Below are 111,110 nucleotides of genomic sequence, written 5' to 3'. Positions count from 1 at the left end.
CCCTCGAGGGCATCCCGACCTCCTGAAGGAGACCCCCATGACGATCACTGTGAAGGCACTGCAGAAGACCGGCCCCGAGCAGCCGTTCCAGGTCGCGAGCATCGAGCGCCGCGACCCGCGTCCCGCCGACGTCGTGATCGACATCAAGGCCGCCGGGATCTGCCACAGCGACATCCACACGATCCGCAACGAGTGGGGCGAGGCACACTTCCCCCTCACCGTCGGCCACGAGATCGCCGGCGTCGTCGAGGCCGTGGGCTCGGACGTCACCGACTGGAAGGTCGGGGACCGCGTGGGCGTCGGCTGCATGGTGGACTCCTGCGGCACGTGCGAGGAGTGCCGCGCCGGCCAGGAGCAGAACTGCCTGGAGGGCAACGTCGGCACCTACAACGCGACCGACGTCGACGGCACGATCACGCAGGGAGGCTACGCCCAGAAGGTCGTCGTCGACGAGCGCTTCGTGTGCCGCATCCCCGACGGCCTGGACTTCGATGTCGCCGCACCGCTGCTGTGCGCCGGCATCACCACCTACGCACCGCTGGCCCGCTGGGGCGCCGCGGACTCCAAGGACGGCGCCCCGAAGAAGGTCGCCGTGCTGGGTCTGGGCGGCCTGGGCCACATGGGCGTGCAGATCGCCGCCGCCATGGGCGCCGACGTCTCCGTGCTGTCGCGCACCCGCAAGAAGGAGCAGCTGGCCATTGAGCTCGGTGCCCAGCAGACGCTCGCCACCTCGGAGGACGGCTTCTTCGCCGACCACCGCGGAGAGTTCGACATCATCCTCAACACGATCAGCGCCGACATCCCCGTCGACAAGTACCTGAGCCTGCTCAAGCCCCGCGGCGTGATGGCCGTGGTGGGCCTGCCGCCGCAGAAGCAGCCGCTCAGCTTCGGCTCGGTCATCGGCGGCGGCAAGGTGCTGGCCGGTTCGAACATCGGCGGCATCGCCGAGACCCAGGAGATGCTCGATTTCTGCGCCGAGCACGGGATCGCCGCGCAGATCGAGACGATCGGGATCCACGAGGCGGACGCCGCCTACGAGCGCGTGGTCGCCGGCGAGGTCTTCTTCCGCGTCGTCATCGACACCGCGACCTTCGAGGACGCCGAGGTCGCCTGACAGCCCTCACGGCACGACAGCGCCCGCGACGCCCCTCGGGGCGCCGCGGGCGTCGTCATCTCCGCGGGATGATGGCTGCGGTCTCACGGCAGCAGGCGCACCGGGATCTCCTGCTCGACCACGCCGCCTGATCCGTCCGGCACGATCCGCGAGGCCCCGGCGCCGTCCACCTCGGTCACCGCCTCGACGAGCTCGGTGCCGCGGTACAGCAGCCCGGCGCCGTCGTCCGTGCACACCGCCTGACCGAGCGTGCCGTCCGCCACCAGCTCACGGATCAGGGGCCGACGGCGCTCCTCGGAGTCCATGTGCACCCCGTTGGCGCCCGGCAGGAAGCCCAGGCCGTTCGTGACCGGTGCCAGCTGCGGGCCGAAGGAATCGGTGACCCCGCCCTCGAACCAGCAGATCGAGCCGGCGGAGATCCCCGCGAGCACCACTCCCTCCTGCCAGAGCCGGTGCAGGATCTCCGGCAGCCCGTGGGCACGCCACACCGCGAGCAGGTTCACCACCGAGCCGCCGTTGACCCAGAGCACGTCGAAGCTGCGCAGATAGCTTTCCACGTCCTCCACATTGGGCATGGTGAACAGCGAGAGATGGTGGAGCTGGTACCCCGCCTCCCGGGCCGCCTCCTCGATGTCCCGCTGGAATCCCAGATGGTCACCGGATGCCGTGGCGATGCTGCAGATCCGGGGAGCGCGGGTCTGGTCGCCGCCCAGGTCCTGATCGCTGCCCGGGTCCCGATCACGGCGCGGGGTCTCCCGGCTGAGCTCGACCGCGAGGGCCAGCATCGGCCCGAAGCCGAACCGGAGCCGCGGATGGGGGCGATAGCCGGCGCTGGTGGCGAGGATGGTGGGGGAGGACGCAGGCATGGGATCTCCTCGACGAGCAAGGTCGGCGTGCACAGGGACGTCCTGTGCGTGGGGGCGAGGTTACCGTGACGAGCCCTGGGCCCCTGCCGCGACGTGGCGCTGCCGTGACGAGGCCCCGCCGGGGGATGCACGAGAGCCCCCATCCCGAAGGATGAGGGCTCTCGTGGGAGGACCTGTCGGTCCCGGGGTCTGTACGGTCTCCCGCTCAGGCGCCGAGCGTGCTGACCTTGCCCGCCTTGAGGCAGGAGGTGCACACGTTCACGCGCTTGCTGGTCCCGTTGATCACAGTGCGCACGGACTGGATGTTCGGGTTCCAACGACGCGAGGTACGGCGGTGCGAGTGGGAAACGCTCTTGCCGAAGCTCGGGTGCTTGGCACAGATTTCACACGTGGAAGAAGCCACTGTCGTCTCCTGAAAGTCGAATTCTGATCGAGGTGCCCGCCCTTCCCGCAATCTCGGCTCGCAGGAGTCGGTGACCTCGGGTGGGCGCGGGGCGCCAGCCCCAGGAGGTCAGGGCAACCACGGAAGCATAGCCCAGATCTCCCGTCGACATGAAGGGGAGGCCGGTGCGACGGGTTGTGGATTCCGCCACAACGTCGGTCCCAGGTGGCACGATGGTCGCGCGGCAGGCAGGATCGCGGGATCATCGTCCCACGTCGCGCCGCAGTCGACGAGGGACGAGGAGGCACCGCATGGCCAGGAGGGTCGAGTCCGCCCGCGGCTCCATGCCGCTCTCGGAGCTCCTCGAGCGCAAGGAGGCCAGGGCGATGTCCTCGTTCGGGGTGAAGGACCTCGACACGATGCTGCGCTTCGCCCCTCGCCGCTACACGGTTCCGGCTCCGCTCCGCTCGCTCCACGACGTCCAGGTGGGAGAGGAGATGAGCGCGATCGTCTCCGTGGTGCGGGTGAAGGAGCGCAGCATGCGCAGCCGCCGCGGATCGATCCTGGAGGTCGTGGTCTCCGACGAGGTCGAGGAGATCACCCTCACCTTCTTCCTCGCCAAGCAGCACCTCGTGGAGTGGCATCGCAGCCGGCTCGTGGTCGGCAAGCACCTGGTCGTGCGCGGCACCGTCGGCTGGAACTCGTACTCGGGCTCGCCCCAGATCACCCATCCGGACTACGAGGAGTACGACGACACCCCGGAGGGGATCGCGCATGCCCAGCGACCGCTGCCCGTCTACCCGCTGAAGCAGAACATCGCCCAGCGCACCATGCGCGCGGCCACCGAGCAGGGCCTCGAGTTCGCGGGCTCGCTGGCGCAGCCCGTGCCCCGCTCCGTGCTTTCCGCCCGCGGCCTGCTGACGCTCCCGGAGGCCGCGACGAAGGTCCACCGCCCCGCCACGGTCCAGGACACCCGCGAGGGCATGGCCCATCTGGTGTTCGAGGAGGCCTTCGTGCTGCAGGCGATCTTCGCGCAGCGGCGCGCGGTCGACGCCCGCACCCCCGCGCCGGCGCTCCAGGCCACGGGGCCGCTGCAGGGTCTCTTCGACGACCGCCTCCCCTTCGAGCTCACCGCCGGACAGCTCGAGATCGGCGACCAGATCGCCGAGCGCGTGGGCCGCGACCATCCCACCAGCGTGCTGCTGCAGGGTGACGTCGGCTCCGGAAAGACCGTCATCGCCCTGCGCGCGATGCTGCGCGCGGTGGATTCCGGCCACCAGGCCGTGCTGCTCGCGCCGACGGAGGTCCTCGCCGAGCAGCACCACCGCACGATCACCCAGCTGCTCGGCGACCTCGCCCGCGCCGGCCAGCTCGACGGCGCGGCGGACGCCACCCGGGTGCGCCTGCTGACCGGCTCGCAGCGGACCGCCGAGCGCCGGCAGACCCTGCTCGACGTGACCTCGGGGCTCGCAGGCATCGTGATCGGCACCCACGCGCTGCTGACCGAGGGCGTCGAGTTCGCCGCCCTCGGCCTCGCGGTCATCGACGAGCAGCACCGTTTCGGGGTGGACCACCGCCGCCGTCTGCGCACGAAGGGCCCCTCGGGCATGAGCCCCCACGTCGTCGTGATGACCGCGACCCCGATCCCGCGCACCGCGGCGCTCGCGACCGTCGGGGACCTCGACGTGCTCACCCTGCGCGAGAGCCCCGGCCTGCGCGCCGGCGTCACCACCCATGTGGTCCCCGAGCAGATCGCGAGCTGGGAGACGCGCATGTGGGGGCGGGCCGCGGAGGAGATCGCCGCGGGTCGGCAGGTGTTCGTCGTCTGCGCGCGCATCGACGAGACGGCACCCGGGGATGGAGCGACCCCGCACGAACCTCCGCCGGAGCCCCTGCCCCCGCCTCCCGATGCGGACGGCGGCGCCACCGGCACACTTCTCGAGGAGCCCCGGGGCGTCCTGGCCACGGCGGAGCGCCTCGCCCGGCGCCCGGAGCTGGCCGGGGCCCGCATCGGGGTGCTCCACGGCCGGATGCCCGCGGAGGACAAGCAGCGCGCGATGGAGGACATGCTCGCGGGCCGGATCGATATCCTGGTCGCGACGACCGTCATCGAGGTCGGGGTCGACATCCCCAACGCCTCGGCGATGATCGTGCTGGATGCGGAGCGCTTCGGCGTCTCGCAGCTGCACCAGCTGCGCGGCCGTGTGGGCCGTGGCGAGCACGCCGGCATCGCCTTCCTCAGCACCCGCCTCACCCCGGGCGACGCCCAATCGCGCCTCAAGCAGATCGCGGACGCGGCCGACGGCTTCGCCCTCGCGGAGATCGACCTCGAGATGCGCGGGGCCGGAGACCTGGTGGGGGAGGAGCAGTCCGGATTGCAGCGCACCCTCAAGCATCTCGACGTGATCCGGGATGCTCGCATCATCGAGCAGGCCCGCGAGGACGCCTTCGCCGTCGTCGCGGCCGATCCAGACCTGACCGCCCATCCCGATCTCGCCGGCGCCATCGAGAACCGCCTGCGGGACGCAGATCCCGACGTGGAGAGGAGCTGACATGCCGCGCATCATCGCGGGCACGCTCGGCGGCCGCACGATCCCCGGACCGCCCGGCAAGGGCACGAGACCCACCTCCGACAGGGTGCGCGAGGCCCTGTTCTCGCGCCTGGACGGCTGGGACGCCCTGCGCGGCGCCCGGGTGCTGGACCTCTACGCCGGCACCGGCGGCCTCGCCTTCGAGTCCCTCTCCCGCGGGGCGACCCACGCCCTGCTGGTGGAGCTCCATGCCCCCACCGCGAAGCAGCTGCGCCGCACAGCCCTCGAGCTCGGCCTCGAGCAGAGGTGCGAGATCCGGGCCGGGAAGGCCGAGACGGTCGCCGGCCAGCTCGAGGGTCGGGACTTCTCCCTGGTGTTCCTGGACCCGCCGTATGACATCACCACCGAGGCGCTCGAGGCTCTCCTGCTCACGCTGCGCCCGGCGCTGACCGCTGAGGCGCTCGTGGTCATCGAGCGCTCCAGCCGTACCCGGCCGGTGGACTGGCCGCAGGGCTGGGCCGACGACGGCACCAAGACCTACGGGGAGACGGTGCTCCAGTTCGGCGGGCCCGCGACGGATCCTGATCCCGCATCGGAGCCCGATCCCACGACGGACTGAGCGCCCAGAGCGGCGAGCAGGTCGAGCTTGCCGGCGTCCTCGCTGTGCGGGGGAGCGGTCAGCACGAGCAGGACCTGGGAGGCATCCTCGGTGAGCAGCGCCTGGCAGTCCACCTCGATCCGGCCGATCTGCGGGTGCACCACCACCTTGTGCTGCTCGAACCGACGGGCGACCACCTGGGAGTCCCACAGCTGCGCGAACTCCTCGCTGCGCGCGTACAGGTTCTCCGCGAGCTCCGAGGCCCGCGAGCGCGGGCCCATCGTCCCGTAGGCGGCCCGCAGCGAGGCCACCTTGGACAGCCCGTGGTGCGCATGGTCCTCGACCGGGTACACGGCGCGCGCCTGCTCCGGATGCACGAACCAGCTGTAGATCGTGCTGCGATCCCAGCCGGTGAACTGCTCGGCGTCCCCGAACAGGGCGCGGGCCGGTCCGTTCTGCACGAGCGGCTCCTCGAGCGCCGACAGGATCATGGCGGGGGTGTCGTGCAGGCGATCCAGCACCCGCATCAGGCCCGGCGGCACGTACCCCTCGACGGCGTGGCGCTCCGGGGCGCTGTGCCCGGCCACCCGGTACAGGTAGTCGCGCTCGTCGGTCGTCATCCGCAGAGCCCGGGCGATCGCCGCCAGCATCTGGGTGCTCGGCTGGGGCCCCCGCCGCTGCTCGAGCCGCGTGTAGTAGTCGGTGGACATCGTCGCGAGCTGCGCGACCTCCTCGCGACGCAGTCCCGGGGTGCGGCGTCGCGCGCCGGGCCCGAGGCCGACGTCCGCCGGGGTCAGGGCGGCGCGATGCCGCACGAGGAAGTCTGCGAGCGCGTTCCTGTCCATCCGTGAAGTATCGACCTCACGCCGCCCCGCTGCCAGGGATCGGTGATCCCCCGATATCCGGACTCTGGTGGGCCCCGCGCCGGGGGAGCAGTCTCGATCCCATGAACATCACCGGACACACCATCTTCCTTCCCGGCGCCACCAGCGGCATCGGACTCGCCCTCGCCCTGCGCCTGCAGGAGAAGGGGAACCTGGTCATCGTGGGCGGGCGCCGCACGGAGCTGCTCGAGCGCGTCGCCGCGGAGCATCCCGGGATCGCCACCGTCCGCGTGGACACCGCCGACCCCGACAGCATCGAGGCCGCCGCGCGCACCGTGCTCGCCGAGCACCCCGATCTCGACGTGCTCATCGCCATGGCCGGCATCATGCGCGCCGAGGACTGGACGGATCCGGCCGGGTTCGTGGCCACCGCCGAGGCGACGGTGACCACGAACCTGCTCGGGCCGATCCGGCTGATCGCCGCCTTCATGGAGCATCTGCTCGCGCAGAAGTCGGCGACGATCATGACGGTGTCCTCGGGTCTCGCCTTCGTCCCCCTGCGACCCACCCCCACCTACAACGCCACGAAGGCCGCGATCCACATGCTCTCGGAGTCGCTGCGCCTGCAGCTCGCCGGTACCTCGGTCGAGGTCCTCGAGCTGATCCCGCCGGCGGTGCGCACGGATCTCATGCCCGGGCAGGCCACCAGCGAGACGGCGATGCCGCTGGCGGACTTCGTCGACGAGGTGATGAGCCTCCTGGAGGCCCGGCCCGAGGCGACCGAGATCCGGGTGCGGCAGGTCGAGTTCCTGCGCGGTGCCGAGGCCCGAGGCGACTATCCCCAGGTGGTCGCGGCCCTGAACGGGAGCGATCCTCACGCCCGTGCGTGATCCTAGGATGGGCCGATGACCCTCGCTCTCACCGATCTCGACTGGCCCGTCCGCACCGATCGTCTCGAACTGCGCCCGGCCCGCACGGAGGACGCCGACGCCGTCTGGCCCTGGTACCGGCTGCCGGACGTCCAGGAGTGGACCACGACGTTGAGCATCAGCCTCGAGGACCATCAGCAGTGGTGGGACCGCTCGCTCACCTCCAGCGTCGTCGGCATCCTGGACGGTCGGATCGTCGCCGATGGCAAGGTCCAGCTGCAGGACGCCTGGTCCCAGGCAGACATGGTCCAGCAGGCCCGCGGGCAGCAGGCCGAGCTCGGCTGGGTGCTCGACCCCGCCGTGCAGGGCCGGGGCCTGGGCACCGAGTTCGCCGCCGCCCTGCTCGACCTCGCGGTCGACGGCCTCGGCGTGCGCCGCGTCGAGGCCTCCTGCTTCGCCGAGAACCTCGCCTCGCGTCGCGTCATGGAGAAGATCGGCATGCGCTGCGAGGGCGTCTTCGTCGAGGAGTCCCTGCACCGCAGCGGCCGTTGGCTGGACGGGATGGCCTTCGCGATCCTCGCTCGCGAGCACCGCGCCCGCCGGGCCTGAGCGCTCAGCCCCAGGCGGAGGCGTCGGTCAGGCAGAAGGCATGCCCGGCCGGGTCCCTCAGCACGATCCAGGTCTCCCCGGGCTGGGGGTCCACGCGCTCGGCTCCGAGCTCGACACACCTGGAGGCCGCGGCCTCGAGGTCCTCGACCGCGAGGTCGAGGTGGAACTGCTTGCGGCCGTCGTCCGGCCAGGCGGGGCGCTGATGGTCCGGGATGCTCCCGATGCCCAGGGCGTGCGAGGGGCCCTGGAGCATCGCGTAGTCGGGGGTGAGGGCGAGGATCGGCCAGCCGAGCACGGCGGACCAGAAGTGCGCCATCGGCTCCGTCTCGGTGGCGTCGAGGGTGAGCATCGCGAGCCGGGCGATGGCGGGGACGGCGGGAACAGCGGGAGTCGTGTCGGTCATGCGTGCCACACTCCCTCCATGACCGAGCGCGCGGATAGGACGAACGCGACAGCTTCTGACGCGCCCGGGCACATGGCGCCCGGGCACATGGTCGGGCACGTGCTGCGGCTCGAGGAGTTCCTCTCCCACGCCGTCTACGAGAGCGCCCTGCCGGATCCGCGGCTGCGGCGGTGGGTCGAGCGGTACTGGTCCGTCACCTGGGACCTCGAGCCGGGTCGGAGTCATGTCGTCACCACGCTCGACGATCCCTCCATCCACCTCACGCGCGAGTGGGGAGGGGTGCGGCGCGACGGCGTCGACGGCGCCGGGACCTGGATCACCGGGCCAGTCACCCGGGGCAGGTTCGACGTCACGCAGCTCGGATCCGGCGGGGTCGTCGGCGTGAAGTTCCACGTCGGGGGCACCACTGCCTTCACCCGTGCAGATCTGGGCGCCCTGCGCGATACGACGATCCCCGCAGCCGACTGGGACGGCCCCGACCTGCCGCCGTCGGACCTCCCGCCCAGCGCGGTCGGCGCCGCCGCGATGATCGACCACCGGCTGCTCGCCCACGAACCGGTCGAGGACCCCGGCTATGCCACCTTTCGATCCGTGCTGGCGCTCCTCGAGGACCCCGAGGTGACCGGCACGAGCGTGCTCGAGCAGCGGTCCGGGCTCGCCACCCGCGCCCTGCAGCGGATGTTCCACCGCTTCGTCGGCGTCGGCCCCAAGCGCATGCTGCTGCGGGCGCGGGTGATGGACGCCGTGGCCGCGATCGACAGCGGCGATCCCCGCTCCCTGGGCGACCTCGCCCAGGATCTCGGCTGGTTCGACCAGTCACATTTCGTCCGTGACGTCCGTGCCGTCATCGGGCAGAGTCCCTCTCGCTATGGGGCACGTGCCCCTGAGAGACTGGGGCCATGATGCGACTCAGCGCGACCTTCACCGTCGACCTGCTCCCCGGGGAGCTCCTGCCCGCGGCGGACGGCCGCTTCGACCTCAGCAAGACCTGGACGGGGGACCTCGAGGGCACGAGCGCCGGGCTCATGCTGACCTCCGGCGACCCCGTGACCGGGAACGCCGGGTACATCGCGATCGAGCGCTTCGACGGCGTGCTCGACGGCCGACGGGGCTCCCTCACCTTCCATCAGCTGGGCACCATGGCCGACGGCGAGCCCACGCTGGAGTACGTGATCGCCCCGGGCTCCGGGACCGAGGAGCTCTCCGGTCTCCAGGGCATGCTGAGCATCGAACGCATCGATGACGACGGCACCCACCACGTGGCCCTCGAACTGGCGTGACCATGCCGGACGATCACGGCCGACGCATTAGAGTGGCGCCATGAGCACCGTCGTCCTGCCCGGCTCGTTCGACCCCTTCACCCTGGGACACCTCGACCTCACCCGTCGGGCCGTCGCGCTCGGGCATCACGTGATCATCGCCGTCTCCCACAATCCCTCCAAGAAGGGCCTGCTGGATCTCGAGACCCGCACCTCCACGATCGGCGCCGTGGCGCGGGCCGACGGCCTGGGCGACGCGGTCGAGGTGCGCACCCTACCCGCCGGGCTGCTGGTCGACTTCTGCCGCGAGGTCGGCGCCGACGCGGTCGTGCGGGGCCTGCGCTCGCAGCTCGACCTCGCCTACGAGGAGCCCATGGCACGCATGAACCAGCACCTCGCCGGGACCGACACCGTCTTCCTGCTCACCGACTCCACGTACTCCCACATCTCCTCGTCCCTGGTGCGGGAGGTCCACTCCCTCGGCGGTGATGTCTCCGACATGCTCCCGCCCGCCTCCCTGGACGCGCTCCGGGCCGCCGCGCCCGTATCCTGAACGACCCCACGACCTGAACAGGACCGCCTCACCATGTCTTCCGATCCCGCCTCGGCCTCCCCCCTCGACAAGGACCTGCTCTTCGACGCGGTCGACCTCGTCGGCAACGTCGGCTCCCACCGTCGCGTCGAGCGCACCCTCACCGCGCCCGCACGGGAGATCGGCGGACTCGCGATGCAGGTCCCCGAGGGCGAGGAGCTCGCCGTGGAGATCGAGCTCGAGTCCGTCGTCGAAGGGGTCTACGTCCACGGCACCGTCACCGCCCATCTCGAGGGCGAGTGCTCGCGGTGCCTGGACCCCGTCGAGCAGGACGTCGCCCCCCGTCTCGACGAGCTCTACATGTTCTCCGAGAAGGTGAAGGCCGACGAGCGCGAGGACACCACGATGCTCACCGGCGACGATGTCGACCTGGGCCCGCTGGTGCGCGATGCGCTCGCCATGGCGGCCGTGGAGCGCCCGCTGTGCCGCGAGGACTGCCCGGGCCTGTGCGGTCAGTGCGGCTTCCGCATGGAGGACGATCCCGAGCACCACCACGACGTGATCGACGACCGCTTCGCGGCGCTGCAGGGCCTGTTCGACGAGCCCACCGAGGGCGAGGGCCGCTGATGGCGCGCAGGCGCCGCTCGACCGAGGCGTCCGATCCTGTGGTCCTGCTGGCGAAGCTGCCGCTGGACGGTGCGCAGGCGGCGGATCTGCAGGAGTCGGGGCTGCTGGACCTGTCCCTGACCCACCGCTCCTATTCCTACGAGCACGACGAGATCCCGCACAACGAGCGCCTCGAGTTCCTCGGCGATGCGGTGCTCCAGCTGGCCGTCACCGAGCAGCTGTACACGATCCATCCCACGCTGCCCGAAGGGGACCTGGCCCGCCGCCGCGCCGCCACCGTCAGCACCCGGGCGCTCGCCGTGATCGCCTCCCAGCTCGACCTCGGCGCCTACGTGAAGCTCGGCCGCGGGGAGGACCTCACCGGGGGCCGCGCCAAGGCCTCGATCCTCGCCGACACCACGGAGGCCGTCATCGGCGCCGTGCACCTGGCCCTCGGGCAGGACGTCTCGCGTCGCTTCGTGCTGGACCTCATGCGGCCCCTGCTGGACTCCGACGAGTTCCTCGAGACCAGCTACGACTTCAAGTCCCGCCTGCAGGAGATCGCGGCGACCGGGGGCGCCAGCCCCAGCTACCGCATCACCGAGGAGGGGCTCGAGCACGAGAAGGTCTTCACCGCGACCGTGACCGTCGACGGCGTCGTCACCGCGAGCGGGGAGGGCGCGTCCAAGAAGGAGGCCGAGCTCGCGGCCGCCCAGAGCGCGGTGCGCACGGTGCTCGCCGAGCGCGGCGAGACCCTCATCCCTCGGGGCTGAGACCGTGCCCGAACTGCCCGAGGTCGAGGTCGTCCGTCGTGGTCTGGAACCGCGCACCGTGGGCCGGATCGTCGAGTCCGTCGAGATCCTCGACGCCCGGATCATCCGCCGCCAGGCCGGCGGGGCGGACCGCCTGCGCGGCGCCCTGACCGGCACCCGGCTGACCGCTGTCGCACGGCGCGGGAAGTTCCTGTGGTGGCGCCTGGCCGACGCGGACGGGCAGGACACCGGCGAGGCCCTGGTCGGCCATCTCGGCATGAGCGGGCAGCTGCGCGTACGCACCGACGATCCGTTGAGCACGCCGGCGGACTCGGCAGGACCTGCGTCCGAGGGGCCGGCCTCGGATCCGCACCGGCACCGTCGCCTCACCCTTCACCTCGACGACGGCAGCGCGATCGACCTCCTCGACCAGCGTCTGTTCGGCGGCCTGTGGACCAGTCCGCTGGAGGCCGTCTCCGACGGCGCGGTGGCAGGGCTCGGCAGCCCCGACGCGCTGATCCCGGCCGATGCGGCCGGCATCGCTCGGGATCTGCTGGATCCCGCGACGGACCTCTCCGCCGTCGCCCGCAGGATCCGTGGCCGCCGGGCTCCGGTGAAGTCCCTGCTCCTCGCCCAGGACCTGGTCAGCGGGATCGGCAACATCTACGCCGACGAGGCGCTGTGGGCGGCCCGCATCCGCTTCGACACCCCGGGCGCGCGGCTCAGCCAGCGCAAGGTCCTCGAGCTGCTGCGCGCGGCCCGCGAGGTCATGGAACGCGCGCTCGAGGTGGGCGGGACGAGCTTCGACGCGCTGTACGTGAACGTCGAGGGCCGCAGCGGCTACTTCGCCCGCTCGCTCAGCGCCTACGGGCGTGACGGGGAGCCCTGCGAACGGTGCGGCACCGTCCTGAGACGCGCGGTCCACCAGGGACGGAGCAGCCATTTCTGCCCCCGGTGCCAGAGAGCCGCACGATGATCGCAGAAGCACGATCCGAGAAGCACGAGCCGAGCAGCTCATCCGGAGCAGCCTCGCCCAGGAAGGACGTCCGGTGACGACGACGAACGAGCCCGCAGCTGTCCGCGTGATGCTGGTGGACGACCACGAGGTGCTCCGTCGAGGGATCGTCACGGTCATCGATGCGCAGGGGGATCTGAGCGTCGTCGGCGAGGCGTCCTCGGTCGCCGAGGCGAGGCGCCGGCTGCCGGCGATCCGGCCCGACGTGCTCGTCGTGGACCTCCAGCTGCCCGACGGCACGGGCATCGAGGTCATGAGGTCGGCGCGGGAGATCGACCCCGAGCAGGCGATGCTGGTGCTGACCAGCTTCGACGACGACGCGGCGCTGCGGGAGTCCCGGGCCGCCGGCGCCGCCGGGCTGATCCTGAAGTCCGCCCGCTCGCAGGAGATCGCCGACTCGATCCGTGCGGTGCACGCCGGCCGCACGGTCTGGCCGGCGGACCACGTCACCGAGGAGCAGGAGCTCTCCGACTCCGACCGACGCATCGTCGACCTCATCGGGGACGGGCACTCCAACCGCGAGATCGCCGACGAGCTCGGCATCGCCGAGAAGACCGTCAAGAACCGGGTCACGGTCATCCTGCAGACCCTGGGCATGCAGCGTCGCACCCAGGTCGCCGCGATGGTCGCGGCCCGCCGCCGCGCCGGCTGGAAGTAGGCCCCGACGACGCGTGGTCACACGGCCGGGAGGGTCACCCGCCAGAAGATCATGGTGCCCGGCAGGAGGCTGATCGCGTCGACCCACCCGGAATGGCGCCGCGCCCGGCTCGACATGTTCGCGAGCCCGCTGCGGCGCGTGACCGACGGGTCGATCCCGCGTCCGTTGTCCGAGACGTTGACCTGCACCACCCGGTCCACGCCCTCGGAGAACAGGCTCACCGAGACGGCGACGGCGCTCGCGTGGGCGTGGCGCGCGGCGTTGGCGAGGCACTCCCGCACCACGGCGACCACGTCCTCGGCGATCTCCGAGGGCACCTCGGCGTCCATCTCCGCGGGATGCGGGGGCAGGCGCAGCGCCGGGACGAAGCCCAGCCCGGCGGTGGCCAGCCCCACCTCGTGACGCAGCTGCTCGGTCAGCGTCGCCTCGAGGCGTTCGCGCCGCAGCGACTGGACGATCTGCCGGATCTGCGCCACGGCGTTCTCCACCCCCTGGACGGAGGCGGCGACGGAGGTGCGGATGCGGGTGTTCGAGGGCGGTTCCCCCGGCCCGGCCAGCGCCTCGGTGAGGGCCTCGAGCTCCATGCCGACGGCGAAGAGCTCCTGGATCGCGAGGTCGTGCAGGTCGCGGGCGATACGGCTGCGCTCGTCATCGAGCTCGCCGGAGAACCGCAGCGTGGGAACGCGGACCGTGAGCTCCACCAGGGAGGCCAGGGCATCGAGCCGCTCCCGATCCGCGACGGTGAAGGGGCCCGTGGAGTCCGTCGCAGACGCGGGGGACGCCGTCGCAGGCCCGCGCAGCACGGCGAGGAACCCGGAGCCGTGCTCGGCGGCGTCGACCATCGCGATCAGCGCGGGGAGCTCCTGCCCGCCGACCCGGAGCGTGCCGATCAGCTCGAGGGACGCGGCATCGGCGTCCTCCAGTGCCCGGCCCGCACGCGTGTGCGTCGCGAGGGTGCTGCCCAGGAGGTCCGCGGCGTCGGGCCCGTCGACCAGCTCGAAGGCCCAGGTGTCCGGCTCCGTCGGGAGCACGAGCGCGGCGCTGCGGGCGTCGAGGTCGAGGCGGGCGGAGCGGACCAGGAAGGTGAGCAGGTCCTCGGTATCGCCGCCGGCGAGCACGGCGCCGGTGAGGTCCTGCAGCCGGGGCCGGTCGGGCCGGGGCGGCGGGGCGGTCGACGTCATCGGCTCTCCTCGTGGTCGCTCCGAGCGTTCTGAGCATTCTCCCCGATGTGCAGCACCGCCGTGCCGGCCGGGATCGCCTCGGGGCGGTGGGTGACGACCACGACGCTGCTCGAGGCCGGCACGAGGGAGTCGTCGGCAGGATCCAGCAGAGCGCGCAGGAGGGCGTCGCCGCGTGCGGTGTCGAGGTGCTCGGTGGGCTCGTCCAGCAGCAGCACGGGGCCGCCACGGATCACCGCGCGGGCGAGCAGCAGCCGGCGGCGCTCTCCGCCGGAGACGGTGGTCCCATCGGGCCCCAGCGGGGTGTCCAGGCCGCGGGGGAGGGTGCGGACCCAGTCGTCGAGCCCCACGGCGGCCAGCGCCGCGGAGGCCGTGGAGTCGTCGAGCTCGCCGCGCACCACCCGCAGGTTCTCCCGCAGGGTCGTGGCGAACACGTGGGCGTCCTCGGCGAACATCACGACGCCGGAGCGCAGCGGGTTCCCGTCCTCGAGCTCCACCTGGCCCGCGAGCGGCTCGAGCAGCCCGGCGAGGGTGGCCAGCAGGGTCGACTTCCCGCTGCCGGAGGGACCGACCACCGCGAGCCGCGAGCCGGGTGGAAGGTCCAGATCCAGCCCCTGGACGCACGGCGATCCGGCCATCCAGCCGGCGCTGAGACCCGTCGCCCGCAGGTGCGCGACTCCAGGGCCCGTCGCCGCTGCTGCCGCGTCCGACGCCTCGGAACTGTGCGCTGACGACCGATGCTCAGCCCCGGATCGGTCCCCATGCCGCCCTTCTGCGGCAGGAGCGGCGGGCGAGACGGGAGCGGGGGACAACGCAGGGGAGGGCCGTGAGGCGTGCGCTCCGTGAAGGTCCGCATCGGGCCCGGCCAGCTCGGCGAGGCGCTGCGCCGCGGCGCGGGAGCGGGCGTACTGGGCGGCTGCGGCGGGCAGGGCGGTGGCCGCCTCGAAGGACGACAGCGGCAGCAGCAGGAGCACGCCGATCTGCCCGGCCGAGGCGCCGCCCTCGGTCCACGCCGCACCGGCCGCGAGCAGGGAGCCGGCGAGGGCGAGCACCATGGCCGCCGGCACCACCGCGGAGGCCACGGCCCCCGGCAGCGCCGCCCGGTCGATGGCCGCGTCATGATCCCGCTGGCGCGAGTGCATCTCCGCCAGCGCCGCCTCGAGGCGGCCGTCCACCCGCAGGGACGTCGCGTCGTCGAGGATCTCCAGCGCGTTCGCGCTCACCCCGGAGCGGGTGGTGAGCACGGCCTGCTCCGCGATCCGCGCGCTGCGATAGGAGGCCAGCGGGGCCAGCACGCTCGCCAGCGCCAGGGCCAGCAGCATCGAGCCGGCCGCCAGCAGCGACATCGGGAGGATCGTCAGGAGCACCACGACGGTCATCACCACGGCGACCAGCCCCGGCAGCAGAGCCTTGACGACATGGTCGCCGAGCTCCTGGGCATCGTCTCCCAGGCGGGCGAGCAGGTCGCCGCGGCGCAGCCGGGTCAGGGCGTCGTCCGTGCGGGACGCGAGCGCCGTGAACAGGTTGGTGCGCAGGGAGACCACCCCGCGCAGCGCGACATCGTGGGCGAGCATGCGGTCCAGCCAGCGGAACACGCCGCGGGAGACGCCGAGAGCGCGCACCATCACCACGGCGACCGTGAGGTCGAGGACGGGCGGCATGGTCCAGGCCCGGGCCACGAGATAGGCGGAGACGGCGGCGAGCGCGAAGGCGGAGGCGAGGGTCGCGCACGCCGCGAGCAGCGCCGCGAGCAGGCGGCTCCGTGGGATCTCCAGGGCTTGCTCGGCGCGGCGCAGGGGGGTGGGTGCGGCGCTCATGATGCGGCCTCCACCACGGCGACGTCGTCGGCGACGTCGACCAGCCGGGAGCGGTGGGCGATCAGGAGCACCGTGCGTCCCTGGGCGCGCAGGGTGCGGAGCAGATCGAGGACGAGGTCCTCCGTTCCGCCGTCGAGGTGGGCGGTGGGCTCGTCGAGCACCACCAGCGGCGTCGGGGACAGCAGCGCCCGGGCCAGGGCCAGCCGCTGCCGCTCTCCCAACGAGATGCCCCGGCCGGAGCGGCCGAGATCCGCGGACCAGCCGCGCTGGGCGATCACTGCCTCGAGCCCTGTCGCCGCGGCGACTTCCTCGAGCTCCGCGTCCGTGGCGCCGGGCCGCGCCGACTCCAGCACGGAGCGGATCGTCCCGGGCGGGAGCACGGGGCGCTGGGGGAGCAGCGCCACCTGGTCCCAGAGGCTGCGCCGGTCCAACTCTCGTACGTCGGTCGCATTGCCGTGCTCGTCGACCACCTCGGCCCGGCCCTCGTCGGCCTCGAGCAGGCCCAGCAGGACCTGGACGGCCGTGGTCTTCCCGGCCCCGGACGCCCCGGTGAGGGCGAGGATCCGCCCGGGCCGCAGCTCGAGATCGGCCCGGTGCGGGGCGCTGCCGTCGCGGGAGAGCACCGAGACGCATCGCAGGGCGAGGTGGGAGGTGCGCAGATCGGGGGCCGGGATCGCCCCGTCGGCCGGAGGGACCTCGTCGAGCACCTCGAAGGCGGCGCCCACGGCGGCGAGCCCGTCGGTGGAGGAGTGGTACTGGGAGCCGACGTTGCGCAGCGGCAGGTAGATCTCCGGGGCCAGCACGAGCACGGCGAGGGCGGGGGCGAGGTCCATCTCCCCGTAGACCAGGCGCATGCCGATGCTCACCGCGATCAGGGCGACGCACAGGGTGGCGAGCAGCTCGAGCACCATGGAGGAGAGGAAGGCGAACGTCAGCGAGCCGATCGCGGAGGCCCGATGCCGGTCCCCGAGGGTGCGCACGATCTTCTCCGGCCCCCGCTCGCGTCCCAGCGCTCGGAGGGTGGGCAGGCCGTCGACCAGGTCGAGCAGCTGCGACCACAGGGTGCGCATGTCCGCCAGGAGCGCCTCGGAGCGGCCCACGGTCATCTTCCCCACCAGGATCATGAACAGCGGCACCAGCGGCAGGGTGATCACGGCGATGAGGGCGCTGAGCGGGTCGAGGATCCCGATCGTGAGCAGGCACAGCGGGGTCACGGTCACGGCGAGCATCAGCTGTGGCACGTAGCCCACGAGGTAGGGCCGCAGCTTCTCGATCCCGGTGGTGGCCAGGGCGGTGAGGTCCGCGCCGCGGCCGGCACCGCCGCGCGGCCCCAGGGTCGCGGCGTGGGCGACGATCCGGCCGCGCAGGTCCCCGATCGCCTCGGTCGCCGCGCGGTGCGCCGTGCGCTGCTCGACGAGCACCGCGGCGGCGCGCACGGCGAGGGCCGCGAGCAGGGCCAGCAGCAGTGCGGGGGCGTCCTGGGGGAGCTGGCGATGCTCGAGCAGCTGCGCACCGAGCCGCGCGATCACCAGCGCGGTGACGATCACGCAGGCGGCCTGCACGAGGCCCAGGGCGACCGTGCGCACCAGGTGGCTGCGGGCCGAGCGCACCTCGCGCAGCAGACGGGGGTCCACCGGTGCGCGACGGGTCCGGGCTGCTCGCGGGGAGGCCGGGGCGGTGAGGGTCATCGGATGCCGTCCCTCACTCCTGCTCGAACGCCTCTCGGTAGCCCTTCTTGGCCTTCTCCAGCAGCTCGGAGCCGGGCATCGGGGCGTCCTCGTCGCTGAGGCGATGACGGAACACGCGATACGCCCAGGCGGTGTACGCGAGCACGAGCGGCAGCAGGATGCACAGCGCCACCAGCATCACGGTGAGGGTGTGCTCGGTGGAGGACGCATTGGCGACGGTCAGGGAGTTGGCGGGGTCGCCGGTCGACGGCAGCACATAGGGGAACAGCCCGCCGAACAGGGTGACCACGGCGCCGCTGATGGCGGTCGTCGTCGCCGTGAAGGCGAGACCCTCGCGCCGCAGCCGGTTCAGGGGCACCACGGCCACCAGGGCGAGGGCGGCGAGCACCAGCGGGATCCAGGTCCACCCGGCATGTGAGTGCGCCAGCTGGTACCAGAGCAGGAACGCGGCGCCGGCGAGGATCGTGGGCCACACCAGGATCCCGGCGAGGCGGTTCGCGTCCTCGCGCAGGGTGCCGGTGACCTTGAGGGCGAGGTACAGGGTGCCGTGCAGCCAGAACAGCAGCACGAACACCAGCCCGCCCAGCAGCGCGAAGGGGTTCAGCAGCCCCAGCAGGGAGGTGGTCACCCAGTGGTTCTCGTCGATCCCCACCCCGGCCACGATGTTGCCGAAGGCGACGCCCCACAGCAGAGCGGGGGCGAAGCCGCCGATCACGTGGACGATGTCCCAGCTGGTCCGCCACCGCTCGCTGTCCACCTTGCTGCGCCATTTGAAGGCGCACACGCGCACGATCAGCACCAGCAGCAGGAGCAGCAGGGCGAGGTAGAAGCCGGAGAACAGCGTCGCGTACCACTCGGGGAAGGCGGCGAACAGCAGGGCGCCGCCGGTGATCAGGAAGACCTCGTTGCCGTCCCAGACCGGGCCGACGGTCTCCAGGACCGTGCCGCGGGTGCGGGAGCCGCGGCGCCAGAAGGTCGCCACGTTCATCTGCACGCCGAAGTCGAAGCCCTCCAGCACGAAGTAGGCGAGGAAGAAGAAGGCGATGAGGCCGAACCACAGGGTCTGCAGGGCCGTGGGATCGAGCATGGCGTCCATGATTTGATCGGTTCCCTTCTCAGTAGTCGAAGGAGAGGGTCGGGGTGTCCAGCTCGTCCGTCTCCGGATCACGCCGGGGCAGCGGCACGCCCTTCAGCGCCGCCTTCCGCATCATCTGGAACCAGATCACCGCGAGCACGCCGTACACGAGGGTGAAGGCGATCAGGCTGGTCGCGACCATCCAGGCGGGATGGCTGGAGACGGCCTGCGTGGTCATCAGCCGGATCGTCGGATCATCGGGGTTGGGATGGACCACCCAGGGCTGGCGGCCCATCTCCGTGAACACCCAGCCGGCGGAGTTCGCGAAGAACGGCATCGGGATCGACAGCACCGCGAACCACTGGAAGAGCTTCGAGCCGGTGGTGCGCGCGCTGTCGCCCTTGCCGCGCGTGACCCACAGCGCCCAGAGGGCCAGGATGCCGCTGAAGGCGGCCAGGCCCATCATGAGGCGGAAGGACCAGTAGGTGACGAAGAGGTTGGGGCGGTAGTCGGCGGTCAGCACATCGCCGTGGATGTCCGTGACGGTCTCGCCGAACTGCTCCTTGTACTGGGCATTGAGATCGTCGACGCCCTGCAGCTCCGCATCGAAGGTGTGGGTGGCCAGGAACGATGTCACGTACGGCACCGAGACCAGGTGGGTGACGCCGTCGCAGTCGGTCGCGAAGGCATCCGGCCCGCCGACGGCGAGGATCGAGAAGGACGCGCCGGTCTCCGTCTCGCACAGCGCCTCGGCCGACGCCATCTTCATCGGCTGCTGCTTGAACATGATCTGCGCCTGGAAGTCGCCGGAGACCACCAGCACGGCGGCGGAGACGACCATGGCGACGACACCGAAGCGCACGACGGGACGGAACAGGTCCCGGGCGGCGTGGTGGTGGTCCGCGCCCTCGTCGGTCTCGAGGCCGAGGTCGCGGGCCTTGTTGTGGTGGCGCACCATGTGCCAGGAGGCGATGCCGGTCACGAAGGCGGCCGCCACCAGCCAGGCGCCGGAGACAACGTGGGGGAAGGCGGCCATCGTGGTGACGTTGGTGAGCACCGCGAGGATCGAGCCCTGGGAGGGGTCGAGCTCGGCGCGGCCGGTCTCGGGGTTCAGCATCGCGCCGACGGGGTGCTGCATGAACGAGTTCGCGGCGACGATGAAGTACGCCGATGCCGTGGTGCCCAGCGCGACGGCCCAGATCGTGAGCAGGTGGATCTTCTCGGGCAGCTTGCCCCAGCCGAAGATCCACAGGCCCAGGAACACCGATTCGAGGAAGAAGGCCGCGAGGCCCTCGAGGGCGAGCGGGGCACCGAAGACGTCCCCGACGTAGCGGGCGTACTCCGACCAGTTCATACCGAACTGGAACTCCTGCACGATGCCGGTGGCGATGCCGATGCCGAAGTTCACGATCAGCAGGGAGCCGAAGAACTTGGTCATCCGAGTCCAGGCGTCCTTGCGGGCGGGGTCCTTGGAGAACACCGCCTTGGTCTGCATGACCGCTACGAGCAGCGACAGGCCGATCGTGAGCGGCACGAAGACGAAGTGGTACACGGTGGTGATGCCGAACTGCCACCGTGCGATGTCGAGGGCTTCCATCGAACCTCCCAGAGAGCGACACGCTGCTGGTGAACCTATGCGGTCCGAGCAGGGTCCATCAGGACCATGGTCCTCCCTCCGCCTGGGCGCCCGTCGGATCGTGACGGACGGGGCATGTCGAGCAGGTCCCGAAGTGCGTCCTGTGCCATACTGGCCGCGGCACTCTCCTGCTCCGTACCGGGTGGGGGAACCTCCCGGCGTCGTCACGTCGGAGCACCGGCAACGCGTCTGACCGCGACCGCTGTGCTCCCGCGATCGGCATCGCAGCGCTTCCTTCCAGGGAGCTGCGCGACGGCGAGGGCCTGAGACTTCCGTCCCCAGGGACGATGACCATACGGGGCCAGGGTGCGCTGGTTCCTTCAGAAGGAGACGGCCGCATGGCTGACAGCACCCATAATCCCGAGAACGACACGTCGGACTCGACCTCCACCACCGCACCCGTGCGACGTCGTCGCCGGGCCGGAGCTCCTGCCGGGGCACCGATCCCGGCAGCAGCACCGGAGCAGGCAGAGGCCTCCACCCCGCGCACGATCGTCGCCCAGCAGAGCGACGCCTCTGCCGAGCCGGCGCCCACCACGACCAAGGCCACCAAGCGGCCGCGTCGTCGTGCCGGAGCGCCCGCCGGCGCCCCGGTGATCCCCGTCGAGCCGGATACCGCCGCGCCCGAGCCGGTCGTCGAGGAACCCGCGACGGCAGCGCCCGACGCCCAGCAGGCTGAAGCCCACCAGTCCGCAGCCGGCGAGCCCGAAGCCCAGGAGACCACCACGCGGCGGCGCTCCACCCGCCGCCGGGCCACCCGGGCCCCCGAGGCCCAGCAGGCCGCGGAGGAGACCACCGCGCCGGAGACTCCCACCCAGGAGACCCCCGCGGACGACGGCAGCCCGGTGGCCGGCGATCTGCGCGCCCTCGCCTCGTCGCGCGGAGCGGACGAGGCTCCCGCCGAGGACACCGAGTCCGATGATCGGGCCCGACGCCGCGAGCAGGTCCAGCTGGACTTCGCCTCGCTCCTCTTCCAGGCGCCCACTCCGCAGCCCCGCACCACTGTGGGCCCGCAGGACGCCCCGGTCGGCGGCGCGTCCGTCTCGTTCGAGGACGCCGACGGCGACACCGAGGACGACGCCGACGAGCAGAACGAGCAGGACGACTCCTCCGAGCAGAGCGGCGAGGAGCAGTCCGGTCGCTCGCGCTCCCGCCGCAGCCGCTCCCGTCGCTCCTCCCGGCGCGGCTCGTCCCAGGACGACAGCACCGACTCCGAGGACGAGTCCGACTCCTCCGAGGAGGAGGACTCCGATTCGGACGACGAGCGCTCCTCGGACGGCTCCTCCAGCTCCCGCCGTCGTCGTCGCCGTGGCGGTCGCGGTCGTCGCGGCCGCGGCCGCGGGGACGACGAGGACGAGAGCTCGGACGACGACTCCGAGGCGAACGACGGGTCTCAGGACGATGACTCGTCCGAGGACCGGGACCAGAGCACGGGGGAGGACAGCGCCGACGGCTCCGACGGATCGGACGGCTCGGACAGCGGCTCCTCGAGCTCGTCGAGCTCCCGTCGTCGCCGTCGTCGCCGTCGTTCGGGCTCCGGATCCGGCAACGACGACTCCTCGTCCAACTCCTCCTCGGATGATCCGCCCAACACGGTCGTCAAGGTGCGCGAGGCGCGTGACGAGGTCAAGGCCGTCAAGGGCTCGACCCGACTCGAGGCCAAGCGCCAGCGCCGCCGCGAGGGCCGTGACAACGGTCGTCGTCGCAACGTCATCACCGAGGCCGAGTTCCTCGCCCGCCGGGAGTCCGTCAAGCGCTCCATGGTCGTGCGCGAGCGGGCCGGCAGCACCCAGATCGCCGTCCTCGAGGACGACGTCCTGGTCGAGCACTATGTCGCGCAGAAGGCTCAGACCTCGATGGTCGGCAACGTGTACCTGGGCAAGGTCCAGAACGTGCTGCCCTCGATGGAGGCCGCCTTCGTCGACATCGGCAAGGGCCGCAACGCCGTGCTCTATGCCGGCGAGGTCAACTGGGACGCCGTGGGCCTGGAGGGCCAGCCGCGCCGCATCGAGCTCGCGCTTAAGAGCGGCGACCCGGTCCTCGTGCAGGTCACCAAGGACCCGATCGGCCACAAGGGCGCCCGGCTGACCAGCCAGATCTCCCTGCCCGGCCGCTACGTCGTGTTCGTTCCCGGCGGCTCCATGACGGGCATCTCCCGCAAGCTGCCCGACACCGAGCGCACTCGCCTGAAGAAGATCATGCGCCAGATCATCCCCGAGGATGCGGGCGTCATCGTGCGCACCGCCTCCGAGGGAGCGAGCGAGCAGGAGCTGACCCACGACGTCGAGCGCCTGCGCGCCCAGTGGGAGAAGATCCAGAAGGCCCAGAAGGCGAAGACCGCGCCGGTCGCCCTCTCCCAGGAGCCGGACATCGCCATCAAGGTGGTGCGCGACGTCTTCAACGAGGACTTCACCTCGCTGATCGTCGAGGGCAACAAGGTCTACGACGATGTCCACGAGTACGTCTCGGAGGTCGCGCCCGACCTCCTCGAGCGCGTCACCCGGCACGTGTCCGACAAGGACGTCTTCGCCAAGCACCGCATCGACGAGCAGCTGCTCAAGGCCATGGACCGCAAGGTCTACCTGCCCTCCGGCGGCTCGCTGGTCATCGACCGCACAGAGGCGATGACCGTGGTCGACGTGAACACCGGCAAGTTCACCGGCTCCGGCGGCTCCCTCGAGGAGACGGTCACCAAGAACAACCTCGAATCGGCCGAGGAGATCGTGCGCCAGCTGCGGCTGCGCGACATCGGCGGCATCATCGTCATCGACTTCATCGACATGGTGCTGGAGTCCAACCGTGACCTGGTGCTGCGCCGCCTGGTCGAGTGCCTGGGCCGGGACCGGACCAAGCACCAGGTCGCCGAGGTGACCTCGCTCGGTCTCGTGCAGATGACCCGCAAGCGCGTGGGCCAGGGTCTCGTCGAGACCTTCTCCACCTCCTGCGAGCACTGCCACGGCCGCGGCCTCGTCGTCGACATCGACGGCGACCTCCACGGACACAACGGTGCGGGCTCGAGCGGCGGGAACGGCGGCGGGGGACACTCCGGCGGCGGGAACTCCGGCGGCCACGGGGATGACTCCTCGAAGTCGTCCAAGCGCCGTGCGCGCCGATCGCGCGGCGGCTCCTCCACGGAGGAGAACGGGCCTGATGAGAACAGCTCGGACGAGTCCGCCGCGGACGTCCACCGGCTCGAGGACGATGCGGACAGCCGGGCCCTGGCTCGCGCCACCATCGCCTCGATCGCGGCGGCCTCGGGCAGCACCGCGCAGCCTGAGGTGACGGTCGACGGCGAGGTCGTCTCGACCGGGACCTCGCCGCAGGCTCAGCAGGATCCCGAGCAGGTTTCCCAGCAGGACTCCGTGCCGGATTCCCAGCAGGAGCAGGACCCCTCCTCGCAGGAATGAGGTGCGGGCGGGCCAAGAGCGCCTCCGCGTGACGTGTTCCACAGGATGTGACGGCGTTCTCGCAGGTCGGACGGCCTCTGGTGGTTGACCTGAGGTGCTGGGGATCGTAAGCTGTTCCCTGGCGCAAAACGCGCCGCAGTCATGTTCCTGGTGACACCCGCGCGACCGCATCTCCCGCCTGAACACCCTCCGGGGAGTGCAGGGCCGGTTGACGGTCGCAGGTCCGCGGATCACCGATCAGGGTGCATGACTCAAGTGCAGAGTTCGAATGACAAGATGGAGCAGTGACGTGGTGTACGCAATCGTCCGCGCAGGCGGTCGTCAGGAGAAGGTGTCGGTCGGTGACACCATCGTGATCAACCGCGTGGCAGGCGAGGCGGGCGACAGCATCGATCTCGCTCCCGTGCTGCTGGTTGATGGTGACAAGATCACCTCCGCGCAGTCCGACCTCGCCAAGGTGAAGGTCTCCGCTGAGAAGGTCGAGGACCTTCGCGGTGAGAAGATCCGGATCCTCCGCTACAAGAACAAGACCGGGTACAAGAAGCGCCAGGGCCACCGCCAGGAGCTCACCCGGCTGAAGATCACGGGCATCGCCTGAGCGATCCCTTCGGACACGACAGAAGGATATTGATTCCAGATGGCATCAAAGAAGGGCGTCAGCTCCTCCAAGAACGGGCGTGACTCCAACGCTCAGCGCCTGGGCGTCAAGCGCTTCGGCGGCCAGGTCGTCGGCGCGGGCGAGATCATCGTGCGCCAGCGCGGTACCAGCATCCACCCCGGTGACGGTGTGGGTCGCGGGAACGACGACACGCTGTTCGCGCTCACCGCGGGCACCGTCGAGTTCGGTCGCAAGCGCGACCGTCGCGTGGTCAGCATCGTCGAGACGGTCTGATCGCTCGCCCCGGGAACCGGGGCACCAGCTGCCTTCGAGGGGCGGAGCCGATGCTCCGCCCCTCGATGCATATCTCAACACCTCCTGGAGGAACCCCATGGCCACGTTCGTCGATCGCGTCGAGCTGCAGGTCGCCGCAGGATCGGGCGGGCACGGCGCCGCGTCCATCCGCCGCGAGAAGTTCAAGCCGCTGGCCGGCCCGGACGGAGCCAACGGCGGTCGCGGAGGTGACGTCATCCTCGAGGTCGATGCGTCGACCACGACCCTGCTGAGCTACCACCACAAGCCCCATCAGAAGGCCACCAGCGGTGGCTTCGGCAAGGGCGACCTGCGGCACGGCGCCTACGGCGAGGACCTCGTGCTGTCTGTGCCCGATGGCACCGTCGTGATGGCGTCCGACGGCACCGTGCTCATCGACATGGTCGGCATCGGCACCCGCTTCACGGCGGCCCGCGGCGGCACCGGCGGCCTCGGCAACGCGGCGCTGGCCTCCACCCAGCGCAAGGCCCCCGGCTTCGCCCTGCTCGGCGAGCCCGGCGAGGAGCGCACCCTCGTGCTCGAGCTCAAGACCGTGGCCGATGTGGCCCTGGTGGGCTTCCCCAGCGCCGGCAAGTCCTCGCTGATCGCGGCGATGAGCGCCGCCCGCCCCAAGATCGCGGACTACCCCTTCACGACGCTCGTGCCGAACCTCGGCGTGGTCGAGGCCGGCGACTTCCGGTACACGGTCGCCGACGTGCCCGGCCTGATACCGGGCGCGAGCCAGGGCAAGGGGCTCGGCCTGGACTTCCTGCGCCACATCGAGCGCTGCCACGTGCTCGTGCACGTACTCGATGCGGCGGCTCTGGAGTCGGACCGCGATCCCTTCACCGACCTCGAGACGATCGAGAACGAGCTGGCCACCTACGCCGCCGGGCTCGACGAAGAGGCGGAGACCAGGGTCCCGCTCATGGATCGACCCTCCGTGATCGTGCTCAACAAGACCGACCTCCCCGACGGCACCGAGATGGCGGACATGGTCCGCGAGCGTCTCGCGGAGCGGGATGTGCCCGTGCTGGACGTGTCCGCGCTCTCCCACAAGGGACTGCGCGAGCTGTCCTTCGTGCTCGGTGAGCTCGTCGAGCAGGCCCGCGCCCAGCTTCCCGAGCCGACCGTCGCCCCGATCGTCATCACACCGCGTGCGGTCGACGCGAAAGGCTTCCGCGTGGTCAAGGAGGAGTTCGAGGGCTCGACCGCCTTCCGCGTGGAGGGCGACAAGCCCGAGCGCTGGGTGCGTCAGACCGACTTCACCAACGATGAGGCGGTGGGCTACCTCGCGGATCGTCTGGCGAAGATCGGCGCCGAGGACGAGCTCTTCAAGGCCGGTGCCGTCTCCGGATCCACCGTGCTGATCGGCCCGGGGAACGACGCGGTCGTCTTCGACTGGGAGCCGACGATGGTGGGCGGTGCCGAGCTGCTGATGGGTCGCCGCGGCACCGACAAGCGCCTCGAGGACAATCATCGCGCCACCCGTGAGGAGAAGCGCGAGGACCAGCGGGCGCGCACCGATGCCCGCATGAAGCGCATCGCGGCCATGGACGCCGAACGCCGCGCCGGCCACTGGGCCGACCCGTCGAAGGACGAGGGGAACGCTTGAGCATGGCCGGAACGGAGAACGGGGGCGGCACCGGGCTGCGCCAGCCGGCACGCATCACCGAGCGCGCCGGGCTGGTGGATGCCGGGCGGATCGTGGTGAAGATCGGCTCCTCGAGCCTGACCGACTCCAACGGTCGCCTCGACCAGCTGCGGGTTCAGGAGATCGCGACCACCTGCGCCTGGCTCGGCAGCGAGGGCACGGAGGTCGTCATCGTCTCCTCGGGCGCCATCGCGGCGGCGCTGGGACCCCTGGGCCTCGAGCAGCGCCCGGACTCCGTGGACCTGCAGCAGGCCGCGGCGAGCGTGGGCCAGGCCCTGCTCGCGACCGCCTGGTCCACGGCCTTCGGGGACCACGGCCGGATCACCGGCCAGGTGCTGCTCACGGAGTCCGACGTGATCCGCCCGCAGACGTACCGCAACGTGCGCAGCGCCCTGGAGGCCCTCATGGCCCTCGGGGCGTTCCCGGTGGTCAACGAGAACGACACCACGGCGACCCATGAGATCCGTTTCGGGGACAACGACCGGCTCGCGGCGCTGGTCGCCCAGCTGCTCGGGGCCGACGCCCTGTTCCTGCTCACCGACGTCGACGGTCTGTACACGGCGCCGCCGGAGGAGCCCGGGGCGGAGCGCATCGGGGTCGTCGAGGATGCGGCGCGCCTCGCCGGGGTGAGCATCGGCTCCGTCGGCTCGAAGGTCGGCACCGGCGGCATGGTCACCAAGCTCTCCGCCGCTCAGCTGGCCTCCACCACCGGCACCGCCGCGGTCCTGACCTCGGCCTCGAAGTTCGCCGCCGCCGCGACCGGCGAGGACATCGGCACCTTCTTCCCGGGCCATCACGGCCGCCGCCGCTCCCGCCTGGTGTGGCTGCGCTTCGCGACCCGCGGGGCAGGCACCCTGGTGCTCGACGAGGGCGCGGCCGAGGCGATGCGCACCCGTCGGCGCTCCCTGCTGGCGGTGGGGATCACCGGGGTGGAGGGGACCTTCCCCGATGGTGTCCCGGTGGACATCGCCGCGCCGGACGGCGAGGTCATCGCGCGCGGCCTGACCTCCTTCAGCAGCGACGAGCTGCGAGCCATGACCGGCCGCGGCTCGGCCGAGCTGCGCGAGCTGCTGGGGGAGCGGTTCCGTCGTCCCGTCGTGCACCGCGATCAGCTGGTCGTGCTCTGAGACGGTCCTGTGGCGACCCGGACCGCACCCGTAGGCTCCGGGCATGACTGCACATGCCGTGGAAGACGCCGCCCGCCGTGCGAAGCGGGCCCAGCCGGCCCTGGCGCTCCTGCACCGCGACACCAAGGACGCCGTGCTGCTCGCCATGGCGGACGCCCTGGTCGCCCGCGCCGAGGAGATCGTCACCGCCAACGCCCGTGATCTCGAGGCGGCCGACGCCGCCGGGATCGAGGCGGGCCTGCGCGACCGCCTGGCGCTGGATCCCCAGCGGGTGGCCGCGATCGCCCAACAGCTGCGCGACGCCGCAGGCCTCCCTGATCCGATCGGTGAGGTGATCCGCGGCTCCGTGCTGCGCAACGGCCTCGAACTGCGCGAGGTGCGCGTGCCCCTCGGCGTGATCGGCATGGTCTACGAGGCCCGGCCGAACGTCACCGTCGACGCCGCAGGCCTCGCACTGAAGTCCGGCAACGCGGTGGTGCTGCGCGGCGGCTCCGCCGCCCTGCACTCGAACACCGCCCTGATCGCGGTGCTGAGGTCCGTGCTGGCCGAGCATGACCTGCCCGAGGACCTGATCGTCGGGATCGACGAGCACGGCCGCGAGGGAGTGGATGTGCTCATGCGGGCGCGCGGCCTGATCGACGTGCTGATCCCGCGCGGCGGGGCCGGACTGATCCGCCGCGTCGTCGAGAACTCCCTGGTCCCGGTGATCGAGACCGGAACCGGCAAGACCCACATCCTCGTCGATGCGAGCGCCGACCTCGACCAGGCGAGCGAGATCGTCACGAACTCCAAGACCCAGCGGATCGGGGTCTGCAACGCCCTGGAGACCCTGCTGGTCCACCGCGACGTGGCCGAGGCGGCGCTGCCGCTCCTGGCGGCCCCGCTCGCAGCGGCCGGGGTGCGCCTGCACGCCGACGAGGAGACGGCACGGATCCTGGCTGCGGCGGGCACTGGAGCGGAGGTCGTGCCGGCGACCGCGGAGGACTGGGACACCGAGTACCTCGCCCTCGAGCTCGCGGTGAAGGTGGTCGTCGACCTCGATGAGGCGCTCGAGCACATCCGGGCCCACTCCACCGGGCACACCGAGTCGATCCTCACCCGGGATCTGCGCTCGCAGCAGCGGTTCCTGGCCGAGGTGGACTCCGCCGTGGTCATGGCGAACGCCTCGACCCGCTTCTCGGACGGCGGCGAGTTCGGCTTCGGCGCGGAGATCGGCATCTCCACCCAGAAGCTCCACGCGCGAGGTCCGATGGGACTCGTCGAGATGACCACGGGGAAGTGGCTCGTGATCGGCCAGGGGCAGGTACGGCCGTGACCGCGCTCCCATCGTCTGCGCCGGGGCGTGAGCAGGGCGCGTCCCTGTGGGATGATGGCCCGGTCACTCCTGGAAAGGCCTAGAACACCATGATCGACCAGCTCATGATCCTTGCCGAGGCCGGCGAGCATGCTACCGGCGGCGTCACGCCGCCGATGGTGGGCATCGGCGTCTTCATCATCATGCTGATCCTGCTCGGGATCACCTATCTCACCGGTGGGACCAACCAGCGCAAGCGCAGGGACTCCGACAGGCACGGCGATCACTGATCGCCATGGAGCAGCAGCGACGACGGATCGGCGTGATGGGCGGGACGTTCGATCCCATCCATCACGGTCACCTCGTCGCAGCCAGTGAGGTCCAGAGCGTCTTCGGCCTCGACGAGGTCGTCTTCGTCCCGACCGGCCGCCCCTGGCAGAAGGCCGAACGGGAGATCTCCGATCCGGAGCACCGCTATCTGATGACGGTGGTGGCGACCGCAGCGAACCCCGTGTTCACGGTCTCGCGCGTCGACATCGACCGTCCCGGCTCGACCTACACGATCGACACCCTGCGGGACCTGCACCATCAGCAGCCCGAGGCGGACCTCTTCTTCATCACGGGCGCCGACGCGCTGCAGTCCATCCTCACCTGGAAGGACTCCGAGGAGATCTTCTCCCTCGCGCACTTCGTGGGCGTCACGCGTCCCGGGCACGAGCTGGACACCTCCGGCCTCCCGGCCGACGGGGTCAGCCTGATCGAGGTCCCGGCGATGGCGATCAGCTCGACCGACTGCCGTACCCGCGTCGCCGCGGGAGGACCGGTGTGGTACCTGGTCCCCGACGGCGTCGTCCAATACATCAACAAGTACGCCCTCTACACAGGAGGTGACGGCGATGACTGACTCCGACACCACTCCGCGTCGCGGACGACGCGCCCGCGCGCTGAGCCCCGAGGAGAGCGCCGCGCTGGAATCGCGCTCGGCCGTCGCGACCACCGATGACCAGGCCGCGGTCCCCGGCGTGCGCGGTGCCGTCGAGCCGCCCGATGCGGCGGCTCCGGTGCCGACCCTGCGCAAGTTCGGCCGGCGCGCCCGCATCATCGAGCTCAGTGAGGATCCGGAGCAGGCCACGTCTCCCGAGGGCGGTTCTGACCCGTCGACCGACAGCACGGCTGGGCACGACGGCGCAGCTGCCTCCGACGGTGCAGCTGACTCCGACGACCCGGAGGCTTCGGTCGATACGACGAGCTCGGGCGACACGTCCGCCTCGGACCGCTCGGCAGCCGCCGACGGCGCTGTCGCCTCGGAGGGCCCGGCCACGCAGAAGCAGTCGCCGCGCTCCGCGGGCTCGAGCGGCACGAGCAGCCCGACGGGCTCGTCATCCTCGCAGACCGCGGTCATCGACCGTGACGCCGACGGGGTCGAGCTGGGGGAGCTCTCGGTCACCGAGGCCCCCTCCCCGCGACCGGCACCTCGTTTCGAGGGCAAGGTCCTCCACCGCGCCGAAGGGTCGGGCAGCCGCTCGTTCATCTGGCTGGTGTGGGCTCTCGTCGCGATCGCCCTGGTCGCGCTCGTCATCCTTCTCCTGACCGGGGTCCTCGGCCCCGGGGAGGCCTCCGCCCTGGACGCCTCCGTGCAGAACCTGTTCACCGATCATCTCGTCCTCAAGGAATCAGCCGCGTGAGTGCACCCGAAGAATCCCTCGACCTGGCCCGAGTGGCCGGTCAGGCCGCCGCCGACAAGCTCGCCGACGAGGTGATCGGCCTCGATGTCTCCGAGCAGGTGGTGATCACCGACGTGTTCCTCGTGTGCAGCGGGGACTCCGAGCGTCAGGTCTCGGCCATCGTCGACGGCGTCGAGGAGGCGCTGCTCCGGGAGCGCCGTCGCAAGCCGCTGCGCCGCGAGGGCCAGCGGGATGCGCGCTGGGTTCTGCTGGACTACGGCGACATCGTCGTGCACGTCCAGCATGCCGAGGATCGCGCCTACTACGCCCTCGAGCGGCTCTGGCGCGATGCGCCCGTGCTGGACCTGCAGATCGCGGACCCCGCGGCGTGACGCCCGCCCGCTCCACCGGCAGTCCTGTGCGCACGCGCCTGATCCTCGTGCGCCACGGACAGACGGACTACAACAAGGAGGGTCGCCTGCAGGGCCAGGTGGACATCCCCCTGAACGAGACCGGGACCCGTCAGGCCGGGGTGCTCGCCGCCGCGGTGGCCGCGAATCCGCCCGACCTCATCGTCGCGTCGCCGTTGGGCCGTGCCCGTGACACCGCGCAGATCGTCGCGTCCTCCTGCGGCCTCGAGGTCTCCACCGACGCCGCGCTGATCGAGCGCAGCTTCGGCACCTGGGAAGGACTGCGGGGCGAGGAGATCCGTCGGCACTGGCCGACCGAGCACGCCGACTGGCGCGCGCATCGTCCGGTGATCGGCCTGGGGCTCGAGGACCGTCCGGCGGTCGCCGAGCGCATCGCGGAGGCCTGCCGTCGCCTGGTCGCCGAGAACACGGGGCGTACCGTCATGGTCGTCTCGCACGGCGCGGCGATCACCCTGGGCATCACCGCGCTGCTGGGGCTGGACGCCGATGACTTCCGGGGCATCGCCGGGCTGGAGAACTGCCATCGGTCGGTGCTCGAGCCCCTCACCTCGGACACCACAGGTCAGCTCATGAGGTTGGTGTCACACAACCTGGCTCCCGATTTCACCTGAGCCGACGATCGGGGTAATCTTGACGAGTCGCCTGATGAGGGCGACACCCGATACGGGGCTATGGCGCAGTTGGTAGCGCGCTTCCATGGCATGGAAGAGGTCAGGGGTTCGAATCCCCTTAGCTCCACTCGAGAAACCGTGAGACAGTGACTCGTCAGAAGGGCCCCACCGCGAGGTGGGGCCCTTCTGCTGTCGTGTCCCGGGCTCAGCGCTCGCTGTCGAGCTGCTCCATGAGGGCGGTGGGGTAGCGGTCGCCCTGGGCGGCGCCGACGGGCAGGGCGGCGTCGATCCGAGCCAGGTCCTGGTCATTCAGCTGCACGGCCGTGATGCCGAGCATCGAGGTCACCTGATCCAGGCGCCGGGACCCGACGATCGGCACGACGTCCTCGCCGCGCGAGGCGACCCAGGCGATCGCGAGCTGCGCCATCGAGATGCCCTTCGTCGCGGCGATCCCCTGGATCTGCTCGAGCAGCGCGCGGTTGCGGGCCAGGTTCTCGCCCTGGAAGCGGGGGAAGATCTCCCGAGAGCCTCCGGAGCGCCCGGCGACCAGGCCCTTGGCGAGCACGCCGTAGGCGGTGACGCCGATCCCCAGCTCGCGACAGGTCTCCAGGATCCCGTTGGTCTCGATCTCCCGGGTGAGCAGCGAGTACTCGATCTGCAGATCGCTGATCGGGGCGACGGCCGCGGCCCGACGGATCGTCTCGGGACCGACCTCGCTGAGGCCGATGTGACGCACGTACCCGGCCTCGACCTGCGCCTGGATCGCGCCGATGGTCTCCTCGATCGGCACCTCGGGATCGAGCCGCGCGGGCCGGTACACGTCGAGGTGGTCCACGCCGAGCCGGCGCAGCGAGTAGGCGAGCGAGGTGGCGACGTTCTCGGGGCGTCCGTTGAACCCCCGCGGCATCCCCGTCGACGTGATCGTGGCGCCGAACTTCACCGAGAGCACGGCGTCCTCCCGGGATCGTTCCTGCAGGGCCCGGCCGATGAGCATCTCGTTGTGCCCGGCGCCGTAGAAGTCGCCGGTGTCCAGGAGGGTGCCGCCGGCATCGAGGTAGGCGTGGAGCACGCGCAGGCTCTCGGCGTCGTCGGTCGGTCCGTAGGCACCGGACAGGCTCATGGCGCCGAGACCCGGCGAGGTGACCGTCGGTCCGGTCGCGCCGAGGCGGCGGGTGGTGGGCGCAGGGGTGATGGATGCGGGGGTGATGTGCTCTGTGGTGGTCATGCCGTTCAGCCTGGACCGTCGACGTACGACGCACGAGGCCCGGTTCATCCGGGGAGAGGCCGTCCCTGGATAGCGCGCCGGGCGAGGAGGAGGATGGGTCGATGATCGATCGACAGGGCCTCGCCGATTTCCTGCGCCGCCGCCGCGAGCAGCTGCGTCCGGTCGACGCCGGTCTGCCCGAAGGGTCCCGGCGCCGCACGCCCGGGCTGCGCCGCGAGGAGGTCGCGATGCTCGCCGGCGTCTCGGTGGACCATTACACGCGCCTCGAGCAGGGTCGGGGCTCGGCGCCCTCAGCCGGGGTCGTGCTGGCCATCGCCCAGGCGCTGCACTGCGACCGGGAGCAGCGCGACCATCTGCTGCGTCTGGGCGGTCACGCCCCGCCCCCGCGGCGCGCCGGCCATCATGTGCGCCCGGGCCTGATCGCCCTGGGGAACCGGCTCACGGACCTCCCCGTCGTGATCCTGACGGATCTCGGCGAGGTGCTCTGGACCAATGCCCTCGGCACGGCACTGGTCGGGGGAGTGCTGGGGGACACCGCTCGGGACCGGAACCTCGTGCGGCGATGGTTCACCGACCCGTCGGCCCGACTGATGCCCTCGGACCACTGGGAGAGGATCTCCGCCGCCCACGTGAGCGATCTGCGCGCCGCGTTCACCCGCCGCGGCGGCGACGCGGAGGTCACCGCGCTGGTCGACGAGCTGGAGGAGCGCAGCGGCGAGTTCGCCCGGCTGTGGGCGCTGCACGACGTCACGCAGCGCCAGATCGATCAGAAGGTGTTCCTGCATCCTGAGATCGGGGCCATCGAGCTGCGCTGCGAAGTGCTGCTCACCCCCGACGAGGACGTGTCGATGCACGCCTTCTTCCCGCTCGAGGGCACGGACGCCGCGCAGAAGCTCGAGCTGCTGGGCGTCATCGGCACCCAGGTGCTGCGGGACGCGTGACCCCGCGCGGGCGGAGGCTCAGATCCCCTTCGCGAGCCGGGCGATGACGTCGGCCGCCGGGCCCTCCGGCGCACTGCGCCAGCCGGTCCCGGCCCACAGATGGAGCCGGTCGGTGTCCCCGGCGGCGCCCGCCGCACGGCGCAGCTCCCGCGTGAGGTGATGGACGGCGGGATAGGCCGTCGGCGCCGACGCCTCATGGCGGTCGATGAAGCCGTTGCGCAGCGAGCGTGCCGGCCGGCCGGTGAACGCCCGGGTCAGCGCCGTCGCCGTGAAGGACCGATCCGCGAGGGCGGCGCGATGCGTGGGGGAGGTCCCGGCCTCGTCCGTGCGCAGCAGCAGGGTGCCGACGGCCACGGCCCGAGCGCCCGCGGCGAGGATCCGATGCACCGCGACCGGTCCGTCCACGCCGCCCGCGCCGATGACGGGGAGGTTCGTGTCGGCCACGACCTGGCGCACCAGCTCGGGCGTCCGGATCGCAGGAGGCGTGCGGGAGGGGTCGTGGATGGCGCTGTGCCCGCCGGCGTCCGGTCCCTGGACGACGAGGCCGTCCACTCCGAGCTCGGTCGCGGCCCATGCCTCCTCGGGCGAGGTCACGCTGGCCAGCACCGTCGTGCGCACGGCATGCAGAGCGGCCACGTGCTCGGCGGAGGGGAGCGCGAAGGTGAAGGACACGACCGGGACCGGGCTGCGCGTGAGCATCTCGAGCTTGTCCTCGAAGGAGTCGTCATCTGTGCGCGGCGCCGGGTCCAGGATGACCCCGTAGGCGTCGGCCTCCGCGGCGAGCTCGGCGGCATAGGACGCGAAGGCCGCCTCGTCGATCGTGCGCGGCGGGAGGGCGAAGAGGTTCACCCCGAAGTCCGCCCCGAGTCCCCGGACGGCGGCGATCTCCGCGCCGAGCGCAGCGGCGCTCTTGTTCCCACCGGCGAGGAACGGGAACGCGCCCGCGGAGGAGACCGCCTCGGCGAGGCCGACGGTGGAGGGTCCGCCGGCCATCGGCGCGGCGACGAGGGGCAGGCGGGAGTCGAGCAGAGCGGGGGTCATGCCCTCGATCCTCGCAAACGGATCACGCCGCCGGCGATCATGCCCAGGATCGGCAGCAGCGGCCAGATCCAGTGCAGCCCGTCCGGGCCGACCATCCCGGCGTCGGCCATCACCGCGAGCCCCGCGCAGACGAGCACGGCGGCGAGGATCGGCCGCCACAGGGGCGGGGCGGGCCGGTCGTCCTCGCGAGGATCCTCGAACCGGCCGAACACCAGCACCATCACCCCGGTCAGGGCGAGCAGCACCAGCGCCCACAGCGGCCGCGTCGCCCACCAGATGCCGCTGAGGGGCGCGGGCCCCAGCCCGATGCCGCCCAGGGCGAGCAGGAGATGGGACAGGCCCACGAGGGCCGTGAGGTGCCACAGGAACCACGTCATGATGCGCTGGTTCACCAGCACCGTGACGAACCAGAGGCGGGGACGGCGCAGCAGGGCGGTCAGCGGCCGCTCCAGCAGCAGCACGAGGCCGGCCTGCAGCATTCCCAGGAACGCCATGGTCACGCGGGTGGGGCTGGAGTTGCTGATCTCGTCGGCCCCCGAGGTGATCATCGAGACCGGGTACGGGCCGAGGCCGACCAGCAGGGCCAGGCCCACCGCACCGATGCCGACCAGGGCCAGGCGCCGAGCGGGGCCCTCCAGCCGCCCGTCGAGCCAGGCGAAGCCGACCTGGTGGAAGCTCGCCCACACCAGCACGTAGTTGGGATAGCCGAGCAGCGGTTGGTCCAGGCCGATGCTCACCGCATCGACCACCCCGGCGAGTGCGATGCCGCCCACGATCGACCACCAGGCGAAGCGTTCCCACAGCACCAGCAGGGGAGGGGCGACCACGATCACGAGCAGGTAGGCGGCCAGGAACCAGGTGGGCACCAGCGCCATCTGGGTGGCGAGCTGCAGCGCCGTGTTCGGGGCGCCGGCGGCGAGCGCGATCACGCTGATCACGAGCCAGGCGATCAGCAGCGGCAGCAGCGGGATCCCGAGCCGACGCAGCCTGGTGCGCAGCCACTGCGCGTAGCCGACGCCCTTGCGCCGGGCGGAGCGCCACGACAGGGCGTTGGAGTAGCCGCCCACCAGGAAGAAGATCGGCATCACCTGGAAGATCCAGGTCAGCGGATGGGTCCACCGGGCGGTGTCGAGCACGCCGTGGGGTGAGATCCCGCCGTCGGCATCGACCGCGACGATCGTCCAGTGCCCCAGCACCACCACGGTGATCGCGGCGGCACGCAGGAAGTCCACCACCCGGTTGCGCGAGTCGGGAGTGGCGGCATCGACCTTCTGGGCGCGGCTGAGGCGCGGTGTCGTCATCGCAGCAGACTAGTCGGGCATAGACAGCCTGCGAAGATGAACGTATGAGCGAGAGTGCAGATCATGTGTCCGAGGGGGAGCGCGTCACCGCTCGGCTGCGCGAGGAGATCCTCGACGGGGTGCGCGCGCCCGGCAGCCGGCTGGTCGAGCGCGAGCTGGCGGAAGGGCTCGCGGTCAGCCGGGTCCCCGTGCGCGATGCCCTGAAAGCTCTGGCCGCGGAGGGCCTGGTGACCCTGCGGCCCCGCACCTGGGCCGTGGTCCGTGAGTTCTCGGCGAAGCAGTCCCGGGAGGTCCGAGAGGCACGGGAGGCACTGGAGAAGGCGGTGTTCCCCCTCGCGGCGGAGCGGCGCACCGAGGAGGGCCTGGAGCGTCTGCGAACCGTGCTGGAACGGGAGCGGGAGGCCGCACAGCAGGGGGACGGTGTCGTCGCGCGTCGGGCGGCCGCAGACTTCCACGAGGTCGTCATCGAGCTGTCGGACAACGAGGTGCTCTCGGAGATGGGACGGCTCCTGGGCAGCCGGATGCGCTGGTCCCTCTCCCAGCACGATGACCTGCTCGAGATCGTCCGGGGCCACGAGCAGCTCTTCGCGGCGATCGCCCGGCAGGACGTCACCGGGATCGGGCACCTGGTCGTGGAGCACCTGCGCAGCGGCGAGGAACAGGCTCGCATGCGGCACAGGGACCCCGGGGGGCCGGCAGGGAACTTAGGTCGAGTCCGGCCCGGGTGAGTCGAATCGCGCCGGGCCAGGTCGGAACGGTCAGGGCGAGGCGGAGCAGTCAGGGCGGGGCGGAGCGGACATCTCGGAGCCGGATCTGCGGCGCGCCGACCCCATTTCGGTATACCATTTCTGCATGACGCTCACGATCCTCCGCTCCATCCGGCCCTGGGGTCACGATCCCGCCGACCTCCTGATCGACGGCGACACCGTCGCGGCGGTGCTCCCGCCCGGAGGGGAGGCGCCGGAGGGAGCCGAGGTCATCGACGGGCGCGGCATGCTCGCGCTTCCCGGACTGATCAATGCGCACGCTCACGTGGACAAGTCCTGGTGGGGTCGGCCCTGGGTGTCCTACGGCGGTGAGCCGACGACGCAGGGGCGCATCGCGCACGAGCGCGCGGAGCGGGACGCCCTCGGGATCCCGGGGCCCGACGTCACCGAGCGCGTGCTGAGGGAGTTCCTCCGTCATGGGACCACCGCCGCCCGCAGCCACGTCGACGTCGATCTCGGGGTCGGTCTCGACGGCATCGCCGCGGTCCAGGAGGCGGTCGCACGTCTGGAGGGCGCGCTCGAGGTGGAGATCGTCGCCTTCCCGCAGGACGGCGTGATCCGGCGCGAGGGTGTCCTGGAGCTGCTGGACCGTGCGGCGCTCGCGGGCGCGGACAGCATCGGCGGACTGGATCCCTGCCTCATCGACCGGGACCCCGTCGGCCAGCTCGACGGCCTCTTCGACATCGCCGCGCGGCACGGCTGCGGTCTCGACATCCATCTCCATGCCGGGGGCGAGCTGGGGGCCTTCGAGTACGAGCTGATCATCGACCGCACCCGCCGCGCCGGGCTCGAGGGAAAGGTGAACATCGCCCACGGTTTCGCCCTGGGGCAGCTGCCCGCAGGTCGGCAGGAGGCCCTGCTCGAGGAGCTCGCGCAGCTCGGCATATCCTGGAGCACCGTCGCCCCCATCGGGTCAGCGCCGCTGCCCTGGGCCCGGATGCGCGACGCCGGCGTGGGCCTGGGGCTGGGCACCGACGGCGTGCGCGATCTCTGGTCCCCCTACGGGGACGGTGACCTGCTGCGGGTGGCCCTGGACTTCGCACGGCTGCACGGGGGGCGCCGCGACGAGGACCTCGTGCAGGTCGCGCGGCTCGCGTCCAGCGACGCGGCAGGGTTCGTGCACCGCGAGGTGCACGATCTCGTGCCCGGTGCCCGCGCGGATCTGATCCTGATGGAGGCGGAGAACGTGCCCGACGCGATCGTTCGCGCCCCGCGCCGGGAGCTCGTGCTTGCCGGCGGACGCGTCGTCGCCCGGTCCGGCGAGGTGCTCATCTGAGCATGCGGCGCACCGGTTGGCGCAAGATCGTGCGCAGGCGCTCCGGGGCTGCGCGACGCGGGTCCCCGAGATAGATCTCGTGGTGCCGGCCCGTCATCTCCAGGTCCCGAGCGGGGATCACCTCGTGATGCATCTGCTCGAGCACCGGGCCCTCGGCGTCGTAGGGACCGACGTGGAGGGTCTGCACGCACAGTCCCTCGGCGAACTGCTCCCAGCGCACGGCTCCCGCGGTCTCCACCTGCTCCGCCGTGATCCACGGCGGCGTCATGAGCATCAGACGCCAGTGCCACCGGCTCTTGTCGCGCAGGGCGGTGAACGCCTCCATGTCATCGGCCCACCACAGGCCCTCCAGCGGTGGGACCACGTAGTCCCGGCCGAGTGTCCTCCGGCTGCGGAATTTCAGGGCGTACGCGAGCGGGTAGAGCTCCCCGAGCGCCGCCTCGTAAGCCGGCGACGTGTTTGGATCGCCCTGCCCGTCGATCATGAGGAAGTGCATCGAGGGGACCTCGAGGGTCCGGAAGGTCCCGCGGCGGGCCCGGTAGGTCTCGAGATCCTTCTTCACGTCGAGCTTCCGTGCTACCTGAGGTGTCATAACTGGCGCCATTCGACCTCTATCTCGACCAGCGCCGCGTCCATGTGGCGCAGCACCCGTACGGTCGCCTCGAGCTCGGCAGCGGTGAGGTGACCGCCGACGCGCCCCATCAGTTCATGCTCCCGCCCGATGACGGCGCCGATCGCCTCCCGGCCGGCAGGGGTGATGCGCACCAGGGACGAGCGCCGGTGGGCAGGATTCTCCACCAGCTCCACGAGATCCGCGCCTCGCGCGTCATGGACCATCCGCTGGACGAACTGACGGCTGAGATCCTGCTCGTGAGCCAGCTGGGGGACCGTGAGCTCGCCACGGCGTCGCAGCTGATCCAGCACGTTGCGCACTCCCACGGACAGCCCGCTGCTGTGCCCGTCGTGCTCGACGATCCGGGCGACTCGCCGGTAGACCGGCCCGATCGCCACATAGACCTCGGCGAGGCGTTCCGCGAGCGCATCGGGGGGAAGCGCATCGCGTGAGGAGGGTGTGCTCATCGGCCCAGTATGACAACGGGGTTGTCATAGGCGAAAACTATGACACCCTAGGTGTCATGATCCCCACGGTGCATCACCTCGACCTGTCCGATCAGCGCATCGCCTTCTACGACGAGGGTGACCCCACCTCCGGCGCGCCGCCGCTCGTGCTCCTTCATGGCGGCGCCGTGGACAAACGGCTGTGGCACCCTCAGCTCGCAGCTTTCCCCGACAGGCGGATCATCGTCCCCGACGCGCGCGGCCACGGCGGCTCCTCGGACGCCGAGGGGGAGCACCGTCTGGTCGACGACGTCCTCGCCCTCCTGGATGCCCTCCACCTCGAGCAGGTCGTGGTCGTCGGAATCTCGATGGGCGGCGGAACGGCCGGTGACCTCGCCCTCGAGCACCCTGAACGGGTTGCAGGGATCGTGGTCTGCGGCACCGGGACGAGCGAGCCGGAGTTCACCGATCCCTGGGCCCTCCAGGCCTTCGGGGACTGGAGGGCCGCGGAGCAGGGAGGTGACCTGCAGGCCTGGATCGACGTGTTCCAGCGGTTCACCGCAGGCCCGACGCGGACGCTCGACCAGGTGGACCCGGCGGTGCGTGACCGCATCGCCATGATGGCCAGGGATACGGTCGTCGGCCATCTGCGCACCGCGCCCGACGGGACCCCGGTGCCGCCGCCGGCACCGACCGCTGTCCGGGACACCTGGGAACGCCTTCCTGGACTGGAGGTTCCGGTGCTCGCCCTGTGCGGCGCCCTCGACGGGGCCGACCATCGTGCCAACGGCCGTCGCCTGGCGGATGTCGTCCCCGACGGCCGCTATGTCGAGGTCCCCGGCGCCGCCCACTATCCGAACCTCGAGGAGCCCGAGCTCTTCGACTCCGCCGTGCGCGACCTCCTCGATCGCGCGGCGTCACGGGTGTCCTGATCGGTGCGGGAACCGAAGCTGCTCCTGCAGGCGTCAGCAGACGGTCAGGATCTCGGCGCCGTCCTCGGTGATCGCGATCGTGTGCTCCGTGTGCGCCGCCCGCGCGCCGGTCGCGCTGCGCAGCGTCCAGCCGTCGGCATCCACCACGAGCTCGTCCGTGTCCTCCATGACCCAGGGTTCGAGCGCGAGCAGCAGCCCCGGGCGCAGGCGGTAGCCGCGCTCGGCACGACCGATGTTGGGCACATGCGGGTCCTGGTGCATGGTCGACCCGATCCCGTGGCCTCCGAACTCGGTGTTCACGGGATAGCCCGCTCCCTGCAGCACGGCGCCGATCGCCGCCGAGACGTCGCCCAGGCGGGCCCCTGGGCCGGCCGCGGCGATCCCGGCCGCGAGGGCGCGCTGCGTGGTCTCGATCATCGCCACGCTCCGTGCGGGTCGCTCCGTGCCGACGACCACGCTGATCGCGGCATCGGCCGCGACCCCGTCCCGGAGCACAGCGAGGTCGAGGGTCAGCAGGTCACCGTCGGTGAGCGCCTGGTCGCGGGGCATCCCGTGCAGCACGGCATCGTTCACGGCGGTGCAGACGTAGTGGCCGAACGGGCCCCGGCCGAAGGGCGGCTCGTAGTCGACGTAGCAGGACTCCGCGCCGGCGTCGAGGATCAGCTCGCGGGCCCAGGAGTCGATCTCCAGCAGGGAGGTGCCGATGACGCTGCGGCTCGCGAGCTCCTGGAGGATCTCGGCGACGAGTCGCCCGGTGCTCCGAGCGCGCGTCAGCTCGATGGGAGTGAGGATTTCGATCATGGGTGCCTCTCAGACTGTACCGATAACTATCCCGGTAATCCTATACCGGTATTAGTATGGGCAGCATGGTCCGACTACCTCTCACACCCCACGAGATCGCCCGCGGCGAGCGGCTCGGCGCTCTGCTCCGCCGAGCCCGCGGAGACCGGTCGATGCTCGAGATCGCGCTCACGGCCGGGGTCTCCCCGGAGACGCTCCGCAAGATCGAGTCCGGTCGGGTCGCGACCCCGGCCTTCCCGACGATCGCAGCGATCGCCGGTGTGCTGGGCCTGTCGCTGGACGAGATCTGGGCGACGATCAGCGAGTCCGCGAGCGAGCTCGCCTCATAGCGGTCTGCCTCCTCGAGGTCCGCTTCCCCTCCTCCACGAGGAGGCCGTGCAGCTCCGCGAGCTCGGCGACGGTGAAGTCGGCACGCGCCAGGGCCGGGGCGATCTTCCGGCGGAACGCCGGGTAGGAGCCGGGCACCTCGGGTCCCCGCTCCCGCAGCACCCGTCGGGCGTACTCATCGCACACGAAGGCCGGGCGCTCGAAGCAGTACAGGCCGATCACGTCGGCCGTCTCCTCGCCGATCCCCTCGACCCCCAGCAGCTCCGCCCGCAGCGCGGCGTCGTCCATCGCGCGGGCCGCCTCGCCGCGCTCCTCCACCCACCGGGCCAGCGCCTGCAGCCGTCGGGGCTTCGTGGTCGGGAACCCCGAGCCGCGCACGAGCTCGCGCACCAGCTCCTCGTCGGCGCCCGCCAGAGCGCCCGGCTCCAGCAGGCCGGCCGCCCGCAGCGCGATGATCGACAGATCGGCCTGCTCCCAGCGGCTGCGCTGGACGAGCACCGCGCCGACAGCGATCTCGAAGCGTTCCTCTCCGGGCCACCACCAGCCCTGCGGCCCGTGCTCCCCGAGCAGCTCCTGCTGCAGGGCGCGCAGATCGATCACGCGGCGCCCAGGGGCGCGCTGTCGGGATGGCTCAGGGTGAGCAGCGCGCGCCGCACGTGCGGATTCTCCTCGAGCTGGTCCTCGATGGCCTGGACGGTGTCCTGCAGTGCCGATTCCGCGGCGTCCCCGGAGAGGTCCACCGACGCGACCACGAGGAGCTGATCCGCGCCGACCCACTCGGTGTGCAGGAAGCGGACGCTCTCCACCTCGGGATGCTCCTGCAGCATGCGCAGCAGCTCGGCGCTGGCCTGCGGGGAGGCGCCCTCGCCGGTGAGGAACGCCGTGTTGCGGGCGATCAGGAGGATCGCCACCACCCCGAGCAGCAGACCCACCAGGATCGAGCCGATCGCATCCCACACGGGCTGACCGGTGAGCTGGTGCAGGCCCATGCCGAGCGCGGCGAGCACCAGGCCGATCAGGGCGCAGGCGTCCTCGGCGAACACCGCCCGCAGCATCGGATCCGAGGTCGTGCTCACGTGGCGCAGCGGGCTGACCCGGCGCGACCGGGCCCCCCGGCGTGCCTGGCGCAGCGCCTGCAGGAAGGAGAAGCCTTCCAGGACGAAGGCGATGCCGAGCACCAGGTAGGCCCAGCCGTACGGGACGCCCTCGGTCTCCTCGGTCCCGAGGGACTGGATGCCGTGCCAGACGGAGACCCCGGCGCCGACGGCGAACAGGCCGATCGCGGCGAACATCGCCCACACGTAGCTGTCGCGGCCGTACCCCATCGGATGGGAGCGGTCGGGCTCCCGTCGGCCCCGGCGCTCGCCGATGAGGAGGAAGATCTGGTTGCCGGTGTCCGCCCAGGAGTGCACGGCCTCGGCGAGCATCGAGGCGGAGCCCGTCAGCAGCGCGACAACCGTCTTCGCGATGGCGACCAGCAGATTCGCGAAGAACGCGATCATCACGGTCAGCCCGCTGCTGGAGCTCTCCTGCGTCGAGGTGTCGTCCATGAGCCCATTGTGCGCCTCCTGCTCAGCGCGCCGGGTAGATCGCGACGTCCGCCGCGCGGATCCCCAGGCGCACCTCATCCCCGGGCCGCAGCCGCTGGCGGGCCACCAGCTGCGGGGTGAGGTCAGCGGCGATCTCCCCGGCGCGCACGCGCACCGCGTCGCCGCGTGGCTCGAGATCCGTCACCTGCCGGGCCAGCACCATGGTCCCCGGCGAGGGGTGCGCATCGTCCTCGAGCAGGTCCACGTGCGCCGGGCGCACGGCGGCTCGGACCCTCGTCCCCGCGGCGACCGACTCGTGCATCATCCCGGCGAGCGTGCCGTCGACCGTGTGCCCGTCCCAGGTGCCGGTCAGCAGGTTCACTCCGGCCAGGCGCGCCGTGAACTGCTGCTGCGGGCGGGCGAGCACGTCCGCGGTCGGCCCGCTCTCGACCAGCCTCCCGCCCTCGAGCACGGCCACCCGATCGGCGAGGGTGACGACGTCGAGCACGTCGTGGGTGACGAGGATCGTGGTGCGCTCGGCGAGGACGCGTCGCAGGAGCTCGCGCAGCGCGGGCGCCACGTCGATGTCCAGGGCGGCCATCGGCTCGTCGAGCAGCAGCAGACGCGGGGACGCGGCCAGTGCGCGCGCGATCGCGACCCGCTGCGCCTGCCCGCCCGAGAGCTGGGAGGGCCGCCGGTCCGCGAGGTCGCCCAGCCCGATCTCCGAGAGCCACCAGGACGCCTCCTCGCGGGCCCGACGTCGCGGCGTGCCCTGCGCCCGCAGCCCGAAGGCGATGTTCTGGGCGACGCTGAGATGAGGAAACAGGACCGGATCCTGCGCGAGCGTGGTGACGGCGCGATCGTGCGGGGGCACCAGCAGAGCGCCCGTGCTCAGCAGCCTGCCCTCGAGCGTGATCCGGCCGGCGGACGGGCGCAGCGTGCCCGCGATCAGGGAGAGGACGCTCGACTTCCCGGCGCCGTTCGGGCCGACGAGGGCCAGCGTCTCGCCGTCGGCGACGTCGAGGGCGACGTCGAGCCCGCGCTCGGGGACGGTCGCCTCCAGGGCGAGGGTCATGCGGTCACCCGCCGTCGGGCGACCGCGATGATGAGCACCGCGACGATCATGAGCACGAAGGACAGCGCGACCGCGGCCTGGGGATCGCTCTCGCGCTGCAGGTAGATCTCCAGGGGCAGGGTGCGCGTGGTGCCCTGGAGGCTGCCGGCGAAGGTGATCGTCGCACCGAACTCGCCCAGCGCCCGGGCGAAGGAGAGCACGGTGCCCGAGAGCAGGGCGGGCAGCACCAGGGGAAGGGTGATGGTCGCCAGCACCCGCGAGGGCCGTGCGCCGAGGGAGGCGGCAGCGATCTCGTAGCGGGTCCCGGCCGTGCGCAGCGCCCCCTCGAGGCTGATCACGAGGAAGGGGAGGGCCACGAAGGTCTGGGCGATCACCACGGCGGTGGTGGAGAAGGTGATCTGGATCCCGAGGAGCTCGAGCTGCTGGCCGAGCAGACCCTGACGGCCGACGGTGTACAGCAGGGCGATGCCTCCCACCACCGGGGGCAGCACCAGGGGGATGAGCACCAGGGAGCGCAGCAGCGACAGGCCCGGGAAGCTCGTGCGGGCCAGGAGCAGCGCCAGCGGCACGCCGAGGATCACGCAGGCCAGCGCGCTCGTGGCCGAGGTCTGCAGGCTCAGCCGCAGGGCCTGGAGGGAGGATTCGCTGGTGATCAGCTCGGCGAAGCTGCCCCACTGCACGCGCGTGGCCATCGCCACCAGCGGCAGGAGCACGAAAAGGGCGCCGAGCAGGGCCGGGAGCAGCACCCAGCGGGGAAGGGATCTCACCTCATGCCCCGCCGGTGTCGGGCTCGCCGAAGCCGTACCCGCCGAGCATCTGCTGCCCGGACTCCCCGGTCACGAGATCCACGAACTCCTGACCGAGCTCGGGCTGCGCGGAGCCCTTCACGGTGGTGATCGGGTAGGTGTTCACCGCGCTGTCCGACTCGGGGAAGGCGATGCCCTCGACGCCGTCCCCGGCCTTCTTCACGTCGGTGACGTAGACCAGCCCGGCATCGGCCTCGCCGCTGGAGACCTTGTTCAGCACATCGGTGACGGACTGCTCCTCGCTGACGGGGGAGAAGTCCACCCCGGCGGCCCTTTCGACGGCCTCGGCGGCCGCGCCGCAGGGCACCTCGGGTGCGCAGACGACCAGATTGATCTCGTCCCCCGTGAGCGAGGCGAGGTCGGTGACGTGCGCAGGATTGCCCGCGGGCACCGCGATCATCAGCGTGTTGGTGGTGAACTCGACCGGATCGGCGGCCTGGAGGTCCGCGTCGACGAGCTTGTCCATGTTCGAGGTGTTGGCCGAGGCGAAGACGTCGGCCGGAGCGCCCTGCTGGATCTGTCCGACCAGGGTGGAGGACCCGGCGAAGCTGAACTCCACGTCCACGCCCTCGTGATCAGCCTCGAACTGCTCGCCGAGGTCCTCGAAGGGTTCCTGGAGCGATGCCGCGGCATAAACCGTGAGGGTGGTCGGCCCGGCGTCACCCTCCGCGGCGTCCGGCCCGCCGCCGACGGTGCTGCAGCCCGCGGCGCCGAGGGTGAGGGCTAGCGCGGCGGTGGCGGCGAGGCACGCGACAGCGGCGCGGGAGCGGCGGACGGCGCTCACGGGCTTCCTTCCGGAGCGGGGGCGGCCGACGATCTGGAGCCGGAACCGGAGCCGGACTGTGGGCTGGGACTGGGGACGGGACCGGGCGTCTCCGCCTCGATGACGACGTGTGTCGCCTTGATGACCGCGCTGGCGACCGAGCCCGGCTCGAGGCCGAGTTCGCGGACGGCCTCGCTGCTCATCAGGGAGACCACCCGGAAGGGCCCGCACTGCATCTCGACCTGGGCCATGACGGTGTCCATGACGACCTTCGTCACGAGACCCACGAAGCGGTTGCGGGCCGACGTCCGGGTCGCGCCGGCGAGCTCGGGGGCCACGGCGAGCTCGCGGGCCATGCGCGCCACCTCGACCCCGTCCAGGACGGTCCGCCCGCTGCCGTCGGCCGTGGCCTTGAGGGTGCCCTTCTCGATCCAGCGACGCACGGTGTCATCACTGACTCCGAGGAAGGTGGCGGCCTCGCGAACCCGTATCTGCGACATGGATGCCATTCTACGTCCGCGTATGCGGATCGGACGGCCTCTCAGTCGACGAGCAGCACCCCACCCAGAGCGATCGCGGCGACGAGCAGCGTGACCAGTGCTGCGAGCACGAAGGGGCGGGCTCCGACGTGGAGCAGCGTGCGCACCTTCACTCCGGTGCCGAGGGCGAACATCGCGGCGGCGAGCAGGGTGGTCTGCAGCAGGGCGCCGATGCTCAGCACGGTCTCGGGAAGCGGGACGACGGAGCGCAGCAGCACCAGGGCCAGGAAGCCGAGCACGAACAGCGGCACCAGGGGCGGGCGCTTCCCGTCGGCCGTCCCGCGGGAGCGCTCGCGGGCGCCGAGCACCGCCATGACGGGGGCGAGCATGAGGATGCGGGCGAGCTTCACGATCACGGCGACCGTGAGGGCGCCGCCACCGAGCACGCCGCCGGCGGCGACCACCTGGGCGATCTCGTGGATCGACGCCCCCGCCCACAGGCCCGCGGAGCGCTCGGACAGGCCCAGGAGCGTGGCGGCCGCCGGGAGCAGAGCGATCATCAGAGTGCCGAAGATGACCACGAGCGCCACCGCGGTGACCGTCTTCTCCTCATGCTCATCGTCGGGATCGGTGACTCCTGCCGCGGCGGCGACCGCAGCGGCGCCGCAGATCGAGAAGCCGCAGCCGATCAGCAGGGTGAGGCGCGGATCGACCTTCAGCAGCCTGCCCAGCGCGAGGGCGCCGACGATCCCGCCCACCACGACGCAGACCACCACGAGGAGCATCGGAGCGCCGAGGGCGAGGATGTCGCCGAGCACCAGCTGGAGCCCCAGCAATACGATGCCCGCTCGGAGCAGCTTCTTCGCGGAGAAGTCCGTGCCGGCCGCCACGGGCGCCGGCAGGCCCGCGGTGTTCGCGAGCGCGATGCCCACGATGATCGCGATGATCAGTGCGCTGACCCCGGGGAGGAAGGGTGCGACCAGCTGCGCGAGAACGGCCACGGCGAGGCTCAGGGCCAGGCCGGGGAGGAGTGAGGGGCGGTGCGCTGGGGGAGCGGTGGTCGTGGTCGCGGCATCGAGGGGGACAGTCCTCGTGGGACCGGTGCCGGTGGGGTTGACGATTTCGGGCATGCGAAGAACCCTGTCACCGCGGGTCAGGACCCGGTAGACGGCAATAGTCGATCAGGGCATATCCTTCTGATATGCCCGATGCTCTCCCGAACCTGCAGGCCCTCGCCCTCTTCGTCGCCGTCGTGGACGAGGGCGGGCTCGGTGCGGGCGCTCGCAGCCTCGGCATGTACCAGCCCAACGCCAGCCGCATGATCGGCCAGCTCGAGGCGCAGGCCGGGATGCCGCTGCTGGATCGCAACCCGCGGGGCTCGCGGCCCACGTCGGCCGGGCTGCTCTACGCCGCCCATGCCCGCGAGCTGCTCGAGGCGGCCGACGACTTTGCGGCCTGGCTGCGGCACAGCAGGGACGACGACACCCTTGACCTGCAGGTCGGCGCGTCGATGACCATCGCCGAGCACCTCATGCCGGCATGGCTCACCGACCTGCGCCGCACCAGTTCTCGCGTGCGGGTGGATCTGCGAGTGCTGAACTCCACGCAGGTGCTGGAGCAGATCCGCGGCGGGCAGCTGCAGCTCGGCTTCATCGAGACCCCGCACGTGCCCCGCTGGGTCCATGCCCGCACCCTGCGCGAGGACGAGCTGGTGCTGGTGGTCTCCCCGGACCACCCCTGGGCGGCGCACGCGGAGCGCGCCGAGCCGATGGCGCTCGAGGAGCTCGCGGCCACTCCGCTCGTGGTGCGCGAGGGCGGATCCGGGACCCGCGACGCCTTCGAAGAGCTGGTTCCGGCGGCGGCGAGCACTCCGCCGGTGCAGGAGCTCAGCAGCAATGCGGCGGTGCGGGTCGCCGTCTCCTCCGGGGCCGGGCCCGCGGTGCTGAGCATGCTGGCCGTGCGGGCGCAGCTCGAGACCGGTCAGCTGTGCCGGGTGCCCGTGGCCGGGGCGCGACTCCGCCGACCGCTCACCGCGGTCTGGAAGGGCCCGCGCACCCTCACCGGGCCGGCCGCTGATCTCGTCGCCGTCGCCGTCGCGACAGCCCCCAGGCGACCCGCCCCCTGATCGCCCCGACCCGCGTCGTCACCCCATGGCTATCCAGCCAGGCCGGGTTCCCCGGCACGACGTGTACGTTCGCGAGTGACACCGACCGCTGGGAGCAGAGCACATGCCGATCCTGACCAATACCGACGATCTGCCCGAGCAGCCGCACCGTGGCGCCGTGTGGTCCATCGCCGAACCGGATCGTGAGCTCGACTCGAACCTGATCCGCCTGCCCGCCGGTGACCGGATCGAGACGCATGTGGGCGCGGAGGTCGACACCTTCGTCCACGTGGTGCGCGGCGCGGGCACCCTCATCACGGAGCATGGCGAGGAGCCGCTGCGCAGCGGTGACGTCGCGCTCCTGCCCCGGCGCACCGTGCGCGGCTTCCTCGCGGGTGAGCACGGTCTGGAGTACCTGACCGTGCATCGCAAGCGGCAGTCGTTGCAGATCGGCACGAAGCCCGCGGCGACGACCGAGTGACCTGACCCGCTCTCACGGGGGCGGTGGATCCTCCGGATCGCAGGGTCCTGGCGGGCTCTCCGGCCGCAGGCTCCATGGCGGCTCCGGTGGTGGTTCGGGCGGTGGGGCTGGCAGCGACGCCGGCGTGGTCGCCGGGTCGGCATCCTTCGTCGCAGTCTTCTCAGTACCCGCCTGCGTCGCCCCCTGTGCCGTCCTCTGCGTGCGCCGTGCGAGATGCGTCCGCCAGGCGGCCTCGAGCTCCTCGACCGCGATCCGCGTGGCGAGGTCGACGTCGTCGGCGACGATGGCGTGGTCGCCCGTGCGGCCGAGGCGCCAGCGGGTTCGGCCGGGTTCGCGTGTGGCGGTGGGGATCCGGGCGGGGTCGAGGAGCCCGGCGGTCTTGTCCTGGTGGTGCTGCCAGCACAGCATGTGGAGATTCTCCAGCTCGGTGCGGCCACCGCGCTCGGGGTGCTCGTGGTCGAACTCCTCGAGGTGATCGCACTCGGCGGCCCAGGACGCAGGGCGGGTGCAGCCGGGCACGGCGCACGTGGCGTTGCGCAGCCGCAGGTGCTCGAGCACCGTCTGGCTGGGCTGATAGCGGTCCGCCGGGAGGGGCAGGAATGCGCCGGAGCAGGGATCGGTCAGCACGCGGAACCAGGTCTCCTGCCCACCGGCCAGCAGACGGGCCATCTCGGGCGGGATCGGTGTGGTGCCGTCCAGCATGCCGGGAGCGTCCGAGGCGCCGAGCAGGGTGAGGGCGGGCACCGTGACGTTGAGCCGGAACCGTGGGCCCGGGATCGGGACGTCCCCGGTATCGAAGGTGGCGTTCAGCTGGAGTTCGTAGCGCAGGCGGTCCAGGGGGAGCGGACGACCTGTCGAGGTGACCAGGTCGTCCACGTCGTACGGGATCTCCGTGTCGTCCCGAAGGGCCTTCCGCTGCGCTGCCTGGATCGCTCGGGCCGATTCATCCAGCCGCTTCCAGTACGCGAGGATCTCCGGGATGGGGCCACGTGCGACCAGAGAACCGGCCCCGCGGGTGGTGTCCGGGGCGATGGTGATCTCCCGCGGCAGCGGAGGTGCCTCCTCGAGCTCCTCCTCTCGGCGGGCGAGCAGGCCCACCAGGGCGCCGAGCAGCGTGATGAAGCGGTCCACCGGGATGTCCGTGGACCAGGTGGCGACGGCGAGGTCGAGCTGACGTCGCGATTCCTCGCTCAGATCCTCCGATTCACGCACCATGCGCTGGAACCACCAGGAAGGGAAGCGGCCGCCCTCCAGCAGGCTGAACGTGCGGGGCAGATGATGGGCCGCGCGATGCGCCGAGCGCAGCTCCCATCGGGCGACGCCGTGGGTGACGCGCAGCGCGATCGCGGCACGCGCCGTCGTGACGTCCTCCTCGTCCTCGTCATCCTCCCTCTCGCAGTCGAAGAGCTCGGCGAGCGCGCGATACCTGCCGGCGAGGGCGCGGGCGCTGGACTTCTCGGCATCCCAGACCCGCTGTGCGGCAGCGCCCAGCTCCGGGTCCTTCCCGCACTCTGTGCGGTCAGGAAGGCCATCGCGGGTGAGGGGAGAGCGGGCATCGACGATCTGCAGGCGTCGCGGGAGCGAGTCGAGGAACGCCCGCTCGTCGACTGCGATCCCGTCGTCGACTGCGTTCTCGTCGTCGACCGTGCTCTCGTCGTCATCCGGCTCCTCAACGAACGGCACGCTGTGACTCTGCGCGCTCATGCCCTGCACCCCCTCTGCTGCCCTCTGTCGCCTGGCCGCGGTGCGGTCCTGCGCCCTGAATCCGACTGCTTCGATCGTAGTCGGCGGAATGACCCCGATGAAGGGGTGTGGATAACTTCCATAATGTTCCCGAGCGGTATCCACAAAATGATGATCTGGCACTGTGGATAAAGTGTCTCTGGGGAGGAAGGGTCGTCGTGGCATCACGGGGGAGTCGCCGCAGAGTCGCCGCAGGATCGCTATGGACTCGCGGTGGGCACGCAGCGGACTCGCCGCCGATGTTCTGCAGATCGGACTCGGGTGCGGCCGGTCGAGGCGGCGTCAATGCTCCCGGGACCTGGAGTGACGTCGACCCATCGCCACATGGGTTCGCTGAGGGTGGCGGGCGGTGAGGTGCGGGTGGGGCGGTCTCCGTCTGTGGCTCGGCACGATGCCGCGCACCGTCCCTCAGGCTGTGCAGGAGAAGCGCTCTACGGAATTCTCACGGCGCGCGCGAAGAATGCACGTGTGGGGCCGTCCGGAAATCGGCTCGAAGGCTGGGTCAAATCAGGGGAATCGGTCACTGCGGAACGGTGTGCAGGGGATGGTGGAGCGACGCGCAGCGCTCAGGGCGCCCCGAAGGGTCTTCATCACCCAGCGCCTGCACTCCCCTGTCGGTCAGCTCCCACGCCCGCGACGTGCGCCAGCCCTCACTGCGCACACCGATCTCCACGGCGCGTCGGTATCTGCCGGTGCTCGCACGGGGCAGACTGGACCCATGGCCGAACTCTCTGATCCCCGCGTCGCCGTCTACCTGGACTTCGACAACATCGTGATGTCCTGGTACGACCGGGTGCACGGACGAAATGCCTATGGCCGCGACCGTCAGCGCATCGCCGAGGATCCCACGGAGCCCGAGATCGCCGAGCGCCTCGCGAAGGCGACGGTCGACGTTGGCGCGATCATCGACTACGCCGCCTCCTTCGGCTCCCTCATGCTCACCCGCGCCTATGCCGACTGGTCCTCCCCGGTCAACGCCGAGTACCGCTCGCAGCTGGTCGCCCGCGCCGTGGACCTCGTGCAGCTGTTCCCGGCCGCCGCCTATGCGAAGAACGGCGCCGACATCCGCCTCGCCGTGGACGCCGTCGAGGACATGTTCCGCATCCCTGACCTCACCCACGTGGTGATCGTCGCCGGCGATTCCGACTTCGTCCCGCTTGCGCAGCGCTGCCGCCGCCTCGGCCGCTACGTCATCGCGATGGGTGTGGCAGGCTCCACCGCGAAGTCCCTCGCCGCGGCCTGCGACGAGTTCGAGGCCTATGACAACCTCCCGGGCGTCGAGCGTCCCGAGGCACCCACGAGGACCCGCACCCGCCGGGGCCAGAGCAGCGGCAGCGGACGGGGCCGGGGCGGCGGCGACTCCAGCGGGTCCGCCGGGTCCGCCGGGTCCGCAGGATCTGACGCGACGGCGCAGTCGGCCCAGGACGCTGCTGATGCCGCCGCAGCCGAGGCGGCCGACGCCGCAGCCGACGCCGTCGATGACGACGACATCGAGAGCTCGGAGGATCCGCGCGAGGCGGCGACCCGTCTGCTCCAGCGCGCGCTGCAGCTGGGCGGGCGCGGCGACAGCGAGTGGCTGCACAGCTCTGCGGTGAAGTCGCACATGCGCCGCATGGACCCGTCCTTCAGCGAGAAGACCCTCGGGTTCCGCTCCTTCTCCGACTTCCTCAAGGCGAACTCCGACATCGCGGTGCTCGAGGAGACCGGACACGAACGACTGGTGCGCGCCTCCTACTGACCCGGCACCGCAGACTGTGCGTCCGTCCCTGGGACGGAATGTCACAGGAAGGTCACGCAACACCCTGGCCCTAGGGGATCCCCGGCGCCGCCCATAGTTTGGCGGCGAGCTCGATCCCCACCTCCCCAGGAGTGCGCATGTCCTACGTCAAGCCCGCTGACCTCGTCGGACGCATGATCGATGCCGGTGCCGGCAAGCTGCTGCTGTCCACGCGCGACACCCTGATCCGCGGCTTCATGGGCGGCGCGCTCCTCACGCTGGGGGCCGCCTTCGCCGTCACGGTCACCGTCCAGACCGGGCAGCCGCTGCTCGGCGCGCTGCTGTTCCCCATCGGCTTCATCCTGCTGTACCTGCTCGGCTACGACCTGCTCACCGGGGTCTTCACCTTGGCTCCGCTGGCACTGCTGGCCCGCCGACCGGGGGCGAGCGTCCGGTCGATCCTGCGCAACTGGGGCCTCGTCTTCGTCGGGAACTTCGCGGGAGCGTTCACCGTCGCCCTGGTGATGGCGATCTGCTTCACCTACGCCTTCTCGACCGCCCCGAACGAGGTCGGGCTCGCGATCCGCGAGATCGGCCATGGCCGCACCGTCGGCTATGCCGAGCACGGTGCGGGCGGCATGCTCACCCTCTTCCTGCGCGGGGTGCTGTGCAACGTCATGGTCTCCACCGGGGTCATCGCCGCGATGATGTCCGACGCTCTGATCAGCAAGGTCATCGCGATGTGGATGCCCGTGATGCTCTTCTTCTCCATGGGCTTCGAGCACTCCGTGGTGAACATGTTCCTGTTCCCCTCGGGGCTTCTGCTCGGCGCGGACTTCACGATCGGCGACTACCTGGTCTGGAACGAGATCCCGACCGTGCTGGGCAACCTCGTCGGCGGTGTCGTCTTCGTGGGTCTGGTGCTGTATGCCACGCACCACCGCACCGCCCCGGCGCGGGTGCCGGCCGTCAGCCCGGCCGCCAGCCCTGCCGCCGCTCCCGCCCCCACCAGCGCCCAGCCCGTGGCGGTCGTGCGATGAGCGCCACCCGCCTGGTGGTGGTCGGCGCCGGGATGGTCGCCCACCGTCTCGTCGAGAGCCTGCTCTCCCGGGCCGGGGACGGTCTCGAGGTGACCGTGCTCGGGGAGGAGGGTTGCGCTCCCTACGACAGGGTGGGGCTGAGCCGGTACGTCGACGGCGCCGATCCCGGGTCGCTGTCCCTGGATCCCGAGCCGTTCCAGGATCCGCGCGTGCGCCTCCTCGCCGGGGACCCCGTCGCCCGCATCGACCGCGAGGAGCGCCAGGTCGTCACCCGCAGCGGGCAGGTGCACGGCTACGACCGCCTCGTCCTCGCGACCGGGTCCGCGGCCGCACGACCGCCGATCGAGGGCGCCGAGCTGCCGGGAGTGTTCGTCTACCGCACCCTGGACGACGTCCGGCAGCTGCGCGCGCACGTCGAGCACGTCGAGGCCGCTGCGCGCCGACGGGGACGCGCGGTGCGCGGAGTCGTCATCGGCGGCGGGCTGCTCGGGCTCGAGGCGGCCGGCGCCCTGCAGGGACTCGGCGCCGCGGCGACCGTGGTGCAGTCGGGCGACCGCGTGATGTCGGCCCAGCTCGACCTTCCGGCCGGCACCGCCCTGCGCCGTCTCCTCGAGCAGCGCGACATCGTCCTGCGCACGAGCGCCCGCACCACCCGTCTCGCCGCGGGGGCCGACGGGCAGGTGGTCGGCATCGAGTACGCCGACGGGTCCAGCGACCCTGCTGACCTGGTGGTCCTCACCGTCGGCGTCCGCCCACGGGATGAGCTGGCGCGCGCTGCGGGACTGGACTGCGCCGAGCGCGGCGGGGTGGAGATCGACGCCGGCTGCCGCACCAGCGATCCCGCGATCCTGGCGATCGGGGAGGTCGCCTCCTTCGAGGGCCGCTGTGTGGGCCTGGTGGCCCCCGGCTACGCGATGGCCGAGGTGGCGGCGGACCGTCTGCTCGGCGGGGACTCCACCTTCACCGGCTTTGACCTCTCCACCAAGCTCAAGCTCTCCGGGGTGGACGTGGCGAGCTTCGGCGACGCCTTCGCCACCACACCCGGCGCGCTCGACGTGGTCTACGCGGACCCCGTCGGAGGGGTGTACAAGAAGCTCGTGCTCTCCGACGACGCCCGCACGCTGTTGGGCGGCATGCTGGTGGGCGACGCCTCTGCGTACGGCGCCCTGCGGCCTTTGGTGGGGAGCGCGCTCGGAGCGGATCCGGCCGCCTACCTCCTGCCGGAGGGCGGTGTGGTCGCCCCGAGCGGCGAGCTGCCCGATGCGGCCGTCGTCTGCTCCTGCGCGGGGGTGACCGCCGGCCGGATCCGGGAGGCCGTGCACGAGGAGGGCTGCGAGGATGCCGGTGCCGTCGCGGCCTGCACCCGGGCCGGCGCCACCTGCGGCTCCTGCGTGCTCGCGGTCAAGGGCCTCGTCACCACCGAGCTGGCCGGGATGGGACGTGCCGTCTCGACCGCGTTGTGCGAGCACTTCGATCTCTCGCGCCGTCAGCTGTTCGACGCCGTGCAGGTCTCGGGCCTGACCACGTTCTCGGCGATCATCGGGCGATTCGGCAGCGGACGCGGATGCGCCACCTGCAAGCCGGCGCTCGCGAGCATCCTGGCGACCCTCGCCCCGCGCCATGTGCTCGAGGGGGAGAACGCGACCCTGCAGGACACCAACGACCACGTCATGGCGAACATGCAGAAGGACGGCACCTACTCCGTGGTCCCGCGGATGGCGGGCGGGGAGGTCACCCCGGAGGGCCTGATCGTGATCGGCGAGATCGCCCGGGACTTCGGGCTGTACACCAAGCTCACCGGCGGCCAGCGCATCGACATGTTCGGCGCGCGGCTCGAGGAGCTGCCGCCGATCTGGGAGCGGCTGGTGGCCGCGGGGTTCGAGTCCGGGCAGGCCTACGGCAAATCGCTGCGCACCGTGAAGTCCTGCGTGGGGTCGGCCTGGTGCCGCTACGGGGTGCTCGACTCGACCGCCATGGCCGTGCGCCTGGAACTGCGCTATCGCGGTCTGCGCGCCCCGCACAAGCTCAAGCTCGGCGTCTCCGGCTGCGCCCGTGAGTGCGCGGAGGCGCGCAGCAAGGACGCCGGGATCATCGCCACCGCGCAGGGCTGGAACCTGTACGTGGGCGGCAACGGCGGGGCGACCCCGCGCCATGCCGAGCTGCTCGCCGAGGGCTTGGACGACGAGACTCTCGTGCGCACCATCGACAGGTTCTTCGTGTACTACCTCCGCACCGCCGACACGCTGCAGCGCACCGCGCCGTGGCTCCAGGCGCTCGACGGCGGGATCGGCACCCTGCGGGAGGTGGTCCTCGAGGACTCCCTCGGGATCTGCACCGATCTCGACGCCGCGATGGACCGTCATGTGGAGGACTACGAGGACGAATGGGCGGCGACCCTCGCCGACCCCGAGAAGCTGCGGCGGTTCCGCTCGTTCGTGAACGCCCCGCAGACCCCGGATCCCTCGCTGGCCTACACCCCCGCCCGGGGGCAGGTCCGGCCGGCGAGCGGCGAGGAACGACGATCCGGCGAGGTCCTCATCGCCGGCACCCGACTGGAGGTACGACGATGAACATGCAGACCCTCGAACCCACGACGCGAACCGGGCCCACCTGGCGCCCGGTGTGCTCGGTGGACGATCTCGAGATCGAGCGGGGGCGCGCCGCACTCGTCGACCACGCCCAGATCGCCCTGTTCCTGCTGGCCGACGGCAGCATCCGGGCGACCTGCAATCGCGATCCCTACTCCGACGCCTACGTCCTCTCCCGCGGCATCGTCGGCTCGCACGGGGACGCGCCCACGATCGCATCCCCGATGCACAAGCAGGTCTTCGACCTGCGAACCGGCGCCTGCCTCGATCCGCGGGGCAAGGACCCGGCACGGCTGCGCACCTGGCAGGCCCGCCAGGATCGGGGCACCGTGTACCTCCTGTGGGGGAGGGTGAGATGACCGGGAAGGTCTCCCTGGTCGGCGGCGGTCCCGGGCCGGTGGATCTCCTGACGATGCGCGCCCACCGCCTGCTCGCAGAAGCGGACGTCATCGTGGCCGACCGCCTCGGGCCCGGTCCCGAGGCAATCGCCGAGCTGGGCTGGTGCGCCGAGGTGATCGACGTCGGCAAGCACCCCGGTCACCACCCGGTCCCGCAGGAGCGGATCACCTCGCTGCTCATCGAGCACGCCCGCGCCGGCCGGAGCGTGGTGAGGCTCAAGGGCGGAGACCCGTTCGTCTTCGGCCGCGGGGGAGAGGAGCTCACGGCCTGCCTGGCCGCGGGCATCGAGGTCGAGGTGGTGCCCGGGGTCAGCAGTGCGATCGCCGTTCCGCAGGCCGCCGGCATCCCCGTCACCCACCGGGGCACTGCCGGGACGGTCCACATCGTGCACGGGCAGGGCCCGCTGAGCACGGCGACGCTCGCCGCGCTCGGGGACAGCACCGTGACCACGATCGTGCTGATGGGGGTCGCGGGCCTGGAGCGGCTGGTGGCCGACGCTCTCGCCCACGGGACACCGGCGTCGCGGCCTGTCGCGATCGTGGAGGACGGGCACACCGACCGGCAGCGGACCACCAGGGCGTCTCTCGGCGGGATCGTCGCGGCCGCCCGGGAGACGGGGGTGCGCAGCCCCGCGGTGATCGTGATCGGCGAGGTGGCCCGTGCCGGGCTGCTGCTCCCGGCGCGACCGAGCGAGCCGGTGGATGCCGTGCGGGTGGACGCCCTCGCATGAGCGCCGCCCCGCAGCTCACGACAGCCCTGGACGGCCGCACCATCGTGCTCGCCGTCGAACGTCGTGCCGAGGAGCTCGCCTCGGCCCTCGGTCGTCACGGGGCGACGATCGAGCACGCCCCGGCCCTGTCGACCCTCCGCCTTCACGAGGACGGACTGCTCATCGAGCGCACCGGTGACCTGATCGCCGAGCCGCCGGAGATCGTCGCAGCGCTCACCGGTGTCGGGTTCCGAGGCTGGATGGAGGCGGCCGACGCCGCCGGGCTGGGGACGGATCTGCGCGCAGCGCTCGCCGGAGCCCGGATCGTGGCGCGCGGAGCGAAGGCGCACGGTGCCGTGCGACAGGCGGGACTGCTCACCGCGTGGGTGGCGGACACCGAGACCACCGCCGAGGTGGGGGATCATCTCCTGGCCGGAGGGGCCAGGGGGCGACGGATCGCGATCCAGCACCATGGCACAGGGGCCGACGGCCTCGACGAGCTCCTGCGCCGCCGCGGTGCCCAGGTGGTCGCCGTGGCCCCGTACCGCTCCATCCCGCCGCGGGACCCGGCGGCGTTGCAGCGGTCGGTACGGCGCGCCGCGGTCGGAGAGGTCGATGCGGTGGTGCTGACCGCAGCCCCCGCGGCGTCTGCCTGGCTGGAGGAGTCGGAACGGCTCAGCGTCCTCGCGGCGATCCGGGACCGGGCGCTCTCGGGTCAGCTGGTGATGGCCTGCATCGGAGCGGTGACCGCGGGCCCGGTCGAGGCGCGCGGCCTCCCGGTCCTGATGCCGGACAGGGGCCGTCTGGGATCTCTCGTGCGCGCTCTCGTGCACCACTACGAGGTGCGGTCATGAGTGCGGTCATGGAGGCGGCCACGGTGGGCCCTCCGGTGCTGATCGCCTGCTCGCACGGCACCCGGTCAGCGGCCGGTCGGACGACGATCGCCGCTCTGATCGCCCAGGCGGCGCGGGAGCTGCCCGGGGTGCGGGTCGAGCACGCCGTGGTCGACGTCGAGCGGCCGGAGATCAGCGGGGTCGTCGCCCGTGTCGCGGCCGACAGCCCGGTGGTGGTCGTGCCGCTGCTGCTGTCGCCAGGTCATCACACACGGGTCGACATCGGTGCTGCGTGCGCTCCGTATCCACAGGCCACGGCCGCGCCGGCGCTGGGTCCGCATCCGGAGCTCGTCGATGTCCTCACGAGCCGACTCGCGGCGTTGCCGGGTGGCGATGCCGGGTTCCGGCCGGGAGACCACGTCGTGCTCGCTGCGGCGGGCTCGACGGATCCTGCCTCGGCCCGCGCCGTCGAACGGATGCGGGACCTCCTGCAGGCGGAGCTCCCTGCGCCGATCACCCTCGGCTACGGGGCGGGGGTCCGGCCCCGGCTGCCCGAGGCGGTCGCCGCGGCACGGGCCGCCGGGGCCCGGCGGGTGGTCGCCGTGAGCTATGTGCTCGCCCCGGGGCATTTCGCGGGGCTGGTGCAGCGCAGCGGCGCGGATCTGGTCTCAGCTCCGCTGGGTGCGGATCCGGCGGTGGCCTCGGTGGTCGTCGCACGATATCGGGAGATGACGACGGCGATCACCTGACACCACTGGTCCCGCGGGAGGATACTGGAGGCCCCGACGAAGGAGACGACGTCATGAACCTGGTCCTGTGGATCCTCGCCTTCCTGCTCGCCGCCGTGTTCATCGGGTCGGGCCTGGCGAAGCTGCTCATCCCGCGCGCGCAACAGGTCGAGCGCACCCCCTACGCCGAGGATTTCCCGCACAGCGTGATCGTGGGCATCGGCGTGCTCGAGATCCTGGGAGCCGTCGGGCTGATCCTGCCCGCGCTCACCGGGGTCGCCACGATCCTGGTGGCCTTCGCGGCGGCCGGCCTCGCGATCACGATGGTCTTCGCAGCGCTCGTGCACATCCGCCGCGGTGACGGCTTCGCGGCGGCGCTGCCCTCGATCGTGCTCGCAATCCTCTCCGTGCTCGTGGCCTGGTCGCGGTTCGGCCCGTACCAGCTCTGATCTCTGGTCGGAGACATGACGCGGATCAGCGTCCGAACAGGTCCCCGAGGCCCAGGTCGGACACCTGATCGCCGAATCCGGAGGCCTGTTCCCCGATATCAGTGACGCTGCCGCCCAGACCCTCGAGCTCTTCGATGCTCCCGAGCCCTTCGACGCCGTCGGGCAACCCGCCGAGATCCTCGCCCAAGCCTTCGGTGAGGCTGTCGACGTCGATCCCCTCACCGAGCGCGTCCTGCAACAGTGCACCACCGATGCTGGTGACGACCGCGCCGCCGGCGACGACGCCGAGCAGTCCTGCGGTGCCGATCGCGCCGACGCCGAATACGCCCGCCCCGCGAGCGCGGGAGCCGTTCTGATCGGCACTGGTCCGCGGAGCGGAACTGCGCACATCCGGGCCGCGCCCTGAGCGCGTGAGCAGGCTCGTCAGCTTCCGGGGATCGAGGACACCGAGACGGGTGGCCGAGCGGGCGAGGTCCTGCGGGGCGTCGCTTCGCGGCCGCTCCGACAGGGGAAGCTCCTCCTGCATCGTCGAGCCGAGCTGTGCGCGCTGCTCCGGGGTCAGGCGCTCGAAGGCCTCGCGATGGACCTGCTCGAGCTGGTCAGGCTCCGCTGTGCGCACCAGATAGTCGTAACGGGCGATCGCGCGGCGGTCGGTGTCCGAGAGCCCCGACCCCTGCGGTCCGCCAGTTCTCCGGAGATGCTGCGCCCTTCTCGGAGCGTAGTGCTCACTCCGACTCTCGGTCGGGTCTGTTCGCCGGCCGCCGCGCTGGTCGTGTCGGTCGCCCTCGCCGGTGAACGCGTCGGCGGCGGAGCGCACCATGGTGCGCCAGTCCGAGCCCTTGCTCGATCCGCTCGAGCGGTCCTGCGATGAGGAGTTCTGGTCGATGGCCTGCTTCGCCATCCCGAACAGGCGGTTGATCGTACCCATCGTGGTCCTTCCGATCGCCGTCGTGCCCCGGGGCCGGGGCTGCGCTCGAGGATCACACCTCGATCTGCACACGGGTCGGGCGATTCGTGGGTGGTGCATGGGTGTCCGGAATGCCCGCACGGTGGTCCTCCGGTCCACCCATGAGGCAGGATCGTCCCATGGCACCCACCGATGTGATCGCTTGGCTCCTCGATTCCGACCCTGCTCTGCGCTGGCAGGTGGAGCGAGACCTGCTCGACGCGCCGACGCAGCAGTGGGAGGCGACCCGGGCGCGGATCCCGCAGGAGGGCTTCGGGGCGGCTCTGCTCGCGAAGCAGGACCCGGACGGCCAATGGGCCGGCGGGGCCTTCTTCCCCAAGGGCTTCTTCGAGAACCACGAGAATCAGCTCCTGCCCGGCCAGCCGTGGACGGCGACCACCTGGAGCCTGACCATGCTGCGCGAATGGGGCATGGACCCCGCCCCGCTGATCGAGCGGAACACGGCGCAGCTGCTGGCGGAGAACTCGCACTGGGAGTACGACGACTCGCTGCCCTACTGGGGCGGCGAGGTGGACTGCTGCATCAACGCGATGACGCTCGCGAACGGTCTGTGGCTGGGGGCGGACGTCGAATCCCTGCCGCACTGGTTCCTCGAGCACCGCATGGAGGACGGGGGCTGGAACTGCGAGTGGGAGAGCGGATCCGTGCGCTCCAGCTTCCATTCCACCCTCAACGTGCTGCGCGCACTCCTGATCCATGAAAAGGCCACCGGAGGCACCGGGGCCACGCGGGCCGCGCGCGACGCCGGCGAGGAGTACCTGCTGGAGCGTCACCTGGCCTGGACCCTGAGCACTCGGGAGATGCCCGGGCCCTGGGTGGATCACTTCCTCTACCCGCCGCGCCATATCTACTCAGCGCTGCGCGCCCTCGAGCACTTCCGGCTCGCCGGCCGGAAGGAATCCCGGATGGAGGAGGCCGTGGCGATGGTGCGCGAGGCGCAGCAGGCCGACGGCACCTGGCTCCAGCAGAAGGTCCTGCCCGGTGAGGTGTGGTTCGAGGTCGATGTCCCCGAGGGCGAATCGTCGAAATGGATCACCCTGGAGGCGCTGCGGGTGCTGCGCTGGTGGGGCGAGGGATAGCGGGCCGGGCTGCCAGAGCGGTCGCGACCGCGGATCCGTCAGGGCGGCCGACACGACCCGCCATGCGTTAGCATTTGCAAACACCCCAGGGGGGGGCGCGCGAGCGGCTGGGGTGACAGCAGAGGCACGATGGCGGGGGAGCACCATGGGGGAGCAGATGTCTCGCGGCCGACGCACGGCACTGACCGTCGTGACGGCAGTCGTGCTGGCCGTCGTCCTGGCCATCGTGGCCACAGCGGTGAACTACGGGCGAGGGGGGATCGCGCATCCTGCGGAGCGGGCCCGCACGGAGGCGGAGCAGGGCTACGAGAAATGGTCCGGCCCGTTCGAGGAGGAGGCCGCGGCGCGGCAGGCCGCTCGGGAGCCGGTGCTCGGACAGTCGATCGAGGAGACCTGGTACATCGGGTGCTCAGGGATCGCCGTGGGAGGGCCGGTACCGACGGCCCAGTTCTGCGATCTCTCCGTGGTGACGACGTATGCGGTCGACTGGACCGATCCGCATGCCGCGGTCGACGAGATCATCACGGTGCTCGAGGGCACCGAGGCCACCACGGGGAATGAGGTCACCGCAGGGCGGGGTGGGCCGTGGACGGCCCTCCCGAGGCACCCCGGAGAGGAACCGGGAGGGATGGTCGCCGAAGCCGGAGACCTCGGGACGGCCTACGTACATGAACCGGGATTCGAGGCGATCGAGAGCGGCGAGGCCCTGGGCACCGACCTCGTCCTCGACGAGGCGGCGATGCCCCGGATCGACGGTTTCCGATGAATCGCGCACGCGGCGGGGGCAGGAGAGCATCGAGCAGGACGAGGGGAGCTGTCATGGGGGAGCGGACACGCAGGACGTGGGTGATCGCGGGATCCTCCGGGGTCGCCGTGCTGGTCGTGATCGCACTCGTGGTCGTGGTGGCGGCGCTGGTCCAGCGAGGCGGGCCCACGACCACCGGGACCGCGACGGCGGCGGATGCGGAGGCACGTGCGATCGCCGCACGGGCCCAGGCCGACGCCGAGGCCGGGTACGCGGAGCAGGCCGAGCCCTTCGAGGAGCGCGCCGCAGAGAGGCAGGCGGCGATCGAGACGGTGCTCGGGGCGCCGATCGACCAGACCTGGTACATCGAGTGCTCAGGCATCCCGGGCGCGGAGGGTGGTCCCGCCGAGCAGCTCTGCTCGTTGACCGAGGTGACGACGTACGCAATGGAATGGTCGGACCCGACGGCAGCGGTCGACGAGATGGTCGCCGCGCTCGAGAGCGCCGACGACAGCTCGTGGACGCCTCTGTCCGCGCCGCTGGGGGAGGCTCCCCACGGCATGGTCGCGGAGAGCGACGACGGATATGCCTCCGTGCGAGAGCCGGGGTTCGCCCCGGAGGTCGGCCATACCCCGGTGACCGGTCTCTTCCCGGACGGGGTCCTCGCGAAGCACCCGGTCGCCGCGCAGGAGCCTCCGCGCGGATCGGGCACGGCGGAAGTGCGCGTCAGGACCGACATCTCCCGCAGCGACATCGGCTGCGACCCTCTGGAGGACGGTCGCTGCGGGTCTCTGCTGACGGCGCCGGCCATGCCGCACGTCGACGGGTTCAGCTGACTGGAGACGGGCACGAGGCGCGCGGCAGGTCAGCGTTCCACGAGCCACTTGACGAGGAAGGCGAGGGGCACCAGCGGGACCGCGGACAGACCGAGGATGCCCATCACGAGAGCCCCCTTGGACTCGGCGTCCAGGGTCTGCCGCCAACCGGCCGTCTTCAGCACATGGTCCAGCGGCACGTTCACATCGCCGGTGGAGAAGCGGTAGTCGACGACCGTGTGGAAGCCGTACCGGTTCAGCGCCCAGTCCTTCCGGCGGGAGAAGTGCCAGCTGCGGCCCGATGACAGTGCGGCGACCGCACCGAGCCCGGCCGGCCCGGCGGAGGCCTCGACCTCGTGAACCACGTCCAGGCGGCGGGCCGTCCCCGGCTTCGTGCGGACGAGCGTGCTGGCGAACGTCGTCGACAGGCTCCGCTCGGTGAGCAGGTGCCGCCACCGGGCGTCGGCCAGATTCGCCGAGATGCGGATCTGGTCCTGATCGGCCATCACCAGGTACGGAGTGTCGGCGAACGCCATGGCGACGGCGCGCACCACGTCCTCCCACGCCCACGGGTCGCGCCGGGTGGTCGGGGCCGGCAGAGGACGTCCGACGGTCACCATCTGGAGGGGCCGACGGGAGGAGGCCCCGGCGATGCGTCGCTCGCGGATCATCCCGAGGCCGCCGCTGAGGCAGATCAACCCACCCAGGACGGCGATGCCACCACCGAGGAACGCGCCCCAGGGCCACCCGTGGAGGAACGCGAGGGCGATGAGCAGGATCCCCACGCCGAGGAGAACGAGTGTCAGCGCGCTGAGGGCGATCAGCTTCCGGGTGAAGAGACTGCTCGGGTTCGCGCCGACCTCGATCATGAGGCCGCGGGCCCCGGTGCCGTCGCGCTGGCATCCCGGGTGGTGGTGCGGATCCGGTACAGGCTCGACGTCGCGACGATGTAGAGCGTGCTCCCGTCCTCCCCGCCGAAGCACAGGTTCGCGGTCTTCTCCGGCACGGGCAGGTCCAGCAGGCGCTCGCCGTCGGGGGAGAACACCTGCACCCCGGACAGGCTCGAGCTCCAGATCCGGCCCGCGACGTCCACCCGGATCCCGTCGGGCAGGCCGGGGGTGACCTCGACCAGGCTCCGCCCGTTCTTCGCATGGCGCCCCTCGACGACGTCGTACACGTGGATCGCGCGACCGCGCGGCCGCTCGGTGCCTTCGACGTCGGGGTCCGCCGGGGACAGCGAGGAGTCCGCGACGTAGAGCAGGGACTCGTCGGGCGAGAAGGCGAGCCCGTTGGGTGCCTCGATGTCGATCACCACGGGAGTGAGGGCGCCGGTGGACTCGTCGAAGCGGAACACATAGCGATCCCCGTACTCCTCCTCGCCGGCGTGCCCCTCGACGGGCCGCTTGATGCCGTAGGCCGGGTCGGTGAACCAGATCGCCCCGTCGGAGGCGACGACCACATCGTTCGGAGAGTTCAGGCGGACGGCGCCGAACCGGTCGACGAGCGTGGTCGGAGAATGCTCGTCACCGGGGCCGACGGCAGCATCGCGCTGCACGGCGCGGCGCCCGTGGGAGCACTCCACGACCCGGCCGCGCAGATCCAGGGTGCGGCCGTTGGTGTGCTCCGCGGCATCGCTGAACACGGTCAGCTCACCGGTCTCCTCCGAGTACTCGAGGATCCGGTTCGTGTGGATGTCGCTGAAGCGCACGGCCCGGCGCTGGGGCAGCCAGACCGGGCCCTCGGCCCAGGTGGCGCCGGTGGCGACCTTCTCGAGCGTCGCCCCGGGGGTGAGGAGGGCGGACGAGGGCTGAACCCGTGCGGGGGTCATCATGGTCGGATCGTAGGCCAGCAGGTCGTGTGCGGTCAGCCCCGTGCTGTCAGTCCGGTGCTGTCAGTCCCGCGCCGCGAGGCACAGGATCGCGGCGCGGGGTGCCCGGCTCCGTCACGATTGCGCAACAGGCCCCCGGAAACCGTCCAGGAATGCGGGGTGGGCGGGCAACGCTGTTAGGTTGCAGGCCACACCATGCGTGTGCTCCGCCACATGGAGCCGCGTCGATCCGTCACAGTGCCGTGACCCGTGCACCGGCCTGCCCTCTGGAGGAACCCATGTTCGATGCCGCTTTCACCCCCAAGCGACGCACAGTTCTGCTGTCCCTGGCGGGGATCCCCGTGCTGCTGTCGGCCTGCGCCAAGACCACGGACGACGGCGGCGGGAGCGGCGGCGGTGGTGACGCCGAGGGCGCCCTGACCGTCGGCACCACCGACAAGGTCACCGCGCTCGACCCGGCCGCTGCCTATGACAACGGTTCCTCGACCGTGTGGACGCAGGTCTACGGCTACCTCATGAACACGAAGATCGGCTCCGAGGACGGCAAGCCCGAGCCCGACCTCGCCGAGTCCGCCGAGTTCACGAGCGACAACATCTACACCGTGACCCTGCAGGAGGGTCTCACCTTCGCCAACGGCAACGAGCTCACCAGCGAGGACGTCAAGCACACCTTCGACCGTCAGCTCAAGATCGCCGACCCCAACGGCCCGTCGAGCCTGCTGGGGAACCTCGAGAAGGTCGAGGCGGTCGACGACCTGACCGTCGAGTTCCACCTCAAGGAGCCGGGCGACCAGACGTTCCCGTACGTGCTGTGCAGCCCGGCCGGCCCGATCGTCGACGCCGACGTGTTCCCGGCCGACGCGGTGCTGCCCGACGACGAGATCGTCTCCGGCAAGGCCTTCTGCGGGCCGTACCAGATCGCGACCTGGAAGCTCAACGAGCTGGTCTCCTTCGAGGCCTTCGAGGGGTACAAGGGGCTGTTCGGCGCCCCCACCACCGCGAAGGTGTCGATGTCGTACTACGCCGATCAGAACAACATGAAGCTCGACATCCAGCAGGGCAATATCGACTGCGTGTGGCGCTCCCTCTCGGCCACCGACATCGAGGACCTCTCGAAGGACGATGCGGTCACCGTGCACGACGGCCCCGGCGGCGAGATCCGCTACATCGTGTTCAACTTCGACACCATGCCCTACGGTGCGAAGACCGAGGACGCCGACCCGAAGAAGTCGCAGGCCGTGCGCCAGGCCGCCGCGGACCTCATCGACCGCCAGGCCATCGCGACCTCCGTCTACAAGGACACCTACACCCCGCTGTACTCGTACATCCCCGAGGGTCTGCCCGGCAACGGGACCCAGTTCCAGGACCTCTACGGCGACGGCAAGGGCGGCCCCGACGCCGCCAAGGCCAAGCAGCGCCTCGAGGATGCGGGCGTCGAGATCCCGGTCAAGCTCAGCCTGCAGTACAACCCCGATCACTACGGCAGCTCCTCGGGCGACGAATACGCCGCCGTCAAGGCGCAGCTGGAGGAGGGGGAGCTGTTCGTCGTGGACCTGCAGTCCACCGAGTGGGTGCAGTACTCCACGGACCGCACCACCGACGTCTACCCGGCGTACCAGCTGGGCTGGTTCCCCGATTACTCGGACGCGGACAACTACCTCACGCCGTTCTTCCTCACCGACAACTTCCTGGTGAACCACTACAGCAACGACGAGGTCAACGATCTGATCGCCCAGCAGCGCGGCACCGCGGACCCCGCCGAGCGCGAGGCCCTGTTCGTGAAGATCCAGGACATCGTCGCCGACGAGATCTCCACCCTGCCGCTCCTGCAGGGCGCGCAGATCGCGGTGTCGACGTCCGAGGTCCAGGGCGTCACCCTGGACTCCTCGTTCAAGTTCCGCCTCGCCCCGCTCAGCAAGTGACCACGGGCCTCGACACCGAGGTCGAGAACACCCCCGCCAGCACGCCTGCGCCCCGGCGCAAGCGGTCCGGCGGGGGTCTCGGCCGCTACATCCTGGTCCGCTTCCTCCTCATCATCCCGACCGTGTTCATCCTGATGACGGTCGTGTTCTTCCTGATGAGGATCACCGGCGACCCGATCACGGCGGCCCTCGGCGGCCGCCTCACCCCTGACCAGCTCGCGCAGCGGCGGGCCGAGGCAGGGTACGACCGGCCCCTGATCGTGCAGTACTTCGACTACCTCGGCGGCGTGCTGCAGGGCGACTTCGGCATGTCCTACACGGATCGCACCCCGGTCACCGAGATCCTCACGACCTACGGCGGCGCCACCTTCGAGCTGGTCGTCTACGCCGTGGTCGTGGCGCTCGTCGCAGGCGTGCCGCTGGGCATGATCGCGGCGCGCACCCGCGATCGCTGGCCCGATGCCGTGCTGCGGGTCGTCGCGATCCTCGGCTATGCCACGCCCGTGTTCTTCGTGGGCCTGCTGCTGAAGCTCGTGTTCTCCGCGGGCCTGGGATGGCTGCCGGTCGCCGGGCGGATCTCGACCCGCGGCGAGCTGACCATGGGCTCGATCTTGAACCCCAGCCCGTTCTACCTGCTCGACGCGCTCCGGCTGGGCCGCGTGGACGTGCTGATCGATGTGGCGTCGCACGCGGTGCTGCCGGCGATCGCGCTCGGCGTGCTCACCGGCGGGATCTTCCTGCGCCTGGTGCGCACGAACATGATCGGCACCCTGGAGATGCAGTACATCGACTCCGCCCGCTCCCGCGGGGTCTCCGAGTCCCGGCTCACCACGCGCCACGCCCTGCGTCCCGCTCTGATCCCGATCGTCACCGTGATGGGCATGCAGATCGCGATGATGCTGGGCGGCGCGGTGCTCACCGAGACCACCTTCGAGTGGAACGGACTGGGCTACATGCTCGCCGAGTACATGAAGGCCCGCGACTACGTGGCGGTGCAGGGCATCGTCATGATGCTCGCGGTCATCGTCGCGCTGTCCAACTTCGTGGTCGACGTGGTCGCCGCCCTCATCGACCCCCGAGTGAGGTACTGACATGACGCTCTCGAACCCTGTTCCGCCCGGGGAGGGCGACGGCACCGACGCGGACCTCGCGGTGGAATCGGCGACCGTCGCGGCCACGGCCCGCTCGCCCTGGTACTTCCGACTTCCCGTGGTCAGCCATCTGCGTCGCAGCGTCGGCCTCCAGCGGGGAATGCTCATCACCGGCGTCGTGCTCGTCGTCGGGCTGCTGCTGACAGCTCTGTTCGCCCCGCTGCTGGCCCCTTACGGCTTCGCGGCCACCGGGGTCGACGGGGTGAAGTTCGGCGGCCAGCAGCCCCCGTCGGCCGAGCACCTGCTGGGCACCACGGTGACCGGCTTCGACGTGCTCTCCCGCGTGATCTGGGGGACCCGCACCGCGGTCGCCGTGATGGTGTGCGCCGTCATCGCGTCCCTGTTCCTGGGGGTCGCGCTGGGGCTGCTGTCCGGCTACGTGGGCGGCTGGCTGGATCGTGTGCTGGTGATGCTGGCCGACGCGATCTACGCCTTCCCCTCGCTGCTGCTCGCGATCGTCATGTCGATCGTGATCTCCGGCGGCCAGTCCGGCGCCTGGGGCGGCATCATGGCCGCGGCGATCTCCATCACCGTCGTGTTCGTGCCGCAGTACTTCCGGGTGATCCGCGCCGAGGTGGTACGGCTGAAGGCCGAGCCGTTCGTCGAGGCCGCCAAGGTCATCGGCACCGGGCACCGCCGCATCATGGGCACCCACCTGCTGCGCAACTCCACCCGCACCCTGCCGCTGATCTTCACCCTCAACTCCTCCGAGGCGATCCTCACCCTGGCCGCCCTCGGCTTCCTGGGCTTCGGCATCGAGCCGACCAGCGCCTCCGAATGGGGCTACGACCTCAACCGGGCCATGAGCGATGCGACCAGCGGGATCTGGTGGACCGGGCTCTTCCCGGGCCTCGCGATCGTGGCCGCCGTGCTCGGCGTGACCCTGGTGGGCGAATCCATCAACGATCTCAACGACCCGCGACTGCGCACCCGCAGGAAGCGCTCGCGCGCGCAGCGGAAGAAGGTGACGGCATGACCGGCACGCAGAGCACTCCCCGGCTCGAGATCACAGACCTGGACATCCATTTCGCGACCGACGGCGGCGACGTCCACGCGGTCGACGGCGTGAGCGTGAGCGTCGCGCCGGGGGAGATCCTCGCGATCGTCGGCGAGTCCGGCTCCGGCAAGTCCGTGACCGCCCGTTCCATCCTCGGGCTGCTGCCCGAGACGGCGGAGGACTCCGGGGCGATCCTCGTCTCCGGGACCGACGTGGTGGGGCTGAGCGGGAAGCGCCTGCGGGCGCTGCGGGGCGAGGACGTCTCGATGATCTTCCAGGAGCCCTCGAGCGCCATGAACCCGGTGTTCCCCATCTGGTGGCAGCTCGGGGAGGGCTTGAAGGCCCACCGGCCGAAGATCACCCGCAAGGAGATCCGCGCCGAGGCGATCGCGGCGCTCGAGTCGGTGGGGATCCCCGATCCGGCCGAGCGCATCGACCGTTACCCGCACGAGTTCTCCGGCGGCCAGAAGCAGCGCATCATGATCGCCATGGCGCTCGCGCTCGGCGCCGAGCTGATCGTCGCCGACGAGCCCACCACCGCGCTCGACGTGACCGTGCAGGCGGAGATCCTGGAGCTCCTGCGCGATGTGCGCGACCGCTTCGGCACCTCGGTCATCATCATCACGCACAACATGGGCGTGGTCGCCGACCTCGCCGATTCCGTGGCGGTCATGTATCGCGGCTCCATCATCGAACGGGCCGGGGTGAAGGAGCTGTTCGCCAGCCCGCGCGAGGAGTACACCCGCAAGCTGCTGGCCGCGGTCCCGCACCTGGGACGGAACTCCGCCTGGACGGCGCTGAGCCGCGAGCAGCAGCAGGTGATCGAGGACGCCGCTCCCGTGGTGGTCGCGAAGGACCTCGTCATCGAATACCCCGGCAGGCTGGGCCGGGCCCCGTTCCGCGCCGTCAAGGGCGTGGACTTCCAGATCCGCGCCGGTGAGGTGTACGGGCTGGTGGGGGAGTCGGGCTCCGGCAAGACCACCATCGGCCGTACCATCGCGGGTCTCGAACGCGCCACCGGAGGCAGCCTCCAGGTGCTCGGGCACGAGATGAACGGGGTGCGGGAGAAGGACTTCAAGCCCGTGCGCCGGCGCATCGGCTTCGTGTTCCAGGATCCGGCGACCTCGTTCAACCCGCACCTGACGATCGAGGAATGCATCGCCGAGCCGCTGATCGTCCACGAGCCCCGGCAGTCCGCGGGGGACCGCTCCCGGCAGGTGAGGACCTTGCTCGAATCCGTCGAGCTGCCCGCGTCCTACGCGACGAGATACCCGCACGAGCTCTCCGGAGGCCAGCGCCAGCGCATCTCCCTGGCCCGAGCGCTCGTGCTCGAGCCGGAGCTGCTGATCGCCGACGAGCCGACCAGTGCCCTGGACGTCTCCGTGCAGGCCACGGTGCTCGAGCTGTTCCGGGAGCTGCAGGCCCGCCTGGGCTTCGCGGCGCTGTTCATCAGCCACGACCTGGCCGTGGTCGATTCCCTCGCCCACCGGATCGGCGTGCTGCTGCGCGGCGAGCTGGTCGAGGACGGCCACGGGCCCGATGTGCTGCAGCGTCCGCAGCACGAGTACACCCGCAAACTGATCGCCTCGCTCCCCGTGCCCGACCCCGTGGAGCAGGCGACACGACGCGAGGCGTTCCAGCGCGAGTGGGGCGCCGGCGCGACGGGCTGAACGGAGGGGCGATCCGTGGGCCTCGACGCGGCGGCGGGGGAGCAGTTCCCCGCCGCAGCGGCGCAGTCCTCGCGATCGATCAGATGATCACGATCGACGACGACGGGGGAGACATGCAGAAGCGGATGTCCGGCACCGCCCGACGGGGGATGAGGCACGCAGGCCTCGCGCTGGGCATCGTCGCCCTGACGCTCCCGCTCGCGGCCTGCGACAGCTGGAGCTCGACATGCGATGTCGAGTCGAGCTGCCACATCAAGATGTCGGGCCTGAACAGAGCCCATGAGATGCCGCGTCCGCTGGATGCGGAGGAAGGGGTCGACAACAGCACGTGGCGTCCGGATCGGATCTCGATCCAGGAGGCCACCGACGGAGGAACGGCGACGCTGGTCATCGGTGGCGAGGAGCACGTCTGCGCCGCCGGTGAGAGCTTCACCATCGCGGACACGACCATCACCTGCGCCGAGGTCGGCGACGACTCGATCGTGCTGGACACCGTCCGCGAGGGCTGAACGCTGCGGTCGGTGGGGAGAGGAGCGTGCGGGGCGGCGAACCGGGAGTCCTCCCCATCGCCGCCCTGTGCGGCGGCCAGCTACGGTGGCACGAGCCGACGCAGGACGAGCACGAGAGCGAGCAGGAGAGCGAGCATGAGCACTGGAACCCGGATCAGTCGTCGACGCAGGCCGCGCCAGGTGCTGCTCGCACTCACCATCGTCGGGCTGACCATCCCGCTCGCGGCCTGTGACAGCTGGAGCTCGACCTGCGAGACGGATTCGAGCTGCCACATCGAGATCTCCGGTACGAAGTTCTACGAGCTGCCGCGCCCGCTGGACGCCGGCGAGGGGACCGAGAACAACGGGACGACGGAACGGATACGGCTGGTCGAGGCCACGGAAGGTGGCACGGCGACCCTCCAGGTGGGCGGTGAGGAACCTGTCTGCGCCGCCGGAGAGAGCTTCACGGTCGTGGACACCACCTTCACCTGCACCGAGGTCGGTGACGAGTCGATCGTGCTAGACACGGTGCGGACCGGCTGAGCCGGTCGGGACGGCGGGGACGGTGGGTCCGACGGAGGGACCACGTCCTTCCCCGGCACTCCTCCCCGAGGAGGATCCGGGGTCGACCCGTGCTCCGACGTGCTCGGCGGCCGTGCACGGAAACCTGGAGGCATGACATCGACCCCCTTCCTCCCGGAACCGGACCCCGTCGCCGAGGACCGCTCGACGACGGTGCTCGGTACCGTGCCCGCGACCACAGCCGACCCCTCGTTCGGCGCCAGCCCTGACTCGACGCACGGGCCCGGCCCCGCGTCGGATCGGATCGAGGCGCTCGACCTGGTGCGTCTCCTCGCGATCATCGGGATGATGACCGCTCACCTGCTGGCGCCGCTGGCGCTGATGCCCGATGCCGGCGGGATCCAGGGGCCGCTCGCCCGGGTTGCCCACGTGCTCACCGAAGGACCGTCCTCGACGCTCTTCGCCGTGATCGGCGGCTGCAGCCTCGTGCTCGCCACGCGACGCCGGCTGGAGCGCGGTGATCGCCGCGGCGCCGTCGCCTCCGTCATGGTGCGCGGCGCCTGCGTGACCCTGATCGGTCTGCTGCTGGAGCTGCTGCCCTCCTCGGTGATGGTGGTGCTGGTGCCGTTCGGCCTGGCGATGATGATCACGGCGCCCCTGCTGCTGGTGCCCACCCGTCTCCTCGTGCCGCTCATCGCGGTGCTCGCGGTGGGCGGGCGCCCCCTCGCCCAGAGCGTCCCGGGCCCCGTCGAGTTCGGGACCGTGACCCTGCTCAGCCTCGGGGAACCGCTGACGGTGCTGCGTGGGATCGCGCTCACCGGCCAGTACCCCCTGATCACCTGGGTGCCGTACCTGCTGCTCGGGGTCGTCCTCATGCGATGCCTGCTGCGTGTCCGGCAGAGCGGGCGGACCCGGCGAGCCGCCGTCCTCGCCGCGGCGAACGGCACCGTCGCCGCCGTGATCGGGTACATCCTGCCGGTGGTGGCCGGAGCTCTCGGCGCCGCGACCCCGGGTGCCTGGCACCAGGCCGCGCCCCACACCGGCACGCTGGGCGACATGCTCGCCACCGGCGGGGTCGCGGTGGCGCTGATCGCCGTCGGGTTCGGGCTGCTCCCGCCTGGTCGACGTCTCGTGGGCCGGCCCGCCCGGATCCTGCGCAGCGCCGGAGCGGCCCCGCTGACGCTGTACGTGATCCACGTGGCGCTCACGAGCGCTGCCTTGATCGCCGCTGTCCTCCTGTCCGGCGGCGACCTGACCTCGATGCCCTGGTACGTCGCCGGGCTCGGGATCCTCACGGTGCATCTCGCGCTCACCGTCGGTCTCGGCGCGGTGCTCGCCGCACGGGGCGGACGCGGGCCGCTCGAGGCGCTGCTGGCCCGCGTGGGCCGACGGCTCGTGCGCTCCTGAGCGAAGTGCGCGACAGGGCTCGCCGCAGCAGGCATGATGGGATCCGCCTCGGCAGCGCCCACGAAGGGCGCGCACGGCAGGAACCCGAAGGAGGGGATCGTGCGCGGAGACCTGAGCTTCCGCGACGACGGCACGTTCACCGTCGTCCAGTTCAACGACACCCAGGACGGCCACCGCACCGACGTGCGCACGATCGCCCTGCAGGAGGCCGTGCTCGATGACGTGACGCCGGACTTCGTGGTCATCAACGGCGACGTCATCGACGGCTCACCCACCACCGCGCTCGAGGCGAAGCAGGCGATCAACAACGTCGTGCGGCCGATGGAGGACCGCGGCATCGCGTGGGCGATCACCTTCGGCAATCACGACGAGGACTCCACGGCGACGACCGGCCTGGACGAGCAGGGCTACCTGGACTTCGTCGCCCAGTACCGCCACAACGTGAACACGCCCGGCGCGAAGGGCATCACGGGCAGCGGCAACCAGGTGCTCACCGTCGGCTCCTCGAGGGGCAGAGGGCAGGGCGGCAAGGACAAGGCCACAGGGAAGGGCGGCTCCGATGCCTTCGCCCTGTGGCTCCTGGACTCCGGCCGCTATGCGCCCGAGGAGATCGCCGGCCAGGACTTCGAGGGCTACCCGGACTGGGACTGGCTGCGCCCCGACCAGATCCAGTGGTACCTGCGGACCTCGGAGGAGCTCGAGCGGAAGAACTCCGCCGTGGTCCCCGGTCTGGTGTTCCAGCACATCGCCCTGTGGGAGCACCGCTTCATGTGGTTCGCGAGCGTCGATTCGCGCACCGAGGCGGATCACGCCCGCGCCGTGTCGAAGCACTCCCTCGTGGGGGAGCGGAACGAGGACGAGTGCCCCGGGCCGTTCAACTCCGGCATGTTCGCCGCGATGCGGCAGCGCGGCGACGTGAAGGGCCTGTTCGTGGGCCACGACCACATCAACACCTATGTCGGGAACTACTACGGGATCCAGCTCGGCTACGGTCCCGGCACGGGTTTCGGCGCCTACGGCGCGGGTGGAGCCGAGAACCATCGCGTGCGCGGAGCCCGAGTGTTCCATCTCGACGAGAGTGCCGAGGAGGTCTACGCCGGGACCGAGCTGCACTTCGCCGCGGACTACGGCATCGACCTCGACGCGGCGGCGCAGCCCGGCGAGCCGGCCGAGTTCCCCGATGGGGTGCGCTGAGCCGGCGCCCGGGGCGCAGCCGATGTCGCAGGACTGTCGATGTCTCAGCACTATCGAATCTGCAGCACTGTCGATTCTGCCGATCCCGTTCGACAACAGGGTGAGGACGGCGAGAGACGCCGCCTCGCAAGGAGGATGATCCTGATGGCCCGTTACACCGTGTTCCTGTACCACCCCACCGATCAGGCCACGACCGATCCCGAGGTGCTGGCCTCGCAGATGGCCGAGCACGACGCGCACGGCAAGGAGTTGATGGACGAGGGCGTGATGATCTTCGGCAGCCCGCTCGAGGACCACGACGCGACCACCTCGATCCGTGCCGACAGCCTCGTGGACGGCCCGTTCGTGGAGGTCAACGAGGTGATCGTCGGCTTCTACGTGATCGAGGTGCCCGATCTGGACGCCGCGATCGCGGTGGCACGGCGCAATCCGATCATCCATCAGGGAGGCGGGGTCGAGGTGCGCCCCATGAGCGCCGAGGAGCAGCCCGGCGTGCACGGGAGCATCCCCGCGTGACGGACCCCGGGGCCGCAGCGGCGGCCGTCGCCACGGCGCACCGTGCCCACTGGAGCACGGTGCTCGCGGCGACGGTCGCGCTGACCCGCGATCTCGACCTCGCCGAGGACAGCGTGCAGGAGGCCTATGCGCAGGCGCTCGAGACCTGGGAGCGCAGCGGTGTCCCCGAGAACCCAGCAGGCTGGCTGACCACAGCGGCCCGTCGTCGTGCGCTCGACGTGATGCGGCGCGCGCAGACCCTGCAGCGCAAGCTGCCCCTGCTGGTGTGGGACGGTGCCGGCGACGGAGTTGAGGACGAGGACGAGGACGGGGACGAGGACGAGCACCCGGGCCACCGACGGATCGAGGACGAGTCCGTTCCCGTCGTGCTCGACGAACGGCTGCGGCTGATCTTCCTCGCCGCCCACCCTGCGCTGGCCCCCACCTCGCGGATCGTCCTGACCCTGCGCCTCGTGGGTGGGCTCAGCACCGAGCAGATCGCCGCCGCGTTCCTCGTGCAGACCTCGACGATGGCGGCCCGGCTGACCCGGGCGAAGAAACGCATCCGCCTCAGCCGCATCCCGTGCCGCGTGCCGCCCGCCGAGGAGCTCGACTCCCGCCTGGTCGACGTGCTGGACGTGCTCTCGGTGCTGCTGGCCACGGGAGCCGGCTCGGGCGGAGCGGCCCCGGGCCCGGCCCCGGAGGGCTCCGGGTCGCGGGCCGCTGTGCTCGACACCGTGGTGCACACGCTCGAGGTGCTGGTGGACCTGCTGCCGGGACGCACGGAACCGCGCGGCCTGCTCGCCCAGGCCCTGCTGCTGCGGGCACGCGCCTCCACCCGCACCGGCGCACGCGGCCGTCCGATCGCCCTGGCGGAGCAGGATCGTGCGCAGTGGGATCGCGAGCTGATCGATCGTGCGGACCGTCTCGTGGTCGGCGCGCTCGCCCAGGGCGGGCGCGGCCCCTATCTGCTCCAGGGTGCGATCGCGGCGTGCGTCGCCGTGCCCGCGCGGCACGAGGACATCGACTGGCGCGAGGTGGTCGAGCTCTACGACGCCCTGCTGGTCCACTGGCCCACGGCGATCGTGCAGCTCGCGCGGGTGGTCGCGATCTCGGAGGCCGACGGTGCGGCCGCGGCCCTCGCAGACCTCGAGCCGCTCGCAGAGGAGCTCGATGCGCACCGTCCGTTCCATGTCATCCGCGGTGAGCTGCTCAGCCGCCTGGGTGAGCACGACAGGGCCGTCCCGGCCTTCCGCGCGGCGTTGGAGCGCCCGGGTGGCGAGGGGGAGTCGGACCTGCTGCGCGAGCTGCTCCGGACGAGCTGAGCAGGAGCGGCCTCACGGTCAGCGGCGATCGAATCGCGGCTCGGCACCCTCGAGGATCTGGGCGACGACGGGGACATCGGCGTCGGCCCAGTCCCTGGTCGCCAGCTGATCACGGGTGACCCACTCGAGCCGATCGTGGTCGGTGCTGGCGAGCGGGCCGTCGTGGTCCAGGCGGGTCCAATAGCAGTCGAGATGGAGGTCGCGGTCACCGGCATCGGCCTCCCCGCGGCCGAGCAGCCATCCCACCGTGACCTCGACGCCGAGCTCTTCGCGGAGCTCCCGGATCAGGGCCTGCTGCGGGGACTCGCCCGGTTCGATCTTGCCGCCGGGGAACTCCCAGCGACCGCCGGCGCTCTTCCCGGGGCGGCGCCGGGCGGCGAGGAACCGGTCGTCGCGCACGATCACCGCGCCGACCACCCGCAGGGGTGCCGGGTCCTCGGGCTCCTCCTCGTCGTCGGCGAAGCCCACGTCGTGAGCCCACCAGGAGTGGCCGCAGCCACCGCACTCTCGATCCGGGCCGAGGCCCGTGCAGCCCGCCCAGACCACCCAGGACGGGGACGACTCCATGGCCCCGGGCACGGGCATGCCGATGACGCGGTGGAGCACCTGGCCGCCGCCGCAGCGTGGGCAGGTGCCGCGCTGCCAGCGATGCTCGCGGAATTCCGCGGGAACGGCGTCGTCGGAGGGTTCGAGGGTCATGCGCTCAGTGTGCCGCAGGGGTACGACGGACGGAGCGGGGAACAGCGGAGCGGACCATCACGAGGTGCTGGTCCGCTCCGAGGTCGTTCCGTCCCGCTCCGGATCAGCTCCAGGTGACGGGATGCTCGGGATCTGCCATGTCCACGGAGGGGGTGCCGAGACCGCCGCCCATCCACATCTCGCAGGTGCCCTTCTTGCCGTCCTTCTCGCAGTCCATCGTCGTGTCGATGCTGCCGATGTACTCGCCCTCGACGAAGGTGGGTTCGTCGTAGCTGGGCGTCGCCGTCATCTTGTCGATGGTGCGCTGGCTGTCCTCGGGGAGGGACCGCTTCACCGTGCCGTCGGTGAGCGTGTAGCCGTCATCGGTCGTGGCCGGCAGCTCGCCGATGCCGCAGCCGGCCTTCAGGGTGTCCTGGGCGATGCAGGCATCGACCGACTTCTGCACCGCGGCGCGGAAGGTGGCCAGGCCGTCGTCGGTCAGCGTCGCCTCGGGCCACTCGACGTCGGTGTCGTAGTCGGTGTACACCATCGGATCGGTGACCGAGGGGGCGAAGCCCTCCACCCCGAAGGAGATCTCATAGGACCCCGGCAGCATCGCGAGGCTGACATCCGTGGGCAGCTCCTCGCCGTTGATCGTGGCACCGAGCCCGGCCAGGGAATCCGGTGTGTAGGTGGACCACATGGGGGAATCCAGCTCGAAGACCTCGTCGGAGTCGTAGTCGCTCACGGTGAAGTCGTAGGTGGTCGCCTCGCCGCCCACGGTGAACGACACCGGCACGGTGCCGTCGATGCCCTCGGGCTCCATCGCGGGGGCCTCCACGACGACGTCGGCGATCGGTGCGGCCGCGAGTGCCGCGTCATAGGCCGCCGCGGGCAGCACCTCGTCGCTCCCGCTCGGATCGGCCGCGAGCTCGAAAGCTGCGGCGGAGTCCCCGGCGACCAGGGCATCCATGTAGTCGGTGACCAGGGTCGTGGCCTGCTCCTCCGGCGTCGCGGCCTTGTCCCCGCCCCCGCCGCCGCCCGTGGTGTCGCCGCCGCCACCGTTGCGCACGGCGAAGAAGATGATCAGGGCGATCACCACGATCACCGCGACGATCAGGAAGAGCGCGCCCGCGATGATGCCGATGATCAGGCCGGTGCGCTTCTTCTTCGGCGGCGGAGGGGGCGGCATCGGGGACGACGGCGGGGTGGACATCGGGCCGCCGTACTGGGGCATGGGGGAGGCGGGGGGCTGGGACACGGGGGAGCTCCTGGAACTTCGCTGACGGAAGTGCTCAGGATATCCGGATCGGGTTCTGGTACCGGTAACGATGCCGGATCGAGACCGCCGTGTGTCGGACGATCTACACGCCGAGGGCCTCCAGCACGGCATCGCCGTACTCCGCGAGCTTCTTCGCCCCCACCCCGCTGATGCCGGCGAGGGCACCGGTCGACTCCGGCCGGGACTGGACGATCGCGACCAGCGTGGCATCGGAGAACACCATGTACGGCGGGATCTGCTTCTCCTTCGCCACCTCGGTGCGCCAGGTGCGCAGGGCCTCGAAGCGCTCGCGCTCGGCGATCTCCAGCCCCTCGGCGGCGCGGGATCCGCCCCCGCCACCGCTGCGCGACGATCGCGAGCGCGTGGCCTTCGCCGGGCTGCGGTCCACGGCGAGCTCGACGGTGACCTCGCTGCGCAGCACCGGACCGGCATGGGACCCCGGGACGAGCACTCCGTAGTCGCCCTCGGCATCGACGATGCCGCGTGCCATCAGCTGACGCATCACCGAGCGCCATTCCTTCTCGCTCAGCTCCGCCCCGATGCCCCAGACGCTCAGCTCCTCGTGCCGGGACTGGCGGGAACGGTCGTTCTCCCGCCCCAGCAGCACCTCGATGATCTGACCGGAACCGAACTTCTGGCCGCGTTCGCGATCCAGCCGGATCAGGGCCGAGAGCAGCTTCTGCGCGGGCACGGTCGCGTCCCAGGTCTGCGGCGGGCTCAGGCAGATGTCGCAGTTGCCGCACGCCTCGGAGTCCTGCCCGAAGTAGCGCAGCAGCTGCACGCGCCGGCAGGAGACCGTCTCGCACAGGGCGAGCATCGCGTCCAGATGCGATCGGGCATTGCGCTTGAAGGTCTCGTCGCCCTCGCCGGAGTCGATGAACTTGCGCTGGCTGACCATGTCCCCCAGGCCGTAGGCCATCCACGCGGTGGATGGCTGACCGTCGCGCCCCGCACGGCCGGTCTCCTGGTAGTAGCCCTCGATCGACTTGGGCAGGTCCAGGTGCGCCACGAAGCGCACATCGGGCTTGTCGATGCCCATGCCGAAGGCGATGGTCGCCACGATGATCAGGCCCTCGGCGCGCAGGAACCGCTCCTGGTGGTCCTGGCGCACACGGGCGTCGAGCCCCGCGTGGTACGGGAGGGCCGGGATCCCGCGCTCGGAGAGCCAGGCCGCCGTCGTCTCGACGCTCTTGCGCGAGAGGCAGTACACGATGCCGGACTCGCCCTCGTGCTCCGCGGTGATCAGCTTCAGCAGCTGCTCGCGCGGGGAGGCCTTGGGCTCGATCCGGTACTGGATGTTGGGGCGGTCGAAGCTGGAGACGAAGTGCTTCGCGTCCTCCATCCGCAGACGCTCGGTGAGCTCACGGTGGGTGGCCTCGGTGGCCGTCGCGGTCAGCGCGATCCGCGGGACGCCCGGGAAGGCGTCGGCCAGCACCGACAGCCCCATGTAGTCGGGGCGGAAGTCGTGGCCCCACTGGGAGACGCAGTGCGCCTCGTCGATCGCGACGAGGGAGAGCCGGGCACGCTGCAGCAAGTCGATGGTGCGGGGGAGCACAAGACGCTCCGGCGCCATATAAAGCAGATCGATCTCGCCGGCCAGCAGCTGCTGCTCGACGGCCTGGGCCTCGTGCCGCTCGAGCGTGGAGTTGAGGTAGGCCGCACGGATTCCGACGGCCTCGAGCGCGGCGACCTGATCGGACATGAGCGCGATCAGCGGGGAGACGACCACGCCCGTGCCGCTGCGCAGCAGCGCGGGGATCTGATAGCACAGCGACTTGCCGCCGCCGGTGGGCATCAGCACCACGGCGTCCCCGCCGCCGGCGACCTGCTCGATGATCTCGGCCTGCTCGCCGCGGAACGAGTCGTACCCGAAGACGGTCGAGAGGACCTGGAGTGCGGCATCCGTCTGCTCGGCATCGCCCTCGCGGAGGGCGGAGATCGGGTCGGCGGTGCGCGGAGAATCCATGGTGGCCACTGTATTCGTCGGCAGGGACGGGTGGGGACCGGGCGGGATCGGTGTGGACGGCGACCGGTGGTCAGCTGTCGGAGGACACCGGGACCCGGTCGCCGGAGACGTTCCCGGTCTCGTGCTCGTCGTCCCAGTGCGGGTGCTCGGCATCCTCGACGGTGGCTTCGGTGAGCGCCGAGGCCGCGATGGCGACCCCGTCGCCGGTGCCCACCACCGAGGACTCGTCCACGGAGCGGTCGATGCTGGTCGACAGGGCCTTCTCCTTCACGAACAGCATGACCACGACGACAGCCAGGGCGACCGGGATCAGCCACTGCACGATCGGCAGCAGCGCCTCGTTGTACGAGGTGATGATCGGGATGCGGAACGCATCGGGCATATCGGCGACGGCGGACGGGGTCAGCCCATTCACGTTGAGCGCCCCGCCGGGGGCACCGGACGGCTGGTCGACCGCGGAGAGGTTCTCGGTGAGCAGGGTCGCCAGGCGGGAGGCGAACACCGCGCCCACGATCGCCGAGCCGATGGTGGCGCCGACCTGCTTGAAGTAGTTGAAGGAGGCGGTGGCGGTGCCGAGGATCCGCACCGGGAACGCATCCTGCACGATCAGCATCAGGATCTGCTGGCCGAGCCCCAGGCCGATGCCGAAGATGCCGATGTACGTGCACATCACGACATTGCTGGTCTCGAGGGTCATGGTGGAGATCAGATAGAGCGCGACGGCCATGATCGCCGAGCCGATGAGGGGGAAGATCTTGTAGCGGCCGGTGCGGGTGACCAGCTGGCCGGAGACGATCGAGGAGATCAGCAGGCCGCCCATCATCGGGATCATGAGCAAGCCCGCCACGGTGGCGTCCACCCCGGCGACCATCTGGATGTAGGTGGGCATGTAGCTGAGCACGCCGAACATCGCGACGCCGGTGAGCAGGCCCGCCAGGGTGGCCAGCACGAAGCTGCGGTTCTTGAAGAGGTCCAGCGGGATGACGGGCTGCGAGGCCGTGGCCTCGACCCGGACGAAGAGGGCTCCGAGCACGAGTGCGGCGGCGAGGAGCCCGATGATCTGCGGGGAGAGCCACGCGTACTGGCTTCCGCCCCAGGTGCACACGAGCACGACGGCGACGGTCGCGGCGGCGATGAGCATCATGCCGAGGTAGTCGATCTTCGGTCGCTGAGTACGGATCGGCGCGGGCAGGTGCAGGAACAGGACGATCGCGACGATCGCGAGCACGCCGAGGGGGAGGTTCAGCCAGAACGCCCAGCGCCAGCCCGGGCCCTCGGTGAGCCAGCCGCCCACCAGAGGACCGGCGACGGAGGAGACGGCGAACACCGCGCCCATGACGCCCATGTACTTGCCGCGCTCCCGCGCCGGGACCACTTCCGCGATCGCGGACTGCGAGAGGATCATCAGCCCGCCGCCGCCGAGGCCCTGGATGATGCGGGCGATGATCAGCAGCGCCATGCTGTTGCCCAGCCCGCCGACGACGGAGCCGATCATGAACAGCAGCACCGCAGCGATCAGCACGGGCTTGCGGCCGAACAGGTCGCTGACGCGCCCGTAGACGGGCATCATCACGGTCGACGCGAGGATATAGCCGGTGATGACCCAGGTCATCTGCTCGACGCCGCCGAGCTGGCCCACGATCGTGGGCAGGGCGGTGGAGAGGATCGTCTGCGAGAGGGAGGCCATCAGCATGGTCACCATGAGGCCGACGAAGAGCAGGACGATCGTCTTGGTCGAGGGGGTCGACTCCTCGGTGGGGGAGTGCGGCCGCGCGTGGGTGTCAGCGCGAGTGGACATCAGGCTTCTTTCAGGAGTGAGCGGAAGACGGAGATCGAGTGGTCGAAGGCGGAGAGGTTCTCCTCCTCGAGGATTCGCGGATCGCTCTCGTAGGCGAAACGCATGATGGATGCGGCCATCAGGACCAGTGCGCGGGCTCTGTCGAGGGGGCCCTCGACGCGCCCGCTCAGCAGGGAGTCCTGCTCGGTGAGCTGATCGAGGACGAGTTCCTGGATCTCCTGCGCCTGACGCTTGAGACGGTGGTTGAACTCGGGGAAGCGGTCCACGAGCTCCCGGCGCCGGGCGTAGCCGCCCTCGGTCATGCGCGAGGCGCGGGCCGTGGCGACGAGCAGGTGCACGGCACGGCGCAGGTCATCGGTGTCCGTGCTGTCCTCGAAGGAGGACTCGAGGACCTCGTCGGGGACGCGCGGTGGGACCAGCCCGAGGATCGCGTCCTCCTTGCTGGCGAAGTAGTTGAAGAACGTCCGGCGGGAGACTCCGGCACGATCGGCGATCGCATCGACCGTCGCCGCGGCGAGGCCGCCCTCCTCAGCCAGTTCGGAAGCGGCCAGGTGGAGACCACGGAGCGTCTCGAGACGCTGCCGCTGGCGAAGACCGGACTCAACTGTTTGCACCAGTGCAGTTTTGCACTCATGCAACTTCGCATCAAGGGGGTTCCCGCGTCTCGTGCCTCACAGGTGGGGCGGGCCGGAGCGTCGGGGCAGGCGTCGGAGTCGTTCTTCCCGAACTCCGCTTGTCGCCCCGCCCGGCCCAGTAGCCTCGGCGGGGAGGAGCGATGTCGGTCCTGCAGCGGCCGTGCGCCTGCCGTGTCCAGAGAGAGCGATTCCATGACCACCCGATACCTGATGCGTCTCGGCAAGACGCCGTTCGACGTCGTCGACGCCTTCCACACCTTGGACCGGAACCTGCTCGGGACCAACAGCGGGAACCTCGTCTACGGAGCCGCCGCGCACAAGCTCTTCTCCACCCGGGACACGGAGGTCGACGCCAACTACTACCGCATCACCGCGAAGATGGCCGATGCGGTCAACGATGAGTACGACGGGTTCATCCTGCCGCTGGCCAACGCCTTCCGCCCGGAGTTCGAGGGCCAGCTGCTGCGGACCGCAGAGTTCCTCGAGCGCCTGACGATCCCCTTCCTGATGCTCTCGGGTGGCGCGCAGCTCCCGATGGACGGCGACCCCGCGGCGCTCAAGGCTATGGAGCCGACGGTGAAGCGCTTCGCGCGGGCGGTGCTGAACGGGTCCAGCGCCCTGTCCGTGCGGGGAGAGAGGACGGCGGACTACCTGCGCTCGCTGGGATTCCACGACGTGGTCGTCGTCGGCTGCCCATCGCTCGCGCTGCACGGGCCCGGGCATCAGGTCGACGTGCCCGAGACCCTCGAGCGCGGAGCGCAGATCGCGTACAACCTCGAGACCAAGGACCCCTTCGGAGGGGACCTCATCGAGGATGCGGAGCGTCACTATCGGGCCACGTACATGGCGCAGGAGCACGGCTCCCTCGGGCTCATGCTCTGGGCCACCGATCCCTTCGCCGGCTCCGATCCGCGCCTGCCGCTGGCTCGGAGCCACCCGCAGTTCACCTCGGCGCGGGCGGAGATGTTCGTCGATGCCTATCCATGGATCGAGCGCATGTCGCAGATGGCGTTCTCCTTCGGGGCGCGGGCCCACGGCAACATCGCCGCGGTGCTCGGTGGCACCCCCAGCGTGATGCTGGCCCATGACTCGCGCACTCTCGAGCTCGCGCAGCACCACGGCATCCCGTACGTGATCCGCGACGCAGAGCACGAGCCCCGTTCGGTGGAGGAGCTGTACTCCCACGCGGATTTCACCGAGTTCAACCGCGGCCACGCCGAACGGTTCGGCGTCCTCAGCGACTTCATCCACGACAACGGCTTCGAGCACATCTACGACCCGGGTCAGGAGACCGCCCTCGCGGGCTACGAGCGAAAGATCGAGAGCACGTCGTTCCAGCCCGTGGTGCGGCCGACATGGACCGGGGAGCCCCCGGAGGTGACGCAGCGGCACGCCGTGCTGCAGGACAGGGACATGCGCCGGAAGCAGACGCAGGCGGCGATCCGTCGCGAGGCCGCCAAGCGGCAGAAGGCGACCCAGGACCAGCTCGCCCAGCTCGGCCGACGCCTCGACGAGGTCGAGCAGTCCCTCGACGATGCCCGACGGCGCGCGGACGGCGCGGAGCAGCGTGCGCTCAAGGCCGAGGCGCGCGTGGCCAGACTGGACAAGCGCCTCGTGACGCTCTCGCGGCTGACCGACGAGGCGACGGATCGTTCACAGCGCGCGATGCGCATCCCGACGCGGCTGAAGGACGCCGTCTCCCGGACGCGGAAGGACCGCTGAGCGGCGGGGTCGACTGCGCGAGGCGTGCCTCAGGCGTCCTTCTCCCACGCCCCGGTGTCCACGGGCTTGCCGATGAAGAAGGCGGCGAGGACGCCGACCAGGGACAGCAGCACGGGCAGCAGCATGGCATCGGCCATGGCGGAGGCGAAGGGGGCGTGGAGGATCTCGGGGAGATCCGCCGACATCGACCCCTCGCCGGCGGCGGGTGCCTGAGCCCCGGCGTCGCCCATGGTCTCGGCGATCCGCTCGGCGATGCGGTTGTTCATGAGCGTCGCGATCGCGGCGGAGCCCAGCACGGAGCCGATCTGACGGGTCTCGTTGTAGACCCCGGAGCCGGCGCCCGCGAGCGAGGGTGGCAGGTTGCGGGTCGCCGTCAGCGACAGCGGCCCCCAGATGAAGGCGTTGCCGAGGCCCACGAGCACGAACGGCAGCAGGAGCAGCACGATCGAGGCGTCGGGCGTCATGATCCGGGACAGCCAGAACAGACCGGCGGCGAGGGAGACGAAACCGCCCAGCGCCATCCAGCGCGGGTTGCGGGTGACCATCCACTTCCCGACGAACGGGGCGAAGGCGAGGGAGACCAGCGCCATCGGCACGGTCATCAGCGCGGCCTGCGTCGGGGACATGCCCATGACCCGCTGGAAGTAGAGCGTGATGGGGAAGGACAGCGTCAGCACCGTCGCGCCCATCATGGCGATCGCGATGTTCGCGACGGAGAAGTTGCGGTCCCGGAACAGCGACAGGGGCACCAGCGGCTCGCGCCGGTTCTTCGCCTGCCACACGATGAACGCCACCATGATGAGCGCGCCCGCGATGATCAGGCGGGGCACGCTGATCGGCACGTGGGTGTCGAGCGGGCCGATCTGCAGGGAGTCGGTGACCGTGCCCCAGTCGTAGGTGTTGCCCTCCTGGATGCCGAACACCAGCAGGAACAGGCCCGCGGCGGAGAGCACCACGCCCAGCCAGTCGAAGGAGTGGGCACGCCGGGAGAAGCGGGGCACGTTCTTCCAGGCCAGCAGCAGCCCGAGGACGCCCACGGGGATGTTCACGAAGAAGATCCACTCCCAGCCGGGGCCGTCCACCAGCAGCCCGCCGGCGATCGGACCGACCAGGGTGGCGACGCCTGCGGTCGCGCCCCACAGCGCCATCGCCTGCCCGCGGTCCTTGGGGGCGAACATGCGCGTGATCATCGACATCGTCTGCGGGGTCATCATGCCGGCGCCGAGCCCCTGGACCACGCGGGCCACGATGAGCATCTCGACGCTGCCGGCGAGGCCGCACCACAGGCTCGAGGCGGTGAACATGGCCAGGCCCGCCATGTACATCGTCTTCATCCCGAAGCGGTCGCCCAGGCGGCCGGTGATCAGCAGCGGCACCGCGTAGGCGAGCAGATAGGCGCTGGTCACCCACAGCAGCGAGGCCAGATCCGTGCCGAGGTCCGCCTGCATGCGGGGGATCGCGACGGTGACGATGGTGGTGTCGACCAGGATCATGAAGAAGCCCAGCACGATCGACCACAGCGCGGGCCAGGGACGGTCCAGCCGTGGGTCGCGGTCGGTGCTGGTCGCGGCAGGGGCAGGGGCGTTGTGCTCAGTCGGTGACATGCGAAGCCTTCGGCGCGAGGGGGATCGGCGCCCCGACGGGAACGCAGGAGGAAGGCTACGCCGGGGTGCACGCACCAGCGCGCTGCACGTGACGCGCAGGACACGGTGAGGTCGGTTGCCGGGCCCGTCGGTCGACATCCGCCAGGAGATGATCGGCCGGTCAGCCCGCCCGCACGATCCCCTCGCTGATCCTCAGGGCGTTCGCATAGATCGTGAGCACCGGGTTCGCGCCGCCGTTGGTGACGTGCGTGGATCCGTCGGCCACGACGATGTTCCCGTGCCCCCACACCCGCCCGTCGGGCCCGACCACCGAGGTGCCCGGATCGACGCCCATGCGGCAGGTCCCCGCCTGGTGCTGCCCGCCGCTGGGAGGAGTGGGCAGAGCCATCGGAGCCAGCGGTCGCACGTCGATCGCGCCGGCTTCGCGCAGCCAGTCGGCGGCGCGGGCGGAGAGCAGATCCCGTCCACGCAGGTCCTCGGCGTGGAGGCTCCCGGACAGGCGCACGATCGAGCGGCCCAGACGATCCCGTCGGGCACGATTCACCTGCACGCGGGAATCGGCGCTGGTGACCTCCTGGATGGGGCCGACGACCTTGCCCAGTCGCAGCATCGCCCGTTCGATCTGCGGCGAGCCGACGGGGGTGCCGGCGGGGAGGAGCCCGCTCTGACGCAGCTCGCGCTGGGTGCTGGCGGGGGTGGGCACGAACTCGTCGGCCAGGATCCCGCCGCCGATGATGCCCTCGTTGCCGTGACGGTGATCGGTCGTGGAGATGTCCACACCGGGGCCGCGCAGGTCCACCACCTGCTCCGAGAACAGGGCCGCCGCGCCGCCGTAGGCGTGGCCCTGCAGATGCCGGCCCACCTGATCGGTGTCGTTGCCGAGCCCTCCGGGGTGCCGGTCGCTCGCGCTGTCCAGCAGCAGACGGGCGCTCTCGATGGCGCCGGCCGCCAGGACCACGAGATCGGTACGGATCGTGCGCCGCCAGAGAGCGCCGTCGCGCTCGCCGACGAGGTCCACCGCCGTGGCGCGGCCGCCCGGGCCGACGTGGATCCGGGCCGCCTGGGCCGAGGGGAGGAGGAGGGCGTTCCCGGTCGCGAGCGCCGCGGGGAGCGTGGTGTTGTGGCTGCCGGCGCGGGCCCCCACGGGACAGTCCACGCCCACGCACTGCGCGCAGCGGATGCAGGCCGTCCTCCCGTCGCGCTCGCGGGTGTTGATCAGCAGCGGCACCGGCTGGGTGCCCCAGCCCAGGCGCTCGGCCGCGCCGCCCAGCAGGTCGCCGAGCGGGGAGCGCTCGAGAGGCCCCATCGGCAGCGGCGCGCTGCGCGGTCCCTCCCAGGGGTCGGTCGACGGGCCGCCGCTGACGCCGAGCATCTGCTCCACGCGCGTGTAGTACGGCTCGAGCTCGTCGTACGTGATCGGCCAGTCCGCCAGGGAGCTGCCCGCGGGGACGCCGTAGGTGCTGGCCATCGTGAGGTCCTTGGGGCCGAACCGCCAGGCCTGCGCCCCGTACATCCGCGTGCCGCCGCCGATGGTCATCGCGTTGTTGCTCCACAGACCCGCGCCTGCGACGACGTCCCGCCAGGGGCCGTCGCCGATCCGTGCCTCGCGCACCTCGGCGCTCGGTCCGGGACCCGAGTGCGGGAACAGGCCGCTGCCGGAGCGAGGAGTGCGCAGATGATCGATGAGCAGGTCGCTGCGGCGGGGGAGGTCGCCGCGTTCGACGACGAGCACTCGACGGCCCGACCGCGCGAGTGTCTGCGCCGCCATGCCGCCGCCGGCGCCCGAGCCGATCACGATCGCGTCGTACTGCTCGGTGATCGTCTCCGGGGCGGCGAAGGCGGAGTGCTCGAGCAGCAGCGGCTCCTGGCGGTCCGTCCCGGGTGCGGACCAGGCCTCGACGTACGGCGCGAGGTCGGGGCCGACGTTCTCCGGCGTGAGGCCACGGCCGTAGAGCTGATCGCCCACGAGGGCGTGGGCGTCGGGTGCTCCGGCCAGGATCCGCTCGCCCCAGCCGACGCCCTCTGCCTCCGCGTCCCGCAGGGACGCGAGCATGTCCTCGAGGACAGCGGGGCGGGCCAGCGCAGGATCCAGGGCGTCGGTGAGGAGCGAGCGCAGCTGCTCGTCGCGGCCATCGGTCGGCATGGGAACTCCGGTGCTCTCGGGAAGGGGATGCAGCTGATCCGTCAGCTCACCGTAGTCTCCGAGGCCTGCCAGGTTCTGCCGACACGGGTCACGCCAGCCCCGACCGGTAGGCGAACACCACCAGCTGGGCGCGATCCCGGGCACCGAGCTTGATCATCGCGCGGCTCACGTGGGTGCGGGCCGTGGCGGGGCTGAGCACGAGACGCTCGGCGATCTCCTGGTTCGACAGCCCTTGGGCCACGAGTCCCACCACCTCGGCCTCCCGCGCCGTGAGATCACTGATCCGCGGGTGCGGGGACAGGGGTCGGCGCTGCTCGGCGACGAACTCGGCGATGAGGGTGCGGGTGACGCTCGGGGCGAGCAGCGCCCCGCCGTCGACCACGGTGCGGATCGATTCCAGGAGCCGCGCCGGCGGGGTGTCCTTGAGGAGGAAGCCGGCAGCTCCGGCGTGCAGCGCCTCGAACACGTACTCGTCGCGCTCGAAGGTGGTCAGCACGATCACGCGCACGGCGGCGAGCTCGGCACGCGCCACGATCCGCCGCGTCGCCTCGATCCCGTCGATGCCGGGCATGCGGATGTCCATGAGCACCACATCCGGCACGGCGCGCACGGCCTCGTCCACGGCGGCCAGCCCGTCGGCCGCCTCGCCGGCGACTTCGAAGCCGTCCTCGGTCTCCAGCAGCGTGCGCAGGCCCAGCCGCACCAGATCCTGATCATCGACCAGCAGCACGCGGATCATCGGGGTCCTTCCCTCGTCTCGGGCACCAGTATCCGCGCACAGCAGCCGCTGCGCGTACGCAAGGGGACGTACACCGCCGTACGCACGAGAGTCGGCGACGGGTCCGGCGGCGTGGAGGACACTTGCCCCATGAGCGCGCGCCCGGGACCTCCGCATCTTCGCGACGTGCTGCTCGCGCTGCCCGTGGGTCTGCTGGTGCTCGTCTCCCTGCGCGTCGCAGGACAGTGGGGATCGGGCGACGGGCCGGGCAGCAGGTGGGGACCCGCAGGCGACGGCGGGCCGGGCGGCGGGCCCTGGAGCTGGGTGTCCGCCACGGTCCCCGATGGCTGGGCCTACCTGCTCGCGGGCCTCGCCGTGCTCGCGGTCGCGCTGCGCCGCTGGCCGATCCCGGCCTTCGCGCTCGCCATCTGCTCGACCTCGCTGTTCCTGGCGCTCGGCAACCCTTTCGGCCCGATCCTCGTCACCGTGCTGGTGAGCGCCTTCGCCCTCGCCCGCCGGGCGCCGCTGCCACGTTCGGCGATCGCCGCGGGGATCGGGATTCTCCTGCTGCTGGCCCACGCCCTGGTTGCCGCCTCGCCGATTGCTGCGCTCACGGCGCTGGTGAGCGCGCTGCCGGTCTCCGCCTGGGTGGTGGTGCCCTACTGCGTCGGCCTCGCCAGACGCCTCACGCTCGAGGCCCGTTCCCGACAGCGCGACGAGCGTGAACGCACCGCCCTGGACGCCGAGCGGCTGCGCCTGGCCTCAGAGGTCCACGACGTGGTGGGCCACGGCCTCGCCGCGATCCAGATGCAGGCGGACATCGCCCTGCACATCGCCGAACGCCGCCCCGAACAGGCCCGTGAAGCACTGCAGGTGATCAGCCGGGCCAGCGCCGAGGCGCTCGCCGAGCTGCGGGCCACCCTCGCCGCCGTCGCCCCGGAGGCCGCCTCGACCGACTCCCACGCCCCCACCCCGGGAATCGACCGGCTGGAGGCGCTGTGCGGTCGGATGCGCGAGGCCGGGATCGACGTGGAGCTGCAGCTGACCGGGGAGCGTCGGCCCGTGGCACCGGCGGTCGACGTCGCCGGCTACCGGATCGTGCAGGAGTCGCTGACCAACGTGGTCAAGCACGCCGCCGAGCGCAGGGCGACCGTGCACCTGACCTTCCGTGAGCAGGAGATCGAGCTGAGCGTCACCAACGCCGCGCCGCACCTCGCGGAGTTCCGCGACGGATTCGGGATCGCTGGGATCCGTCGCCGCACAGCCGATGTCGGCGGGAGCGTGGAGATCGGGGCCGACGACGGCACGTTCTCGGTGCACGCCGTGCTCCCCGGCTGAGACCCGTCGGCCCCGGCACTGCGCCCGCTGACGTAGCCGCGATGCCGCTTCCGGGCAGATGGCCACGGCGTCGATCCGCAGGAGGGTGGGATCACCATCAACCGAGAGGATCCCTCCCATGATCACCCAGACCATCACCCAGCTGACCGCAGGCGGCCCGTACGGCGACGGCGCCTGGAACGGACCGCACTTCTTCTTCCCGTTCTTCCCGCTGCTCTTCCTGCTGCTCGTCGCCGCATTCATCATCACCGGAGCGGTGCGCCGACGCCGCTGGCACGCGGAGGCTCCCCGCCGCGACGCCGAGTCGACGCTCGGGGAGCGCTACGCCACCGGGGAGATCGACGAGGACGAGTTCCGCGCTCGCCGGGCGGTGCTGCGCGAGAAGACGAAGTAGCGGGACGTCTGCGGACGAATCCAGCAGCGGCCACGGCGTCGCGGGACTCCGAGGAACGGGCGCGAGGCGTCACGTGATCCCCGTCGTGCCGCGGCGCCCGTGCGGTCCACTCGCCGACGGCCGGACTGCTCAGGCCGTCCCGAGCACCCGTTGCAGCACCTCGCCGCCGCCGGCGTCGTCGCTGGTGGGGTCGGAGTATCCGGGTAGGAGCGAGGGGAGGGGCGAATACGATGGCGCGGTGATGATGATTCCCTTCGACTGCTGCGAGCGCTGACCCGGTGTCCGCGAACGAACGGTTCTACAACTGGCCGCCGGTCAAGGGCACGCTCTCCGTGGCGCTCCTGCTCGGAATGGGGTGGCTCGCGCGCGGGATCGACGACCTGGCCATGATCCTGGCCATCGAGGCCGTGATCCTCCTTGCCGCGGTCTACGTCTGGTCGACGACGCTGTCGGGGTTCCTCCGGGACCTGCGACCGCCCGACGGGCCGGACGGCCTGCTCACCGTCGCCTCGCGGCCGCGCCCCCTCGCGGTGGCACTCTCGTGGGCCGGCCTGGTGCTCACGGCGGTCGCGACGCCGATCGCCGGGGCGGCCTTCGCCGGGCCCGCCCCTGCGCCGCTGAGGGCCGTCGTGCTCGCCGCAGCTCTGGCGGGGCTGATCGTCGCCACGGCGCTGCCGAGCCGCAGCCGGAGGAGGTCGGCGCGCGCAGGCGGCATCGGCGTCTCGACGCGAGGCGTTCGAGTGATCTCCACGGAACACCCGGACGAGGAGCCGGAGCCGTTCCCGGAGCTCTCTGCTCGGCGACCGGAACCCGACGAGATCCGTGAGTCGCTGGGCCGCCTCGAGGCGCTGGTCGCACCCGATGTCCGCTGGCACCCCGGGGCGCGCGAGGCCGTGGCGCGATGGATGACCGAGGGGTTCCTGCCCACCCTCGTGGAGACCCGCGCCCTGCACCTGGACGCCGCGTGGTCACCGGATCCGCGCACTCGCGAACCCACTCGAGCAGTGCGGTGGGGGCGCTTCGTACGCTCACTCTGGATGGCGCTCATCATGGCGTTCTTCGGAGTGCTCCTGTTCGGCGCGCTGGTCATGGAGGGAACGCTGCGGGACGGGAACTGGTTCGTGCTCCTCGCCTTCGGGTGGATCCCTGTGGTGGGGGTCCCGCTCTTCGTGGTCCAGGCGATCCGGGCGGTGCGCCGGGAGCGGCATGACGCCGGCGTGAGCCGGCACGGATGGTTCGATGTGCTGCACGATCGAGGTCTCATCCCCTTCGACCAGATCATGGCTCTGCGCACTGCCGAGGACGGCCTCGAGGTGCAGCTGGCCGGTGGCACGCTGATCTATCCGACGCTCGAGGACACGCTCGCCTGTGCACGCCGAGCCGCACGAGACTTCGAGGTGCCGTACGAGATGACACGCCGGAACTCATGAGCATCACCCCGGAGAGGCAGGCCCGAGTCACCCGAGCGACGGCCGTGCTCCTCTCCCTTCTCGCCCTCGCCGCCTGTGCGGGGGCGGAGGCCCCACAGCCGTCGGCCCCGCCGACCGACGCCGCGGATGCTGCGGGCGTGGCGCTCCCGCCGTCCACCGGCGGCTTCGACTACCAGCTCGGCGGGGCCTATGAGGCCGACGTCGCCGTCGTGGTGCGCGACGCGAGCGCGCAGCCGCAGCCTGGCGCCTACAGCATCTGCTACGTCAACGGCTTCCAGACCCAGCCCGACGAGGCTGCCCTCTGGCTCGATCATCCCGAACTGCTGCTGAGCGATGCCGCCGGTGACCTCGTCACCGACCCGGATTGGCCGGACGAGTACGTGCTGGATCCCTCGACCGCTGAGCAGCGAGCAGGGATCCTCGACCTCCTCGAACCTGTTCTCACCGGCTGCGCCGAGTCGGGATTCGACGCGGTGGAGATCGACAACCTCGACACCTGGACCCGCTTCGACGCGATCGACGAGGACGGCGCCCGGAGCCTCGCCGCACGGTACGTCGAGATCGCCCACGCCTCCGGCCTGGCCATCGCCCAGAAGAACGCCGCGGAGATCGCCGGGACGGCCCACACCGAGCTCGGCTTCGACCTCGCGGTGACCGAGGAATGCGGCAGATACGACGAGTGCTCCGCCTACACGGACGTCTACGGCGAGCACGTGCTGCAGATCGAGTACCCGGAGAGCCTCGCCGAGGGCGGGTTGAGCTTCGCCGACATCTGCGCGGATCCGGACCGGGCGCCGCTGACGATCCTGCGCGACATGGAGCTGGTCGCGAGCGGCGAGCCCGGGTACCTCTACGAGAGCTGCTGAAGCCCCCACGGCCGGTAGCTCCGGGAGGGTGGACAACGAGAGGAACGTTCCCGCGGGAACGCTTAAGGGACACGATCCTATAGGTGGACCACCTTCCGATCGCATCGCCCCTACAGCTTTCGGGGGCCTTTCGCACCCCGACACCCTCTGTGCTGGGCATATGCGGAGCGACGCGGAAAGGCGATGAGTGATCTTCTTGACATCGCACACAAGTCCTATAGGATCCATGAGTCGTGTCGTGGAGCACAGTGCGACGAAAAGACCGACGAGGTCTTCCACCCTCCACGGCACCCCACCCTCGATCACTGCTGTCCGAGAACGGACCGCGCCCGCAGCGCGGCATCGCGCCGCGGCACCCTGTCTACGAAGGAGTATTCAGCCGATGACATCGACGTCCACGACGCGAGCGAAACGACCCGCGCGGAAGTACCGTGCAGTGCGCAACATGCGCTATCTGATCCTGGGATGGCTGCTTCTCGCGGGTCTCCTGAACTACCTCGATCGCAGCTCGATCTCGATCGCGGCGCCCTTCATGATGGAGGAGCTCGGCCTCACCAACACCGACATCGGCCTCATGGGGGCCGTCTTCTCCTGGACCTACGCGTTCTGCCAGCTGCCTGCCGGCTATCTCATCGACAAGGTGGGGCCGCGACGCATGTACTTCGTCGCGATGGGCATGTGGTCTGCTGCCACAGCACTGATGGCCTTCGGTCACACCATGGCGCACTTCCTGACCTTCCGCGTGCTGCTGGGCATCGGCGAGTCCCCGAACTCCCCGAACTCGAGCAAGATCGCCACCCAGTGGTTCCCTCGCGAGGAGCGCGGTCAGGCCGCCGGCATCTGGGACTCCGGATCCAAGTGGGGCTCGGCCATCGCTCCGCCCCTGCTCACGCTGCTGACGCTGACTTTCGGCTGGCGCTCGATGTTCCTCATCATCGGCGCAGCAGGTGTCCTCCTCGCCGTGGCGTTCTGGGCCTTCTACCGGGCCCCGGAGGATTCCAAGCACCTCTCCGACGACGAGTACCGCCACATCCTGGCCGGCCGTGACGACGCCACCGAGGAGCCCGTGAAGATCCCTTGGCTCAGGTTCTTCACCTACCCGCAGACCTGGGGCCTGATGCTCGGCTTCTTCAGCACCATCTGGATCTGGAACATCTTCCTGACCTTCCTGCCGCTGTTCCTGCAGAACACCCTCGGCGTGTCGATCGCCAGCACCGGCTGGGTCGCCGCGGTGCCCTACCTGGCGGCAGCCCTCGGTGCGATCTTCGCCGGCCGCGTCACGGTCGTGCTGGCGCGCAGATACAAGCTCAGCTCGATGCTCTCCAAGAAGGTGATCCTGGTGGGCGGCTGCGTCGCGCTCGGCGTGCTCCTGTGCATCGTGCCCTTCGTCCACAACCTCGCCCTGGCACTCCTGGTGCTCAGCCTCGCCCTGGCGATCGTCGCGGCCGCGCAGGCCCAGTCCTGGGCGATCTCCTCGGACATCGTCCCGGACTCCCACGCCGCGCGCTTCGGCGGCATCATGAACTTCGGCGGCTACTTCGGGGGCGCCCTGGCACCCATCGTCACCGGCGTGGTCGTTGATGCGACCGGCTCCTACACCCCGTCGTTCCTGGTGGCCGGCGTGATCGCCGTGCTGGGTGGCGTCTGCTACGGCCTGCTCGTGCGCAAGCCGATCGCCTGAGGACCCGGCCGGCGGGGCGTACCGTATCGGCGTGCAGTTCTCGCTCCCTCTCATGCCTTCGCCCGTCTGCCTCCTGGAACTCGTGGCCTCCGACCGGGCAGGAGCGTGCCGACGATGAGCCCGCGGACATCGATGGGGTGCCTGTCGATCCCGCCGGTGCGCGGAGTCCTCTCCGTGCTGTTCCTGCTCATCCTGGGCGCCGTGCCGTTCGGGGACGGCGACAAGGGAGTCGGGTTCCGCATCGCCGTCACCCTCGTGGTGCTGATGCTGGGCACGATCATCTGGGCGAGCACCCTTACCGGGTTCCACCGGGAGGTGCGGGAACCCCGCCGGCTCGGCGAGGCGGTCATCGTGGCGAACCGTCCTCGTGGCGTCGCGATCGTCGTCTCATGGATCGCGCTCGCTCTGACGGTGAGCGGTCTCGTCGCCGTCGGGATCTTCGCGTCCCTGGACGCGCCGGGCTGGGTGCTCGCCCCCGTGATGCTCACCGTGCTGATCGCCCTCCCGACCGCGACCGCGCTGCCGCGCCTGAGCCGTCTCTACGCGGACGGTGCGGGCGTGGTCGCCGTCTCCCCGTCGGGGCTGACGATCACCCAGGGCCATGACGAGATTCGGCACCCGGTGCCGTGGGAACAGATCGGTGTGGTGCGGCAGGCGCCGTATGCCGCCGCTTTCCTCGGGCGCCCGGCCGACGGGCTCGGCGCGGGGGTGCGCTGGCGCCCCGGGGCGCAGCAGGCCGTGACTCGCTGGGCCGCGGAAGGATTCGCCCCCACAGCCGCAGAGGTCCGTGCCCTGCGATTGGAGGCGCACTGGTCCCCGGATCCGAACGCGCTCGCTCCCTCGCGAAGCAGACGCTGGCTCAACATCGCCAGCCTCGCCTGGGCCCTGGTCGCCTGCATCCTGCTGCTGATCGGCATCCTGGCCGTGATCGCGCAGGGCAGCGATTCGTGGTGGGTCGGGCTGCTGCTGGTGTGGGCCCCGATCCTCGGCATCGCTATCCTCGCGCCCCGCCTGGTACGGGTGCTGCGCACCGACGAGGCCCGCAGCGCGACGATCACTGCGCAGGGCTGGTTCGACATCCTGCACGGCCAGGGCCTGGTGCCCTGGGCGAACATCGAGCGGATCGAGGTGCTCGACCGCCACACCGTCGTGATCACCTGGCCGGATGTTCCGCCGTTCCGCGACCAGGATCTCGGCAACCGCCTGAACCGCCGTCTCGAGATCACGAGCATCGGGAGCCACGGGGCGATCCCGAGCGCCGGGCCCCTGTTCCGCGAGGTCGGCCCGCACAACCTCCCGTACCTGCCCGAGACGCGGGCGTTCGAGCTGGCCGCGGAGGCCGAGAAGGTGGGCGGGGTCGACGTGCGTCGCTCGCCGACGTTCTTCGAGCAGCAAGCCCGACGGTCCGGAGCCGGCTCGCGATCCTGAGGGGCTCAGGGGACGCTGGGCTCCTGGACCGAGTTCTGGTACGGCGTGCTCACTGGATGCCGAGCGTCGCCGCCGTGCACGGATCGGCATCCACGCGGGCACCCCAGATGCGCACCTCGCCCTCGGGCGTGATGGTCACGGTGGCCCCGAGCTCGTCGGTGGTCTTCAGGATGGAGCGGCCGCCGTTCGGCGTCACGCTGTCGATCTCCTCGAAGCCGTACTGCGAGAGCACGGGATTGACGGCTGCGATGCGGGGTCCCCACGAATCCTCGTCGGGCGGGGCGGGGAGGCGCTCCTCCGGGGTCCACGTGCCCGGCGTGTACAGGCAGCTCTCCTCGTCGGCCGCGACCTTGCGGGTCTTCGGGGCGAGCACCCAGGCGGTGCCGTCCAACGCCATCGCCGCCGCGAGCTCGGTGGCGACATCCTCGTAGTGGGACACGGCGCCGTCGGCGGGCAGCGGGGGAGCGGCGCCGGTGCAGGCGGCCAGGGACAGCAGAAGGCCGACGGACACAACATGGGTGAGCCGTCGGCCGATGCTGGTGATCATGGGTCCTCCTGAAGCGGAAGGACCCATCATGTCGCGGATCAGCCGCAGGTGTCGCACACTCCGGTGTACGGCATCGCATAGAAGCAGTCGGGGCAGATCGTGAGCTGCTCCTCGCCCTTGACGGGCACCTTCACGCCGGTCTGCACGGTCGAGAGATCGAAGCCGTGGACCTCGGCCTTCGCGCGGTCCTCCGGGGCCAGGCCCTCCGGGAACGACACATAGCCGGGGTGGATGTACATCAGCGACTTGCCGGCCTTGTCCTGCACGGTGAGGCTGCCGTTGGACTGGGTGCGGTAGAAGGTGTGCGCTCCGACCCGGTCGAAGTTCTCCTCCAGCAGCGTGACGTCGGCGGGAGACCACTCGGTGTTCCAGGCGAGCGCCTCGTCACGGGTCATCCGGCGGCGGGTGGAGGAAAGAGTATTCATACGTCCAGTAGAGCATGCATGTCCAGGGGTGATGACCAGGCAGGTGATGTCCGAGTTGACGGATCGGGGTGCGCGTGCCGCACAGATCTGACCTGGTCAGCTCGCCTGGACCAGCTGTGCGGCCGCCAGGGGCACGAGCAGCGCCGTGAGGTTGTTGAACCCGTGCAGGACCACGCTCGGCCACAGCGAGCCCGTGCGATGGAACAGGAGCCCCGAGGCCAGGCCCACTACGAATGCGGTGGGCAGCACGGGATTGAGGCCATGGGCCACGGCGAAGATCGAGGCACTGAGGACGATCGCGATCCAGGGCCTCATCGTCCCGAGCAGTGCATTGGCGAGCACACCGCGGAAGAAGGCCTCTTCGCCGAGCGGTGTGATGATCGCCCCGGCGGCGAGCGACAGCAGCAGCCCGAGTGCGCCGGCCGCGGCCCCCGCCTGGTAGCTCGACTGCACGTTCTCGGTGAATCCTGTGAGCAGGATGAAGCCGATGGACAGGACCGTGCCGACCACGTAGGCCGCGACTCCGAGACCGGCTCCGGCGAGGAGATGGGGGAGCTTCGCTCGGCGGATGCCGAATGCCCTCAGGCCCCGGATGCGGAGCAGTGCTGCGACGGCGAAGGCGGCCAGCCCCATCGCCCCGGAGACCACGAGCCCGACGATGCCCGCGAGCGCCGGATCGCCGATGCGGGGGAGAGCCACGGCGACGATGCCGAACGCGGCGAGGTAGACGAGGCCGCCGAGGAGGATCTCGGGCCAGCCGGGACGGGTGGGACGCGTCCGCGCGGTGGAGTCCATGCATCCAGTAGACGCTGTGTCCGCACCATCGGGTCAAGAGACGATCGTCGGCAGAACCCAACTGCAGAACAGTATTTGTCATGCGTCATCCCTGGGACAGCGCTTAATGGCTGTCGTGAGCGGAGGGCCGCGCCGCCGGGACCGTTCCTGCCCCGCAGCGAAGGGGCCGGTCACCCGGCGAACCGCTCCAGCAGCTCAGCGGCGACCAGTGACTCCCTGAGCTCCTGCGGCGCCTCGCGGCCGGAGACGGCGCACAGCGCCCCGTAGACCGCGCCGATCGAATCGGTATCGCCGCCGGCCGTGGTGATCGAGTCCATGCCCTCGAGGAACGACTCCGTCGTCTGCAGGGCGTACTGCGCCAGGTACAGCGTGGATTCGCTGAAGCCGGTCGGTTCCATCGTCGGCAGCAGAGACACGTCGACCGTCGGGACCGGCTCGATCCCGTCGCGGGCGTCGTCGAGGATCTCCAGCAGTTGCTGTGCGTCGTGGACCGCCTTGTCGCTGTGGTGGGTGGTGCGCACCAGGGCTTCGAGATGCTCGGCGCCGTTGCCGCGGGCGAAGACCCCGATCGCGACCATGAGGCATGCGTTGCCTGAGGAGGTCGTCGGCGCGGGGTCGACACCGCGCTTCAGGTCCGCGATCGCGCTGCTGGTCTGGATGCCCACGTCGAGCCTCTCGCCCGCCGGGGTGAACGCCCCGCGCTCCCAGTCGATGAGGTTCTCCCGGTACGCAGCGACCGGATGTGAGGGCGCGCGGCGCAGGGCATCGAGCACCATCAGCACGATCTGGGTGTCGTCCGTCCAGGTCCCGTATGGCGCCTCACCGCCGAGTATCCGCACCGTCGGCCGCACCGCCCCCTCCGGGGTGTCGATGGTGAACGAGCTCGAGGACAGCCCCGGCCCCGGATGCAGGCCCAGCTCGTACGGTGCTCCGAGGGCATCGGCGACGGCGACGGTGCTGACGATGTCCAGACGATTCATGGTGCCCACCTCTGCTCGGGAGTTGTGCGGATCGTACGTGGCGGCGGGCTCCCCGTCAGCGCATCGGCTCCACGGACCGTGCCACGCTCGGCTCTCGCCCGCCCTTCAGCGGCCCGCGTACGTCATCGACTCCACGGCGGTCTCCTCGGGCTCGCCCTTATCGACGGACCTCTGGGCGGTCCACAGGTCGCCGTCGCCGCGTGAGAAGGTCGCATCGATGGTGTCCTCCGTGAGCAGCTCGGAGCCGTCATCGCAGACGAACCAGCTGAACAGTCCGTTCCAATGCTGGTCATGATCGTGGGAGACGGTCGAGCAGGTCACGCCCTCGGGCAGCTCTGCATACAGCGGCACCGGATCCTGCTCGGAGGGCCACACCTCGGTGCTCGGATCGGCGGCCGTGGGCGAGTCGAAGCGGATCGCCTGCTTGTCGATCGCGTTCACGATGCACAGCACCTCCTGGTCGCCCTCGAGCGCGCAGGCCTCCGCGCCCGCGGCGGTGGGCCCGCACGCGACCATGTCCTCCTGCTCGGAGTGGGCGGACTCGCTGATGCCCGAGGCGCACAGGTCCTCGTCGACGTCCTCGATGGTCCAGGAGTCGTCGACCCACAGGGACTCGATCGCGGTGCCCGCCGGCTCGTCGGACGGGCTCGCCTCGACGGATGGGGCCTCCTCCTCGGCTGGAGAGCCCCCTCCTCCGTCGGAGGGATCCTGAGGCTGCTCGGCGACCGGGGGATCGTGCGGACCCTGCGGCGGGGACTCCGTGCTGCAGGCGGCCAGCGTGAGGAGGAGCAGGGGAACGGCGAGGGTGGCGACGGTGCGGCGCATGACGATCTTTCGACGAGGAGGAGGGCGGCGAATCGCAGCGGGGAGACGACCCCCGGCGCCGTGCGCCAAGCCGCGAGGGGATGGTGCTCCTATTCGACCCGGCGGCTCGTCCGTTCGCAAGCGCTTCCGGAATCCTTGGCATGCTCGGCTCCCGGCGATGTCGGGAGAAGTGGGTGTGCGCAGGGGCGTGACGTGCTGCACAGGGGTGGTTGAAGCTGAAAGTGCTTCATCTGTCGGCCGCCGCCCGTAATCTCTTCCGTGAAGGCCCAAGCGGTAGTTGTTCCCCCTCCGATCACGGATCGGACGCCGATGCTCGTCGCAGATCTGCTGCGGCTCCAGAGCCCACGCACCCCGCCCGCGGCCTCTCTTCTCAGCAGTCGCCCTGGCACGACTGTGTCCAGGGGTAGACGTCCCTACCCAGAATGGAGTGCAGCAATGACCAGCAATGCACCCTCGCCCCAGGATTCGGGTTCTTCGAATCTCCCGCCCGCCCCGAACTTCGGCGGTGTCCCCAACGGCTATCCCCAGAACGGCGCCCCGCACGGCTACCCGGAGAACGGCGCGCCCGGCATGCCGCCGGTGCCGCCGGTCACGACGGGGAAGAAGAAGGGGCTCATCGCTGCCGGCTGCGGCTGCATCGTCCTCTTCCTGATCGTCGTGGGAGGCTGCTCGGCGATCGTCTTCTCCGGCGGCGACGATCCGACGTCCGCGGAGACATCGGCCGCCGAGCCGGCTGAGGCCGACCCCGTGGAGGCGGAAGAGGCCGACGCTCCTGCCGAGGAGGCCGCCACCGACGACGTTGTCGAGGAGGAACCTGCAGTGGAGGAGCCTGCCGCTGAGCAGCCTGCCGCTGAGGAGGCACCTGCCGAGCAGGAGTCCACCCAGGAGGAAGCTCCGGCCGGTGACGACGTCCCCGCCGAGCACACCTCGGCGCTGAACAGCGCGCAGAGCTACTCCGACCTGCTGCACATGTCGAAGCAGGGCCTGTTCGACCAGCTCACCTCCGAGTATGCGGACCAGTTCTCCGACGAGGCCGCGCAGTACGCCGTGGACAACGTCGACGCGGACTGGAACGCGAACGCGCTGGCCTCCGCCGAGAGCTACTCGGAGACCATGCACATGTCCAAGGCGGGCATCTACGACCAGCTCACCTCGGAGTACGGCGAGCAGTTCCTGGCCGAGGAGGCGCAGTACGCGATCGACACCATCGAGGCGGACTGGAACGACAACGCTCTGCAGAGCGCCCGCTCATACCGGGACTCGATGGACATGTCCCCGGAGGCGATCCGCGATCAGCTGACCTCCGAGTACGGGGAGCAGTTCACGCAGGAGCAGGCCGACTACGCCGTCGAGCACCTCGACGACTGATCTGCTGCGGTCTCGGGCCGCACGCCCAGAACGCGGGGCCCCTGCCACAGCAGAGGCCCCGCGTTCTCGTGGGTCAGCCGAAGGAGTCGACGAACGCCTCGACCTCCGCGCTGACCTCCGCATCCATCTCCTCGTCGGAGATGCTCGCCGTGCCGTCGCCGTCCTGCGGGCCGTAGTCACCGAAGCTCGCATGGCTCGCGCCCTCGATCTCGACCAGGGTCGCCGTCCCGGGCAGCAGGTCGCGCGCATCGGCGATCTTCTCCGGGGTCGACAAGCCGTCCTCGCTGCCGGCAAGGCTCAGCACGGGCAGCACCCTCTCGGAGAGATCGTTCGCGCAGTAGGAGCCCAGCAGCAGGAGGGCATCGGCGTCCCGGGCGACCTGGCAGGCGCGCACCCCGCCCAGGGAGTGCCCGCCCACGATCCAGCTGCCCACCTCCGGCAGATCGGCGGTGAAGGTGTCCAGGCCGCGGCGGTCGAACAGAGCCAGATGCAACCAGGGCTTCACGATCACCACGGTCATCTTCTGCTCGGTCACGAGGTCCGCGAGCCGTGCCGCATAGGCGTCGGCCTCGACCTTCGCCCCCGGATAGAACACCAGGCCCGTCGCGGAGGATCCCGCCCCGGCGGGCTGCAGGATCAGCGAGGTGCTCGACTCGGTGACGCTGACCCCGGAGTCCTCGACGACCTGTCCGAGCGGGCCCTGCTCGGCCTCCATGAGCCCGAACCGGCTCCACGCCAGGAGCAGGGCGCCGGCGACCACCACGAGTGCGAGTAGCGCGGCGAGCAGGAGGAGAGCCCAGCGGCGGGCCTGACGGAGGATGGTCATGGGCCCACGGTAGGGCAGCCGGGTCCTGCCCTGTCTTCGACCTGGCACTCGACCATGTGGACGGCGCTGCTGTGTGGACGGCACCGCTGCGAATGGAGGGACCTCAATCCGGTGCGGATCTCGCTCGTGAGGACCTCGGGCTGCTCGAGAGCTGCGAAGTGTCCGCCGGCGGTCGCCTCCCGGTAGTGGATCAGATCGGAGTGGGTGTCCTCGATCCACTGTCGAGGCAGTCGTGGAATGTCGCGGGGGAACACGGTCACCGCGACCGGCACTGAGAGCTTCGGCTCGGAGAGGCTGGCCGTGCTGTTCTCCCAGTAGATGCGCCCGGCCGACGCGGCACTGTTGGTGAACCAGTAGAGGGAGATGGCGTCGAGCATGACGTCGGTGCTGAGCGCATCCTCCGCACGTCCGTGATTATCCGTCTTGGAGTGGAACTTCTCGTAGATCCAGGCGGCCTGTCCGGCCGCGGAATCCGCCAGAGCGAATCCCACCGTCTCGGGCTTCGTCGCCTGAACATGGTTTGATCCGCCGAGGGTGCCCGTGTAGAGGGCGATGGATTCCACGGCGCGGCGCCCTGAGGGCGAGAGCGACTCGGGGATCCGTGCGGGGACCGCGTAGGGGGTGTTCAGGTGGATCCCGAGGAGCCCCGCCGGTGCCAGCGTCGCGAGGGCCGTCGTCACCATGGCACCCCAGTCTCCGCCCTGAGCGGCCCATCTCTCATAGCCGAGCCGCTCCATCAGCTCCGCCCAGGCAGCGGCGATCCGAGCGACGTCCCATCCGGTCTCGGTCGGCTTCTGGGAGAAGCCGAATCCGGGCAGGGACGGGATCACGACGTCGAAGGAGTCCTCGGCGTCACCTCCGAAGGCCACCGGATCGGTGAGCGGGCCGATCAGCTCGAGGAAGTCCGCGTTCGACCCCGGCCAGCCGTGGGAAAGGAGAAGAGGCATCGAGTGCGGATTCTTCGACCTGACATGGATGACGTGGATATCCACGCCATCGATCGTGGTCAGGAACTGGGGGAAGCGATTGAGCTCGCGCTCGAACCGACGCCAGTCGTACTCCCGCTCCCAAGAGTCGATCAGTGCTCTGGCCTCCTTGGTGCGGACGCCCTGCGACCAATCCGAGACGGTCTCCGGATCAGGCCATCGGGTTCTCGCGAGTCGCTGCTTCAGGTCATCGATCTCTGAGGCCGGTACGGAGACGGTGAACGGTCGGATGAGGTCTGCGCGTGCAGAAGTCGATGGGGACATAGCGCTGCTCTCCTCGAGGGTGAGCGGTGCAACGGAGCGTTGCACAGCGGTGTGCAATCTACGTCGCTGCACACCCATGTGCAATAGTGGGGCGATGCAGAACCGATCGGACCGGGCACGCTCCACAGAGGACACCCGCACGCGCATCCTCGACGTCGCCCTCGACGCTCTGGGTCAGAACCCTGATCTCGGCATGAGCGCGATCGCCTCCTCCGCCGGGGTGGTCCGTCGCACGGTCTACGGCTACTTCCCCACCCGCGGGGACCTCGTGCGCACCCTCGCGCAGAGGGCCGCGGAGGAGGTCGGTTCCGTGCTCGACGAGGCGATCGCCTCCCACGATTCGGCCGAGAGGGTGTGGGCCGATTTCATCGCCCGCCTCTGGCCCGTGGCGCACCGTTACAGGGTGATGCTGAGCCTCCGGCGCGGCGAGCATGGCGACGAGATCCATGCTCTGCTGGGGCCGGTCGACGAGACCCTCGCCGACCTCGTGCGCCGAGGACAGGACAGCAGGGTCTTCGGTGAGCATCTGCCCGCGCACGTCCTCAGCCAGGTGGCCTTCGCCGCCGTGTTCGCCATCGCGGATCGGAACCGTGTCGGCGAGAGCCTCAGTGCGAGCGCGGCGGCGATGACCAGCCTGCTCATCCTGGGAGTTCCCGAATCACGTGCGCAGGAGCTCTCAGATATCCAGGGATGACGAGGTGGGCCACGAGTCTCCGGCCCGCCCCGCCCCCTGTCCGCCGTCCCGTTCTGCTGGACGATCTCAGGCGTCGGTGCCGGAGCCCACAGGAATCGATGGGTCCGGCAGGTACACGGTGCCGCCCGCCGCGCGGAACTCCTCGGACTTCATCTCCATGCCCTGCCGGGCGATCTCCGATTGCGCCGAGGCGTCGCCGTAGGTGTCGCGGATGTCCTGGGAGAGGCGCATCGAGCAGAACTTCGGGCCGCACATCGAGCAGAAGTGCGCGGTCTTCGCCGGCTCAGCGGGCAGGGTCTCGTCGTGGTACTCCTCGGCGAGCTGCGGATCCAGGGACAGCCCGAACTGGTCCCTCCATCGGAACTCGAAGCGGGCCTTCGAGAGCGCGTCGTCCCGCGCGATCGCGCCGGGATGTCCCTTGGCGACGTCGGCCGCATGGGCGGCGATCTTGTAGGTGATCACGCCGGTCTTCACGTCATCACGATCCGGCAGGCCCAGATGCTCCTTGGGGGTGACGTAGCAGAGCATCGCCGTGCCGTAGCGGGCGATCTCCGTGGCCCCGATCGCCGAGGTGATGTGGTCGTACGCCGGGGCGATGTCGGTGACCAGCGGGCCCAGCGTGTAGAACGGTGCGCCGTGGCACAGCTCCTGCTGCCGCTCCACGTTCTCGCGCACCAGGTGCAGCGGGATATGCCCTGGGCCTTCCACCATGACCTGCACGTCGTGCTCCCAGGCCCGCTCGGTGAGCTCGGCGAGCGTGTCGAGCTCCGCGAACTGGGCCGCGTCGTTCGCATCGGCGAGGGAGCCCGGCCGCAGCCCGTCGCCCAGGGAGAAGGACACGTCGTAGCGGGCGAAGATCTCGCACAGCTCGTCGAAGTGCTCGTACAGGAAGTTCTCGCGGTGATGGGCCAGACACCAGCCGGCCAGGATGGACCCGCCACGCGAGACGATCCCGGTTACCCTGTTCGCGGTCAGCGGCACGTACCGCAGCAGCACCCCGGCGTGGATGGTCATGTAGTCCACGCCCTGCTCGCACTGCTCGATCACGGTGTCGCGGAAGATCTCCCAGGTCAGCGCATTCGCCTCCCCGTCGACCTTCTCGAGCGCCTGGTAGATCGGCACCGTCCCGATGGGCACCGGAGAATTGCGCAGCAGCCACTCGCGGGTGGTGTGGATGTCGTCCCCGGTGGACAGGTCCATGACCGTGTCCGCGCCCCAGCGGGTGGCCCATTCGAGCTTGGAGACCTCCTCGGCGATCGACGAGGTCACCGCCGAGTTGCCGATGTTCGCGTTGATCTTCACCAGGAAGGCCTTCCCGATGATCATCGGCTCCGCCTCCGGATGGTTCACGTTCGCCGGGAGGATCGCGCGGCCTGCGGCGAGCTCGCTGCGCACCAGCTCGACGTCGCAGTTCTCCCGCAGGGCGACGTAGCGCATCTCCGGGGTGATCTCGCCGCGCCGGGCATAGTGCATCTGCGTGACCCGGGTGCCGACGGGGGAGCGCAGCGGGGCGCGACGGGCACCGCGCCATTCGGCGCTAGCCTCGCCCCGACGCACGGCGCCGCGGCCGTCATCGGCGAGGGCGCGGTCTCGGCCCGCGTATGCCTGGACGTCACCGCGCTCGGCGATCCAGGTCTCCCGCATCGGCGGCAGCCCCACCTCCGGTACGCAGCCGGGACCGGCAGTGCGGTACACCGCCAGAGGAGGGTTCGCCGTGCCGTCGGGGGCATCGTCCTGGAGGACCCGGGTGATGGGCACACGGATGCCATGGGCAGGATCCTCGAGCACGTCGAGGCGGTGGGTGGGGTAGTTCTCGGGTCGTGCGAACTTCTCAGGGCGTGCGGACATAGCGCTGCGCTCTCCTTCTTCCTTCGCCGGCATTATCCGGGGCAGGTTCATTCGGTACTCGGACAGCGACAGTCCGATCTCAGCCCGTTGCATCGGGCACCCGAGGGATCGGCGACGATAGTAGCACCCGTCTCGACCGTGAGGATGCTCGAGCGGCTCGCCGCTGCCTCCCCTCGCGGTCGCCGGCCGCGAGGGGAGGCAGTGGATCTGGTGTGGCGCGTGCGAACGGTCCGGACTGCGATCCCGGAGTGGGGGAGGTGGGCCTGGTCGGCGACGAGGTGCCCTGCCCGTCGGCCTGGAGCGTCAGGACGGTCGAGCGTCCGCGCAGGCAGTGTTGGCTACGCTGGGAGTCGCGGCGCTGCCACCCCGGCGCGACCCTCCGTGGAAGGCGGCCCCATGACCCTCACCGACCTGCTGGACGCCCTCGATTCCGGCCAGGCCATCCCGGCGAACTCCCCGTTGCACGCGGTCATGCACGCCACCAGCCAGGAGGCGCTGAAGGTCACGGGAGAGCTCAACGGCGGCTATCACGAACCCTCCCGGGTGCGAGAGCTGCTCGCCGAGCTCACCGGCCGTGAGATCGACGAGAGCGTCACCCTGTTCCCGCCCTTCACCTCCGACTTCGGCAAGAACATCCACCTGGGCAAGCGCGTGTTCCTCAACGCCGGCTGCCGCTTCCAGGACCAGGGCGGGCTGCACATCGGCGACGACTGCCTCATCGGGCACAACACCGTGATCGCCACCCTGAACCACGACCTCGCCCCGAGCCGCCGCGGCGACCTCCACCCGGCCCCCGTGACGATCGGGAACAACGTGTGGATCGGCGCGAACGTGACGATCCTGCCCGGCGTCACCATCGGGGACGACGCCGTCATCGCCGCCGCCTCCGTCGTCACCAAGGACGTGCCGGCGAAAGCGCTCGTCGTCGGTTCGCCGGCCCGGGTGATCAGGACCGTCGAGGACTGAGAGCTACGCGCCGAAGGCCGTCGCCTCGCAGCGACGGGATGGCACCCACCAATTGGCGGGTGCCCCGCTACCTTGGGGCTTATGGCTCTTGAATTCCAGCGTTCGACGATCGCGGCTGTGCGCGCCGCGCTGCCCGAGCACCAGGTGATCGAGAAGCCACGCACACCGGCGTGGCTGAACCGGCCCGGATCGACCGACTGCGGAGACGCGTGGCCCCTGGTGAGAACGATCTACCGCCAATTGGCTGCGGCGGACCTCCCGGAAGTCATGCCCCCACGGGAACGGCGCAGCCTCGATGCAGTCATTCTCGGCCCCGACGGGCACAGCCGCATTCTCGAGGTCGACGAGACACAGCATTTCAATGAATTCCGTGCGCTCACCCTTCAGCCCTACCCGGCCTCTGCACGGACCGCGTTCGATCGACAGGACTGGATCGATCGCTCGCGGGCCAAGACGCGGCTCGAGGGCGGCGGTTTCGGGGCGCGGAAGCCTCCGCTCTTTCCTGGCCAGCACGGCCGTCATCGGCAGCGGGCGTTCCGTGATGCGCTTGCTGATCTGCTTCCGCCCCTCCATGGCTGGGAGCCGACGCTGCGCATCCACCACGGCGAAGCACAGAGCTGGATAGACGACGTGGACGCCCCGGGGCGGATGCGAGAGCTGCTCGCCGAGAAGCTGCCTCGGGAACAGAACTCCTAGGAAGCCCCAGGGCGTTAACTGCGGCGTCGCCATCGGTGGACGACACTGAGGGAACCCACCGCCTGCCACCGAGAGAAGGACCGCACCATGCCCGTCGAAATGGGACTCTGGCGAATCGATGGAGATCGACCCCGTCGACTTCCGGCTGCGACCCTGCCCAGCGAGGCGACCCTCGAGGACTTCCTGGAACAGGACCCATCCCTGCTCGGAACACCGCTGCTGGTCATCGGCCGACAGGTGCGCACTCCGTACGGAAAGTTCATCGATCTGCTCGCGATCGACGTCGACGGCAACCTGCACGTCCTGGAGCTGAAAAGGGACAGGAGCCCGCGGGACGTCGTCGCCCAGGTTCTCGACTACGGATCCTGGGTGACCACCTTGACCCGAGAGGAGGTCATCGATCTTGCGAACGATCACCTCGAGGCTCCGTTCGAAGCGGCATTCGCCGACACTTTCGGCGACTCGCTCCCGGACGAGGTCAACGTCGAGCTGCAACTCACCGTGGTTGCGACAGAACTGGATTCCAGCTCCGAGCGGATCGTGAACTACCTGCGCGACTTCGGCGTCCCGATCAACGCGGTGTTCTTCTCCTACCTCCAGGACGAGGATCGCCACTATCTCGCCCGCTCCTGGCTGGTCAGCCGCGAGGAGGGCCCATCGCTCGCTGTCGGTAGCGGACGAAAGAGCAAGCGGGCGGACTGGAATGGTCTGGACTGGTTCGTCGCTTTCGGAGAGGAGTCCGGGAGCCGCAACTGGGAAGACGCACGCCACTATGGATTCATCTCTGCGGGAGGCGGCGTCTGGTACTCGCGAACACTGCGGGCGCTTCCGCTCGGAGCGCGGGTCAACGTGCATATACCCGAATCCGGGTATGTCGGCATCGGAACCGTCATCGGGGAGGCGGAAAGATTCGACCGCGCGAAGACCACGATCGAAGGAGAGCAGGTGCTCCTCTCTGATCTCCAGCTCGCAGGCCGCTACTCCCATGGCCCAGGTACGGAGCAGGAGGACGACATGGCCGAATGGGTCGTGCCCGTGCGCTGGCAGACCGCGGTGCCCCGTGAACAGGCCTACTGGACCAAGGGCATGTTCGCCAACCAGAACAGCGCCTGCAAGCTCCGCCAGGAGTTCACACTGGAGCGCCTCGCCGAGCACTTCGGCGTGGAGGACGCATAACGGCTGCCATCTGCGACATGGATCGGGTACGCCGAGACGACGTGGGCTCACGTCCATCGGGGCGGGCCGACAGCGCGGCGTGCACTCCTTATCGCCCCGCCTACCCTGCCTGCTGCCGGTACTGCCGCGGCGGCATACCGCACGCGGCGGTCACGTGGGCGTAGAAGCTGCTGAGCGACCCGAATCCACTGCGCTCGGCGATGTCGGCGGTGGGCAGCGCGGTGGTGATCAGCAGGCGCTGCGCCTCCGCGACGCGGCACATCGTGAGGTACTCGCCGATGGTGGCGCCGACGGTGTCCCGGAAGACGGTCATCGCATGCGAGGGCGTCAGATGGGCGGCGCGCGCCACGTCCTCCACACTGAGCGCGGAGCGGTAGTTCTCGATCACGAACTGCGCCATCGCCATCATGTGGTCGATGCGCTCCGGCGGCACCCGACGGGAGCCGCCCTCACGGAACGCGCTGGCCACGGGACTGATCTGGGTGCCGGGCGAATCCGGATCGTCGGAGGAGCACGGGATCCCTGGGGAGCGAGGCCCCTCGTCGGCCCCTGCGCCGTCCCGCGCCGGTGCCGCCTGCAGGATCCTGCGCAGCATCGCCTGGATCTCCAGCAGCGCGACCGCGGAGCCGCCTGCCGTCTCGTACTCTGCGAGCCAGGAGGGGATCATCGATTCCATCCGCGCCCGCACCAGCGCCGAATCGGTGACCACCGGCCAGGGCTGCAGCAGCGCGCCGAGCTCCGCCTCCGGCAGGTTCCAGCCCATCACCGTGCTCACCGGGACGTGCACCCAGCACACGTCCCCGGCGCGGGAGTCGACCAGGCCGTGAGGCTGCGCCGCCCAGAACATGGCGACCTGCCCCTCGCGCACCACGAACGGCCGGCCCGCGAACACATAGCGCAGCTCGCCGCGCAGCACCACGTTGATCTCGACGTCGTTGTGACGATGCATCGACTGCATCGTGGGCGGATCGCCACGACGGCACCACAGGGCGGGCGCCATCGTCTCGACAACGGGTTCGGTGAGGGAATGGGCGGGCATGGGCCCACAGTAGGCGCAGATCGAAGGATCCTGGAAGAACATCGCAGAATCAGGCGAGACCTCCGTGCACCTGGCTCCCTACCGTGGATCCATGACCCAGAGCGCCTTCCTCGCCCACCCCAAGATCACGATCATCGGAGCCGGCGGCTTCGTGTTCCCGTTCCGTCTGATCGGCGACATCCTCAGCTTCCCCGCCCTGCGCGACGCGACACTCACGCTGATGGACGTGCGCCCCGAGAAGCTCGGCCCGGTCGCGAGCGCAACCCGCGAGCTGATCGCTCACCACGGTTTCGGCGCGACCGTCGAGGAGACCGGCGACCGCCGCGCGGCGCTGGACGGCGCCGACATCGTCATCATCACCTTCCAGGTGGGCGGCCTGGAGTCCTACGAGCACGACGTGATGATCCCGCGGAAGTACGGCATCGACCAGGCCGTCGGTGACACCGTCGGCCCCGGCGGGGTGTTCCGCTTCCTGCGCTCCGTGGGCGCCTACGACGCGATCATCGACGACGCCCTCGAGGTGTGCCCGGACGCCGCCTTCATCAACTACGCCAACCCGATGGCTATGGCCACCAGCTATCTCAACGCCCGCGGCCTGCGCGCCGTGGGCCTGTGCCACAGCGTGCAGGGCACCACCCGCATGCTCGCCCGCACCCTCGATGTGCCCTACGACGAGGTGCGCTACCGCTGCGCCGGCATCAACCACCAGGCCTGGGTGCTGGAGTTCTCCCGCGGGCGGGAGGACCTCTACCCGCGGCTGCGCGAGGTGATGGCGCAGAAGCACCAGCGCGACCGCGGCGCCGCGGACCTCGCCGGGGACGACGGCGACCACAGCGAGGCCGCCGAGCAGTCCAACGTCTACGAGGGCGGCAACGAGCAGGTGCGCACCACCCTCATGAACGCCTTCGGGTACTTCGAGACCGAGTCCAGCCACCACGCCTCGGAGTACCTGCCCTACTTCCGCAGGACCCCCGAGCTCACCGAGTCCTACATCCCCGAGCGCTGGGACTACTTCGAGATCTGCTCCGCGCACGACGACCAGGGCGACATCGACACGCAGCTGCAGCAGCTGAAGGCCGAGCTCGCCCCGTCGGTCGAATACGGCGCCAGCATCATCAACTCGATCGTCACCGGGGTGCCCAGCGTGGTGCACGGCAACGTGCCCAACAACGGTTCCCTGATCACGAACCTCCCGGCCGACGCCTGTGTGGAGGTGCCCTGCCTGGTCGACGCCAACGGCGTGCAGCCCACCGCGGTCGGCGAGCTGCCGCTGCAGCTGGCCGCACTGAACCGCACCAACGTCAACGTGCAGACCCTCGCCGTGCAGGCCGCGCTGACCGGGAACCTCGAGAACGTCTATCACGCCGTCGCGATGGACCCGCTGACCGCCGCCCAGGTGACCCTCGAGGACGCTCGCGCCATGACCGACGAGCTGCTCGCCGCCCACGCGGATCTGCTGCCGGAGTCCTTGCGGGCCTGAGCACCCGCAGTCGCACGGTGCGATCAACTGCGGACTGACCGTCATAGCCAGCTGGACGGCTCAGCGTGTGACCGGTGCGGACTCTGCGGACTGGCGGTCGAACTCCTCGAACGTGCTGGTCAAGGGTCCGGGGGAGTCATCACAGAAGAGCAGGTCCAGGCTCCCGGCCGACTCGCGGGCAGAGTCGGCAGAACGCGGGAAGAGATCGGCCTCGTACGCGGCGAGGGCTTCCTCCGTGCTGCCGGCGTTCTCCGCGATCGCCAGGGCGAGCTGAGCGCCGTCGTACATGGCGAGGTTGGCGCCCTCGCCGGCGAACGGGGACATCATGTGCGCCGCGTCGCCCAGGAGCGTGGTGCCGGGTGTCCGCTCCCAGGAGTGGCCGACGGGAAGGGCGTGGATGCGGCGCGGCGTCAGCGGGGTGTCCGCGTGGGCGATCAGGCCGCGCAGCGCGTCGTCCCAGCCGTCGATCCGGGCGAGGAGAGCCGTCTTGGAGGCCGCGATGTCGGCGAAGTCGATCGTGTCGATCCAGCTCTCCGAGACGCGCAGGCCCAGATAGACGTGCAGGGTGTCATCGATCTCGCGGTGGCCGAGCACGCCGGTCGGGCCGTTGAAGGCGAACAGCATGCCCCGGCCCATCGCCGCAGCTTCGGCGGGGTGTCGCTCGTCGGCGTCGAACAGGTCGGCCTCGACGAAGGAGATCCCGGTGTAGACGGGGCGGGCGCCGGACATCAGCGGACGGACCATGGACCAGGCGCCGTCCGCGCCGATGAGCAGGTCGGTGGTGATCGCCTCGCCGTCCGTGAACTCGACCTCGTGCCGCCCGGGGAAGCCGTCCACCGTGCGCACCGCGCAGACCTTGCGACCCCAGTGGACAGTACGGGCGGGCAGGGAGACGAGGAGGATGTCGCGCAGCTGGCCGCGGTCGACCTCCGGGCGGATGAGCTGACCATCGTCCGCCTCGTCACGCAGCACCGTCCCACGGTGGTCGAGGATGCGCATGGCTTCCCCACCGCGATGGATGAGCGGGGTGAACTGCTCCCATAGGTCGGCGGCATGGAGTGCCCGCTGCCCGGTGTCGTCGTGGATGTCGAGCATGCCTCCCTGAGCGCGGGCGTATCGGCTGGCTTCCAGCTCGAACACCGCAGCCTCGATCCCTCGGGCGTGCAGGACACGGGCTGCGGTCAGGCCGCCGAGACCGCCACCGATGATGGCGATCGGGAAATGCGTTGACGCTCCTATAGTTGTCAACTCGCGATTTCGCCGGTGCGGGGGTTGACCTTG

At 70.7% G+C, this 111,110-nt stretch carries 108 protein-coding genes, 1 tRNA gene and 1 riboswitch; of the genes, 65 read left to right on the top strand and 44 right to left on the bottom strand.

Annotation, left to right across the window (positions count from 1 at the left end):
• The first annotated feature begins 37 nt into the window (after positions 1-37).
• Complete coding sequence (locus INT49_RS01750) at positions 38-1,114, top strand: NAD(P)-dependent alcohol dehydrogenase (RefSeq protein ID WP_193116003.1); 1,077 nt, start codon at positions 38-40, stop codon at positions 1,112-1,114.
• A gap of 83 nt (positions 1,115-1,197) precedes the next feature.
• On the opposite strand, the gene INT49_RS01745 is transcribed toward INT49_RS01750, so the two are convergent.
• Both INT49_RS01745 and rpmB read right to left on the bottom strand, forming a co-directional pair.
• On the bottom strand, positions 1,198-1,980 hold the full coding sequence (locus tag INT49_RS01745; protein WP_193116002.1) for a Type 1 glutamine amidotransferase-like domain-containing protein: 783 nt from the start codon (positions 1,978-1,980) through the stop codon (positions 1,198-1,200).
• A 205-nt stretch (positions 1,981-2,185) separates the two neighbouring features.
• Positions 2,186-2,383 carry a 50S ribosomal protein L28 gene (rpmB, locus tag INT49_RS01740; protein ID WP_193116001.1) on the bottom strand — a complete coding sequence of 66 codons (198 nt, stop codon included), beginning with the start codon at positions 2,381-2,383 and terminating at the stop codon, positions 2,186-2,188.
• 290 nt (positions 2,384-2,673) lie between these two features.
• On the opposite strand from rpmB, the gene INT49_RS01735 reads away from it, so the two are divergent.
• A complete protein-coding gene (locus tag INT49_RS01735; RefSeq protein ID WP_193116000.1) occupies positions 2,674-4,914 on the top strand; it encodes an ATP-dependent DNA helicase RecG in 2,241 nt (746 codons plus the stop codon).
• 1 nt (position 4,915) lies between these two features.
• Positions 4,916-5,512, top strand: coding sequence for a 16S rRNA (guanine(966)-N(2))-methyltransferase RsmD (rsmD, locus tag INT49_RS01730; RefSeq protein WP_193115999.1), 597 nt, complete (start codon positions 4,916-4,918; stop codon positions 5,510-5,512).
• Here the strand turns inward: rsmD and INT49_RS01725 are convergent.
• On the bottom strand, positions 5,431-6,336 hold the full coding sequence (locus INT49_RS01725) for a helix-turn-helix transcriptional regulator (protein WP_193115998.1): 906 nt from the start codon (positions 6,334-6,336) through the stop codon (positions 5,431-5,433). The two genes, rsmD and INT49_RS01725, sit on opposite strands and share 82 nt — an antisense overlap.
• Positions 6,337-6,437: 101 nt before the next feature.
• On the opposite strand from INT49_RS01725, the gene INT49_RS01720 reads away from it, so the two are divergent.
• Together INT49_RS01720 and INT49_RS01715 are read left to right on the top strand one after the other, a co-directional pair.
• Positions 6,438-7,205, top strand: a complete 768-nt coding sequence (locus INT49_RS01720) for an SDR family oxidoreductase (protein ID WP_193115997.1) — start codon at positions 6,438-6,440, stop codon at positions 7,203-7,205.
• 15 nt (positions 7,206-7,220) lie between these two features.
• Positions 7,221-7,793 carry a GNAT family N-acetyltransferase gene (locus tag INT49_RS01715; protein WP_193115996.1) on the top strand — a complete coding sequence of 191 codons (573 nt, stop codon included), beginning with the start codon at positions 7,221-7,223 and terminating at the stop codon, positions 7,791-7,793.
• Between the two features lie 4 nt (positions 7,794-7,797).
• Here the strand turns inward: INT49_RS01715 and INT49_RS01710 are convergent, their stop codons facing one another.
• Positions 7,798-8,196 (bottom strand): VOC family protein, encoded by a 399-nt coding sequence (locus tag INT49_RS01710; RefSeq protein WP_193115995.1) that lies wholly within the window; start codon positions 8,194-8,196, stop codon positions 7,798-7,800.
• Between the two features lie 18 nt (positions 8,197-8,214).
• Here INT49_RS01710 and INT49_RS01705 point away from each other — a divergent pair, with 18 nt between their 5' ends.
• The 7 genes from INT49_RS01705 to INT49_RS01675 all read left to right on the top strand — a co-directional run bounded on the left by INT49_RS01705 (position 8,215) and on the right by INT49_RS01675 (position 13,018).
• The gene (locus tag INT49_RS01705) at positions 8,215-9,099 is read left to right on the top strand and encodes an AraC family transcriptional regulator (protein ID WP_193115994.1); all 885 of its coding nucleotides are present in this window, start codon (positions 8,215-8,217) and stop codon (positions 9,097-9,099) included.
• The gene (locus tag INT49_RS01700) at positions 9,096-9,476 is read left to right on the top strand and encodes a DUF3224 domain-containing protein (RefSeq protein ID WP_193115993.1); all 381 of its coding nucleotides are present in this window, start codon (positions 9,096-9,098) and stop codon (positions 9,474-9,476) included. The genes INT49_RS01705 and INT49_RS01700 overlap by 4 nt, the downstream gene beginning before the upstream one ends.
• Positions 9,477-9,516: 40 nt before the next feature.
• Positions 9,517-10,008 carry a pantetheine-phosphate adenylyltransferase gene (gene coaD / locus INT49_RS01695; protein ID WP_193115992.1) on the top strand — a complete coding sequence of 164 codons (492 nt, stop codon included), beginning with the start codon at positions 9,517-9,519 and terminating at the stop codon, positions 10,006-10,008.
• A gap of 33 nt (positions 10,009-10,041) precedes the next feature.
• Positions 10,042-10,614, top strand: coding sequence for a YceD family protein (locus tag INT49_RS01690; protein ID WP_193115991.1), 573 nt, complete (start codon positions 10,042-10,044; stop codon positions 10,612-10,614).
• On the top strand, positions 10,614-11,366 hold the full coding sequence (gene rnc, locus INT49_RS01685) for a ribonuclease III (protein ID WP_193115990.1): 753 nt from the start codon (positions 10,614-10,616) through the stop codon (positions 11,364-11,366). Before INT49_RS01690 ends, rnc begins: the two co-directional genes overlap by 1 nt.
• Before the next feature lie 4 nt (positions 11,367-11,370).
• The gene (mutM, locus tag INT49_RS01680) at positions 11,371-12,321 is read left to right on the top strand and encodes a bifunctional DNA-formamidopyrimidine glycosylase/DNA-(apurinic or apyrimidinic site) lyase (RefSeq protein ID WP_193115989.1); all 951 of its coding nucleotides are present in this window, start codon (positions 11,371-11,373) and stop codon (positions 12,319-12,321) included.
• A 109-nt stretch (positions 12,322-12,430) separates the two neighbouring features.
• Entirely contained in the window at positions 12,431-13,018 is a 588-nt protein-coding gene (locus tag INT49_RS01675) for a response regulator transcription factor (protein ID WP_193116131.1), read from the top strand.
• Positions 13,019-13,035: 17 nt separating this feature from the next.
• Here the strand turns inward: INT49_RS01675 and INT49_RS01670 are convergent, their stop codons facing one another.
• The 5 genes from INT49_RS01670 to INT49_RS01650 are packed head-to-tail and all read right to left on the bottom strand — an operon-like array spanning position 13,036 to position 20,373.
• Complete coding sequence (locus INT49_RS01670) at positions 13,036-14,199, bottom strand: sensor histidine kinase (RefSeq protein WP_193115988.1); 1,164 nt, start codon at positions 14,197-14,199, stop codon at positions 13,036-13,038.
• Complete coding sequence (cydC, locus tag INT49_RS01665; RefSeq protein WP_193115987.1) at positions 14,196-16,013, bottom strand: thiol reductant ABC exporter subunit CydC; 1,818 nt, start codon at positions 16,011-16,013, stop codon at positions 14,196-14,198. The genes INT49_RS01670 and cydC overlap by 4 nt, the downstream gene beginning before the upstream one ends.
• Positions 16,010-17,701 carry a thiol reductant ABC exporter subunit CydD gene (cydD, locus tag INT49_RS01660; RefSeq protein WP_193115986.1) on the bottom strand — a complete coding sequence of 564 codons (1,692 nt, stop codon included), beginning with the start codon at positions 17,699-17,701 and terminating at the stop codon, positions 16,010-16,012. Before cydD ends, cydC begins: the two co-directional genes overlap by 4 nt.
• 13 nt (positions 17,702-17,714) lie before the next feature.
• Entirely contained in the window at positions 17,715-18,797 is a 1,083-nt protein-coding gene (gene cydB, locus INT49_RS01655) for a cytochrome d ubiquinol oxidase subunit II (protein ID WP_193115985.1), read from the bottom strand.
• A 19-nt stretch (positions 18,798-18,816) separates the two neighbouring features.
• Entirely contained in the window at positions 18,817-20,373 is a 1,557-nt protein-coding gene (locus INT49_RS01650; protein WP_193115984.1) for a cytochrome ubiquinol oxidase subunit I, read from the bottom strand.
• A gap of 377 nt (positions 20,374-20,750) precedes the next feature.
• On the opposite strand from INT49_RS01650, the gene INT49_RS01645 reads away from it, so the two are divergent.
• The 12 genes from INT49_RS01645 to INT49_RS01590 all read left to right on the top strand — a co-directional run bounded on the left by INT49_RS01645 (position 20,751) and on the right by INT49_RS01590 (position 31,637).
• Complete coding sequence (locus INT49_RS01645; RefSeq protein WP_193115983.1) at positions 20,751-23,819, top strand: Rne/Rng family ribonuclease; 3,069 nt, start codon at positions 20,751-20,753, stop codon at positions 23,817-23,819.
• Between the two features lie 289 nt (positions 23,820-24,108).
• Positions 24,109-24,417 carry a 50S ribosomal protein L21 gene (gene rplU / locus INT49_RS01640; RefSeq protein ID WP_193115982.1) on the top strand — a complete coding sequence of 103 codons (309 nt, stop codon included), beginning with the start codon at positions 24,109-24,111 and terminating at the stop codon, positions 24,415-24,417.
• A 39-nt stretch (positions 24,418-24,456) separates the two neighbouring features.
• The gene (gene rpmA, locus INT49_RS01635) at positions 24,457-24,711 is read left to right on the top strand and encodes a 50S ribosomal protein L27 (RefSeq protein ID WP_193115981.1); all 255 of its coding nucleotides are present in this window, start codon (positions 24,457-24,459) and stop codon (positions 24,709-24,711) included.
• Positions 24,712-24,808: 97 nt separating this feature from the next.
• Complete coding sequence (obgE, locus tag INT49_RS01630) at positions 24,809-26,344, top strand: GTPase ObgE (protein ID WP_193115980.1); 1,536 nt, start codon at positions 24,809-24,811, stop codon at positions 26,342-26,344.
• A 2-nt stretch (positions 26,345-26,346) separates the two neighbouring features.
• Complete coding sequence (gene proB / locus INT49_RS01625; protein WP_193116130.1) at positions 26,347-27,510, top strand: glutamate 5-kinase; 1,164 nt, start codon at positions 26,347-26,349, stop codon at positions 27,508-27,510.
• A 43-nt stretch (positions 27,511-27,553) separates the two neighbouring features.
• Positions 27,554-28,825, top strand: coding sequence for a glutamate-5-semialdehyde dehydrogenase (locus INT49_RS01620; RefSeq protein ID WP_193115979.1), 1,272 nt, complete (start codon positions 27,554-27,556; stop codon positions 28,823-28,825).
• An 89-nt stretch (positions 28,826-28,914) separates the two neighbouring features.
• Entirely contained in the window at positions 28,915-29,094 is a 180-nt protein-coding gene (locus tag INT49_RS01615) for a hypothetical protein (RefSeq protein WP_193115978.1), read from the top strand.
• Positions 29,095-29,099: 5 nt separating this feature from the next.
• Positions 29,100-29,708, top strand: a complete 609-nt coding sequence (gene nadD, locus INT49_RS01610) for a nicotinate-nucleotide adenylyltransferase (RefSeq protein ID WP_193115977.1) — start codon at positions 29,100-29,102, stop codon at positions 29,706-29,708.
• Entirely contained in the window at positions 29,701-30,489 is a 789-nt protein-coding gene (locus INT49_RS01605) for a hypothetical protein (protein ID WP_193115976.1), read from the top strand. The genes nadD and INT49_RS01605 overlap by 8 nt, the downstream gene beginning before the upstream one ends.
• Entirely contained in the window at positions 30,486-30,860 is a 375-nt protein-coding gene (gene rsfS / locus INT49_RS01600) for a ribosome silencing factor (RefSeq protein ID WP_193115975.1), read from the top strand. The genes INT49_RS01605 and rsfS overlap by 4 nt, the downstream gene beginning before the upstream one ends.
• Positions 30,857-31,510 carry a histidine phosphatase family protein gene (locus INT49_RS01595; protein WP_193115974.1) on the top strand — a complete coding sequence of 218 codons (654 nt, stop codon included), beginning with the start codon at positions 30,857-30,859 and terminating at the stop codon, positions 31,508-31,510. Before rsfS ends, INT49_RS01595 begins: the two co-directional genes overlap by 4 nt.
• 54 nt (positions 31,511-31,564) lie before the next feature.
• Positions 31,565-31,637: transfer RNA gene (locus INT49_RS01590), tRNA-Ala, on the top strand.
• 78 nt (positions 31,638-31,715) lie between these two features.
• On the opposite strand, the gene INT49_RS01585 is transcribed toward INT49_RS01590, so the two are convergent.
• On the bottom strand, positions 31,716-32,735 hold the full coding sequence (locus INT49_RS01585) for an aldo/keto reductase (RefSeq protein ID WP_193115973.1): 1,020 nt from the start codon (positions 32,733-32,735) through the stop codon (positions 31,716-31,718).
• Between the two features lie 101 nt (positions 32,736-32,836).
• On the opposite strand from INT49_RS01585, the gene INT49_RS01580 reads away from it, so the two are divergent.
• The gene (locus INT49_RS01580) at positions 32,837-33,676 is read left to right on the top strand and encodes a helix-turn-helix transcriptional regulator (RefSeq protein ID WP_193115972.1); all 840 of its coding nucleotides are present in this window, start codon (positions 32,837-32,839) and stop codon (positions 33,674-33,676) included.
• An 18-nt stretch (positions 33,677-33,694) separates the two neighbouring features.
• Here the strand turns inward: INT49_RS01580 and INT49_RS01575 are convergent, their stop codons facing one another.
• Both INT49_RS01575 and INT49_RS01570 read right to left on the bottom strand, forming a co-directional pair.
• Positions 33,695-34,717, bottom strand: a complete 1,023-nt coding sequence (locus INT49_RS01575) for an NAD(P)H-dependent flavin oxidoreductase (RefSeq protein ID WP_193115971.1) — start codon at positions 34,715-34,717, stop codon at positions 33,695-33,697.
• Positions 34,714-36,018, bottom strand: coding sequence for an acyltransferase family protein (locus INT49_RS01570; RefSeq protein WP_193115970.1), 1,305 nt, complete (start codon positions 36,016-36,018; stop codon positions 34,714-34,716). Before INT49_RS01570 ends, INT49_RS01575 begins: the two co-directional genes overlap by 4 nt.
• Before the next feature lie 44 nt (positions 36,019-36,062).
• Between INT49_RS01570 and INT49_RS01565 the strand changes: the two genes are divergently transcribed.
• Both INT49_RS01565 and INT49_RS01560 read left to right on the top strand, forming a co-directional pair.
• The gene (locus tag INT49_RS01565) at positions 36,063-36,746 is read left to right on the top strand and encodes a GntR family transcriptional regulator (protein ID WP_193115969.1); all 684 of its coding nucleotides are present in this window, start codon (positions 36,063-36,065) and stop codon (positions 36,744-36,746) included.
• A 124-nt stretch (positions 36,747-36,870) separates the two neighbouring features.
• Positions 36,871-38,061, top strand: coding sequence for an amidohydrolase (locus INT49_RS01560; RefSeq protein WP_193115968.1), 1,191 nt, complete (start codon positions 36,871-36,873; stop codon positions 38,059-38,061).
• On the opposite strand, the gene INT49_RS01555 is transcribed toward INT49_RS01560, so the two are convergent.
• Both INT49_RS01555 and INT49_RS01550 read right to left on the bottom strand, forming a co-directional pair.
• Positions 38,054-38,653: a GyrI-like domain-containing protein gene (locus tag INT49_RS01555; RefSeq protein WP_193115967.1), complete on the bottom strand. Its 600-nt coding sequence runs from the start codon at positions 38,651-38,653 to the stop codon at positions 38,054-38,056. The genes INT49_RS01560 and INT49_RS01555 overlap by 8 nt on opposite strands.
• Positions 38,650-39,141, bottom strand: a complete 492-nt coding sequence (locus tag INT49_RS01550; RefSeq protein ID WP_193115966.1) for a MarR family winged helix-turn-helix transcriptional regulator — start codon at positions 39,139-39,141, stop codon at positions 38,650-38,652. Before INT49_RS01550 ends, INT49_RS01555 begins: the two co-directional genes overlap by 4 nt.
• Before the next feature lie 56 nt (positions 39,142-39,197).
• Between INT49_RS01550 and INT49_RS01545 the strand changes: the two genes are divergently transcribed.
• Positions 39,198-40,052, top strand: a complete 855-nt coding sequence (locus INT49_RS01545) for an alpha/beta fold hydrolase (RefSeq protein WP_193115965.1) — start codon at positions 39,198-39,200, stop codon at positions 40,050-40,052.
• A gap of 33 nt (positions 40,053-40,085) precedes the next feature.
• Here INT49_RS01545 and map read toward each other — a convergent pair whose 3' ends face one another.
• Entirely contained in the window at positions 40,086-40,853 is a 768-nt protein-coding gene (map, locus tag INT49_RS01540; RefSeq protein WP_193115964.1) for a type I methionyl aminopeptidase, read from the bottom strand.
• A 65-nt stretch (positions 40,854-40,918) separates the two neighbouring features.
• On the opposite strand from map, the gene INT49_RS01535 reads away from it, so the two are divergent.
• On the top strand, positions 40,919-41,182 hold the full coding sequence (locus INT49_RS01535) for a helix-turn-helix domain-containing protein (protein ID WP_193115963.1): 264 nt from the start codon (positions 40,919-40,921) through the stop codon (positions 41,180-41,182).
• Here the strand turns inward: INT49_RS01535 and INT49_RS01530 are convergent.
• From INT49_RS01530 to INT49_RS01500, 7 genes are read right to left on the bottom strand one after another with little or no spacing between them, the layout of a single operon-like run.
• Positions 41,151-41,780 carry an endonuclease III domain-containing protein gene (locus tag INT49_RS01530; RefSeq protein ID WP_193115962.1) on the bottom strand — a complete coding sequence of 210 codons (630 nt, stop codon included), beginning with the start codon at positions 41,778-41,780 and terminating at the stop codon, positions 41,151-41,153. The two genes, INT49_RS01535 and INT49_RS01530, sit on opposite strands and share 32 nt — an antisense overlap.
• Positions 41,777-42,730, bottom strand: a complete 954-nt coding sequence (locus INT49_RS01525) for a cation diffusion facilitator family transporter (RefSeq protein WP_193115961.1) — start codon at positions 42,728-42,730, stop codon at positions 41,777-41,779. The genes INT49_RS01530 and INT49_RS01525 overlap by 4 nt, the downstream gene beginning before the upstream one ends.
• 22 nt (positions 42,731-42,752) lie before the next feature.
• Positions 42,753-43,784, bottom strand: coding sequence for a sulfate/molybdate ABC transporter ATP-binding protein (locus tag INT49_RS01520; RefSeq protein ID WP_193115960.1), 1,032 nt, complete (start codon positions 43,782-43,784; stop codon positions 42,753-42,755).
• Positions 43,781-44,551, bottom strand: a complete 771-nt coding sequence (locus INT49_RS01515) for an ABC transporter permease (RefSeq protein WP_193115959.1) — start codon at positions 44,549-44,551, stop codon at positions 43,781-43,783. The genes INT49_RS01520 and INT49_RS01515 overlap by 4 nt, the downstream gene beginning before the upstream one ends.
• Position 44,552: 1 nt before the next feature.
• Entirely contained in the window at positions 44,553-45,374 is an 822-nt protein-coding gene (gene modA / locus INT49_RS01510; RefSeq protein ID WP_193115958.1) for a molybdate ABC transporter substrate-binding protein, read from the bottom strand.
• The gene (locus tag INT49_RS01505) at positions 45,371-45,853 is read right to left on the bottom strand and encodes a TOBE domain-containing protein (protein WP_193115957.1); all 483 of its coding nucleotides are present in this window, start codon (positions 45,851-45,853) and stop codon (positions 45,371-45,373) included. The genes modA and INT49_RS01505 overlap by 4 nt, the downstream gene beginning before the upstream one ends.
• Before the next feature lie 41 nt (positions 45,854-45,894).
• Positions 45,895-46,962, bottom strand: a complete 1,068-nt coding sequence (locus tag INT49_RS01500) for a YeiH family protein (protein WP_193115956.1) — start codon at positions 46,960-46,962, stop codon at positions 45,895-45,897.
• A gap of 71 nt (positions 46,963-47,033) precedes the next feature.
• Here INT49_RS01500 and INT49_RS01495 point away from each other — a divergent pair, with 71 nt between their 5' ends.
• Positions 47,034-47,957 (top strand): LysR family transcriptional regulator, encoded by a 924-nt coding sequence (locus INT49_RS01495; RefSeq protein WP_193115955.1) that lies wholly within the window; start codon positions 47,034-47,036, stop codon positions 47,955-47,957.
• Positions 47,958-48,060: 103 nt separating this feature from the next.
• The gene (locus tag INT49_RS01490) at positions 48,061-48,417 is read left to right on the top strand and encodes a cupin domain-containing protein (protein ID WP_193115954.1); all 357 of its coding nucleotides are present in this window, start codon (positions 48,061-48,063) and stop codon (positions 48,415-48,417) included.
• A 12-nt stretch (positions 48,418-48,429) separates the two neighbouring features.
• On the opposite strand, the gene INT49_RS21500 is transcribed toward INT49_RS01490, so the two are convergent.
• Positions 48,430-50,100, bottom strand: a complete 1,671-nt coding sequence (locus INT49_RS21500; RefSeq protein WP_193115953.1) for an HNH endonuclease signature motif containing protein — start codon at positions 50,098-50,100, stop codon at positions 48,430-48,432.
• Positions 50,101-50,878: 778 nt separating this feature from the next.
• Between INT49_RS21500 and INT49_RS01480 the strand changes: the two genes are divergently transcribed.
• From INT49_RS01480 to INT49_RS01445, 8 genes are all read left to right on the top strand, one after another.
• Positions 50,879-51,898 (top strand): NYN domain-containing protein, encoded by a 1,020-nt coding sequence (locus tag INT49_RS01480; RefSeq protein WP_193115952.1) that lies wholly within the window; start codon positions 50,879-50,881, stop codon positions 51,896-51,898.
• Between the two features lie 137 nt (positions 51,899-52,035).
• Positions 52,036-52,917, top strand: a complete 882-nt coding sequence (locus tag INT49_RS01475; protein ID WP_193115951.1) for a formate/nitrite transporter family protein — start codon at positions 52,036-52,038, stop codon at positions 52,915-52,917.
• Positions 52,914-55,487 carry a nitrite reductase large subunit NirB gene (gene nirB, locus INT49_RS01470; RefSeq protein WP_193115950.1) on the top strand — a complete coding sequence of 858 codons (2,574 nt, stop codon included), beginning with the start codon at positions 52,914-52,916 and terminating at the stop codon, positions 55,485-55,487. Before INT49_RS01475 ends, nirB begins: the two co-directional genes overlap by 4 nt.
• Positions 55,484-55,864: a nitrite reductase small subunit NirD gene (nirD, locus tag INT49_RS01465; protein ID WP_193115949.1), complete on the top strand. Its 381-nt coding sequence runs from the start codon at positions 55,484-55,486 to the stop codon at positions 55,862-55,864. Before nirB ends, nirD begins: the two co-directional genes overlap by 4 nt.
• Positions 55,861-56,634, top strand: a complete 774-nt coding sequence (gene cobA / locus INT49_RS01460; protein ID WP_193115948.1) for a uroporphyrinogen-III C-methyltransferase — start codon at positions 55,861-55,863, stop codon at positions 56,632-56,634. Before nirD ends, cobA begins: the two co-directional genes overlap by 4 nt.
• On the top strand, positions 56,631-57,467 hold the full coding sequence (locus INT49_RS01455; RefSeq protein WP_193115947.1) for a uroporphyrinogen-III synthase: 837 nt from the start codon (positions 56,631-56,633) through the stop codon (positions 57,465-57,467). Before cobA ends, INT49_RS01455 begins: the two co-directional genes overlap by 4 nt.
• Complete coding sequence (locus INT49_RS01450) at positions 57,464-58,195, top strand: sirohydrochlorin chelatase (RefSeq protein ID WP_226849611.1); 732 nt, start codon at positions 57,464-57,466, stop codon at positions 58,193-58,195. Before INT49_RS01455 ends, INT49_RS01450 begins: the two co-directional genes overlap by 4 nt.
• Positions 58,196-58,248: 53 nt before the next feature.
• Positions 58,249-58,623 (top strand): DoxX family protein, encoded by a 375-nt coding sequence (locus tag INT49_RS01445; RefSeq protein WP_193115946.1) that lies wholly within the window; start codon positions 58,249-58,251, stop codon positions 58,621-58,623.
• A gap of 25 nt (positions 58,624-58,648) precedes the next feature.
• On the opposite strand, the gene INT49_RS01440 is transcribed toward INT49_RS01445, so the two are convergent.
• Complete coding sequence (locus INT49_RS01440; RefSeq protein WP_193115945.1) at positions 58,649-59,551, bottom strand: cation-transporting ATPase; 903 nt, start codon at positions 59,549-59,551, stop codon at positions 58,649-58,651.
• A gap of 158 nt (positions 59,552-59,709) precedes the next feature.
• Between INT49_RS01440 and INT49_RS01435 the strand changes: the two genes are divergently transcribed.
• The 3 genes from INT49_RS01435 to INT49_RS01425 all read left to right on the top strand — a co-directional run bounded on the left by INT49_RS01435 (position 59,710) and on the right by INT49_RS01425 (position 62,250).
• Complete coding sequence (locus INT49_RS01435) at positions 59,710-60,669, top strand: prenyltransferase/squalene oxidase repeat-containing protein (protein WP_193115944.1); 960 nt, start codon at positions 59,710-59,712, stop codon at positions 60,667-60,669.
• Between the two features lie 145 nt (positions 60,670-60,814).
• Positions 60,815-61,435: a hypothetical protein gene (locus INT49_RS01430; RefSeq protein ID WP_193115943.1), complete on the top strand. Its 621-nt coding sequence runs from the start codon at positions 60,815-60,817 to the stop codon at positions 61,433-61,435.
• A gap of 80 nt (positions 61,436-61,515) precedes the next feature.
• Positions 61,516-62,250, top strand: a complete 735-nt coding sequence (locus INT49_RS01425; protein ID WP_193115942.1) for a hypothetical protein — start codon at positions 61,516-61,518, stop codon at positions 62,248-62,250.
• A gap of 29 nt (positions 62,251-62,279) precedes the next feature.
• Here the strand turns inward: INT49_RS01425 and INT49_RS01420 are convergent, their stop codons facing one another.
• On the bottom strand, positions 62,280-63,098 hold the full coding sequence (locus tag INT49_RS01420) for a hypothetical protein (RefSeq protein ID WP_193115941.1): 819 nt from the start codon (positions 63,096-63,098) through the stop codon (positions 62,280-62,282).
• The gene (locus INT49_RS01415) at positions 63,095-64,060 is read right to left on the bottom strand and encodes an SMP-30/gluconolactonase/LRE family protein (protein WP_319021465.1); all 966 of its coding nucleotides are present in this window, start codon (positions 64,058-64,060) and stop codon (positions 63,095-63,097) included. Before INT49_RS01415 ends, INT49_RS01420 begins: the two co-directional genes overlap by 4 nt.
• 275 nt (positions 64,061-64,335) lie before the next feature.
• Here INT49_RS01415 and INT49_RS01410 point away from each other — a divergent pair, with 275 nt between their 5' ends.
• The 10 genes from INT49_RS01410 (at position 64,336) to INT49_RS01365 (ending at position 75,231) form a co-directional block, all read left to right on the top strand.
• On the top strand, positions 64,336-65,979 hold the full coding sequence (locus INT49_RS01410; protein ID WP_193115940.1) for an ABC transporter substrate-binding protein: 1,644 nt from the start codon (positions 64,336-64,338) through the stop codon (positions 65,977-65,979).
• Positions 65,976-67,070, top strand: coding sequence for an ABC transporter permease (locus INT49_RS01405; RefSeq protein WP_193115939.1), 1,095 nt, complete (start codon positions 65,976-65,978; stop codon positions 67,068-67,070). The genes INT49_RS01410 and INT49_RS01405 overlap by 4 nt, the downstream gene beginning before the upstream one ends.
• 1 nt (position 67,071) lies before the next feature.
• Entirely contained in the window at positions 67,072-68,106 is a 1,035-nt protein-coding gene (locus tag INT49_RS01400; protein ID WP_193115938.1) for an ABC transporter permease, read from the top strand.
• Positions 68,103-69,797 (top strand): ABC transporter ATP-binding protein, encoded by a 1,695-nt coding sequence (locus INT49_RS01395; RefSeq protein WP_193115937.1) that lies wholly within the window; start codon positions 68,103-68,105, stop codon positions 69,795-69,797. Before INT49_RS01400 ends, INT49_RS01395 begins: the two co-directional genes overlap by 4 nt.
• Before the next feature lie 83 nt (positions 69,798-69,880).
• A complete protein-coding gene (locus INT49_RS01390) occupies positions 69,881-70,306 on the top strand; it encodes a cupin domain-containing protein (RefSeq protein ID WP_193115936.1) in 426 nt (141 codons plus the stop codon).
• A gap of 135 nt (positions 70,307-70,441) precedes the next feature.
• Complete coding sequence (locus INT49_RS01385; protein WP_193115935.1) at positions 70,442-70,831, top strand: hypothetical protein; 390 nt, start codon at positions 70,442-70,444, stop codon at positions 70,829-70,831.
• Between the two features lie 132 nt (positions 70,832-70,963).
• On the top strand, positions 70,964-72,217 hold the full coding sequence (locus INT49_RS01380; protein ID WP_193115934.1) for a heparan-alpha-glucosaminide N-acetyltransferase domain-containing protein: 1,254 nt from the start codon (positions 70,964-70,966) through the stop codon (positions 72,215-72,217).
• A gap of 99 nt (positions 72,218-72,316) precedes the next feature.
• A complete protein-coding gene (locus INT49_RS01375; protein ID WP_319021464.1) occupies positions 72,317-73,411 on the top strand; it encodes a metallophosphoesterase family protein in 1,095 nt (364 codons plus the stop codon).
• Positions 73,412-73,555: 144 nt separating this feature from the next.
• Positions 73,556-73,927, top strand: a complete 372-nt coding sequence (locus INT49_RS01370; protein ID WP_193115932.1) for a YciI family protein — start codon at positions 73,556-73,558, stop codon at positions 73,925-73,927.
• On the top strand, positions 73,924-75,231 hold the full coding sequence (locus INT49_RS01365) for an RNA polymerase sigma factor (protein ID WP_193115931.1): 1,308 nt from the start codon (positions 73,924-73,926) through the stop codon (positions 75,229-75,231). Before INT49_RS01370 ends, INT49_RS01365 begins: the two co-directional genes overlap by 4 nt.
• Positions 75,232-75,249: 18 nt before the next feature.
• On the opposite strand, the gene INT49_RS01360 is transcribed toward INT49_RS01365, so the two are convergent.
• The 5 genes from INT49_RS01360 to INT49_RS01340 all read right to left on the bottom strand — a co-directional run bounded on the left by INT49_RS01360 (position 75,250) and on the right by INT49_RS01340 (position 81,569).
• The gene (locus tag INT49_RS01360) at positions 75,250-75,930 is read right to left on the bottom strand and encodes an NUDIX domain-containing protein (protein WP_226849610.1); all 681 of its coding nucleotides are present in this window, start codon (positions 75,928-75,930) and stop codon (positions 75,250-75,252) included.
• Positions 75,931-76,033: 103 nt separating this feature from the next.
• On the bottom strand, positions 76,034-77,170 hold the full coding sequence (locus INT49_RS01355; protein WP_193115930.1) for a hypothetical protein: 1,137 nt from the start codon (positions 77,168-77,170) through the stop codon (positions 76,034-76,036).
• A 103-nt stretch (positions 77,171-77,273) separates the two neighbouring features.
• Positions 77,274-79,157, bottom strand: coding sequence for a DNA helicase RecQ (gene recQ / locus INT49_RS01350; protein WP_193115929.1), 1,884 nt, complete (start codon positions 79,155-79,157; stop codon positions 77,274-77,276).
• Positions 79,158-79,227: 70 nt separating this feature from the next.
• Positions 79,228-80,955, bottom strand: coding sequence for an MDR family MFS transporter (locus tag INT49_RS01345; RefSeq protein WP_193115928.1), 1,728 nt, complete (start codon positions 80,953-80,955; stop codon positions 79,228-79,230).
• The gene (locus INT49_RS01340) at positions 80,955-81,569 is read right to left on the bottom strand and encodes a TetR/AcrR family transcriptional regulator (protein ID WP_193115927.1); all 615 of its coding nucleotides are present in this window, start codon (positions 81,567-81,569) and stop codon (positions 80,955-80,957) included. The genes INT49_RS01345 and INT49_RS01340 overlap by 1 nt, the downstream gene beginning before the upstream one ends.
• 213 nt (positions 81,570-81,782) lie before the next feature.
• Between INT49_RS01340 and INT49_RS01335 the strand changes: the two genes are divergently transcribed.
• Positions 81,783-83,312 carry a polysaccharide pyruvyl transferase family protein gene (locus tag INT49_RS01335; RefSeq protein ID WP_193115926.1) on the top strand — a complete coding sequence of 510 codons (1,530 nt, stop codon included), beginning with the start codon at positions 81,783-81,785 and terminating at the stop codon, positions 83,310-83,312.
• Between the two features lie 29 nt (positions 83,313-83,341).
• Here INT49_RS01335 and INT49_RS01330 read toward each other — a convergent pair whose 3' ends face one another.
• The 3 genes from INT49_RS01330 to INT49_RS01320 form a co-directional block, all read right to left on the bottom strand.
• Entirely contained in the window at positions 83,342-84,916 is a 1,575-nt protein-coding gene (locus tag INT49_RS01330) for a DHA2 family efflux MFS transporter permease subunit (RefSeq protein ID WP_193115925.1), read from the bottom strand.
• 160 nt (positions 84,917-85,076) lie between these two features.
• A complete protein-coding gene (locus INT49_RS01325; RefSeq protein ID WP_193115924.1) occupies positions 85,077-87,059 on the bottom strand; it encodes a GMC oxidoreductase in 1,983 nt (660 codons plus the stop codon).
• An 88-nt stretch (positions 87,060-87,147) separates the two neighbouring features.
• Entirely contained in the window at positions 87,148-87,798 is a 651-nt protein-coding gene (locus INT49_RS01320) for a response regulator transcription factor (protein ID WP_193115923.1), read from the bottom strand.
• A gap of 129 nt (positions 87,799-87,927) precedes the next feature.
• Between INT49_RS01320 and INT49_RS01315 the strand changes: the two genes are divergently transcribed.
• From INT49_RS01315 to INT49_RS01290, 6 genes are all read left to right on the top strand, one after another.
• Complete coding sequence (locus INT49_RS01315; protein ID WP_193115922.1) at positions 87,928-89,115, top strand: sensor histidine kinase; 1,188 nt, start codon at positions 87,928-87,930, stop codon at positions 89,113-89,115.
• Positions 89,116-89,233: 118 nt separating this feature from the next.
• Positions 89,234-89,509 (top strand): SHOCT domain-containing protein, encoded by a 276-nt coding sequence (locus tag INT49_RS01310; RefSeq protein WP_193115921.1) that lies wholly within the window; start codon positions 89,234-89,236, stop codon positions 89,507-89,509.
• 278 nt (positions 89,510-89,787) lie between these two features.
• On the top strand, positions 89,788-90,939 hold the full coding sequence (locus INT49_RS01305; protein ID WP_193115920.1) for a hypothetical protein: 1,152 nt from the start codon (positions 89,788-89,790) through the stop codon (positions 90,937-90,939).
• Positions 90,936-91,805, top strand: coding sequence for an endo alpha-1,4 polygalactosaminidase (locus INT49_RS01300; RefSeq protein WP_193115919.1), 870 nt, complete (start codon positions 90,936-90,938; stop codon positions 91,803-91,805). Before INT49_RS01305 ends, INT49_RS01300 begins: the two co-directional genes overlap by 4 nt.
• A gap of 382 nt (positions 91,806-92,187) precedes the next feature.
• Entirely contained in the window at positions 92,188-93,486 is a 1,299-nt protein-coding gene (locus INT49_RS01295) for an MFS transporter (protein ID WP_193115918.1), read from the top strand.
• A 114-nt stretch (positions 93,487-93,600) separates the two neighbouring features.
• The gene (locus INT49_RS01290) at positions 93,601-94,914 is read left to right on the top strand and encodes a hypothetical protein (protein WP_193115917.1); all 1,314 of its coding nucleotides are present in this window, start codon (positions 93,601-93,603) and stop codon (positions 94,912-94,914) included.
• Between the two features lie 49 nt (positions 94,915-94,963).
• Here the strand turns inward: INT49_RS01290 and INT49_RS01285 are convergent, their stop codons facing one another.
• From INT49_RS01285 to INT49_RS01265, 5 genes are all read right to left on the bottom strand, one after another.
• Entirely contained in the window at positions 94,964-95,461 is a 498-nt protein-coding gene (locus INT49_RS01285; RefSeq protein WP_193115916.1) for a hypothetical protein, read from the bottom strand.
• Between the two features lie 38 nt (positions 95,462-95,499).
• Positions 95,500-95,886 carry a hypothetical protein gene (locus tag INT49_RS01280; RefSeq protein WP_193115915.1) on the bottom strand — a complete coding sequence of 129 codons (387 nt, stop codon included), beginning with the start codon at positions 95,884-95,886 and terminating at the stop codon, positions 95,500-95,502.
• Positions 95,887-95,982: 96 nt separating this feature from the next.
• Entirely contained in the window at positions 95,983-96,681 is a 699-nt protein-coding gene (locus INT49_RS01275) for a CPBP family intramembrane glutamic endopeptidase (protein WP_193115914.1), read from the bottom strand.
• Between the two features lie 170 nt (positions 96,682-96,851).
• Entirely contained in the window at positions 96,852-97,661 is an 810-nt protein-coding gene (locus INT49_RS01270; protein WP_193115913.1) for an ADP-ribosylglycohydrolase family protein, read from the bottom strand.
• 105 nt (positions 97,662-97,766) lie between these two features.
• Entirely contained in the window at positions 97,767-98,486 is a 720-nt protein-coding gene (locus tag INT49_RS01265) for a hypothetical protein (RefSeq protein WP_193115912.1), read from the bottom strand.
• A 435-nt stretch (positions 98,487-98,921) separates the two neighbouring features.
• On the opposite strand from INT49_RS01265, the gene INT49_RS01260 reads away from it, so the two are divergent.
• On the top strand, positions 98,922-99,854 hold the full coding sequence (locus INT49_RS01260; RefSeq protein ID WP_193115911.1) for an Ltp family lipoprotein: 933 nt from the start codon (positions 98,922-98,924) through the stop codon (positions 99,852-99,854).
• 73 nt (positions 99,855-99,927) lie between these two features.
• On the opposite strand, the gene INT49_RS01255 is transcribed toward INT49_RS01260, so the two are convergent.
• Both INT49_RS01255 and INT49_RS01250 read right to left on the bottom strand, forming a co-directional pair.
• The gene (locus INT49_RS01255) at positions 99,928-100,680 is read right to left on the bottom strand and encodes an alpha/beta hydrolase (protein ID WP_193115910.1); all 753 of its coding nucleotides are present in this window, start codon (positions 100,678-100,680) and stop codon (positions 99,928-99,930) included.
• Positions 100,677-101,930, bottom strand: coding sequence for an epoxide hydrolase family protein (locus INT49_RS01250; protein ID WP_193115909.1), 1,254 nt, complete (start codon positions 101,928-101,930; stop codon positions 100,677-100,679). The genes INT49_RS01255 and INT49_RS01250 overlap by 4 nt, the downstream gene beginning before the upstream one ends.
• A 94-nt stretch (positions 101,931-102,024) precedes the next feature.
• On the opposite strand from INT49_RS01250, the gene INT49_RS01245 reads away from it, so the two are divergent.
• The gene (locus tag INT49_RS01245; RefSeq protein ID WP_193115908.1) at positions 102,025-102,624 is read left to right on the top strand and encodes a TetR/AcrR family transcriptional regulator; all 600 of its coding nucleotides are present in this window, start codon (positions 102,025-102,027) and stop codon (positions 102,622-102,624) included.
• A 66-nt stretch (positions 102,625-102,690) separates the two neighbouring features.
• Here the strand turns inward: INT49_RS01245 and thiC are convergent, their stop codons facing one another.
• Positions 102,691-104,472 carry a phosphomethylpyrimidine synthase ThiC gene (gene thiC, locus INT49_RS01240; RefSeq protein ID WP_193115907.1) on the bottom strand — a complete coding sequence of 594 codons (1,782 nt, stop codon included), beginning with the start codon at positions 104,470-104,472 and terminating at the stop codon, positions 102,691-102,693.
• 1 nt (position 104,473) lies between these two features.
• Positions 104,474-104,584, bottom strand: a riboswitch (TPP riboswitch).
• 284 nt (positions 104,585-104,868) lie between these two features.
• On the opposite strand from thiC, the gene INT49_RS01235 reads away from it, so the two are divergent.
• The 3 genes from INT49_RS01235 to INT49_RS01225 all read left to right on the top strand — a co-directional run bounded on the left by INT49_RS01235 (position 104,869) and on the right by INT49_RS01225 (position 107,310).
• Positions 104,869-105,438, top strand: coding sequence for a sugar O-acetyltransferase (locus INT49_RS01235; RefSeq protein ID WP_193115906.1), 570 nt, complete (start codon positions 104,869-104,871; stop codon positions 105,436-105,438).
• Positions 105,439-105,519: 81 nt separating this feature from the next.
• Positions 105,520-106,134, top strand: coding sequence for a hypothetical protein (locus INT49_RS01230; RefSeq protein WP_193115905.1), 615 nt, complete (start codon positions 105,520-105,522; stop codon positions 106,132-106,134).
• A gap of 87 nt (positions 106,135-106,221) precedes the next feature.
• Entirely contained in the window at positions 106,222-107,310 is a 1,089-nt protein-coding gene (locus tag INT49_RS01225; protein WP_193115904.1) for an endonuclease NucS domain-containing protein, read from the top strand.
• 100 nt (positions 107,311-107,410) lie between these two features.
• Here the strand turns inward: INT49_RS01225 and INT49_RS01220 are convergent, their stop codons facing one another.
• On the bottom strand, positions 107,411-108,349 hold the full coding sequence (locus INT49_RS01220) for a helix-turn-helix domain-containing protein (protein ID WP_193115903.1): 939 nt from the start codon (positions 108,347-108,349) through the stop codon (positions 107,411-107,413).
• Between the two features lie 91 nt (positions 108,350-108,440).
• On the opposite strand from INT49_RS01220, the gene melA reads away from it, so the two are divergent.
• The gene (gene melA, locus INT49_RS01215) at positions 108,441-109,829 is read left to right on the top strand and encodes an alpha-galactosidase (RefSeq protein WP_193115902.1); all 1,389 of its coding nucleotides are present in this window, start codon (positions 108,441-108,443) and stop codon (positions 109,827-109,829) included.
• Positions 109,830-109,889: 60 nt separating this feature from the next.
• Here melA and INT49_RS01210 read toward each other — a convergent pair whose 3' ends face one another.
• The gene (locus INT49_RS01210) at positions 109,890-111,077 is read right to left on the bottom strand and encodes an FAD-dependent oxidoreductase (RefSeq protein ID WP_226849608.1); all 1,188 of its coding nucleotides are present in this window, start codon (positions 111,075-111,077) and stop codon (positions 109,890-109,892) included.
• Between the last annotated feature and the right edge of the window lie 33 nt (positions 111,078-111,110).

Origin of the sequence: Brachybacterium tyrofermentans (assembly GCF_014897585.1) — a bacterium.
Taxonomy (GTDB): Bacteria; Actinomycetota; Actinomycetes; order Actinomycetales; family Dermabacteraceae; genus Brachybacterium; species Brachybacterium tyrofermentans.
The sequence above is the reverse complement of the archived record's forward strand: the minus strand, read 5'-3'. Positions and strand labels throughout refer to the sequence as shown.

What these genes read in the sequence shown, in the direction of transcription:
- INT49_RS01710 (WP_193115995.1), bottom strand. Translation starts at nt 8,196, where the DNA reads ATGACCGACACGACTCCCGCTGTTCCCGCCGTCCCCGCCATCGCCCGG.
- INT49_RS01520 (WP_193115960.1), bottom strand. Translation starts at nt 43,784, where the DNA reads ATGACCCTCGCCCTGGAGGCGACCGTCCCCGAGCGCGGGCTCGACGTC.
- INT49_RS01750 (WP_193116003.1), top strand. Translation starts at nt 38, where the DNA reads ATGACGATCACTGTGAAGGCACTGCAGAAGACCGGCCCCGAGCAGCCG.
- INT49_RS01450 (WP_226849611.1), top strand. Translation starts at nt 57,464, where the DNA reads ATGAGTGCGGTCATGGAGGCGGCCACGGTGGGCCCTCCGGTGCTGATC.
- INT49_RS01245 (WP_193115908.1), top strand. Translation starts at nt 102,025, where the DNA reads ATGCAGAACCGATCGGACCGGGCACGCTCCACAGAGGACACCCGCACG.
- INT49_RS01280 (WP_193115915.1), bottom strand. Translation starts at nt 95,886, where the DNA reads ATGAATACTCTTTCCTCCACCCGCCGCCGGATGACCCGTGACGAGGCG.
- INT49_RS01675 (WP_193116131.1), top strand. Translation starts at nt 12,431, where the DNA reads ATGCTGGTGGACGACCACGAGGTGCTCCGTCGAGGGATCGTCACGGTC.
- cobA (WP_193115948.1), top strand. Translation starts at nt 55,861, where the DNA reads ATGACCGGGAAGGTCTCCCTGGTCGGCGGCGGTCCCGGGCCGGTGGAT.
- INT49_RS01370 (WP_193115932.1), top strand. Translation starts at nt 73,556, where the DNA reads ATGGCCCGTTACACCGTGTTCCTGTACCACCCCACCGATCAGGCCACG.
- INT49_RS01555 (WP_193115967.1), bottom strand. Translation starts at nt 38,653, where the DNA reads ATGACACCTCAGGTAGCACGGAAGCTCGACGTGAAGAAGGATCTCGAG.
- INT49_RS01535 (WP_193115963.1), top strand. Translation starts at nt 40,919, where the DNA reads ATGGTCCGACTACCTCTCACACCCCACGAGATCGCCCGCGGCGAGCGG.
- map (WP_193115964.1), bottom strand. Translation starts at nt 40,853, where the DNA reads ATGATCGAAATCCTCACTCCCATCGAGCTGACGCGCGCTCGGAGCACC.
- INT49_RS01605 (WP_193115976.1), top strand. Translation starts at nt 29,701, where the DNA reads ATGACTGACTCCGACACCACTCCGCGTCGCGGACGACGCGCCCGCGCG.
- INT49_RS01330 (WP_193115925.1), bottom strand. Translation starts at nt 84,916, where the DNA reads ATGTCACCGACTGAGCACAACGCCCCTGCCCCTGCCGCGACCAGCACC.
- INT49_RS01620 (WP_193115979.1), top strand. Translation starts at nt 27,554, where the DNA reads ATGACTGCACATGCCGTGGAAGACGCCGCCCGCCGTGCGAAGCGGGCC.
- melA (WP_193115902.1), top strand. Translation starts at nt 108,441, where the DNA reads ATGACCCAGAGCGCCTTCCTCGCCCACCCCAAGATCACGATCATCGGA.
- INT49_RS01480 (WP_193115952.1), top strand. Translation starts at nt 50,879, where the DNA reads ATGGCCGAACTCTCTGATCCCCGCGTCGCCGTCTACCTGGACTTCGAC.
- INT49_RS01495 (WP_193115955.1), top strand. Translation starts at nt 47,034, where the DNA reads ATGCCCGATGCTCTCCCGAACCTGCAGGCCCTCGCCCTCTTCGTCGCC.
- nirB (WP_193115950.1), top strand. Translation starts at nt 52,914, where the DNA reads ATGAGCGCCACCCGCCTGGTGGTGGTCGGCGCCGGGATGGTCGCCCAC.
- nadD (WP_193115977.1), top strand. Translation starts at nt 29,100, where the DNA reads ATGGAGCAGCAGCGACGACGGATCGGCGTGATGGGCGGGACGTTCGAT.
- INT49_RS01260 (WP_193115911.1), top strand. Translation starts at nt 98,922, where the DNA reads ATGACCAGCAATGCACCCTCGCCCCAGGATTCGGGTTCTTCGAATCTC.
- INT49_RS01395 (WP_193115937.1), top strand. Translation starts at nt 68,103, where the DNA reads ATGACCGGCACGCAGAGCACTCCCCGGCTCGAGATCACAGACCTGGAC.
- INT49_RS01255 (WP_193115910.1), bottom strand. Translation starts at nt 100,680, where the DNA reads ATGACCATCCTCCGTCAGGCCCGCCGCTGGGCTCTCCTCCTGCTCGCC.
- INT49_RS01440 (WP_193115945.1), bottom strand. Translation starts at nt 59,551, where the DNA reads ATGGGTACGATCAACCGCCTGTTCGGGATGGCGAAGCAGGCCATCGAC.
- INT49_RS01445 (WP_193115946.1), top strand. Translation starts at nt 58,249, where the DNA reads ATGAACCTGGTCCTGTGGATCCTCGCCTTCCTGCTCGCCGCCGTGTTC.
- INT49_RS01615 (WP_193115978.1), top strand. Translation starts at nt 28,915, where the DNA reads ATGATCGACCAGCTCATGATCCTTGCCGAGGCCGGCGAGCATGCTACC.
- INT49_RS01420 (WP_193115941.1), bottom strand. Translation starts at nt 63,098, where the DNA reads ATGATCGAGGTCGGCGCGAACCCGAGCAGTCTCTTCACCCGGAAGCTG.
- INT49_RS01700 (WP_193115993.1), top strand. Translation starts at nt 9,096, where the DNA reads ATGATGCGACTCAGCGCGACCTTCACCGTCGACCTGCTCCCCGGGGAG.
- INT49_RS01310 (WP_193115921.1), top strand. Translation starts at nt 89,234, where the DNA reads ATGATCACCCAGACCATCACCCAGCTGACCGCAGGCGGCCCGTACGGC.
- INT49_RS01415 (WP_319021465.1), bottom strand. Translation starts at nt 64,060, where the DNA reads ATGATGACCCCCGCACGGGTTCAGCCCTCGTCCGCCCTCCTCACCCCC.
- INT49_RS01550 (WP_193115966.1), bottom strand. Translation starts at nt 39,141, where the DNA reads ATGAGCACACCCTCCTCACGCGATGCGCTTCCCCCCGATGCGCTCGCG.
- INT49_RS01295 (WP_193115918.1), top strand. Translation starts at nt 92,188, where the DNA reads ATGACATCGACGTCCACGACGCGAGCGAAACGACCCGCGCGGAAGTAC.
- INT49_RS01690 (WP_193115991.1), top strand. Translation starts at nt 10,042, where the DNA reads ATGTCTTCCGATCCCGCCTCGGCCTCCCCCCTCGACAAGGACCTGCTC.
- INT49_RS01300 (WP_193115919.1), top strand. Translation starts at nt 90,936, where the DNA reads ATGAGCATCACCCCGGAGAGGCAGGCCCGAGTCACCCGAGCGACGGCC.
- cydD (WP_193115986.1), bottom strand. Translation starts at nt 17,701, where the DNA reads ATGACCCTCACCGCCCCGGCCTCCCCGCGAGCAGCCCGGACCCGTCGC.
- cydC (WP_193115987.1), bottom strand. Translation starts at nt 16,013, where the DNA reads ATGAGCGCCGCACCCACCCCCCTGCGCCGCGCCGAGCAAGCCCTGGAG.
- INT49_RS01290 (WP_193115917.1), top strand. Translation starts at nt 93,601, where the DNA reads ATGAGCCCGCGGACATCGATGGGGTGCCTGTCGATCCCGCCGGTGCGC.
- INT49_RS01275 (WP_193115914.1), bottom strand. Translation starts at nt 96,681, where the DNA reads ATGGACTCCACCGCGCGGACGCGTCCCACCCGTCCCGGCTGGCCCGAG.
- INT49_RS01715 (WP_193115996.1), top strand. Translation starts at nt 7,221, where the DNA reads ATGACCCTCGCTCTCACCGATCTCGACTGGCCCGTCCGCACCGATCGT.
- INT49_RS01435 (WP_193115944.1), top strand. Translation starts at nt 59,710, where the DNA reads ATGGCACCCACCGATGTGATCGCTTGGCTCCTCGATTCCGACCCTGCT.
- recQ (WP_193115929.1), bottom strand. Translation starts at nt 79,157, where the DNA reads ATGGATTCTCCGCGCACCGCCGACCCGATCTCCGCCCTCCGCGAGGGC.
- INT49_RS01705 (WP_193115994.1), top strand. Translation starts at nt 8,215, where the DNA reads ATGACCGAGCGCGCGGATAGGACGAACGCGACAGCTTCTGACGCGCCC.
- rsmD (WP_193115999.1), top strand. Translation starts at nt 4,916, where the DNA reads ATGCCGCGCATCATCGCGGGCACGCTCGGCGGCCGCACGATCCCCGGA.
- INT49_RS01360 (WP_226849610.1), bottom strand. Translation starts at nt 75,930, where the DNA reads ATGACCCTCGAACCCTCCGACGACGCCGTTCCCGCGGAATTCCGCGAG.
- INT49_RS01475 (WP_193115951.1), top strand. Translation starts at nt 52,036, where the DNA reads ATGTCCTACGTCAAGCCCGCTGACCTCGTCGGACGCATGATCGATGCC.
- INT49_RS01570 (WP_193115970.1), bottom strand. Translation starts at nt 36,018, where the DNA reads ATGACGACACCGCGCCTCAGCCGCGCCCAGAAGGTCGATGCCGCCACT.
- INT49_RS01345 (WP_193115928.1), bottom strand. Translation starts at nt 80,955, where the DNA reads ATGTCCACTCGCGCTGACACCCACGCGCGGCCGCACTCCCCCACCGAG.
- INT49_RS01410 (WP_193115940.1), top strand. Translation starts at nt 64,336, where the DNA reads ATGTTCGATGCCGCTTTCACCCCCAAGCGACGCACAGTTCTGCTGTCC.
- INT49_RS01455 (WP_193115947.1), top strand. Translation starts at nt 56,631, where the DNA reads ATGAGCGCCGCCCCGCAGCTCACGACAGCCCTGGACGGCCGCACCATC.
- proB (WP_193116130.1), top strand. Translation starts at nt 26,347, where the DNA reads ATGGCCGGAACGGAGAACGGGGGCGGCACCGGGCTGCGCCAGCCGGCA.
- INT49_RS01285 (WP_193115916.1), bottom strand. Translation starts at nt 95,461, where the DNA reads ATGATCACCAGCATCGGCCGACGGCTCACCCATGTTGTGTCCGTCGGC.
- INT49_RS01380 (WP_193115934.1), top strand. Translation starts at nt 70,964, where the DNA reads ATGACATCGACCCCCTTCCTCCCGGAACCGGACCCCGTCGCCGAGGAC.
- obgE (WP_193115980.1), top strand. Translation starts at nt 24,809, where the DNA reads ATGGCCACGTTCGTCGATCGCGTCGAGCTGCAGGTCGCCGCAGGATCG.
- INT49_RS01505 (WP_193115957.1), bottom strand. Translation starts at nt 45,853, where the DNA reads ATGTCGCAGATACGGGTTCGCGAGGCCGCCACCTTCCTCGGAGTCAGT.
- coaD (WP_193115992.1), top strand. Translation starts at nt 9,517, where the DNA reads ATGAGCACCGTCGTCCTGCCCGGCTCGTTCGACCCCTTCACCCTGGGA.
- INT49_RS01525 (WP_193115961.1), bottom strand. Translation starts at nt 42,730, where the DNA reads ATGGACGACACCTCGACGCAGGAGAGCTCCAGCAGCGGGCTGACCGTG.
- INT49_RS01320 (WP_193115923.1), bottom strand. Translation starts at nt 87,798, where the DNA reads ATGATCCGCGTGCTGCTGGTCGATGATCAGGATCTGGTGCGGCTGGGC.
- INT49_RS01560 (WP_193115968.1), top strand. Translation starts at nt 36,871, where the DNA reads ATGACGCTCACGATCCTCCGCTCCATCCGGCCCTGGGGTCACGATCCC.
- cydB (WP_193115985.1), bottom strand. Translation starts at nt 18,797, where the DNA reads ATGGACGCCATGCTCGATCCCACGGCCCTGCAGACCCTGTGGTTCGGC.
- INT49_RS01725 (WP_193115998.1), bottom strand. Translation starts at nt 6,336, where the DNA reads ATGGACAGGAACGCGCTCGCAGACTTCCTCGTGCGGCATCGCGCCGCC.
- INT49_RS01430 (WP_193115943.1), top strand. Translation starts at nt 60,815, where the DNA reads ATGGGGGAGCAGATGTCTCGCGGCCGACGCACGGCACTGACCGTCGTG.
- INT49_RS01745 (WP_193116002.1), bottom strand. Translation starts at nt 1,980, where the DNA reads ATGCCTGCGTCCTCCCCCACCATCCTCGCCACCAGCGCCGGCTATCGC.
- INT49_RS01250 (WP_193115909.1), bottom strand. Translation starts at nt 101,930, where the DNA reads ATGTCCCCATCGACTTCTGCACGCGCAGACCTCATCCGACCGTTCACC.
- rpmA (WP_193115981.1), top strand. Translation starts at nt 24,457, where the DNA reads ATGGCATCAAAGAAGGGCGTCAGCTCCTCCAAGAACGGGCGTGACTCC.
- INT49_RS01315 (WP_193115922.1), top strand. Translation starts at nt 87,928, where the DNA reads ATGAGCGCGCGCCCGGGACCTCCGCATCTTCGCGACGTGCTGCTCGCG.
- INT49_RS01490 (WP_193115954.1), top strand. Translation starts at nt 48,061, where the DNA reads ATGCCGATCCTGACCAATACCGACGATCTGCCCGAGCAGCCGCACCGT.
- INT49_RS01650 (WP_193115984.1), bottom strand. Translation starts at nt 20,373, where the DNA reads ATGGAAGCCCTCGACATCGCACGGTGGCAGTTCGGCATCACCACCGTG.
- INT49_RS01670 (WP_193115988.1), bottom strand. Translation starts at nt 14,199, where the DNA reads ATGACGTCGACCGCCCCGCCGCCCCGGCCCGACCGGCCCCGGCTGCAG.
- INT49_RS01400 (WP_193115938.1), top strand. Translation starts at nt 67,072, where the DNA reads ATGACGCTCTCGAACCCTGTTCCGCCCGGGGAGGGCGACGGCACCGAC.
- rnc (WP_193115990.1), top strand. Translation starts at nt 10,614, where the DNA reads ATGGCGCGCAGGCGCCGCTCGACCGAGGCGTCCGATCCTGTGGTCCTG.
- INT49_RS01565 (WP_193115969.1), top strand. Translation starts at nt 36,063, where the DNA reads ATGAGCGAGAGTGCAGATCATGTGTCCGAGGGGGAGCGCGTCACCGCT.
- INT49_RS01545 (WP_193115965.1), top strand. Translation starts at nt 39,198, where the DNA reads ATGATCCCCACGGTGCATCACCTCGACCTGTCCGATCAGCGCATCGCC.
- INT49_RS01235 (WP_193115906.1), top strand. Translation starts at nt 104,869, where the DNA reads ATGACCCTCACCGACCTGCTGGACGCCCTCGATTCCGGCCAGGCCATC.
- INT49_RS01225 (WP_193115904.1), top strand. Translation starts at nt 106,222, where the DNA reads ATGCCCGTCGAAATGGGACTCTGGCGAATCGATGGAGATCGACCCCGT.
- INT49_RS01645 (WP_193115983.1), top strand. Translation starts at nt 20,751, where the DNA reads ATGGCTGACAGCACCCATAATCCCGAGAACGACACGTCGGACTCGACC.
- thiC (WP_193115907.1), bottom strand. Translation starts at nt 104,472, where the DNA reads ATGTCCGCACGCCCTGAGAAGTTCGCACGACCCGAGAACTACCCCACC.
- INT49_RS01580 (WP_193115972.1), top strand. Translation starts at nt 32,837, where the DNA reads ATGATCGATCGACAGGGCCTCGCCGATTTCCTGCGCCGCCGCCGCGAG.
- INT49_RS01325 (WP_193115924.1), bottom strand. Translation starts at nt 87,059, where the DNA reads ATGCCGACCGATGGCCGCGACGAGCAGCTGCGCTCGCTCCTCACCGAC.
- INT49_RS01270 (WP_193115913.1), bottom strand. Translation starts at nt 97,661, where the DNA reads ATGAATCGTCTGGACATCGTCAGCACCGTCGCCGTCGCCGATGCCCTC.
- INT49_RS01265 (WP_193115912.1), bottom strand. Translation starts at nt 98,486, where the DNA reads ATGCGCCGCACCGTCGCCACCCTCGCCGTTCCCCTGCTCCTCCTCACG.
- INT49_RS01735 (WP_193116000.1), top strand. Translation starts at nt 2,674, where the DNA reads ATGGCCAGGAGGGTCGAGTCCGCCCGCGGCTCCATGCCGCTCTCGGAG.
- INT49_RS01720 (WP_193115997.1), top strand. Translation starts at nt 6,438, where the DNA reads ATGAACATCACCGGACACACCATCTTCCTTCCCGGCGCCACCAGCGGC.
- INT49_RS01385 (WP_193115935.1), top strand. Translation starts at nt 70,442, where the DNA reads ATGAGCACTGGAACCCGGATCAGTCGTCGACGCAGGCCGCGCCAGGTG.
- INT49_RS01575 (WP_193115971.1), bottom strand. Translation starts at nt 34,717, where the DNA reads ATGACCCCCGCTCTGCTCGACTCCCGCCTGCCCCTCGTCGCCGCGCCG.
- nirD (WP_193115949.1), top strand. Translation starts at nt 55,484, where the DNA reads ATGAACATGCAGACCCTCGAACCCACGACGCGAACCGGGCCCACCTGG.
- INT49_RS01335 (WP_193115926.1), top strand. Translation starts at nt 81,783, where the DNA reads ATGACCACCCGATACCTGATGCGTCTCGGCAAGACGCCGTTCGACGTC.
- INT49_RS01230 (WP_193115905.1), top strand. Translation starts at nt 105,520, where the DNA reads ATGGCTCTTGAATTCCAGCGTTCGACGATCGCGGCTGTGCGCGCCGCG.
- INT49_RS01500 (WP_193115956.1), bottom strand. Translation starts at nt 46,962, where the DNA reads ATGCCCGAAATCGTCAACCCCACCGGCACCGGTCCCACGAGGACTGTC.
- INT49_RS01585 (WP_193115973.1), bottom strand. Translation starts at nt 32,735, where the DNA reads ATGACCACCACAGAGCACATCACCCCCGCATCCATCACCCCTGCGCCC.
- INT49_RS01220 (WP_193115903.1), bottom strand. Translation starts at nt 108,349, where the DNA reads ATGCCCGCCCATTCCCTCACCGAACCCGTTGTCGAGACGATGGCGCCC.
- INT49_RS01390 (WP_193115936.1), top strand. Translation starts at nt 69,881, where the DNA reads ATGATCACGATCGACGACGACGGGGGAGACATGCAGAAGCGGATGTCC.